The organism is Salinicoccus carnicancri Crm (assembly GCF_000330705.1).
Lineage (GTDB): Bacteria > Bacillota > Bacilli > Staphylococcales > Salinicoccaceae > Salinicoccus > Salinicoccus carnicancri.
Window position 1 is genome coordinate 576,404 of sequence record NZ_ANAM01000008.1, and the last position, 115,343, is coordinate 691,746.

At 48.4% G+C, this 115,343-nt stretch carries 119 protein-coding genes and 3 riboswitches; of the genes, 36 read left to right on the forward strand and 83 right to left on the reverse strand.

Features of this window, described 5'->3' with window-relative positions; translation table 11 throughout:
* Positions 1-79: 79 nt before the first annotated feature.
* Both C792_RS0110680 and C792_RS0110690 read right to left on the reverse strand, forming a co-directional pair.
* Positions 80-865, reverse strand: a complete 786-nt coding sequence (locus C792_RS0110680; RefSeq protein ID WP_017549441.1) for an SDR family oxidoreductase — start codon at positions 863-865, stop codon at positions 80-82.
* A 102-nt stretch (positions 866-967) separates the two neighbouring features.
* A complete protein-coding gene (locus tag C792_RS0110690) occupies positions 968-3,094 on the reverse strand; it encodes a helix-turn-helix domain-containing protein (RefSeq protein ID WP_017549443.1) in 2,127 nt (708 codons plus the stop codon).
* A 162-nt stretch (positions 3,095-3,256) separates the two neighbouring features.
* Between C792_RS0110690 and C792_RS0110695 the strand changes: the two genes are divergently transcribed.
* The 4 genes from C792_RS0110695 to C792_RS0110710 all read left to right on the forward strand — a co-directional run bounded on the left by C792_RS0110695 (position 3,257) and on the right by C792_RS0110710 (position 7,071).
* Positions 3,257-3,964 carry a DUF5058 family protein gene (locus C792_RS0110695; RefSeq protein ID WP_017549444.1) on the forward strand — a complete coding sequence of 236 codons (708 nt, stop codon included), beginning with the start codon at positions 3,257-3,259 and terminating at the stop codon, positions 3,962-3,964.
* A 53-nt stretch (positions 3,965-4,017) separates the two neighbouring features.
* Positions 4,018-4,746 (forward strand): hypothetical protein, encoded by a 729-nt coding sequence (locus C792_RS0110700; RefSeq protein ID WP_017549445.1) that lies wholly within the window; start codon positions 4,018-4,020, stop codon positions 4,744-4,746.
* Positions 4,747-4,758: 12 nt separating this feature from the next.
* Complete coding sequence (locus C792_RS0110705) at positions 4,759-6,120, forward strand: amidohydrolase (RefSeq protein WP_017549446.1); 1,362 nt, start codon at positions 4,759-4,761, stop codon at positions 6,118-6,120.
* A gap of 183 nt (positions 6,121-6,303) precedes the next feature.
* Complete coding sequence (locus C792_RS0110710; protein WP_017549447.1) at positions 6,304-7,071, forward strand: SDR family oxidoreductase; 768 nt, start codon at positions 6,304-6,306, stop codon at positions 7,069-7,071.
* A gap of 60 nt (positions 7,072-7,131) precedes the next feature.
* Here the strand turns inward: C792_RS0110710 and tenA are convergent, their stop codons facing one another.
* Together tenA and C792_RS0110720 are read right to left on the reverse strand one after the other, a co-directional pair.
* Positions 7,132-7,815, reverse strand: a complete 684-nt coding sequence (gene tenA, locus C792_RS0110715) for a thiaminase II (protein ID WP_026090327.1) — start codon at positions 7,813-7,815, stop codon at positions 7,132-7,134.
* 98 nt (positions 7,816-7,913) lie between these two features.
* Positions 7,914-8,010, reverse strand: a riboswitch (TPP riboswitch).
* Positions 8,011-8,085: 75 nt separating this feature from the next.
* Positions 8,086-9,447 (reverse strand): M20/M25/M40 family metallo-hydrolase, encoded by a 1,362-nt coding sequence (locus tag C792_RS0110720; RefSeq protein WP_017549449.1) that lies wholly within the window; start codon positions 9,445-9,447, stop codon positions 8,086-8,088.
* Between the two features lie 393 nt (positions 9,448-9,840).
* On the opposite strand from C792_RS0110720, the gene C792_RS0110735 reads away from it, so the two are divergent.
* The 7 genes from C792_RS0110735 to C792_RS0110765 all read left to right on the forward strand — a co-directional run bounded on the left by C792_RS0110735 (position 9,841) and on the right by C792_RS0110765 (position 14,640).
* Positions 9,841-10,689 carry a patatin-like phospholipase family protein gene (locus C792_RS0110735; protein WP_017549452.1) on the forward strand — a complete coding sequence of 283 codons (849 nt, stop codon included), beginning with the start codon at positions 9,841-9,843 and terminating at the stop codon, positions 10,687-10,689.
* Positions 10,690-10,888: 199 nt separating this feature from the next.
* The gene (locus C792_RS0110740) at positions 10,889-11,461 is read left to right on the forward strand and encodes a TetR/AcrR family transcriptional regulator (protein WP_017549453.1); all 573 of its coding nucleotides are present in this window, start codon (positions 10,889-10,891) and stop codon (positions 11,459-11,461) included.
* Between the two features lie 85 nt (positions 11,462-11,546).
* Entirely contained in the window at positions 11,547-11,894 is a 348-nt protein-coding gene (locus C792_RS0110745; RefSeq protein WP_017549454.1) for a DMT family transporter, read from the forward strand.
* 1 nt (position 11,895) lies between these two features.
* Positions 11,896-12,210: a DMT family transporter gene (locus C792_RS0110750; protein ID WP_017549455.1), complete on the forward strand. Its 315-nt coding sequence runs from the start codon at positions 11,896-11,898 to the stop codon at positions 12,208-12,210.
* Between the two features lie 528 nt (positions 12,211-12,738).
* Entirely contained in the window at positions 12,739-13,116 is a 378-nt protein-coding gene (locus tag C792_RS0110755; RefSeq protein ID WP_017549456.1) for a GntR family transcriptional regulator, read from the forward strand.
* On the forward strand, positions 13,113-13,979 hold the full coding sequence (locus C792_RS0110760) for an ABC transporter ATP-binding protein (RefSeq protein ID WP_017549457.1): 867 nt from the start codon (positions 13,113-13,115) through the stop codon (positions 13,977-13,979). Before C792_RS0110755 ends, C792_RS0110760 begins: the two co-directional genes overlap by 4 nt.
* A gap of 1 nt (position 13,980) precedes the next feature.
* On the forward strand, positions 13,981-14,640 hold the full coding sequence (locus tag C792_RS0110765; protein ID WP_017549458.1) for a hypothetical protein: 660 nt from the start codon (positions 13,981-13,983) through the stop codon (positions 14,638-14,640).
* A 67-nt stretch (positions 14,641-14,707) separates the two neighbouring features.
* Here C792_RS0110765 and C792_RS0110770 read toward each other — a convergent pair whose 3' ends face one another.
* The 4 genes from C792_RS0110770 to abc-f form a co-directional block, all read right to left on the reverse strand.
* Positions 14,708-15,052, reverse strand: a complete 345-nt coding sequence (locus C792_RS0110770; RefSeq protein WP_017549459.1) for a DMT family transporter — start codon at positions 15,050-15,052, stop codon at positions 14,708-14,710.
* A gap of 14 nt (positions 15,053-15,066) precedes the next feature.
* On the reverse strand, positions 15,067-15,375 hold the full coding sequence (locus C792_RS0110775) for an SMR family transporter (protein ID WP_017549460.1): 309 nt from the start codon (positions 15,373-15,375) through the stop codon (positions 15,067-15,069).
* A complete protein-coding gene (locus tag C792_RS0110780) occupies positions 15,376-15,912 on the reverse strand; it encodes a TetR/AcrR family transcriptional regulator (protein ID WP_017549461.1) in 537 nt (178 codons plus the stop codon). It lies immediately after the preceding gene.
* 118 nt (positions 15,913-16,030) lie between these two features.
* Positions 16,031-17,485 carry a ribosomal protection-like ABC-F family protein gene (gene abc-f / locus C792_RS0110785; RefSeq protein WP_017549462.1) on the reverse strand — a complete coding sequence of 485 codons (1,455 nt, stop codon included), beginning with the start codon at positions 17,483-17,485 and terminating at the stop codon, positions 16,031-16,033.
* A gap of 357 nt (positions 17,486-17,842) precedes the next feature.
* Between abc-f and C792_RS0110790 the strand changes: the two genes are divergently transcribed.
* On the forward strand, positions 17,843-18,034 hold the full coding sequence (locus C792_RS0110790; RefSeq protein ID WP_017549463.1) for a hypothetical protein: 192 nt from the start codon (positions 17,843-17,845) through the stop codon (positions 18,032-18,034).
* A gap of 10 nt (positions 18,035-18,044) precedes the next feature.
* On the opposite strand, the gene C792_RS0110795 is transcribed toward C792_RS0110790, so the two are convergent.
* Complete coding sequence (locus tag C792_RS0110795) at positions 18,045-18,437, reverse strand: hypothetical protein (RefSeq protein ID WP_017549464.1); 393 nt, start codon at positions 18,435-18,437, stop codon at positions 18,045-18,047.
* 256 nt (positions 18,438-18,693) lie between these two features.
* Between C792_RS0110795 and C792_RS0110800 the strand changes: the two genes are divergently transcribed.
* Positions 18,694-19,200 (forward strand): CueP family metal-binding protein, encoded by a 507-nt coding sequence (locus C792_RS0110800; RefSeq protein ID WP_017549465.1) that lies wholly within the window; start codon positions 18,694-18,696, stop codon positions 19,198-19,200.
* A 25-nt stretch (positions 19,201-19,225) separates the two neighbouring features.
* Here the strand turns inward: C792_RS0110800 and C792_RS0110805 are convergent, their stop codons facing one another.
* From C792_RS0110805 to C792_RS0110815, 3 genes are all read right to left on the reverse strand, one after another.
* Positions 19,226-19,969 carry a TspO/MBR family protein gene (locus tag C792_RS0110805; RefSeq protein ID WP_017549466.1) on the reverse strand — a complete coding sequence of 248 codons (744 nt, stop codon included), beginning with the start codon at positions 19,967-19,969 and terminating at the stop codon, positions 19,226-19,228.
* 94 nt (positions 19,970-20,063) lie between these two features.
* The gene (locus C792_RS0110810; protein ID WP_017549467.1) at positions 20,064-20,543 is read right to left on the reverse strand and encodes a hypothetical protein; all 480 of its coding nucleotides are present in this window, start codon (positions 20,541-20,543) and stop codon (positions 20,064-20,066) included.
* A gap of 41 nt (positions 20,544-20,584) precedes the next feature.
* Positions 20,585-22,381: a cation:proton antiporter gene (locus tag C792_RS0110815; RefSeq protein WP_017549468.1), complete on the reverse strand. Its 1,797-nt coding sequence runs from the start codon at positions 22,379-22,381 to the stop codon at positions 20,585-20,587.
* 189 nt (positions 22,382-22,570) lie between these two features.
* On the opposite strand from C792_RS0110815, the gene C792_RS0110820 reads away from it, so the two are divergent.
* Positions 22,571-23,668, forward strand: a complete 1,098-nt coding sequence (locus tag C792_RS0110820) for a glycerol dehydrogenase (protein WP_017549469.1) — start codon at positions 22,571-22,573, stop codon at positions 23,666-23,668.
* A 50-nt stretch (positions 23,669-23,718) separates the two neighbouring features.
* Here C792_RS0110820 and C792_RS0110825 read toward each other — a convergent pair whose 3' ends face one another.
* The gene (locus C792_RS0110825) at positions 23,719-23,901 is read right to left on the reverse strand and encodes a hypothetical protein (RefSeq protein ID WP_017549470.1); all 183 of its coding nucleotides are present in this window, start codon (positions 23,899-23,901) and stop codon (positions 23,719-23,721) included.
* 208 nt (positions 23,902-24,109) lie between these two features.
* On the opposite strand from C792_RS0110825, the gene C792_RS0110830 reads away from it, so the two are divergent.
* Both C792_RS0110830 and C792_RS0110835 read left to right on the forward strand, forming a co-directional pair.
* Positions 24,110-24,826: a GDSL-type esterase/lipase family protein gene (locus tag C792_RS0110830; protein WP_017549471.1), complete on the forward strand. Its 717-nt coding sequence runs from the start codon at positions 24,110-24,112 to the stop codon at positions 24,824-24,826.
* Between the two features lie 121 nt (positions 24,827-24,947).
* On the forward strand, positions 24,948-25,649 hold the full coding sequence (locus tag C792_RS0110835; RefSeq protein ID WP_017549472.1) for an alpha/beta fold hydrolase: 702 nt from the start codon (positions 24,948-24,950) through the stop codon (positions 25,647-25,649).
* A 98-nt stretch (positions 25,650-25,747) separates the two neighbouring features.
* On the opposite strand, the gene C792_RS0110840 is transcribed toward C792_RS0110835, so the two are convergent.
* The 9 genes from C792_RS0110840 to C792_RS0110880 all read right to left on the reverse strand — a co-directional run bounded on the left by C792_RS0110840 (position 25,748) and on the right by C792_RS0110880 (position 32,466).
* Entirely contained in the window at positions 25,748-25,975 is a 228-nt protein-coding gene (locus C792_RS0110840) for a hypothetical protein (protein ID WP_017549473.1), read from the reverse strand.
* Positions 25,976-25,977: 2 nt separating this feature from the next.
* The gene (locus tag C792_RS0110845) at positions 25,978-27,327 is read right to left on the reverse strand and encodes a TRAP transporter large permease subunit (RefSeq protein WP_017549474.1); all 1,350 of its coding nucleotides are present in this window, start codon (positions 27,325-27,327) and stop codon (positions 25,978-25,980) included.
* Positions 27,328-27,348: 21 nt separating this feature from the next.
* Positions 27,349-28,212 carry an NAD(P)-dependent oxidoreductase gene (locus C792_RS0110850; protein WP_017549475.1) on the reverse strand — a complete coding sequence of 288 codons (864 nt, stop codon included), beginning with the start codon at positions 28,210-28,212 and terminating at the stop codon, positions 27,349-27,351.
* 16 nt (positions 28,213-28,228) lie between these two features.
* Positions 28,229-28,984: an RraA family protein gene (locus C792_RS0110855; protein ID WP_017549476.1), complete on the reverse strand. Its 756-nt coding sequence runs from the start codon at positions 28,982-28,984 to the stop codon at positions 28,229-28,231.
* Positions 28,985-29,025: 41 nt separating this feature from the next.
* Positions 29,026-29,880 (reverse strand): MurR/RpiR family transcriptional regulator, encoded by an 855-nt coding sequence (locus C792_RS0110860; protein WP_017549477.1) that lies wholly within the window; start codon positions 29,878-29,880, stop codon positions 29,026-29,028.
* A gap of 101 nt (positions 29,881-29,981) precedes the next feature.
* On the reverse strand, positions 29,982-30,473 hold the full coding sequence (locus C792_RS0110865; RefSeq protein ID WP_017549478.1) for a dihydrofolate reductase: 492 nt from the start codon (positions 30,471-30,473) through the stop codon (positions 29,982-29,984).
* Between the two features lie 112 nt (positions 30,474-30,585).
* Positions 30,586-31,005: a pyridoxamine 5'-phosphate oxidase family protein gene (locus C792_RS0110870; protein WP_017549479.1), complete on the reverse strand. Its 420-nt coding sequence runs from the start codon at positions 31,003-31,005 to the stop codon at positions 30,586-30,588.
* A 203-nt stretch (positions 31,006-31,208) separates the two neighbouring features.
* The gene (locus tag C792_RS0110875; RefSeq protein ID WP_245537537.1) at positions 31,209-32,051 is read right to left on the reverse strand and encodes a carbon-nitrogen family hydrolase; all 843 of its coding nucleotides are present in this window, start codon (positions 32,049-32,051) and stop codon (positions 31,209-31,211) included.
* Complete coding sequence (locus C792_RS0110880; RefSeq protein WP_017549481.1) at positions 32,029-32,466, reverse strand: SRPBCC family protein; 438 nt, start codon at positions 32,464-32,466, stop codon at positions 32,029-32,031. Before C792_RS0110880 ends, C792_RS0110875 begins: the two co-directional genes overlap by 23 nt.
* Before the next feature lie 108 nt (positions 32,467-32,574).
* Between C792_RS0110880 and C792_RS0110885 the strand changes: the two genes are divergently transcribed.
* Positions 32,575-33,009: a GNAT family N-acetyltransferase gene (locus C792_RS0110885; RefSeq protein WP_017549482.1), complete on the forward strand. Its 435-nt coding sequence runs from the start codon at positions 32,575-32,577 to the stop codon at positions 33,007-33,009.
* Positions 33,010-33,127: 118 nt separating this feature from the next.
* On the opposite strand, the gene C792_RS0110890 is transcribed toward C792_RS0110885, so the two are convergent.
* The 8 genes from C792_RS0110890 to C792_RS0110930 all read right to left on the reverse strand — a co-directional run bounded on the left by C792_RS0110890 (position 33,128) and on the right by C792_RS0110930 (position 42,104).
* Positions 33,128-34,252, reverse strand: coding sequence for a hypothetical protein (locus C792_RS0110890; RefSeq protein ID WP_017549483.1), 1,125 nt, complete (start codon positions 34,250-34,252; stop codon positions 33,128-33,130).
* A 143-nt stretch (positions 34,253-34,395) separates the two neighbouring features.
* Positions 34,396-35,484 carry a hypothetical protein gene (locus C792_RS0110895; RefSeq protein WP_017549484.1) on the reverse strand — a complete coding sequence of 363 codons (1,089 nt, stop codon included), beginning with the start codon at positions 35,482-35,484 and terminating at the stop codon, positions 34,396-34,398.
* 128 nt (positions 35,485-35,612) lie between these two features.
* On the reverse strand, positions 35,613-36,452 hold the full coding sequence (locus tag C792_RS0110900; RefSeq protein WP_245537540.1) for a YitT family protein: 840 nt from the start codon (positions 36,450-36,452) through the stop codon (positions 35,613-35,615).
* Positions 36,453-36,582: 130 nt separating this feature from the next.
* Entirely contained in the window at positions 36,583-37,482 is a 900-nt protein-coding gene (locus tag C792_RS0110905) for a diacylglycerol/lipid kinase family protein (RefSeq protein WP_017549486.1), read from the reverse strand.
* Positions 37,483-37,539: 57 nt separating this feature from the next.
* Complete coding sequence (locus C792_RS0110910; protein WP_017549487.1) at positions 37,540-38,772, reverse strand: metal-dependent hydrolase family protein; 1,233 nt, start codon at positions 38,770-38,772, stop codon at positions 37,540-37,542.
* A 27-nt stretch (positions 38,773-38,799) separates the two neighbouring features.
* Positions 38,800-39,951 (reverse strand): hypothetical protein, encoded by a 1,152-nt coding sequence (locus C792_RS0110915; protein WP_017549488.1) that lies wholly within the window; start codon positions 39,949-39,951, stop codon positions 38,800-38,802.
* Between the two features lie 141 nt (positions 39,952-40,092).
* Positions 40,093-41,592 carry a pyruvate kinase gene (locus tag C792_RS0110925; RefSeq protein ID WP_017549489.1) on the reverse strand — a complete coding sequence of 500 codons (1,500 nt, stop codon included), beginning with the start codon at positions 41,590-41,592 and terminating at the stop codon, positions 40,093-40,095.
* Between the two features lie 101 nt (positions 41,593-41,693).
* Entirely contained in the window at positions 41,694-42,104 is a 411-nt protein-coding gene (locus C792_RS0110930; protein ID WP_017549490.1) for a hypothetical protein, read from the reverse strand.
* 140 nt (positions 42,105-42,244) lie between these two features.
* Between C792_RS0110930 and C792_RS0110935 the strand changes: the two genes are divergently transcribed.
* From C792_RS0110935 to C792_RS0110945, 3 genes are all read left to right on the forward strand, one after another.
* Positions 42,245-44,311 (forward strand): HelD family protein, encoded by a 2,067-nt coding sequence (locus C792_RS0110935; RefSeq protein WP_169315528.1) that lies wholly within the window; start codon positions 42,245-42,247, stop codon positions 44,309-44,311.
* Positions 44,312-44,407: 96 nt separating this feature from the next.
* Entirely contained in the window at positions 44,408-45,799 is a 1,392-nt protein-coding gene (locus C792_RS0110940; RefSeq protein ID WP_017549492.1) for an L-cystine transporter, read from the forward strand.
* A 122-nt stretch (positions 45,800-45,921) separates the two neighbouring features.
* A complete protein-coding gene (locus C792_RS0110945) occupies positions 45,922-46,317 on the forward strand; it encodes a VOC family protein (RefSeq protein ID WP_017549493.1) in 396 nt (131 codons plus the stop codon).
* A 48-nt stretch (positions 46,318-46,365) separates the two neighbouring features.
* Here C792_RS0110945 and C792_RS14915 read toward each other — a convergent pair whose 3' ends face one another.
* The gene (locus tag C792_RS14915) at positions 46,366-46,515 is read right to left on the reverse strand and encodes a hypothetical protein (RefSeq protein WP_017549494.1); all 150 of its coding nucleotides are present in this window, start codon (positions 46,513-46,515) and stop codon (positions 46,366-46,368) included.
* A gap of 383 nt (positions 46,516-46,898) precedes the next feature.
* Between C792_RS14915 and C792_RS0110955 the strand changes: the two genes are divergently transcribed.
* A complete protein-coding gene (locus C792_RS0110955; RefSeq protein ID WP_017549495.1) occupies positions 46,899-47,180 on the forward strand; it encodes a hypothetical protein in 282 nt (93 codons plus the stop codon).
* 6 nt (positions 47,181-47,186) lie between these two features.
* Here C792_RS0110955 and C792_RS0110960 read toward each other — a convergent pair whose 3' ends face one another.
* The 3 genes from C792_RS0110960 to C792_RS0110970 all read right to left on the reverse strand — a co-directional run bounded on the left by C792_RS0110960 (position 47,187) and on the right by C792_RS0110970 (position 49,290).
* Entirely contained in the window at positions 47,187-47,621 is a 435-nt protein-coding gene (locus C792_RS0110960) for a GNAT family N-acetyltransferase (RefSeq protein ID WP_017549496.1), read from the reverse strand.
* A gap of 106 nt (positions 47,622-47,727) precedes the next feature.
* Positions 47,728-48,366, reverse strand: a complete 639-nt coding sequence (locus C792_RS0110965) for an FMN-dependent NADH-azoreductase (RefSeq protein ID WP_017549497.1) — start codon at positions 48,364-48,366, stop codon at positions 47,728-47,730.
* A gap of 123 nt (positions 48,367-48,489) precedes the next feature.
* A complete protein-coding gene (locus tag C792_RS0110970; RefSeq protein ID WP_017549498.1) occupies positions 48,490-49,290 on the reverse strand; it encodes a class I SAM-dependent methyltransferase in 801 nt (266 codons plus the stop codon).
* 112 nt (positions 49,291-49,402) lie between these two features.
* Between C792_RS0110970 and C792_RS0110975 the strand changes: the two genes are divergently transcribed.
* The gene (locus C792_RS0110975; protein ID WP_017549499.1) at positions 49,403-50,071 is read left to right on the forward strand and encodes a type 1 glutamine amidotransferase domain-containing protein; all 669 of its coding nucleotides are present in this window, start codon (positions 49,403-49,405) and stop codon (positions 50,069-50,071) included.
* Positions 50,072-50,134: 63 nt separating this feature from the next.
* On the opposite strand, the gene C792_RS0110980 is transcribed toward C792_RS0110975, so the two are convergent.
* The gene (locus C792_RS0110980; protein WP_017549500.1) at positions 50,135-50,590 is read right to left on the reverse strand and encodes a DinB family protein; all 456 of its coding nucleotides are present in this window, start codon (positions 50,588-50,590) and stop codon (positions 50,135-50,137) included.
* A 122-nt stretch (positions 50,591-50,712) separates the two neighbouring features.
* Here C792_RS0110980 and C792_RS14985 point away from each other — a divergent pair, with 122 nt between their 5' ends.
* Entirely contained in the window at positions 50,713-50,889 is a 177-nt protein-coding gene (locus C792_RS14985; protein ID WP_017549501.1) for a hypothetical protein, read from the forward strand.
* 77 nt (positions 50,890-50,966) lie between these two features.
* The gene (locus tag C792_RS0110990) at positions 50,967-52,430 is read left to right on the forward strand and encodes a DHA2 family efflux MFS transporter permease subunit (protein WP_017549502.1); all 1,464 of its coding nucleotides are present in this window, start codon (positions 50,967-50,969) and stop codon (positions 52,428-52,430) included.
* Between the two features lie 44 nt (positions 52,431-52,474).
* Here the strand turns inward: C792_RS0110990 and C792_RS0110995 are convergent, their stop codons facing one another.
* Positions 52,475-53,899, reverse strand: coding sequence for a DHA2 family efflux MFS transporter permease subunit (locus C792_RS0110995; protein ID WP_017549503.1), 1,425 nt, complete (start codon positions 53,897-53,899; stop codon positions 52,475-52,477).
* Positions 53,900-54,004: 105 nt separating this feature from the next.
* On the opposite strand from C792_RS0110995, the gene C792_RS0111000 reads away from it, so the two are divergent.
* Positions 54,005-54,439 (forward strand): MarR family winged helix-turn-helix transcriptional regulator, encoded by a 435-nt coding sequence (locus C792_RS0111000; RefSeq protein WP_017549504.1) that lies wholly within the window; start codon positions 54,005-54,007, stop codon positions 54,437-54,439.
* Between the two features lie 38 nt (positions 54,440-54,477).
* On the opposite strand, the gene C792_RS0111005 is transcribed toward C792_RS0111000, so the two are convergent.
* The 5 genes from C792_RS0111005 to ddlA all read right to left on the reverse strand — a co-directional run bounded on the left by C792_RS0111005 (position 54,478) and on the right by ddlA (position 59,545).
* The gene (locus C792_RS0111005; protein ID WP_040608876.1) at positions 54,478-55,881 is read right to left on the reverse strand and encodes an MDR family MFS transporter; all 1,404 of its coding nucleotides are present in this window, start codon (positions 55,879-55,881) and stop codon (positions 54,478-54,480) included.
* 93 nt (positions 55,882-55,974) lie between these two features.
* Positions 55,975-57,198, reverse strand: a complete 1,224-nt coding sequence (pepT, locus tag C792_RS0111010; protein ID WP_017549506.1) for a peptidase T — start codon at positions 57,196-57,198, stop codon at positions 55,975-55,977.
* Positions 57,199-57,471: 273 nt separating this feature from the next.
* Positions 57,472-57,984 carry a GNAT family N-acetyltransferase gene (locus C792_RS0111015; protein ID WP_017549507.1) on the reverse strand — a complete coding sequence of 171 codons (513 nt, stop codon included), beginning with the start codon at positions 57,982-57,984 and terminating at the stop codon, positions 57,472-57,474.
* 37 nt (positions 57,985-58,021) lie between these two features.
* The gene (locus C792_RS0111020) at positions 58,022-58,474 is read right to left on the reverse strand and encodes an 8-oxo-dGTP diphosphatase (RefSeq protein ID WP_017549508.1); all 453 of its coding nucleotides are present in this window, start codon (positions 58,472-58,474) and stop codon (positions 58,022-58,024) included.
* A gap of 9 nt (positions 58,475-58,483) precedes the next feature.
* On the reverse strand, positions 58,484-59,545 hold the full coding sequence (gene ddlA / locus C792_RS0111025) for a D-alanine--D-alanine ligase (RefSeq protein WP_017549509.1): 1,062 nt from the start codon (positions 59,543-59,545) through the stop codon (positions 58,484-58,486).
* Between the two features lie 200 nt (positions 59,546-59,745).
* Between ddlA and C792_RS0111030 the strand changes: the two genes are divergently transcribed.
* Complete coding sequence (locus C792_RS0111030; protein WP_051021726.1) at positions 59,746-61,416, forward strand: ABC transporter ATP-binding protein; 1,671 nt, start codon at positions 59,746-59,748, stop codon at positions 61,414-61,416.
* Positions 61,417-61,481: 65 nt separating this feature from the next.
* Here C792_RS0111030 and C792_RS0111035 read toward each other — a convergent pair whose 3' ends face one another.
* Positions 61,482-62,963 carry a Na+/H+ antiporter NhaC family protein gene (locus tag C792_RS0111035; protein WP_026090330.1) on the reverse strand — a complete coding sequence of 494 codons (1,482 nt, stop codon included), beginning with the start codon at positions 62,961-62,963 and terminating at the stop codon, positions 61,482-61,484.
* Positions 62,964-63,450: 487 nt separating this feature from the next.
* Between C792_RS0111035 and C792_RS0111040 the strand changes: the two genes are divergently transcribed.
* On the forward strand, positions 63,451-64,305 hold the full coding sequence (locus C792_RS0111040; protein WP_017549512.1) for a prephenate dehydratase: 855 nt from the start codon (positions 63,451-63,453) through the stop codon (positions 64,303-64,305).
* Positions 64,306-64,408: 103 nt separating this feature from the next.
* Here C792_RS0111040 and C792_RS0111045 read toward each other — a convergent pair whose 3' ends face one another.
* The 4 genes from C792_RS0111045 to C792_RS0111060 are packed head-to-tail and all read right to left on the reverse strand — an operon-like array spanning position 64,409 to position 69,399.
* Entirely contained in the window at positions 64,409-67,417 is a 3,009-nt protein-coding gene (locus C792_RS0111045) for an efflux RND transporter permease subunit (protein ID WP_017549513.1), read from the reverse strand.
* 27 nt (positions 67,418-67,444) lie between these two features.
* Positions 67,445-67,600, reverse strand: coding sequence for a hypothetical protein (locus C792_RS14990; RefSeq protein ID WP_017549514.1), 156 nt, complete (start codon positions 67,598-67,600; stop codon positions 67,445-67,447).
* 21 nt (positions 67,601-67,621) lie between these two features.
* Entirely contained in the window at positions 67,622-68,203 is a 582-nt protein-coding gene (locus tag C792_RS0111055) for a nitroreductase family protein (RefSeq protein WP_017549515.1), read from the reverse strand.
* A gap of 29 nt (positions 68,204-68,232) precedes the next feature.
* Positions 68,233-69,399, reverse strand: a complete 1,167-nt coding sequence (locus C792_RS0111060; protein ID WP_017549516.1) for an amidohydrolase — start codon at positions 69,397-69,399, stop codon at positions 68,233-68,235.
* A gap of 133 nt (positions 69,400-69,532) precedes the next feature.
* Here C792_RS0111060 and C792_RS0111065 point away from each other — a divergent pair, with 133 nt between their 5' ends.
* Entirely contained in the window at positions 69,533-70,456 is a 924-nt protein-coding gene (locus C792_RS0111065; protein WP_017549517.1) for a DMT family transporter, read from the forward strand.
* Positions 70,457-70,493: 37 nt separating this feature from the next.
* Here C792_RS0111065 and C792_RS0111070 read toward each other — a convergent pair whose 3' ends face one another.
* The 3 genes from C792_RS0111070 to C792_RS0111080 all read right to left on the reverse strand — a co-directional run bounded on the left by C792_RS0111070 (position 70,494) and on the right by C792_RS0111080 (position 72,292).
* Positions 70,494-71,531: a tellurite resistance/C4-dicarboxylate transporter family protein gene (locus tag C792_RS0111070; RefSeq protein ID WP_017549518.1), complete on the reverse strand. Its 1,038-nt coding sequence runs from the start codon at positions 71,529-71,531 to the stop codon at positions 70,494-70,496.
* Between the two features lie 141 nt (positions 71,532-71,672).
* The gene (locus C792_RS15115) at positions 71,673-71,804 is read right to left on the reverse strand and encodes a hypothetical protein (RefSeq protein WP_017549519.1); all 132 of its coding nucleotides are present in this window, start codon (positions 71,802-71,804) and stop codon (positions 71,673-71,675) included.
* Positions 71,805-71,893: 89 nt separating this feature from the next.
* The gene (locus tag C792_RS0111080; RefSeq protein ID WP_017549520.1) at positions 71,894-72,292 is read right to left on the reverse strand and encodes a DUF805 domain-containing protein; all 399 of its coding nucleotides are present in this window, start codon (positions 72,290-72,292) and stop codon (positions 71,894-71,896) included.
* Between the two features lie 176 nt (positions 72,293-72,468).
* Positions 72,469-72,569: riboswitch (purine riboswitch) on the forward strand.
* 125 nt (positions 72,570-72,694) lie between these two features.
* Between C792_RS0111080 and C792_RS0111085 the strand changes: the two genes are divergently transcribed.
* From C792_RS0111085 to C792_RS0111095, 3 genes are all read left to right on the forward strand, one after another.
* A complete protein-coding gene (locus C792_RS0111085) occupies positions 72,695-73,294 on the forward strand; it encodes a xanthine phosphoribosyltransferase (RefSeq protein WP_017549521.1) in 600 nt (199 codons plus the stop codon).
* A complete protein-coding gene (locus C792_RS0111090; protein WP_017549522.1) occupies positions 73,281-74,594 on the forward strand; it encodes a nucleobase:cation symporter-2 family protein in 1,314 nt (437 codons plus the stop codon). Before C792_RS0111085 ends, C792_RS0111090 begins: the two co-directional genes overlap by 14 nt.
* A 97-nt stretch (positions 74,595-74,691) precedes the next feature.
* Positions 74,692-75,042, forward strand: a complete 351-nt coding sequence (locus C792_RS0111095) for a DoxX family protein (RefSeq protein WP_156811669.1) — start codon at positions 74,692-74,694, stop codon at positions 75,040-75,042.
* Between the two features lie 98 nt (positions 75,043-75,140).
* Here the strand turns inward: C792_RS0111095 and C792_RS0111100 are convergent, their stop codons facing one another.
* From C792_RS0111100 to C792_RS0111215, 23 genes are all read right to left on the reverse strand, one after another.
* Positions 75,141-75,575 (reverse strand): DUF5342 family protein, encoded by a 435-nt coding sequence (locus C792_RS0111100; RefSeq protein ID WP_017549524.1) that lies wholly within the window; start codon positions 75,573-75,575, stop codon positions 75,141-75,143.
* Positions 75,576-75,703: 128 nt separating this feature from the next.
* Complete coding sequence (locus C792_RS14685) at positions 75,704-77,182, reverse strand: ABC transporter ATP-binding protein (RefSeq protein ID WP_017549525.1); 1,479 nt, start codon at positions 77,180-77,182, stop codon at positions 75,704-75,706.
* 10 nt (positions 77,183-77,192) lie between these two features.
* Positions 77,193-78,050, reverse strand: a complete 858-nt coding sequence (locus C792_RS0111110) for an ABC transporter permease (RefSeq protein ID WP_017549526.1) — start codon at positions 78,048-78,050, stop codon at positions 77,193-77,195.
* A 2-nt stretch (positions 78,051-78,052) separates the two neighbouring features.
* The gene (locus C792_RS0111115; RefSeq protein WP_017549527.1) at positions 78,053-79,039 is read right to left on the reverse strand and encodes an ABC transporter permease; all 987 of its coding nucleotides are present in this window, start codon (positions 79,037-79,039) and stop codon (positions 78,053-78,055) included.
* A gap of 39 nt (positions 79,040-79,078) precedes the next feature.
* Positions 79,079-80,680 carry an ABC transporter substrate-binding protein gene (locus C792_RS0111120; RefSeq protein WP_017549528.1) on the reverse strand — a complete coding sequence of 534 codons (1,602 nt, stop codon included), beginning with the start codon at positions 80,678-80,680 and terminating at the stop codon, positions 79,079-79,081.
* 69 nt (positions 80,681-80,749) lie between these two features.
* Entirely contained in the window at positions 80,750-81,574 is an 825-nt protein-coding gene (locus C792_RS0111125; RefSeq protein WP_017549529.1) for an urease accessory protein UreD, read from the reverse strand.
* A complete protein-coding gene (gene ureG / locus C792_RS0111130; protein ID WP_017549530.1) occupies positions 81,567-82,187 on the reverse strand; it encodes an urease accessory protein UreG in 621 nt (206 codons plus the stop codon). Before ureG ends, C792_RS0111125 begins: the two co-directional genes overlap by 8 nt.
* A 40-nt stretch (positions 82,188-82,227) precedes the next feature.
* Positions 82,228-82,914 (reverse strand): urease accessory protein UreF, encoded by a 687-nt coding sequence (locus tag C792_RS0111135; RefSeq protein ID WP_017549531.1) that lies wholly within the window; start codon positions 82,912-82,914, stop codon positions 82,228-82,230.
* Entirely contained in the window at positions 82,907-83,362 is a 456-nt protein-coding gene (ureE, locus tag C792_RS0111140) for an urease accessory protein UreE (protein WP_026090331.1), read from the reverse strand. The genes C792_RS0111135 and ureE overlap by 8 nt, the downstream gene beginning before the upstream one ends.
* Positions 83,363-83,372: 10 nt before the next feature.
* The gene (gene ureC, locus C792_RS0111145) at positions 83,373-85,091 is read right to left on the reverse strand and encodes an urease subunit alpha (protein WP_017549533.1); all 1,719 of its coding nucleotides are present in this window, start codon (positions 85,089-85,091) and stop codon (positions 83,373-83,375) included.
* Positions 85,091-85,411 carry an urease subunit beta gene (locus tag C792_RS0111150; protein ID WP_017549534.1) on the reverse strand — a complete coding sequence of 107 codons (321 nt, stop codon included), beginning with the start codon at positions 85,409-85,411 and terminating at the stop codon, positions 85,091-85,093. Before C792_RS0111150 ends, ureC begins: the two co-directional genes overlap by 1 nt.
* 44 nt (positions 85,412-85,455) lie before the next feature.
* Positions 85,456-85,758, reverse strand: a complete 303-nt coding sequence (locus C792_RS0111155; RefSeq protein WP_017549535.1) for an urease subunit gamma — start codon at positions 85,756-85,758, stop codon at positions 85,456-85,458.
* 465 nt (positions 85,759-86,223) lie between these two features.
* A complete protein-coding gene (locus C792_RS0111160; RefSeq protein WP_017549536.1) occupies positions 86,224-87,174 on the reverse strand; it encodes an ATP-grasp domain-containing protein in 951 nt (316 codons plus the stop codon).
* A gap of 75 nt (positions 87,175-87,249) precedes the next feature.
* A riboswitch (SAM riboswitch) is annotated at positions 87,250-87,354 on the reverse strand.
* A 65-nt stretch (positions 87,355-87,419) separates the two neighbouring features.
* Complete coding sequence (locus C792_RS0111170; protein ID WP_017549538.1) at positions 87,420-88,928, reverse strand: FAD-dependent monooxygenase; 1,509 nt, start codon at positions 88,926-88,928, stop codon at positions 87,420-87,422.
* A 21-nt stretch (positions 88,929-88,949) separates the two neighbouring features.
* Entirely contained in the window at positions 88,950-89,717 is a 768-nt protein-coding gene (locus tag C792_RS0111175) for a glycerophosphodiester phosphodiesterase (protein WP_017549539.1), read from the reverse strand.
* 84 nt (positions 89,718-89,801) lie between these two features.
* Positions 89,802-90,428 (reverse strand): 3-hexulose-6-phosphate synthase, encoded by a 627-nt coding sequence (hxlA, locus tag C792_RS0111180; RefSeq protein ID WP_017549540.1) that lies wholly within the window; start codon positions 90,426-90,428, stop codon positions 89,802-89,804.
* Between the two features lie 21 nt (positions 90,429-90,449).
* Positions 90,450-91,100, reverse strand: coding sequence for a ribose 5-phosphate isomerase A (rpiA, locus tag C792_RS0111185; protein WP_017549541.1), 651 nt, complete (start codon positions 91,098-91,100; stop codon positions 90,450-90,452).
* Positions 91,101-92,387 (reverse strand): TRAP transporter large permease, encoded by a 1,287-nt coding sequence (locus C792_RS0111190; RefSeq protein ID WP_017549542.1) that lies wholly within the window; start codon positions 92,385-92,387, stop codon positions 91,101-91,103.
* Complete coding sequence (locus tag C792_RS0111195) at positions 92,387-92,881, reverse strand: TRAP transporter small permease (RefSeq protein ID WP_017549543.1); 495 nt, start codon at positions 92,879-92,881, stop codon at positions 92,387-92,389. The genes C792_RS0111190 and C792_RS0111195 overlap by 1 nt, the downstream gene beginning before the upstream one ends.
* 19 nt (positions 92,882-92,900) lie before the next feature.
* Positions 92,901-93,932, reverse strand: a complete 1,032-nt coding sequence (locus C792_RS0111200) for a TRAP transporter substrate-binding protein (protein WP_017549544.1) — start codon at positions 93,930-93,932, stop codon at positions 92,901-92,903.
* Between the two features lie 13 nt (positions 93,933-93,945).
* Positions 93,946-94,488 (reverse strand): 6-phospho-3-hexuloisomerase, encoded by a 543-nt coding sequence (gene hxlB, locus C792_RS0111205; RefSeq protein ID WP_017549545.1) that lies wholly within the window; start codon positions 94,486-94,488, stop codon positions 93,946-93,948.
* Positions 94,481-95,485, reverse strand: coding sequence for a substrate-binding domain-containing protein (locus tag C792_RS0111210; RefSeq protein ID WP_017549546.1), 1,005 nt, complete (start codon positions 95,483-95,485; stop codon positions 94,481-94,483). Before C792_RS0111210 ends, hxlB begins: the two co-directional genes overlap by 8 nt.
* Before the next feature lie 148 nt (positions 95,486-95,633).
* Positions 95,634-96,635 carry an acyl-CoA thioester hydrolase/BAAT C-terminal domain-containing protein gene (locus C792_RS0111215; protein WP_017549547.1) on the reverse strand — a complete coding sequence of 334 codons (1,002 nt, stop codon included), beginning with the start codon at positions 96,633-96,635 and terminating at the stop codon, positions 95,634-95,636.
* A gap of 240 nt (positions 96,636-96,875) precedes the next feature.
* Between C792_RS0111215 and C792_RS0111220 the strand changes: the two genes are divergently transcribed.
* Entirely contained in the window at positions 96,876-97,766 is an 891-nt protein-coding gene (locus tag C792_RS0111220) for a fructose bisphosphate aldolase (RefSeq protein WP_017549548.1), read from the forward strand.
* Positions 97,767-97,997: 231 nt separating this feature from the next.
* Positions 97,998-98,198, forward strand: a complete 201-nt coding sequence (locus C792_RS0111225) for a cold-shock protein (RefSeq protein WP_017549549.1) — start codon at positions 97,998-98,000, stop codon at positions 98,196-98,198.
* A gap of 136 nt (positions 98,199-98,334) precedes the next feature.
* On the opposite strand, the gene C792_RS0111230 is transcribed toward C792_RS0111225, so the two are convergent.
* The 3 genes from C792_RS0111230 to C792_RS0111240 all read right to left on the reverse strand — a co-directional run bounded on the left by C792_RS0111230 (position 98,335) and on the right by C792_RS0111240 (position 102,673).
* Positions 98,335-99,615 (reverse strand): glutamate-5-semialdehyde dehydrogenase, encoded by a 1,281-nt coding sequence (locus tag C792_RS0111230; RefSeq protein WP_017549550.1) that lies wholly within the window; start codon positions 99,613-99,615, stop codon positions 98,335-98,337.
* Positions 99,612-100,445: a glutamate 5-kinase gene (gene proB, locus C792_RS0111235; protein WP_017549551.1), complete on the reverse strand. Its 834-nt coding sequence runs from the start codon at positions 100,443-100,445 to the stop codon at positions 99,612-99,614. Before proB ends, C792_RS0111230 begins: the two co-directional genes overlap by 4 nt.
* A 227-nt stretch (positions 100,446-100,672) precedes the next feature.
* On the reverse strand, positions 100,673-102,673 hold the full coding sequence (locus C792_RS0111240) for a penicillin-binding transpeptidase domain-containing protein (protein ID WP_017549552.1): 2,001 nt from the start codon (positions 102,671-102,673) through the stop codon (positions 100,673-100,675).
* Between the two features lie 218 nt (positions 102,674-102,891).
* Between C792_RS0111240 and C792_RS0111245 the strand changes: the two genes are divergently transcribed.
* Positions 102,892-103,131, forward strand: a complete 240-nt coding sequence (locus C792_RS0111245; RefSeq protein ID WP_017549553.1) for a ferredoxin family protein — start codon at positions 102,892-102,894, stop codon at positions 103,129-103,131.
* A 69-nt stretch (positions 103,132-103,200) separates the two neighbouring features.
* Here C792_RS0111245 and C792_RS0111250 read toward each other — a convergent pair whose 3' ends face one another.
* The 3 genes from C792_RS0111250 to groES all read right to left on the reverse strand — a co-directional run bounded on the left by C792_RS0111250 (position 103,201) and on the right by groES (position 105,987).
* A complete protein-coding gene (locus tag C792_RS0111250; RefSeq protein ID WP_017549554.1) occupies positions 103,201-103,758 on the reverse strand; it encodes a M15 family metallopeptidase in 558 nt (185 codons plus the stop codon).
* Between the two features lie 254 nt (positions 103,759-104,012).
* Positions 104,013-105,644: a chaperonin GroEL gene (gene groL / locus C792_RS0111255; RefSeq protein ID WP_017549555.1), complete on the reverse strand. Its 1,632-nt coding sequence runs from the start codon at positions 105,642-105,644 to the stop codon at positions 104,013-104,015.
* 58 nt (positions 105,645-105,702) lie between these two features.
* Positions 105,703-105,987, reverse strand: a complete 285-nt coding sequence (gene groES, locus C792_RS0111260; protein WP_017549556.1) for a co-chaperone GroES — start codon at positions 105,985-105,987, stop codon at positions 105,703-105,705.
* 175 nt (positions 105,988-106,162) lie between these two features.
* On the opposite strand from groES, the gene C792_RS0111265 reads away from it, so the two are divergent.
* Positions 106,163-106,915: a CPBP family intramembrane glutamic endopeptidase gene (locus tag C792_RS0111265; RefSeq protein ID WP_017549557.1), complete on the forward strand. Its 753-nt coding sequence runs from the start codon at positions 106,163-106,165 to the stop codon at positions 106,913-106,915.
* 42 nt (positions 106,916-106,957) lie between these two features.
* Here the strand turns inward: C792_RS0111265 and C792_RS0111270 are convergent, their stop codons facing one another.
* Positions 106,958-108,379 carry a hypothetical protein gene (locus C792_RS0111270; protein ID WP_017549558.1) on the reverse strand — a complete coding sequence of 474 codons (1,422 nt, stop codon included), beginning with the start codon at positions 108,377-108,379 and terminating at the stop codon, positions 106,958-106,960.
* A 135-nt stretch (positions 108,380-108,514) separates the two neighbouring features.
* Here C792_RS0111270 and C792_RS0111275 point away from each other — a divergent pair, with 135 nt between their 5' ends.
* Positions 108,515-110,215, forward strand: coding sequence for a M3 family oligoendopeptidase (locus tag C792_RS0111275; RefSeq protein WP_017549559.1), 1,701 nt, complete (start codon positions 108,515-108,517; stop codon positions 110,213-110,215).
* A gap of 46 nt (positions 110,216-110,261) precedes the next feature.
* On the opposite strand, the gene C792_RS0111280 is transcribed toward C792_RS0111275, so the two are convergent.
* The 4 genes from C792_RS0111280 to tatC all read right to left on the reverse strand — a co-directional run bounded on the left by C792_RS0111280 (position 110,262) and on the right by tatC (position 115,301).
* The gene (locus tag C792_RS0111280; RefSeq protein ID WP_017549560.1) at positions 110,262-111,731 is read right to left on the reverse strand and encodes an LPXTG cell wall anchor domain-containing protein; all 1,470 of its coding nucleotides are present in this window, start codon (positions 111,729-111,731) and stop codon (positions 110,262-110,264) included.
* Between the two features lie 273 nt (positions 111,732-112,004).
* The gene (locus C792_RS0111285) at positions 112,005-112,841 is read right to left on the reverse strand and encodes a MurR/RpiR family transcriptional regulator (protein ID WP_017549561.1); all 837 of its coding nucleotides are present in this window, start codon (positions 112,839-112,841) and stop codon (positions 112,005-112,007) included.
* Between the two features lie 201 nt (positions 112,842-113,042).
* A complete protein-coding gene (locus tag C792_RS0111290) occupies positions 113,043-114,527 on the reverse strand; it encodes a glycoside hydrolase family 32 protein (RefSeq protein WP_017549562.1) in 1,485 nt (494 codons plus the stop codon).
* 12 nt (positions 114,528-114,539) lie between these two features.
* Positions 114,540-115,301 carry a twin-arginine translocase subunit TatC gene (tatC, locus tag C792_RS0111295; protein WP_017549563.1) on the reverse strand — a complete coding sequence of 254 codons (762 nt, stop codon included), beginning with the start codon at positions 115,299-115,301 and terminating at the stop codon, positions 114,540-114,542.
* Positions 115,302-115,343 lie beyond the last annotated feature (42 nt).

Sequence of the window (115,343 nt, forward strand, 5' to 3'; positions counted from 1 at the left end):
TTGGTTTTTAATGATGTTATCATTTTTCTTGTCCTGATTATTGTAATTGATGGGCGAAATTAGAAAACATTTATGATTATTATATTTCTTCATCCCAATCTTTCTTCTCTTCTTCACGCATATCCTCTGCGGTCGACTCGGGATAGACCACCCGGAATTTGTGATGTTCCATCGGTATGATTTCCACCATCTTGTCAATCATCAGTTGCGGATCCATCTGATTGTTCAGGCTGTTCCCGCTGGCTTCTAGCTTATCTTTCGGCGTATGGTGCTTGTTTTCATCGAACCATCTCCAGTTCGCCTCCACTGCCCGGTCATTGAACCCCGTGCCGAACCTGCCTGGATTGATGGTCGCAACCTGTACATTGAATTCCTCCATCTCCTGCTTTAGAGCTTTCGCAATGGCTCCAAGGGCATGCTTGGAGGATGAATACAGCCCCTTATAGGCGGAACTCATCTTTTCAGCCTTGGAGGACATGAAAATGATTTTCCCCTGCTTCTTTCCGACAAAATATTCAGCTGCGATACGCGCCGTTTCGAGTGTGCCGAAGACGTTTATCTCGTACAACCTTCTGATATCATCCATCGGCATCTCCCAGATCGGGCCACCTTCATTGATTGCCGCATTGGCCACGAATATGTCATATTCATAATCTTTCATGGCCTGCCGGTCGGTTGGATCCGTAATATCCATCTTGAATATCTCCAAATCTACACCCGCAGCCCGGGCTGCATCTTTCAGTCCACCCGCCTGGGATTCACTTTCAACAGAGGCTATGACCTTATGCCCCTCTTGTGCCAGTCCAATCGCCGCCCCTTTGGCGAGACCTGAGCCTGCGCCTGTGATCATGATGGTCTTAGTCATTCGTAACTCCCTCCTTGGTTGTTGGTGCTGCTTGGCATCTTCCCTTTAGTGGTACATCCAAAACGCGGACAGCCTAGAGTCTCAGCCTGGATACCTTCCCACTCACCCATGCGCATCCTCCAATCCCGGCTGTGAATTCTTCAAATGACAGGCGAGTTGAATTTTAAGCATATCCTGACTGTCATTCAAATCAATATCCAGCAGTTCTTCAATCGTACGAAGACGCTGATAGAGTGTATTGATGTGGATGTGGACCAGCTTTGCTGTCTTTCCTGGTGAACGGTTCGTTTCCATATAGGCATCAAGTGTTTTCTCCAGCTCCTTATACCGGCTGTTGTCTACTGTCAGCGGAGACAATGTCTCCTCGATGAAGTGATTGATATCTTCTGCCGGCTGATTGAGGAATAATCGGTTTAGTCCGATATCCTCATAAAGAATCACTTCCAGACTGTCACGGCTTGCCAGGTAGGAGATGATTTTGTTGGCTTCGCCATAGCATTTGTTTATATATTCGAGCCCTTTATAGACACCGCTTATCCCTCCGCGGACCAAGGTGGATTCCTTCGTTTGTTCCTGCACGCCAATCTCGTTCAGTTCATCCTTTATGTCGTATACCTCCTCTGTACCGGAGAGGGACAGGAGCAGGATGATCTTATTATAAAATCCATAAACAAGCTTTACGCTGTCACCCAGTTTTTTACTAAGCCGGGAAGCTAGCTGGTGGATATGGATTTCTAAATATTGAAGATCATTTTGTGCATTTACAATTTCCAGTACCGCAACGCTCCAATACCCTTTTACATTCAGGTTCAATTCCTTGCCATATTCAACTAATTGTTCATTGTCGCCATAAGCAAGCAGTTTACGGAACTGTTCATAAACTCTGCGATGGTAGATTTTCGTCGCAGTCTGCCAGTTGACCAGTTCCAACGCTAAAACAGTGGTGCCCTGCTCAATCGTAATCTGCTCGATTTCCGACATGGGCCTGTCCACAAGTATGATTAGACACCCTATAAAAACCTGTCCGTTAAATATGGGATATAAGTAATATCTATCCCCGTCGTCCGTTACCGTGTAGAAATCCCTGTGGCGTTCCAGACACAGCACTTTGATTTCAAAAACACTGAAACAGGCTTTTTCATTCTTTCCGGGTGAGTAAAAATCATTTTCCAGACCATTGAAAAAGATCAGTTCCAGATCAATCATATTCTGCATACCGTCCACCACTACGTTGATACCTTTATTCTGTATGGAAAGCATTGTAAGTGTGTGATGGACTTCCTGGCGCTTCTGCAACTGGTTGTTCTTCTCTGCCAACTGTCCACTTAAATCTGTAATCTGCTGCAGACGTTCTTCAGTCTCTGCATGGTATTGGGCATTTTCGATGGCTATTGCCGCCTGTCTGGAAAATGCTTCCAGTAATGTGACGTCTTCCTGCCCAAGTCGCTTTTTCATCCTCCCTTGATGGACGATCATCACGCCAATTCTTTTTTCATCGATGGAAACCGGTACACAGATTGCTCCGTCCACCATACCGGGTGTCCCAGTCGATTGGAGAATACTGTCATAGTTCTCAGGTAAAATGTTGTACGCACGCATTTCTGCGATTAATTCGTCATAGGAGTTATACACTCTGCTTCTGCCATCTTCGAACACTTTTCCCGTGATGGATTCGCCGACCCGTGTTTCAAACTGGTAGATCCGCTCGTTGAACCCTACCTGTACTTTTGGTATCAGCTTTTGTCTATATGGATCGTAAAGCATCAGGAATCCTGCATCTGAAGTCGGAATGACATTCAAAGCATGGCGGATGATTGTTTTTAACACTTGGTCGAGTTCAAGACTCGAGGAAATCGAATGCATACTCTCGATCATCATCTGCTGTTCTGTTGTCTTCATTTTCAGTTCATCTTCCAGTATGATGGAATGCAAACTGTGGTACAGATGCTCCATCACCCATTCGTCCACTGCGTTGATGTGCTTGAATATGCGCAGAACGATTCCTTTCTTGTCCAAATAACAAAAATGCAATTCGGTGCTTGCATCGTACTTCTCCATACAATATCTTCCACTATCCGCTCTACATGCCGGTACCCCTCCGTCTTCCCGGACGGTTTCACCTTCCAGTATTTCAGCCCTCTCGCCTGTCCCTCTGAACTTCCATATCTGGTGCTCTGCATCCCCAAATTCCTTCCCGATAAAATAACCGATATATTTTTCCAGATTCATGTCCCCACCCTCTCTATGTATAAAACCCCATAACATAAACAGAAATTATGTTCATTTACATATTGTAAACGTTTTCTACAAAATTATATACTATAATAAATTATTTGAAAAATTAGTCTTTTATCCTGATGATGCGTTTTCAACATAAAGGGGGAGAAACACATGGATATTGTAATGGAACTCGCGAACAGTAAAGTCATGTGGATGGTGGCTTCTCTTGTCATCGGCCTTGTTATTTTCCAAAGTATTAAATTCATCCAGCTCGCCTCAAGGGCAAGCGAAGATGTCGGGATGAGCAAAAAGGAAGTAAGAAGTGCAGTAAAAACCGGTGCAATTGCTGCAATCGGCCCATCCATCGCAATAGCGATCGTGGCTATTTCATTGATTGCCTTCATCGGTAATCCACTGACGATGATAAGGATCGGTGTAATCGGTTCTGCTCCGATCGAATCTCTCGGGGCAAGTCTCGCAGCGGAAGCATCGGGGGCAAGTCTCGGGGGAGAAGGTTATGACAAAGCTGTGTTCACAGCAATCGTCTGGGTCCTGTGCCTTGGAGGCATGGGCTGGCTGCTGTTTACTGTACTGTTCACTAAATCACTCGGAAAAATCCAAGAAAAGGTGACAAAAAAAGGAAACGGCCAGAGATTGATGGGGATTTTTGCCACTGCTGCGATGATTGCAGCTTTTGGGAACCTTTTAAGTGCAGAGATGCTTAAAGGACTGGCTCCCATTATCGTAATTATAGCTGCCGCTGGGACGATGGTCATTACAATGAAGCTGTCAGATAAGTACAACCTCGCATGGCTGCGTGAATGGGCGCTCGGCTTTTCCATCATAATCAGTTTATGCTTCGGCTATTTCGTCATCTGAAGTAAACATTCACGACGGGTGTTTATTCTTCAAATCAAAAAGGGGGATACCTTATGTACACTCAAAAAGTAAACGGAATCAGTGCAGATACCAGCATGAAAGAAGCAGTGGACAAAAAGACATTTACCATGGCATCATTCCATGAGAAATCACACTTTTGGGGACGGCTGACAATATGGTCCGTCATCATCCTGACCATATCCCTTCCTGCATATCTTTCATTTGGGCTGGGCTATCACCCCGGTTGGCAGATCATCCTCTCCGGACTGGCTGCCTACGCTGGTGTGATCGCAGTAGTATGGGCACTTGAACCCATCATGTATTTTCCCATGCTTGGCGTTTCTGGAACCTATATCAGTTTCCTGACAGGCAATATCAGTAATATGTGTCTCCCTTCTGCTGCTGCAGCCCAGAGTGCAGTCGGTGCTGAACCGGGGACGGCAAAAGGAGAAATTACAGCAACGCTGAGTATAAGTGCCGCTTCCCTGGTCAATAAACTCCTCCTCATACCGATAATAATCGGCGGCGCAATCATTGTTGCCAACATGCCACCGCAGATTGAAGCAGTATTTCCACTTGTTCTGCCTGCAATATTCGGCGCGGTTTTTGCACAGTTTGCAATGAAAAAACCCATCTACGGGGCAATCGCTTTAATCATTGGGATAGGCGTCAACCTGACTGCCCTGCCCATTTACTTAAAAAGTCTGACGTGTATTGTACTCACAGTCCTGATCTGCATCCAACTGGAAAGAATGAAGGAGAAAAAAGCATCCCAATCATAGGAGGAATCAGAAATGAGCATACAGATAAGCAGCAAAGATACTATAATTGAATGGTTCGAACGGAATAGGGAAAAATATACACAGATGGCCCGGGACATTTGGAAAAATCCACAAACCGCATACGAGGAAACATATGCGAGTGAACTTCAGCAAAAAGAGTTGGAAAGCCAGGGCTTTACCATTAAAAATGACATCGGCGGCCTCGATACGGCTTTCATGGCTGAATATGGACAGGGCAAACCGATCATTGGCATCCTTGGAGAATTTGATGCACTGCCCGGTCTTTCCCAAACCGCGACGCCCAGGAAAGAAGAAGTGACTCCAAATGGTCCCGGACATGGCTGTGGACACAATCTCCTGGGAACTGCCGGAGTAGAAGCTGCAGCCGCACTGAAAGAAAAAATGGAAGAGGATGGACTTTCAGGTACGATTCGCTATTACGGATGCCCCGCAGAAGAAGTGCTGAGCGGGAAAACACACATGGCGAAAGCAGGCGTTTTTGATGACCTTGACAGTGCATTGACCTGGCATCCGATGATGAACAATGCTCCGATGCATGCAAGTACACAATCCATGGTCTCCATCAAGTTCCATTTCAAAGGAAAACCTGCTCACGCTGCCGCGTCTCCGGAAGCTGGCAGAAGTGCACTCGACAGTGTGGAAATGATGAACATCGGGGTTAATTATCTGCGTGAACATGTCCCGGACGGCACGCGCATGCATTATACGATTACTGATGGGGGGCTGGCACCTAATATCGTACCAGAAACAGCAAGTGTCTGGTACTTCCTCCGGGCGGGGTCGAAGGAAGAAGTGGAGGGAATACTGGAGCGGGTACAAAATATCGCAAAAGGTGCTGCTCTGATGAATGAAACGGACGTTGAATCTGAAATCATCGGATTCCCTTATGAATCATTGCCAAATGATCCTTTGAATGAAGTCATGTATAAGAATATGCTTGAAAGTGCCCCGCTTGAATATACAAAAGAGGAACAGGCATTTGCAGAGGAGCTGGCACAATCATTACCGACATCCGGCAAGTCCGCTGATGAATTACTGCCTGCCTCCATTTCATTCCACCCTTATCAACCCGGTGTATCTTTACCCGGTTCCACCGATGTCGGTGATGTAAGCTGGATTGTACCAACCGGTTCTATCACGACAACATGTACTCCAGTAGGTACAGCATTGCATTCCTGGCAGGCAACAGCTGCATTCGGCACTCAAATTGGCTATAAAGGGATGCACCTGGCAGCAAGTTCAATGGCACTTACCGCATATGATTTGCTTACTGACAAAGATGATATCCTTGAAAAAGCAAAGGAGACACTCGATATACTGCGTGACGGAAGAGAATATCACCCTGGAATTTAGAAAGAAACAGGCTGTTATATGACAGCCTGTTTTCATACATATCCAAAATGCACCTTTTGTATTTTAAGACACTGGTCTCCTATTCGGGAATCGACATACCAGTACACCAATTGAATCTTTTTGCATCTGCGGCCATTAAGTATAAAATATAGTTGACAGACCATTGAAGGGGGAAAGATATGAATGGCTAAAATTGAAGGCAAGTCTGCAATTGTTACTGGAGCAGCGTCAGGGATGGGCAAGGCGATTGCGAAACTGTATGCAAAGGAAGGTGCAAAAGTCATCGTCGCGGATTACAATGCCGAAGGTGCGGAAGCTGTCAGCCAGGAGATCACTTTTGAAGGCGGAACTGCAAAACCTGTGACTGTGAATGTCGCTGACGCGGGACAGGTCGAGGATATGATCGACGCAGCAATCAGTCACTTCGGCGGGCTTGACATCCTCGTCAACAACGCTGGCATCATGGACAGCTTTGAGCCGGTCGGCGAGATCACTGACGAGAAATGGGACAGGATTTTCGATGTGAACACCAAAAGTGTCATGCGCGCCACGCGCAAAGCGGTCAACTACTGGTTGGACAATGACAGGGAAGGTGTCATCGTCAATACGATTTCAACAGGCGGATTGAACGGTGCCCATGCCGGCGTCGCCTACGGCGCATCGAAGCATGCGGTCGTCGCCCTGACCAAGAACACCGGCTATATGTACGCCAAAAAGGGCATCAGGGTCAACGGCATTGCACCGGGTGCCGTCGAAACAAACATCAGCTCCGGCATGGAGAACATCAGTGAATTCGGCATGGAACGCGCCGGACTGACCCAGGCCCTCATACCAAGGACCGGAAAACCTGAAGAAATCGCAGAAGCTGCACTGTTCCTCGGATCGGATGAATCAAGCTTCATCAACGGCGCTGTCCTCACCGTCGACGGCGGCTGGACAGCCGGATTCTGATACTATCCCCCTCTGTCCCAGCACTTACGGGACAGGGGGGATTTTTATCCATGCATGCCGCTAGCTCTCTTTCACCGGCCACGTCTCCATATTTTCCGCCATATCCCAGAACATATATTCGAACATACTTGTTTTATAGATGATTTCCTCCAGCTCGGCGAGCTCCCTTTCCGGCTTATCTTCAGCCAGTGTGTTCATCAATTGTTTACAGCTTTCCGCAAGATCTGTGAATTCTTCTGATGAGTATGTCTGTACCCAATTGCCGTACAGCTCATGATCCAGAGCCCCCTCAATCTGTGACAGCTTCAGGCCTATGAAATTATAGCTCCACGCACATGCCAACACCGTGGCGGCAACATGCTCTATGCTCCCCCGCTGCGCCACATTCAGCATGTAGCTAGTATAAGCCGTTGTGGTAGCTGCCGCACCCGTATTTTCCAGGTCCTCCCGAGAAATTCCAAATTTTTCCGCATATTCCCTGTGCAGATCCATTTCCATGAAAAGCGTACCGTGCAGCAGCTTGGAAAATTCATTCATCGTTGCGAGATTGTGTGCTTTGGCACTGCCCAGAGCGAACAATCTCGAATAATCGATCAGGTAGACATAATCCTGTTTCAGCCAATGCCTGAATTTCTCTTCCTCAAGCCACCCTTCCCCGAGCCCTTTGACAAAAGGGTGATCCAAATAATTGTTCCATAATGGCTCCACGCGTTTCCAGATGCGATCTGTGAACTGACTGTTCATCATAATTTCCCCTTCCTAATTTCACCGGGGGAAAAGCAGACAATCCCACAACCTGATATGGCCGTGGGATTGTCGATATATGCGAATTTCATTTTCCAAGTATCTTCACTCCACTTTCCTACGCCGGTATTACCCGAATCAGGTTCAAAGGGTCGATTGCTCTCTCAGCATCTGCATGCTCCCCCAGTCGAATAAGAATCATATTATATTGTATCTTGCACCCACCATCATACATAGGACAGCAGAAATAGGCAAACAAACATGGCCGGATTAAATACTGTAGCTCTGGTCCAGTTCCCCAATTTCAGATATCACCCTGCACGTCGTTTCAATTCCTTTATAGAAATGCTCCACAACCAGGTTTTCATTCGGTGAATGGTTTGCTTCATCGATATTCGCATAAGGGACAACGACTGAAGGAACACCCAGTATTTTCGTCCATACTGCATCAGGCAGACTGCCGCCTAAGCTCGGCTGGATGAAAGCTTCCCTGCCGAATGATTTTTCTGCGGACCTCCTTATCGGTTCAATGAATTCAAGTTCAGAGGACGTCCGGGAGGGCTGCATTGTACCGAGCTTCTGAACTTTTACGTCCGGCGCATGCTTTTGCACATGGTTTCTGAGCCTCTCAAAAATTTCATCCGGATTCTGGTTCATGACCAAGCGCATATCCATTTTCACTTTCGCTTCGGCGGGGATGATCGTCTTCGCACCTTCCCCGCCATATCCGCTCGTAAATCCGGCGATATTGAAAGTCGGTTCGAAACAGAGCGCACGGTAGTAGTCCGCCTTGTCGAATTCCACACTGTCGTCACCGATATTCTTCCTCACATCATCAAGATCAAACGGCAGCCTGTCAATCAGTTCAAGTTCCTTCTCCGTAGGCGGTAATACGCCATCATAGAAGCCTTCAATCAAAATTCTGCCGTTGTCATCTTTCATCGTACCGAGCAGATCCATGAGCTCCCAGGCAGGATTGCGGGCGATGTTGCCTTTGTTGCCCGAATGGTTATCGAACTTTGAGCCCAAAGCCGCGAGCTCCACATAGAGGAGCCCCCGCACACCGAGGAGGACAACCGGATGATTGCCCGCAAGCATCGGCCCATCGGAAGTATAGACAAAATCTGTCTTCAGTTTTTCCTTATGCTGTTCAACAAACCACGGGAGATTCGGACTCCCCGTCTCCTCCTCACCCTCGATTACGAACTTCACGTTGATCGGCAGACTGCCTTCCGCTTCAATATACGTCTTTACCGCAAGTATCTGGGCCATGATCTGCCCCTTGTTGTCCCCTGCACCACGGGCATAGATCGCACCGTCCCTGATTGTGGGTTCGAATGGCGGGCTCACCCACTCTTCCAGCGGATCGGGCGGCTGGACATCGTAATGGCCGTATATGAGCATTGTTTTCGCATCATCAGAAACATGATATTCACCACAGACCACAGGATTGTGTTCTGTTTCAATGATCTCAACGTCTTCTATCCCTGCACTTTTGAGCTTGCCGACCATCAGTTCCGCACATTCCGCAATGCCCCTGCCTTCGGCACTGATGCTTTCCTGCCTTAATACTTCGAACAATTCCGCCATATACGTTTCCCTGTTTTCATCAATGATTCTTTTGAATTCCATGAAGTTCCCTCCTCATATTTCAGCTTTTATAATTTTCCATCACTTTTATGATCCCTTCTGCTGCATCCGCCATATTTTCATATGAAAGTTCAACAAATGGAGCATCACACATTCCACCCTTCAGTTCGACCTCCCCACTTTGCTTTCCCGTCTGCTCCCGGGCGCATTATACGCATGCAGTTTTTCAAACAGATCCTCGATGCCTGTCGCTGTCCCCCTCTTCATCACTTCCAATGCATACTTTCAAAATACATCAACGTTCTGAATATTTCATCAATATGAATTTAACGTAACAGTGAAATCGCCGGGCAATCGGCTTTAATAATGCGATGATGGTCTGTTAAACTTTATTTATATGAAATGAACATCCAACAGGAGCGGGAGGCATAAATGATGACAGACACAGGATTGGTTCTTGAAGGTGGCGGCATGCGCGGCCTCTACACAGCAGGGGTACTGGAATACTTCATGAGTAAAGACCTCTATCTCCCATATGTGATCGGCGTTTCGGCAGGCGCCTGCATGGGCGCTTCATATCTTTCCAGGCAGCCGGGCAGGAACAGAAAGGTCAATTTGGATTTTGTCGAAGATAAACGGTATATCTCGCTGGGGAATTATATAAAGAAACGTGAACTTTTCGGCATGGACTTCATCTTCGATGAAATACCGAACAGACTCGTCCCATTTGATGTAAAGACACTGGTCGACAGTCCGGAGCAGTTCACGATCGTCGCGACCGACTGCGGCACCGGAGAGCCGGTCTACTATAAAAAGACGGAGAACCAGGATCACATCGCTGAACTGCTGAGGGCATCAAGCTCCCTGCCCTTCGTCGCCACCAGCGTGCAGTATGACAACCGTCACCTCATGGACGGCGGCATCTCCGATCCCATACCGATCAGAAAGGCACAGAGCGACGGGTTTGAGAAGAATATCGTCATACTTACAAAACCCCGGGGATACTTCAAAAAGCCGAGCCGGATGTCGAAGGTCATCAAATATAAAGACCATCCGATGATTCATGAAAAACTCGGCATCCGCTACAGACATTACAATGACACACTCAAATACCTCTATGACCAGGAAAAGAGGAACAATGCATTCGTCATAGCACCGAGCAAACCTTTGAAGATAAGCAGGACCGAAAGAAATAAGAAACGTCTCGAAGACCTCTATGAACTCGGCTGGAGGGATGCCGAAGCGCAGTACGGCAGGCTGCAGGCATTCCTTGAGTCAGAATGATATAGATATGACACGTGTGTTCCTCGGTAAAGGGGATATGCTCGAAAAAGGTTTTCAGGACAACCTTTAGCAGATGTGCTTCAAGTTACCCGCCTTTCTGATGAGAGGCGGGGTTATTATTTTCCTCTGACAAGGTTGCAGAAAATCACAGTATATATTATCATTATGAATGAACATCATTCATTTACGGGGTGTTTTTATGGATAAGAGACAGAGGATCATTGATTCGGCCATCAAACTGTATTTAAGGCAAGGCATTGAAAAGACGACAATCACTGATATTGTCAAAGATGCGGGTATCGGCCAGGGAACCTATTACTTATATTTCTCATCCAAGCTGTCAGTCATGCCAGCGATTGCTGAAGACATGGTGAACAAAGTTCTCAGCCGGCTGGAGAACGAGGTCAGGGAACATTCTTTTGAAAAGAATGTGGAGGCTATGGTCTCGGTCTTCTTCGACAATACCGCGGAGTACAAGGAGCTGACGAAACTCGTCTACACCGGGTTCACTCAGACTGAGGAAATCGGCAGGTGGGAAACGATCTATGCTCCATTGTATGAATGGGTGCAAAGGCTCCTTGAGCATGCTCATGCTGAAGGCGAAATCAAACCTGTCACAAATACTTTCTTCACTGCCAGAATAGTGACGGGGGCCATGGAGTCTGCTGCGGAGCAGGTCTATCTCTTCGATGATCCGGAGCAGTCATTCATCGATGAGTACCGCTCCGCCCTGGTGTATTATATATTGACGTCGCTGAATTACAGGCAATGATGTTTTATCACACAGCATAATGGCGTGCCCGTTATGCTCTATTTTTCAATAAAAGATGAATGATATTCATTCAGGAGGGGTTTTAATGAACAAATATTGGATTTATGTTATTTTAACAAGCCTTTTTGAACTGTTCTGGATTTTCGGTTTCAATATCGCAGAGCAATGGTGGCACTGGACGGTCATCATTCCGGTGATCATCCTGGATTTCTGGTTCCTGTCAAAGGCATGTGAAGGGCTCCCTACCGGGACGGTCTATGCCGTTTTCGCCGCAGCGGGTACGGTCGGCACGGCACTGATGGACGTATACATTTTCGGACAGGACTTCACGTTTTCCAAGATCATCTTCATAGGCGTAATAGTAATCGGTGTCATTTCACTCAACATTTCAGATAATAGGACGGCTGGAAAACAGACCGGGGAGGTGTATTGATATGGGCTGGATATATGTACTGATTGCTGCAATCATGGAAACGGCAGGTGTCATCGGCCTCAAAAAATTCAGTATGGAAAAGAATGTGAAAAACCTTCTGCTTTTGGCCGCCGGGTTCGGCGGTGCATTCGCCTTCCTCTATGCCTCCTTCAACTACCTGCAGGTAAGCGTCGCCTATGCAGTATGGATCGGAGCAGGAACGACAGCTGCAGTCCTCATCAATATGATATTTTTCGGGGAATCCAGAAACTTCGGACGCATCATCAGTGTCGTCATCATCGTCATCGGTGTATCCGGACTCAAGCTAGTCTCATAAACCGGCATATGAATAGTTGCTCCCTGCCATAAGGAATGCTTTGGAAACGACGGCCGTTAAAGAGGATGGCGGAACTTCATTTTTAAGCTGGCGGACACCGTGACTTCTGCCATGTCCGTCAAAGTCGCTTACCGGACACCGTGACTTCCCCCCATGTCCGCCAAAGTCGCTTACCGGACGCCGTGACTTCCCCCATGTCCGCCAAAGTCATTTTCCGGACACCGTGACTTCTGCCATGTCCGTCAAAGTCATTTACCGGACACCGTGACTTCTGCCATGTCCGCCAAAGTCATTTTCCGGACACCGTGCCATCACTCCTATCGCAGTGTCCATTGTTTCTGAGAATTCAAGCCGTATCACTGGAGAGACCATCATGGCTGATGGTGACATCATCAAACTCTACTGTACTGGAAAGCTGACCGCCTGTAATCGGTCAGCTTCTTTTTTAAACTTTTTTCAAAAACATTGACACAAGTGTGCATTTTGTATATATTGAACATACACATTATATACAAAAGAGGTGTTTTCTTGAATATCCAGATATCGAATAACACTGATATCCCCATCTACGAACAGCTGAAAAATGAAATCATCCGGGCCATCATGACCGGCGAAGTACAGCCGGGGGAAGCGCTGATGTCGATGCGGGCGCTGGCGAAAGAGCTGAAGATCAGCATCATCACGACGAAGCGTGCCTATCAGGACCTTGAACAGGAGGGGTATGTATACTCAATTGTCGGCAAAGGGACCTTTGTAAGTGAACAGAACGCCAACATACAAAGGGAACGTGTGCTTCTTGAAATCGAAAAGAATATCGAAGAACTGCTTAACACGGCATATCAGATCAACCTTTCCGCCGAGGAACTGATCGATATGATCCATGTCATTGAGGAGGATAAGAAATGAATGCCATAGATGTCAAAGGACTTCATAAGGAAATAGGAAACTTCGAAATCAGGGATTTGAGCCTTGATATCCCCAGAGGCTATATCACAGGCCTGGTCGGGGATAACGGTGCCGGCAAGTCGACGCTGATCAATCATTTGATCGGGCTGCTGAAAGCGGACCGGGGTGATGTAACAATACTCGGTTCCGATGACATCGAGCGTGACCGTGAAGATCTGCTGAACCGTATCGGTCTGGTTTTCGCCGAGGATAATTTTCCCGAACATCTCTCCCCCGCCAAGCTGGAAAAATTGCTTACCGTCTATTTTGAAGCGTGGGACAGCACTGTCTACCACAAATATCTGGATGACTTCAACGTACCGGAGAACACCAGAATCAAAAGACTTTCCACAGGAGAGAAAGTGAAACTTTCACTGGCTGTTGCCCTGAGCCATAACGCCGAGCTTCTGATACTGGATGAACCGACATCGAACCTCGCGCCGACTTTCAGGATGGAACTCCTGGATATACTGCAGGAACTGATGATTGACGGGGAAATTACCATCCTGTTCAGCACTCACATTACAAGTGATCTGGAGCGCATCGCGGACTATATCGTGATGATTGATAATGGGGAAATTTTATTCAACATGGAAAAAGAGGCGCTGCTGACAGCCTACAAAAAGGTAAAAGGGCCAAAGGATATACTCGACGATGAAACCGGCGAACTGCTGATGGGCATAAGGGAGAATTCCCTTGGCTTTGAAGCGATGAGCAATGCGCCGGACACTCTCCGTGAACTGTTCGGCGATAAGGTAATCATTGAGAGACTGAGCGTTGATGAAGTGATGTACTTCACCAAAAATAATAGGAGAGGTGTCTGATATGAAGAAACAGCTCTATTTGAACCTGATGTATTCCAAATGGATATGGGTGATGGGCGCTATCATGATCAGCATCAACCTGCTGACTGCTTTCGGGCAGTCTATCATCAATCTCCAGCCACTGATGCCGTTTGTAAACCTGCTCAACATCATTGTCATGGTCTACACCATTTCAAGCATTCTGAACATCGACATGCGTCTTTCGAAAAACAACAGTCACCGTTTCCTTTTCTCACTGCCAACCCGGAAAAAGGACATACTGAAAGCCGGGTTTGTCTATCATGCATTTATGCTCGTGTTCACGGCGGCAGTCTTCTCGACCTTCGTGATCATCGGTCATGACTATCATTTATACTATGGCCTTGTCATGATTACGGGTGTCAGCCTGATTATGATGAGCATCTATCTATTAATATTCACAAGTGTCTGGATGGACATTCCATATATAAGGTACATCATATACTACGTGCCATTATTCATCGTCTACATGTTCCATTTCATGCCACTTGACAACACAGTGACCCAAAATATCGACCTGGGCATCGGATGGGACATCTACCGGTTCATCTTCCCTTTCATCGTGCTCGGCATCGGCACCATCGTTTATGCAGCCTCCTATTTATATGGACGGAAGAAGATTGTGAAATCGGATATTGTTTAAACATGAATATGAAAAAGAACCTCCCCTCCCATATATGGGAGGGGAGGTTCTCATATTCTGTGTGATCTCATCTTTGCCCCACCTGTTTTCCTGCACTGTCGGACATATTCATGATGACAACACCGGTGATGATCACCAGCAGCCCGATGATATTGACCGTGGACAGTGTTTCACCGAACAGGAATATGCCGATCACCCCGGCTCCGGCTGTTCCAAGGCCCGCCCATATGCTGTAGGCAAGACTCAGCGGTATGGCTTTCAGGGCGAAGATCAGACTGATGAATGAAAGGGCAAAGCATATCGCCATTGCGATTGTCGGCATGAGGTTGGAAAAACCTTCCGACAGGCTCAACATCGTCGTCCCCGCCACTTCGAATACGATTGCACCTCCGAGATAAATATAGTTTCTCATAATCCATTTCTCCTTTAGATCCTCATCAGCACAAGACCGATGATCAGTACGATGATGCCGATCACCGTTTTTGGACGCAGTTGTTCCTTGAAGACCCCGAACCCGATAAGGGCAGTCAGCGCTGTCCCCACTCCGCTCCATGCGGCATAGGCGAAACTGAGCGGTATTGTCATCAGAGCCAGTGACAACAGATAGAATGCCATCCCGTAGCCAAGAATTATGCCGGCAACCGGCAGCCTGTTGTTCGTGACCGCTGTAATTTTCAGCATGCTGGACCCGAACACTTCAGATAGTATCGCTCCAAACAATGACAGGAATCCCATCTAACTCCCCTCCTCCTGAAGTGACCTGCATTCATCAAGAATCACATTCTCTATCTCACCCTTGTTCACGTCATCCCTGTAGTACAGCACATGGAACCATATGCCATCAGCAAGCAGACGCAGCTTCATGATCTTCGCCCGGTCTCCCTTATCAGCCAGGAATGAATCATTCCACTGGCCGGCAAAGTGCTGCCAGAGATCCAGACTGTCCTCATCAGCATATGAAGCGATGAAGACTGCGGGCAGAAAACTCTGCTGGTCCTGCTTTAAATAGTCAAGCGTAGCCAGTGCATACGCCCGGGTGAACTGGTAATTGCCAATCATATCCTTCTGATGCTTCTCCACTTTTTCATCGAAGTTGTCAATCACCTTCTGGTTCATTTTCAAAAGCAGGTTCCCTTTGCTTTCAAAATGATAAAGCACGCCGCCTTTTGTGATATCCGCCTTCCGCGCAAGATAATCCATGCTCAGTGCCTGTATGCCTTCGTTCTGTATGATTTCAGCCGCCATCAGCAGCAGTTCTTCTTTTTTGCTCATTCTTTCACCTCAAAAAACTTTACTGACCGTTCAGTACAGTAATTATAACATCCTTTTTTTCTGTTGTGCAATAAAAAAAGTATGGAGGCTATCCATACTTTTCTAATAAACAGTTTTCCTATTCCATTCTGTCCAGTTTCCCATCTCTGATTTCATACACCAGATCCGCCGTCCGCTCGACGAAGTATTTGTCGTGGGAAGTCAGGATGATGGTCCCCCTGTACGCCCTGATGAATGCCTCCAGAGCTTCAATCGTGTTCAGATCTATGAAGTTCGTCGGTTCATCCAGTATGATGACATTGGACGGCCTGACAAACATCAAAGCGAGCGATACTCTCGTCGCTTCTCCGCCACTCAGATCATGGAGCGGCTTTGTCACTTCATCCTGGCTGAATCCCAGGTTCTGCAGTATGCTCCTCACCAGCGGTTCCTGGAATTCACTCTGTTTCATCAGATATCTTATCACCGTTTCGTCGGTGAACATTTTATAGTCCATCTGCCGGTAGCTTTCAATCTTCACTTTCGGTGAAATGTCCATGCCTTCGGCATCTTCCATGATTTCATGCAGCAGACTGGATTTCCCGGAGCCATTATTTCCAGTAATGGCGATTGTGCGTCCCAACGGGAACTGGAAACCCACTCTGTCGAGCAGTACCTTATCTCCCCGTTTCACAGTCACATCCTGCCCCATGACCGGAAATTTGTTGTGGATTTCCATCTCTTCAGACATCGGGAATTTCAGTGACGTGCCGTCTGCCATACGTTCCACTTCATCCAGCTGGCCAAGCCTCGACTCGATCGATTTGGCAGCTTTGAACGCCTGCTTCTGCACGGTGTCCTTCTGTTTGCTCGAACTCAGCCTGTCCGGCTTGATATCCTGTTTCCTGGTCTTGTCCCCGCCCATCTTCGCAGCCTTTTCCATCTGCTTCTGTGCTGCAGCCTCAAGCCGCTTCTTCTCACTGACAAAACTCTGGTACTGACGCTCATGCTCCAGCTTTTCCTGTTCTTTCTGTCCCTCATAATCATCGTAGTTTCCGGTGTATTCACGGACCCTGCCGTCCGACACTTCCCATATCTTATCCGCGATACTGTTGATGAAATGCCGGTCGTGACTGACGAATATCAAAGTGCCGAAATAATATTCCAGTTCATCGATCAGCAGATTCACACTCCCCCGGTCCAGGTGGGTTGTCGGCTCATCCAGCAGCAGGCCGAGCTTATACGCGGACAGCGCCTGTGCCAGGCGGAACTTCGTCTCCTCACCGCCACTTAGATTCATATTGTCAGGAACATTCAGCCGGCTCAACAGTTCAAAGTTGAAGCTGTCATCAACCGCCGTATCCAGGTCGCCGATCTGGGCAAAGTAATTGAAATCCGTCTCACGCTGCACAGTTCCTTCAAAGCTTGTAAAATCCCCCGCGATAATCTTGAGCAGCGTCGACTTGCCGGCGCCATTCGGCCCGATGATGGCAATACTGTCATTCATATACGCCGTCAGTTCACCAATCTTCAATATCTCCCTGTTACCAAAACTCACATCAATATCTTTCAATTTAATTGACAGTTCATTCATTATAATTTGCACTCCTTATGAGTCTGCAAACTATATTTTTGCACACAAAAAAGAGACAGCCTCATGCTATCTCCCCATGCCTGTAGGATCATCCTAAAAATGGATACACTCGTCCCCTCAGAATATAGTTATAGCAAGACTTTTGAATAATAATATTAGGCTAGTTATTCAAAAGTGACTGCCAAATCCTGGGTACACCCATTTTTAAAATCTCCTTCCGTTCAGTATTCGCATTGTTATTTTACCATATTTCCAGTTGGAAATTAAGAGAGGTTTCAAATTTTAAAGCATTTAAAATTCCCTGCCCGGATGATACGATTGGATTACCTATTTTATCCAGGGAAAGGGGGGATCTGAATGAAGAAGTCTCAAGACAGCAAAGGACTGTCATCAACCGCCATACCCCTCGCAATGATTTTTGGCACGCTTATCGGACTCATTGCCGGCATGATCATCAATCCGGATATAATCATGTACACACTTGTTGCCGGTTCCGCAATCGGACTGCTGGCAGGAACTGTCACATATGCCCTCTGGTCAGGACGATAGAAACATGCACCTAATCTATCCTGTCTCCCTCTTCAAGACCGGTCACATCAAATGCCTGCTCTTTGTCATCAAAGCGTCCCAGGGCACCCACCTTTTCCCCGTCAAATACAAGGACGGTGTAGACATCCTGCTCCCCTTTGACTGCGCCGTCCGAGTCCAGCCAGATTCCATGCTGACCCATGACGACTTTGTTGTCCCTGGCGTAATGTTCAAACGTTTCAAGTTTCAGTCTTGCCCGCTCCAGCCATTCTTTGAGCCCTGTCTTATCAATCGTTGCCGTACCTTTCGGTCCGTGGACTTCAAGCTCTTCCGATGTAATTCCAGCCAGACCTTCGAGGTCCCGGTCATTGCAGTATGCAATCCACCGGTCCGCGTTATCTATCATTGCATTGCTATGTGTCATGTGTGATCAGTCTCCATTCTGAAGCTGGTTTCCTTCTACTAATAATTTACCCAGAGTATTCCTCAGGTAATCAACCAGCGATTTCATGTCTCCTCCCTTATAGCTTGTCCCTGTCATCGTACTCACCAAGACATCCCTCTCCCGGATTTTGTCGTATTTTCACGATATCACGCGTGTATAGTTCATAAAGTCGTTATATTCACGGATACTTTTAAATCCGGCCGTTGATATAATGGAGGAAATAGGAGGGATATGCATGAAAAGATATTTATGGATGCCGCTTATCGGATTGCTCGCAATCCTCGCCGGGTGTTCCGGCAATGCTGCAGGTGATGCAGGCGGCATCAAGGAATATGTTGCGGAACTAAGTGCAGGCAATATTGCAGAGTCCGCTTCCATCGACTCTGAATCACTGATGGTCACCGATGACAGCGGAGAGCAGATATATGACCTGCCAAACGGTGAATTCTTCGTTTCAATCGCACCGTTCATTACATACACCCATCCCTGCAGTATCCACAGCCTGACCGGCTGCCAGGGCGAACTGGTGAATGCAGATATGGATGTGAAGATCACCGATGATGAAGGCAATGTCCATGTCGACGAAACTGTCACTACACTCGATAACGGCTTCATGGATTTCTGGCTGCCGAGCGACAAAAATTATACGATAGACATTTCATATGATGGTAAGGGAGGCAGCTACGAGTTCTCCACTTTTGAAGGGGACAGCACATGCCTGACCGACCTGCAGCTGAAATGAGGATATTAAAAAGGCTCCGGAGTTGTTATCCGGAGCTTTTTCTGTCAGGCTGCCCGCCTTGCCTTCTGCTGACCGCCATGACAGCGGCAGCCAGCAATGCCAGGGCAGTTATCAGCAGTGTCGTATCAAGACTCATATACATACTGTCATTTTCTGCATAGATGCCAAAATACGGCCAGATGAATACAAGCGGGTACAGCCAGTCCCCAAAGCGCAGTGCCACTGCTATGCCGGCCAGGGCCGCAAAAACCAGCATGATGATTGTCCAGGGAAGTTCGCCCAGACCGATGAAAGTTTCAACATCATTATTCACTGCCAATGCAAAGATATTCACGATAGCCGCTATCGTCACCCAGCCCATGTATACGGATAATGGCAGCCGGTCAAATCCGTAACGACCTGCACCCGTCAGAACTGCATACATTTTAACGAGTGTATATAACAATCCGGCGATGACGATGACCGATGCCCACAGCCACTGCTGGGTGAAAACAAGTATCCACAGTCCGTTGAGAAGGAAGTTGAATACCGGCCAGAATTTCAGACGGGCCGTCACTGATCCGTCCCCGGAAAAGAAAAGTTTAATGATCCATGCAAAGAGAAGCATGTAGATCAGACCCCATATTGAAAATGCAAATCCCGCCGGCTGGATGATCGCCTGGTTCGCATCGGCCACACTACCGACATTCGTCCCGCTCCAGTAGTTCAGGAAAATCATGACCATGAAGGTGATCAGATATCCGGTTGCCCATTTTCTCTGTGAAGACATCGTTTCACTCCTTGTCTTTTAGTGTCTTTATCTATTGACTGTGCGGGGAGTGGATAAACCCTCTGTTGCCAGGGATTTCTTTTACCCTGGCACATCAGAAGATGAAATGGAGCACCGTAAAACAGAACATTGAAATGCCAAGACCGATGTGCAGCCTCCTGATCTTCAAGCTGGAATCGAACAACAGACGGTACCAGCCGGACAGTACGAGAATAAGCAGGTTCAGAGCTGCAAGCATCCCGGTCAAAATCTTCATGTTCGACAGATCGAAACTATAGAAACTGATCACAGACATACCGTGCAGAATGATGAGGATCAGGGCAGTCGTCCCTGTCCATCTGTGATAAGGGACAATGCGTTTTGACATCCGGGCAAGCTTCACTTTGACCGCCCTGCTTTCAACGTTGCGGATGGTTGAAAACACCGCATTCCGTGTCCAGTTGAATATGAAGAACAGGAAACCGGCGAATCCCAGCAGTATATGAACATATGTCGTATGAATCGAAAGCCCGGCCATGACATTCCAGACCGCCCATATGAGCAGTAAAGCATTAAACAGAAACCAGACACTCATGTGACGCCTCCAGCATTATCTTTTTTGTGATATATTCCGTGTCATTCATTATTTTCCCTGAATCTCTTCGCATCTTTCAGGTAGCCGATGACTCCCTCTTCATCAAACTCAAGTTCCCGCGTAATCGGCTTGAAACTCACATTCCCATTCACATCGATATGATAGAGAACGATGTCATTTTCAGTGAGCGTCTCCGCTTTGCTGCCGGGCATTTCTGAGATGTCTGCATCTTCTATATAGCGATTCAGCCAATAATAGGTGAGCGTCTCTTCAAAGAGCATATGATGCCGGAGTGACTCTTCGGGACGGAATTTGACGATCCGGTCCATTGAGGAGATCGGCAGCATCTTGACATTTCTCAATCCGAATTCAGCAGACATTTCATTGAAGGCCAGGTTGTTCAGGACATAGGACCGGGTCATGAGGAGACACCTGTCATAACTGGTCAGATCAGTATAGATGCGGTCTTCTTCCGACAGCAGATTTCCTCTGTATGTTTCAATACCGAACTCCTCTGCCCTGCTTGAGGTGAAATGCAGCAAGTCTGACATCATGACAGGTATGCCGTGGTCCTTCAATTTTTTTGCCAGCTGCAGTGAAAATTCATTTTCCCCGATGATGATCACCCCCGGCGGACTGGTGCTTGAGAGATCCATCGCCTGGCTGAGGGGCTTGAAACCGAAGCCGTAGACAACAACGGTAACAAAGACGAAACCGAATGTTACAGGTGTGATCATTTCAGCCATCGGCACACCGGCATCGATGAAAAGGCCCGCAAAGAACTGGGCGACTGTGAGGGCGACGATGCCACGCGGTGCTATCATTCCTACGAATGACCTTTCCCTGAAACCGATTTCCGTATTTATCGTGGACAGATGTATGGACAGCGGACGCACTATCAGAATCATCACCAGACAGAATATGAACAGTTCCCAGTTGAGCACGTTGATCAGCACATCCCGTGTCAGGGAAGACGTGATCAGGATGAATACCGTGGAAACCAGGATCAGAGAGATTTCTTCGATGAATTCGTCAGACTGTTTGTAGATGAGATTCCGGTTTTTCATCCTCGCCATCGCCAGCCCGAAAATCGTCACCGACAGCAGTCCGGATTCGTGGAGCACCGCCTCGTTGATGCTGAATATCAGCAGGATGAAGGCGAACTGCACAGGCGGCATCAGATGCTGCGGTATATACTCTTTCCTGATCAGCAGACGGAACAGATAAGATCCACCGAGGCCAAGCACTGCCGCCACAGTGAAGCCGATGAGGAATTCAAATATATAGGTGCCGCTGAAATTGTTACCCACGACCTGGAAGACATAGAATGAAAACAGAGCAAGCAGCGGTCCCACCGGGTCCAGTATGATTCCTTCCCATTTCAATATGGAATTTACTGAGTTTTTGACTTTTGCCTGCTTGAGCAAAGGTGTAATGACCGTAGGTCCCGTGACGATGAGCAAACCGGACATTACCAGTGAAGCTGACAGCGGGAAGCCCAGTATATAGTACATTGACAGAGTGCCGAATATCCAGGCAAGGGCAGCACCGATTGTGATCACCCTTCTTACCGCCTTGGATACCCCTTTTAATTCACGGTAGTCCAGGTTGCTGCTGCCTTCGAACAGAATGACGGCAACAGCCAGGGAGACGATGGTGCTGAACAGATCGCTGCCCATCATCTGCTCCGGATTGGCAAACTGGAAAACCGGACCGATCAGAAGTCCGGCGATGGACATGACGACGATGGCGGGCCATCTGATCAGCCCCGCCAGCCACTGGCTGAATATGCCGAGACTTATGAATAAGACGATGACCAGCATTATTGGTAGATCCATATATACACCCCTCAGACATTTTATTAGTGCAATTATATCAGTAAACGAAGTACCGGTAATCCATGAACGTTCCGGATCTGTAAAATGACATTTGAGTGAAATGAGCCTGTGGAATGTTTGCAGGGACACAAAACGGATAGAGACATATGTAAACAAACAGCATTGAATCAAAATTGGAGGTCTTTTCAAATGGCTAAATATGTATTCCAATCCCCGGGAAAATATATACAGGGACAGGGGGTACTTGAAACACTGGGAGAAGAAACAGGAAAACTGGCCGCGAAACCGTTGGTCATATCGGATGAAATGGTCTGGTCGATTACTGAGCAAAAGATTACCGAAAGCTTCAACAATGCAGGCATCGATTTCAAATACGAGGAATTCGAAGGTGAAGCCTCAGAAGCTGAAATCAGCCGGCTGACTGACGTTGCCGAAAACAATGATGCAGACGCTGTCATCGGTGTCGGCGGCGGCAAGACACTGGATACGTCAAAGGCCATTGCCGATAACCTCGGCTCACCGGTCATCATTGTACCGACCACTGCATCGACTGATGCACCGAGCAGTTCCCTGTCAGTCATCTATTCGGATGAAGGGGCATTCACAGGCTACAGGTTCTATGACAAAAACCCGAGCCTGATTATCATCGATTCAAGTGTCGTCGTCAATGCGCCCGCCGGACTATTCGCCTCCGGCATGAGTGACGCCATGGCTACGCTGGTCGAAGCAAGGGCGGCTCAAAAAAGTAATGGTGACAACATGGTCGGCGGCCAGCCGACACTCGCAGCCGCGGCGATTGCGGAAAAATGTGAGGAGACAATCTTCAAACACGGACACGCTGCATATGAAGCCGCTTCAAACGGCATCGTCACACCTCAGGTGGATGCAGTCATCGAAGCAAACACACTGCTTTCCGGCCTCGGATTTGAAAACGGCGGACTGGCTGCAGCCCACGCCATACACAACGGCTTCACTTCACTCTCCGGCGACATCCATCACCTGTCCCACGGTGAGAAAGTCGCCTATGGCACACTCGTACAGCTCGTCCTTGAAAACAGTCCGGATGAAACGCTGAACAGGTATATCGAATTCTATAAAAACATCGGTATGCCGACGACACTCAAAGAGATGCACCTTGAAGACACAAGCTTCGAAGACCTTGTGAAAGTCGGCGAGCTCGCAACAGATCCGGAAGACACATTCGCCAACCTGAGCGACAGGGTTACACCGGAAGAGATTGCGAACGCAATACTTGCAGTAAGCACTATCAGCGAAGCCGGCAAATAATACACGGATCAAAAAAGAGGCCCCGTTTATTCGGAGGCCTCTTTTCAGTGTTACATAATATAGGCAAAGAATGAAATCACCAGCGTAAGCCAGAGCAGAACCGCAAGCACCAGGAAGAACACACTCCATTTGGACACACGGTCATTCTCCCGGTATTCTTTGCGGATCGTCGAAATGAGAGGGACTGAGAACAGTATCAGTACCACTGTACTCACTATTATCCTCAGGATCATAGTATCACCTGCCGATCTCTTTTATAGAAGGACATGTATTTATAATACCCTGGATACGGTCCTGCCATGCCTTTATCACCAATGCAGTCAGTCGTTGGAGTTTTCCCTGTGAACCCTTCTGGATTGACCTTCCACCGCATTAGAGTAAAATGTAACCAACGGATGCACAGCTGCAATGCAGCATATCAATAAGGCTCAGGTGATTCTTATGGAAAGAAAAGTGTTTAAATGGATATTGGCAGGTGCTTCTGCCGCTATTATATTGACAGCCGCAATATATTTCCTCGCTGGCTATCTCAGGTCACCTGGTGCCGGCAGTACATCAGAGGGGGACCACGATGATGTCAAGGTGGCGGCGGTCGGTGACAGCACGACATACGGACTGCTGATAAACAACAGAACCGAGAATGCATATCCACCGCAGCTGGATTCCCTGCTGGGCGAGGGATATTGGGTCGGCAATTTCGGGGCGAATAACTATGCCGCCATGAAAAGTGCAGACTTCCCCTACAATGTGACCGGGGAATATCAGGACAGCCTGGACTTCAATCCGGATGTCACTGTGATCATGCTCGGCACCAATGATTCCAAAAGCACAAACTGGAATGGCCGTGAACAGTTCAGGGAAGAGTATTCGGAACTGGTGGACACCTATACTGAAGAGCACCCGGATACAGAGATCTATCTGGCCACACCGCCTGCGGCATTCAACGAAGCGGACAGACCCGGTGATATAAACAACGAAAATATTGATAAGATTACAGAAATCATCAAAGAGGTCTCAACCGAAAAAGATACCGGGCTCATCGACATCAATCAGCTGACACAGGATAGGCGGGAGTGGTTCCAGCTTGATGGCATACACCCCAATTCAGACGGGGCCAGCCACATCGCCAGGGAAGTGGAAAAGAATATTACCGACTGATAGCGCTGACGGAACTGCGTTTTAAATCCATCTTATATGACCATTGTATAAAATCCGGACTCGGGTATAATAAACGATACACAAAGTTTTTCAATAGAGTAGCCAACAGGTGGTGGAACAGATGATTTTATATGCTGAAGATTTTGGTCACGGAGAAGAAACGGTCATTTTCCTGCATTCAGGATTACAGACGGGACGTACAGATTTTGAACATCTCCTCCCCTATTTCAATGACAGGTACCGCATTCTGCTTCCCGACCTGAGAGGGCATGGGAAATCCGGCTGTGACAATCTCGAGAATTATTTCGAAAGCGCTGCTGATGACCTGGCCGACACCATTAGACATTCAGGGATTACGGACATCCATCTGGTTGGTGTATCCCTCGGAGCTTTGGCTGCAGTTCATTTCGCATTGAAATACAGGGCATCAGTCAAATCCCTGATCCTGTCAGGACTAATGTTCAAAAAGCCCTATAGCTATTCTGAACTCCACAAAAATCAAATTGAAATGCAAAACAAAGTATTGGAAAACAAAGAGACTATAACTCACTTTGACAGTATCCATCCGCCGGACTGGAGACGGCTCCTTGATATTACGAGAAACCCATCATGGTATCCATTTGATAAAAATGCTGAAGTACTGGAAGAAAAACTGCCGATACATGTCATTGCAGGAAGTGAAAGTGCTCATGAACTCGAAACGATTGATGCCCATGTAAGAGCCAAAGCTTCTATTGCAGTGATAGATAATGGCGGGCATCTGCTCAACCATGATAGCCCCGGGGCATTTTCCAGGTCGATACTGGATTACATACACCGATAAAAAAGGCGCCATGACAACAGAGAGGGTTGTCATGGCGCCTTTTAAACACATTAGTGTTCATGCAATTGCAAGTCCAAATTATTACCGGACATGCATAGTTACCTGGATTGCTGCTTATACTTTGGAAAGTAACCAAGTATGAAAGCAAATGCGGAAAATAATGCGGCCAGGACAATCGCAGGCGTCAATAAAATTTCATTTGCCCGTATCATAATGTTTCCATCGCCCATTACCAACCCAAGTAACTGTGTCAATACGAGTATAAAAGCTGTAGCAACCGAAAGCATCAGACAGACAATGAAAGCGCGTTCTAAAAACCTTTGCATGTTCACCCTCCCCATACTGGCAGTATGCCCATACCAATCAACCATCCTATAATGACTACAGGAAGAGCATAAAAGAGTATAAGCATCCCAAATGTTTTTTCCGGTCTGGACCCCACGATTCCTGAAGCAATATAGATTGAACCGGAAGCTGGTGGCATCTGTGCAGAAGTAGAAGCAAACATCATAATTACAATGGCAGAAATCATAGGTGAAAAGCCGCTTGCCACTAATATTTCATAGGACACAAGTCCGACTGCGGTCAATGTTCCAGTCGAAGTCAACGGTCCTGCTATTATTGTTATTCCTATCCCCAACATTAGCAGAGTCAGCCAGGCTGGCGCATTTGCCGCTTCTATGAACATTGATATATTGTCAGATAATCCCAGTGCCGTCAACACTTCACTCGCAGCGACTGCAAAAAATATCAATGCCCCAATTGTCCTGAATCTGGGAATGGACGATTCCAGGAACTCCATAAAACCTTTCCTCGTTCCGGGAAGATTCTTACGGCCTAAAATGAGAGCAATTACAATCATCAAGGTAGGAATCCACACCACTATATCAATACTATCTAAAGCTTCCTCACCCAAAGACGGTATTTCCGTGAGCATATTTGCCAAAGGTCCGATTGTTATAACCAAAGGGATGACAGCCCCCAGATACAGCAGAATGGATGTCCATCCTTTTTTGAAAGACACTCTCAGCGGCTCCAGTTCCTCGGCTGGAAACGGCTGTATGTTTTGTTTTTTGACAAATATCCATATCATTATCAACCGGTGTAAAAGCTGATATAATGCTGCTACAAATAATGCTATATAAAACTCGCCCACACCAACAGCAGCGGCGACCGGGGCAAAGCCCAGAACAATGAACATTGAGGTCGTCGGCGGGAATACTGAAGCCATTCCGCCATTTCCGACCATGACTGTCGCAGCAATATCCTTATTCCATCTGTTCTTCAGCATCCACGGACCGGTAATTGATCCTGTTGCTGCAGTGTTTCCCGAATCCCCGCCCGACAGCGTGCCCAGGGCGATCGATCCAAGTGCATCCATGAAGGCAGGTGCACCGGGCAGCCTTCCTACCAGTGAATTCAGAATGCCCAACAGTTTTTCGACAATACCTGACTTATCAATCAAATATGCCATAAATACAAATGCAAGAGCGGCATAAAGTACTGAAAAAGTTGAAGCAAATGATAATCCCTGTATCAAAAGTTCAAAAGCTCTGCTCCCCCCCAGGGGAACAATTGCTATGAACCCGATTAATGCAGCTTCCCCAAGGTCCCGTTTTAGCTTAACACTCCACAACACCAGTATGGCGACAAATAATACTAATGCTAATACTCCCATGCTCTTCCCCCTTTTGAAATGCTAGCGCCTATTGTATTCTTCCATGACTCTTTTCCAGTCATACTGATCTTCCGCCAATTTTTCACCCAATCCCGCTTCCGATATGTCCGCCAGCCTCTGCTTTGTTCCATTTGTCATATAAGATTCCAGCCCATTCGATTTCATAAAATCGATAACGTTTTCCATTTCCTGCTCTCTTCGTCGTGAATGTTGTACGTTACTTTTAATATATCTGTTCAGAATTTCAGCAAATGAATCCTTATCCATTGTTTCAGTGATGGACTCAAAAATTTCCTCTTCAATCCCCATCTTTTCAGCAGCTTCCATCACTTCGTATAATAGCGTCGACAAACCTTTGGTGAATATGCTTCTAATGAATTTAAAATTGGTAGCATCTCCTACATTTTCACTTAAATATGAAATGTCCATCCCGATATTCTTTGCAATACCGACCAATTCAAGTGTATCTTTGCCACTCGCTAATATGGGCACGGAATTCTGATAGACATTTAACGCGCCTAAAATCGCCGCATCGATTAAATTTACATTCTTAACATTGAGCTTTCTCTCAATATCCTTTTTTTCTTTTGCGCTTGCAGTTGTCATATCAACATATAACGTCCCTTTTGTGATTTCATCATCGATGGAATCCCATACTTCCACAGCATTGGCTGCGGGTACAGCTACAAATAGAATATCCAAAGATTGTTTTAATACAGCAGAGGCTGCATCAAAAAAAGTCAATGTGGTTGCTTCAGATAGTTCCCTTGACTCCGAAGACTGATGCAGGGGGTCAAAGGCATAAATATTCTGCACACTATATTCACTCAATCCTTTTGACATCTCTCTGCCGACTTCTCCATATCCAATAAATCCTATATTCATTTTTATCACACCATTCCTATTGCTTTTTCCTGTTGATTGTTTCTCTCAGCCAGGACGGTTCTATTTCCTCTTTCTCGCTACTTTCATTTATCGTTTTCAACCTTTGTGCTTCATAAACCTTTTTTTCTTCAGCGCCAGTAATGACTCCCTCCGCAATATCATATGGAATAACTACTACGCCATCTTCATCCGCAATTATATAATCATGTGAATTAACAACTACTCTCCCGCATTCGATTGTTTTGTCAAAAGACCCGGGGCCTTCTTTACGGGGGCCTTTAGGCGTGAAGCCTTGCGCGTAAACCTGGATATCCATTTTGGATATCTCATCCTTATCCCTGATCAAGCCATCTATGATGATGCCTTCTATTCCCAACTTTTGAGCTGCAGCAGCCATCAGATTTCCCAAATATGCTGAATCCACAGCCCCTTTCCCTTCAACCACCAGTATGTCACCGGGCTCAGACTCATAAATGCCATAATGTATATAAAGATTGTCCCCGGGATAAGTGGAAACCGTCCTGGCCTGACCCACCAGAGTTTTTTGAAAATTAACCGGTTTGATTTTATAATTCATGACATTCTCATAATCCATGCCATCTGCTACGAGCGTGGAACTCAATTTCTTCAACCTGTGTATCATGTCCTTATCGCTCTTATACATTTCATCACTCCTTTTAGTAAAATTCATAACATTATTAATTTTCAATGTAATAAATATTACATTATCACTGCAGATTTCTTTTGTAAACCTTTTCATAAAATTATTCAAAAAAAAATTCCTGAAAAGCTCAGGAATTCTTTAATGGGATATTATTTTGTGTGATAGTCAATGCTCTTTAATATATCGTCGACTTCGCCAAGCCTGCCGTCATCTTCATGAGAGTCCCCTATTGCCAGCGCATTGATGATGTAATCAACCGTCACAGTTGCAGCAATGGGGGAATTATGGAATGCCAGGCTGCCCGAATCACACGGAATTACCACATCCCCGTAATCAACCAGTGGAGAAGAATATTTATCTGTTATTACAACTATTTTTATACCTCTTTTTTTGGCTGACCGTACGAAATCATCAATGCGTTTTGCATATCTGGGAAAACTGACAACCACTAATAAGTCCCTGGAATCCATTGATATGATTTCATCCACCCAATCAGAAACATCAGCAACAATGAGGCTGCAGTCCCCTTTGATGCGATTCACATTCTGAGAAAAATACTGTCCCACCGGAAGACCACTCCGAACACAGGTGCAGCAGATCTTTCTTGAGTCCTCGATGAATTTTACAACCTTATCCAGGTTATCCTTATCAACTTGCTCCACAAGCTGATTCAATCGGTTTATATGGTACCCCACAGTCTGTATCCATAATTCATCTTCTTCAATATTCTGCAGGTTTGATATCAGACGTGCCTGTGGTGCATCCCTGTCTTTTACGAACTTCTGTATATCATGCTGAAAATCCGAGTATCCCGAATAGCCCAGCTTGGCCGCTAATCTCATTATCGTAGTTGTACTCGTACCCACTTTCTGTGCCAGTACATTGATAGTGTCAAAAGTCACTTCTGATGTATTTTTTACAATGAAATCAGCAACTTTTCTTTCAGAATTAGTAAGCGTTTTAATACTGTCTCTTATGTTGTCGATAATACTTTCCCTCGGCATAACATCACCACTCTCATCACGTCACTATAAATCAGCTTCGTAAGCATACCTTTCATATATCATAATAACACATATTTTTTATGAAAATATGATGGTCATGCCTATCTCCTCCTCCATAATTCAAAAGTGTGCTCATACTTGTTTTTCTCATCAACAATGCCCTTTTCAATTTCCACCAGTTCAAATGCTCCGTAATTGAAGCTCCCGGGGAAGTATGTGTCCCCTTCGAAGGAATCGTGAATTACGGTGCGGTACAGTTCATCCACTTCGTCCTCAAAAATTTTGAAGAGTGCCGCACCGCCGATGATATATAAATCTTCATCATTCTTTTCTTCCAGCTCCAGCACTTCTTCTTTTGTATGGACCACGATTGCCCCGGGTGCGTCATAATCCCGCTGCGCTGTTAAAATAATATTGCGACGGCCGGGCAGCGGCCGGTTCGGAATAGTCTCGTAAGTTTTCCTGCCTGTCACCATATCGCCACGCATTGTAATCCTTTTAAAGAATGCAACATCCGCGGGCAGGCGCCACGGCAGCCCGACCCCTTTTCCGATCAATCCATTTTCATCTTCCGCCCACACATAAGCAAGCATTCCATCCACTCCTTCAGTGACCGTCCATGATTTTCTTCACCCGCTTCCCGGGACTGATAAAAAGAAAGTCCATCCGTCATTGGCGGACAGACTCATGGACGACTATTCATTATTACATCGACAGCTTAACATCTTCAAATTCATCATCGTTCATTATCTTGATGGCAATCGGTGTGATTTTCAAGGCTTTGAGGTGTGGGTTCTCTTTCGATTCGAAAAACTCCGTATCCGCTTCTTCCCACAGCCAGTCGATTGTCTCCCGGTCTGCCATCCTTTCAACCTCACCGTAAAATTCCACAAAAGCATGATTGGGTGAGTCATGGAAACCGAGCAGGACATGTGCTTTCGGATTGTCCCTCAGCTCATCATATTTCGGCGATGCATCATTCGTTTTCGCATATAGTGTCAGACCGTCATTGTAGAACCACATGTAGCGGGCATTCGGTTCATTATTATATGCCGTGGACAGGACACCGATTTTAGATTCACTCAAAATTTCAGTGATGCGTTTTACAGCTTCAGAATGTTCCACATGATCACCTGCTCCCTCCTCTTTATCATACTTCTCAATACCACGACAACTTAGACTCGAATCATATGTGCCTGGATACCCAACGTAAACCTCCCGTTATTACGGACAATTTATATGAACACATTAAAAAAGAGAAAACACTCCGGGGGAGTGCTCTCTCTTGGTGATTGCTGTACAGATTACCGGGACACCGGCCAATGGTTTTACAGGAAGTGGTACATTTCACGTCTTCTGCTGTCGAAAATGGGTACTTCCTTCCTGATCCGGTCGATTTCACTGCCATCCGTCGTGCCCGTTACAACAGTTTCTGACCTGTCATCCGCTTCACCCTCCACATCACCGAATGGCCCGATTATCATGGAACGGCCGGCGAATGTCTGATCCGCTGTCTCTCCGTAAGTGTTCGAAGCGATGATGTAGCCCTGGTTTTCAATCGCCCGGGCTTTGAGCAGCGTCTCCCAGTGATGCTTACGGGCAAGCGGCCACTCTGCCACGACGAATATCGCCGTGGCCCCCTTCATTGTCAGATCCCTGAACAATTCCGGGAAGCGGAGGTCATAGCAGATGACGAGTCCGAATGTTTCCCCTTCCAGTTCGAAGGTCTCCACTTTGTCTGTGCCGCCGGCCAGATATTCCGGTTCGTCCAGCATCGGTACGAGATGTATTTTTGAATACTGGCAGACCAATTCCCCGTTGCGGTCGATGACGAATGCTGTGTTGTAAATGTCGCCGGTATCGTCGATGGCATTCGCCACCGACCCGGCCACGATATTGACATTGTACTTTACAGCCAGCTCTGAAATGACGGCTTTTGCCGGTTCAAGGCTGCGGCAGGCAAGCCTGTCCACATTTCCCAGGTCATAGCCGGTCGTCCACATCTCCGGAAGCACCACAATATCCGTTCCGATGAGGTCCTCTTTTTCAAACAGTGTTTTCACCTTGTTGATATTCACGTCTACATTACCATATGCCACTTTGAACTGAAGTATTTTGATGTTCATACCGTCCGTCACCCCTTCATAGTCATTCCGCTGCGATCTGCTCAAGCTTGTTGACCTGATTGTCCAACACCCTCTTAATCACTGGCCTGGCACCTTTTAAGATCAGGTTGTATTTCCTCCCCGCGCCTTCGAAATTGCTTGTCACAGTCACCTGGGTTTCATTGTTGCTGGATGGAGCGAGTTCGAAAGCTGAGGTGATCGTGCCCTGCTTAAGAGTCGTCCGCACTTTAACATACCGGTTCTCTTCATATTCCGTGATTTGCGAGCGGAACTGATAGGATTTATTCAGCACTTTAAGTCTAGTTCTGAATTTTGTCCCTCTCGCACGCTCTTCCTCTGTAAAATAGTCGTTACCCTCAAATATGGGACTCCACTGTTTCAACTTTTCATCATCATTCACTACATCGAAGATTTCCTCCGGTGAAGCTTTCATCTGTTTATCATATCTGTAAAGTTCCATAAGAAGACCACTCTTTCCTCAAAGAAATTGGATGTTATATAATAATCATATCATTTTTCTTTCATTTAGCCATGCACTCGATTATCATGATTTAAAAAGGGTGAAAGAATGTTGGAACTAAGAAAAGACAGAAGTTTCACTTCAAAAGATATCAACAGCCTGTACATGAGCAAAGGCTACAGTTCATATGAAAATAGACTCGATGCTCTCTATGAGGCGGCTGTCACCTCAGATTACATAGTTACCGCATGGGACGGCGCGCAGATGGCGGGCATCATCCGCTCTTCAGGGGATTTGAACTTCACCCAGTATATCTCAGACTTGATCGTTCATCCTGAATATAAAAGCATGGGGCTCGCCTCGAAATTGATGGATGCATATATAAATGAGGTTTCCGGAGTCGAGGAAATATATCTGATGATGGATACAGCCCCTAAAAATTCCTTCACCAAAAACTGGCTTGCCTACAAAGGCTTTGAAGTCCTCGCTGAAACAGATAAACAGACCATCTACATGATGGGGAAAGATGGAAGTAAGAAATGATTCCTCTTCTGATGGACACCGTCCATTTTGCCGTGTCCGCCAACCGCATAATATGTATTTGCTTCCCCAAAATGCAAAGACAGGGCGAAACATAAAGGTTCCGCCCTGTCTCGATACTCTATTCAACTGATCCTTCTACATCCTCTTCGTCCTCCGGAGCTGTTGTGATTTCATCCGGATTTGGCTTTTTGATCTCAGTATCATCAAACGCACCGTAATCCGAGTAGTTGAGGATGATTTCAATTTTGATTTCCTGCTGTGGATCCTGCTGTGCAGGTGCCGACGCAATCAGGTTTGCACTTTCCAGTTCACCTGACTCCTTGTTTATGAATGCGACGAGCCCTGTTTCCAGTTCTGCCATGATCGCTCCTGTGAATTCCACCTGGAAGTATTCCTGGTAGAGGTCATGTACTTCATCATCATCCCCTGTGTAATAGAGGAGATAATAATTCCCCGCCTCCTTCACTTCCATGGAATCCGGCATCTGTCCGATAATTTCATGTACATTCGAATATACACCGTAGACCAGCTCATCAGGTGAATACTGGCCGGAATAATCCATCCAGCCCTCCTGACTGTTAAGAATCACTTCACCGGTTTCACTGTTTGCATAACCGTGGGGCTGGGTCACATTGAAATTCTCATCGATATAATCAGAAGCGACTTCAAGTCCGCCGTCGGTTTCATCCACTTCAGCCCTGTTTCCAGTGAATGATTCATCAAGGACCTGCTCCCCATCAGTGACTTCGATGGCAATCGCTGTCTCCTGCATGTATGATGTTACCTCTGATGGGTCCTGCAGGACATCCTCCACGGACATATCGGTGTCTTCTGCACTCTCAATCATGTCGGCCTTATCCTGACCGAGATCATATGCCTGCTTCATGTCCTCTTCATCGACCTCTCCGTCAGAAGTGTCTCCAGATGATCCGTCTTCCGAACTTTCCTCATCAGATCCGGAAGCATCGGCATCGGATTCACCATCATCGCTACCTTCGCCACTTTCTCCGCCGGATTCCTCTTCTGAACTATCCTCCTCCGTCGACTCCTCTTCCGTACTTTCTTCCTCTGTCGACTCTTCTTCTGAACTATCCTCTTCTGCACTCTCTTCATTGGTGTCTTCTGAGGTTTCCTCTGTTGTCGTCTCTTCGGTATTTTCCTCTTCACCGTTTTCTTCTCCGCCACCGTTACATGCTGCCAAAAACAGCGTTCCGATGAGTGTAGCTGACAATAATTTCTTCATATAATCCACTCCATCTTAATGTAAAATATGAAAAGCTCACTATCATGGTAACATTTCTGTTATTATTCTGTAACATTTTATACAAAATTATTCATGCGCTCATCTTTTCCGCGAAATAAAATACAGTCCGGTTCATCCATATGCTATTCAAGAGAGCCTTCTATACCTTCATCATCACCTTCTGCTGCGGATCCTCCCCTGTCTTCCGGGTTGGGCTTCTTGATTTCTGTATCTCTGTCAAATATTCCATAATCCTGATAGTTAAGAATGATTTCGATGGTGAGGATCTGCTCCGGATTCTGCTGCCCGGGCGCTGATGCTATCAGATTGGCGCTCTCCAGTTCCCCCGATGCCTTGTTGATGAACGCCACGAACCCCAGTTCAAGTTCATCCATGTCTGCCCCCGTGAACTCCACCTGGAATGTTTCCTGGTAAAGCTGATGGACGATATCATCTTTGCCGGTATAGTAGAGGATGTCATAATCGCCCTCTTCCAGCACCTGCAGTGAATCGGGCATCTCTTCGATGATTTCGTGTGTGTTGGAATAAGTACCGTATATCAGCTCTTCCACTCCGTATTGTGTGGAATAGTCCTCCCATCCCGTTTCCGAGTAAATGAACAGCTCGTCTGTCTCACTGTTTCCGTATCCATGCGGCTGGATGATTTCATAATTTTCATCGAAGTAGTCTGACGCCACCTCGAGTGCCCCATCCGATTCATCGACTTCTGCTGTGATGCCCTGGAATGACTGTTCCGTGACCTCTTCACCTTCTGTGACCTCGATGATGATTGAAGTATCCTGTATATATGACGTGATTTCAGAAGGTTCTTTGAGCACATCTTCGACAGTATTATCGGTTTCTTCCGCATTTTCCACCATGTCCACTTTGTCCTGGTCGATATCATACGCACTTCTCAGTGCTTCTTCATCTATCTCCGACTCCGTCAGATCCCCGGGCTGATCTTCGGATGAAGTTTCCGAAGTTCCGGATTCTTCAGTTGATTCGTCATCCGCTTCTGCAGATTCTTCATCTGTGGCACTCGCAGAATCATCTTCTGTCGTCTCTTCTTCTGTCGCTTCTTCCTCAGTCGCTTCTTCCTCAGTCGTCTCTTCGGTGGTTTCTTCCTCGTCCCTGTCTTCTGCCGTATTTTCTTCCTCCGTGTTCTCCTCTCCGCCGCATGCCGCAAGTAACAGTACCCCGGCCAGCGTTATCGGGAACAGCTTCTTCATAAAATCCCACCCGCCTAATCTGTAAAATTTAATTAACTTAATATTCGGATTTCCGTAATATTTTCGTAACATTATTATATTACCCATAAAAAAGGATTGGAAGCATAAATCTTCCAATCCCTGGTATTTTATATGAAATAGTTCCCGAGAACACTGTTCACATCGTGTACGACGACGAATGCGTTATCATCATATTTCTTGATGAGCCGCTTTATCCGGGTCAACTGGTTTTTGTTGATAACGACATAGAGGATATCCTTGTCCTCCTGAGTGTAGAATCCCTTGCCGTTCATGGATGTCACGCCGCGGCCGATTTCACTGTTGATCATCTTGCCAAGCAGTTCCGGGTGTTCGGAAATGATGGTGATCGCCTTTTTCGGGTTCATGCCCTCGATGATGAAATCCATCACTTTTGCTGCAATGTACAGTGCGATGACCGTGAGCAGCACCTGTTCGAATGTCATCACTGAAAGTCCGATGGTGATGACGATCATGTCAAAGAACAGCAGTGCATAGGATACATTGACATCGAGATACTTGTTCGCGAGCTGTGCCAGTATCGTCGTTCCGGCTGTTGTCGCCCCTACTCTGATGATCAGTCCGATGCCAAGTCCCACGAACATGCCGCCGAACACGGTGTTGATCAGTATTTCATCGGTTTCGATATGCCATGTTTCCGTCATCCACAGGAAGAACGACATGAGGAATACGACGAATATCGTGTAGTACATGGAACGCTTGCTCAAAAATTTAAAGCCGACCGCCAATAAAAGTGCGTTAAGTACGAAAGTTGAAATCGCCGGGGATATATCGAATGCATAGAGGAGTATAATCGCGATACCAGTGACTCCGCCTTCACCGAGATTCCCTGCAATCATGAAAGTGTTGACCCCGATCGAAAATATGAAAGAACCGAAGATGACTGTCGCGAGGTTGATCAGTGTCTGTTGGGTGATCCGCGGGCGGATGGCCAATTTCCTTTTTTCAAAGTTGATTTTCTTGAGTCTGTCTCTGATTTTCACAATTATTCCTCCTTCTCTTCGTTTAAGCCACCGATATATGATAAATCAAAAAGGGAAATATTTCAACTTGGCTGTTTCATTTTTCATTTCCTTCTTTTTCAGGAATGCTGACTCTGACCCTCCCTTTCAGAAGGCTGATATCAAGCGGCCCAAACGGATACGGGTCACCGTCGACATCCATCACAGAAAGCCGGTCCGCCTCTACCTTCAGCCATTCGGTTTTTAAGTACCGGACGTTTTTGTGCTCTGTAATCCTGCCTTTCAATGCCAGCCATATGATTTCCAGGATTTCCTTCGCACTGGATTCTCTGATATTCAGTACATGCAGGTTTCCATCATCGAGGGACGCTTCCGGCAGAAGCCTTTCGAAACTGCCGACAGATGATGCGTTGGCGACGATTGTCAGCAATGACTGCTCCATTATTTCCTCATCCGCCAGCGTTATTCTGACCTCATAGGGTTTCATGGTCACAAGCGCCCGGATTCCGGTATGCAGATAGGCAATCGAACCGAAACGATTTTTAGTCTCTGACTTGACGCGGGTGAAGGCTTCCATGAAATCACCGAGTGCAATCAGATAGCCGGCATACTGATCATTGTACCTGATGACGTCCGCTTCGATGGTTCTCTGTTTTTCAGAAAGGGCACTGATTGTATCGTTCAGATCCAGCGGGAGACCGAGTGTACGGGCATAATCATTCACAGTGCCTGCCGGCAGTACGGACAGCAGCGGTTTACAGCCGCTTTCTGTGATGCCGCCGATGACTTCACCAATCGTACCATCTCCGCCGGCCGCCACAATCAGGTCGCTCTCTGCCGACTTTTCCTCTGCAAGATGCCTTGCCCCCTCCGGTGGTGTATACAGAATTTCCACATCGTAACCGGCTGAGCCGAGCTGTTCAATGATTTCATATTCCATCGGACGATTTTTCGTCCTTCCGGACTTTTTATTGAAAATCACTGCTGCCTTCTTCATATTTCCCTCCGCATTAAAAAAGATCCTGGATGATAATCCAGAATCAATGACTTATATTCATTCTATTATATTTTTATGGATGACGCCATCTTTCGCAACAAGCTTGATATTATCATTGTCTTTCAGGGCGCCGATGTTCTCAAGCGGGTTCTCTTTTGAGAAGATGAAATCCGCCACATACCCTTCCTTGACGAGACCGGTATCCGTATATCCGAGACATTCGGCAGAGGTCTTTGTGGACGCAACAATCGCATCCATCGGAGTCATGCCGCACTCGACCATGAGTTCAAGTTCGCGCAGATTCGTACCATGCCTGAACACCCCGGCATCTGTGCCCATAGCAATCTTCACTCCTGCGTTATAGGCTCTCGTGAAGCTCTCTTTATGGTAGTCCAGCACTTCCCTCGATTTGTCGATTGCCGTCTGTGCCATGCCGAGCTCGTCGGAGAATTCAAGGACGGAGACCGGTGCAAGGAGGGTAGGTACGAGATATGTGCCCTGGTCCTTCATCCTGCCGCATACCTCATCATCAAGGAATATGCCGTGCTCTATGGAATGTATGCCCGCTTCCACACATTGTCTGATGCCTTCAAGCCCCTGGGCGTGCGCCATGACTTTGACACCGTTACGGAACCCCGCCTCTTCGACGATCACTTTGAGCTCCTCTGGTGAAAACTGTGTGAATTTTGGATGGTCTGTCGGACTTGAAACGCCGCCGGTGGCATGGACCTTGATGACATCCGCCCCGGCACGCAGCATCTCACGCGTCTTCTTGCGTACTTCCTCCACACCGTCACACACACCGTGAGGCATACCCGGGTGTGCCTGGATCAAATCTGTCACAACACCTGAGTAGTTGTATCCATCGCCGTGACCGCCCGTAATTGTCAGCGCATTGACACTGATCTGCATGCGTGGGCCTTTCACCAGTCCATCGTCAATCGCCTTTTTGAGTCCGAAATCGCTGCCGAGAGCATCCCGTACTGATGTGATCCCTGCATTAAGAGTACGTTCCAGATAGTCTGCTGCAGCATAGAAATTATACGAAAAGGGTGTGGTGAGCCTTTCTTCCAGAGGCTTGAACTCTGTCATCATATGGACGTGGGCATCAATCATGCCGGGCAGCATGTACTGGCCTTTACCGTCCAGCACTTCAGCATCCTCAGCCGGTGTGACGTCAGGACCGACAGTGCTGAATCTGCCGTTCTCCACGCAGACATTCGTATTCTGTACCACGTCAGCTCCTGTTCCATCGATCAGATTCACATTTTTAATGAATAATTTACCCAATATAAACACTCCTATTTTTAAAATGAATTAAATGAGACTCATGATAAATGTTGCAATGAAGACCGAAGCGACGGTCACTGTGACAAACCCGCCGATCAGCATCGGTGTCACCAGTTCCTGGAACAGCTTCTCCTCATCTTCCGGATTGTCCGTCTCACTGCGGGCAACTTCTTCACAGATCAGGTAATCCCCGGGGAAACCGATCAGTGCCGTCAAGGCCACAGGCATTCCTTTGTACGGGTGCCAGCCAACAACCTTCGAAGCAATCAGGCCGCCCGCCATGATGCCGAAAATGCCGAGTGCGAGAATCAGGACGACCGCCGGAATGTTTTCCACTACATCCTGCGGCGTAATGCCGCCCATCGTGCCGATGATGACAAAAATCAGTGCAACCATCATGAAACTGAATGAATTCGCGGACTCCAGGGCGCTCTTCGGCAGAAGATTCGTATTCAGTGCCAATATGCCAAACAGCAGGCAGAAGAGCGTATAGTGGATGCCCGTGAGTTCTCCGAGCACAACGCCCACGGCGGCAAGCACAAAGATGGCGAACAGTTTGATCGTGTTGTTCTTCATAAGGCTGAACCTTACAGGTGCGACATCTCCTTCATCATCAAACGGTATTTCACCCGCCTCTTTGCCGGCAATCATGAAATTCCGTCCGTATTTCTTCATGAAGGCAGCCGCCAGCGGCATTCCGATGACACCCTGGAATGACTGCACCAGGACGGGGACGACGATAAGTCCGGTCATACCGATTTCGGTCAGTTTCTCGTTGGTGATCAGAAGGGCGACAACGCCGCCGGAAACCGGGCCGATACCGCTTGCAGCTGTCGGGAAATCATATACGAAAGACACTATGCAGAGAATCAGCACAAGCGCGCCAATCAGGCCGGACAGTGCAATGACCACCGCCCGCCACTGCTTTTTCAGAATCCTGAAGCGCATCAATGTTCCCATATGTACAATCAGAGGACCAATCAATATCGCTCCCAGCGCAGGGAGAGTAGACAGCTCAAGAATATTTTCAGGAAAGACACCGAGCCATGTCAGGATCAGAAACCCAAGCATCGCAGTCATCAGCATAGGTATACGAGCCCTGGTGTAAATGGAAATGCATTCCCCCAGGGCAATCAGTGCGAACAACACTACTGTGGCAACTATCGGTTCCTGCAACATGATTTTTCACTCCTTTTTTATAAGTTGATTAAGTCATTATACAGCCAAACCACCGATAAAGAAAGGGATTATTCTGAAATGAAAGAGTTTTCAGAATAAATGTACACAAAAAAAGACTGCAACTGCAGCCTTTTGATGAAATCACTCTTCAAACGCATCCTCCGCAATACTGAGCGACCTGAGCATCGCGGTCTTCTTGTACTGATGGACTTCGAATTTCTTGAGGATATCAGAGACGACTTCGACGCCGTCGACGATATAGTCCCCTTTGTTGAGCATGATGCATTCTGCCCTGGAACCGGCAACGACATCGGAGATTTCAGAGCGGGTCGGAATCCCGGTCTTGACCAGTGATTCCACGACCTGTGTAGCCCAGATCACCGGCACATGGGCCGCTTCGCATATCCACAGCAGTTCCTCCTGCACCTCGCTCAGCCGTTCGTATCCTGTCTCCACAGCAAGGTCCCCGCGTGCCAGCATGATGCCGAAGGGCCGAGCTCCTGCTGCCTGCTGGATGATTTCCGGCAGATTCCTTATACCTTCGCTCGTCTCGATTTTGGCAATCGCCGGCAGGTCCCGCCTGTCATCAGTCAGCCTGTCGCGCAGGGCCGCTTCAATATGATCGATGTCATTCTTATCCTTTATGAATGAAAATGCGATGGCATCTGCATGCCCGGCGGCAAAATCCAGATCTTTAAGATCCTGTTCGGTCAAGACGTCAAGTTTATAATCCACATCAGGGATATTGATGCCCTTTTCGGTCTTCACCCTCACACCATTTTCCTTGACGGTCCGCACCACTTCACAGATGACACCCCCGTCAGCCGTTTCCGTCACTTCCGCTTCGATGTGTCCGTCATCGAGCTTCACGACCTGGCCTTTTTGCATTTTTCCAATCACTTCGGGAACCGATGTGTTCACAGCAAGTTCGATGCCTTTGGGCAGCGTCATGGAGGTCCGTCCTGATATCAGGAAACGCTCACCCTCCCTCACTTTCGGATTCCTCTTGGTTGTGAGCAGTGTCTTCGTGCGGATTTTCGGACCGCTGATATCCATGAGCACACGGCATGTATGCCCCGTCTTCTTTTCTGCTTTTCGTATATTTTCAATCATCGCTTGCCATACTTCCGAATCATCATGGGCACAGTTTATGCGCGCCATATTCATACCTGACATAATAAGCGATTGCACCAGTCCGTAGTCCGATCCGGCCGCCGCCGGCATGGTGACCAGTATGCGTTCGTTCCTGTCATGACGGTTTTCGCCGAATATTTCATCCGTGTTATTCTTGAGGGCCTCATTACGCTCCCTGAACGATGCCTGGGAACGGTAGTCGATATTTCCGACATCCTCCCCGGTAATGCTCCCAAGTGTCTTCACCAGCGCATTCAACGTGCCGGGGACATCTGCCTCCAGCCGGCCGAGTGACGAAACCCCCCATGGAATAAGGCGCTCCTGCAGTTCCCGGAGATCCATTTTGCGGAACGCCATATAATAGGCCAGGTTCTGTGCGCTGTTTTCATATGCCTCTCTGACAGGCGTCCGGTTCCATCGGGCGTACAGCCTGTCCCCTTCCTCTATTACGGTTTTTCTCACTTCCATCACTTTTTCAAGCAGTGCCCTTCCTTCCTTCATATCCATTGATACCACTCCCCGTCCGCTCATATATATTGTATATATACCCGGGACGGCGGTTTTTTATTTACAGTATGAAAAAAGCACGGACCGGGCCCGTGCTTCGCTCAGATTTTCTTTTCATAGCAGATGTGGAGCACTTCAAGATAGCCGATGTGGAAGATCGACCACAGTGTCCAGCCGATGTAACTGTGAAGCTCCATCGGTTCCTCGGCCTGTGTTGACAGTATATAATACAGCATCGTCATGATGAGCCAGATCATCACCATGGACGGCATGTAGAGTTTGCTCCGGTTTATGTAGATCCATTTCAGAATGGTTGCCATCACTACGGATACGAGCAGATGAAGCAGTATCTGGATGACGATATGCAGCTCTTTCGTGCTGATGAAATCGAGGTTGAGCAGCAGATCCAGAAGCTCTATATCAGTGGATAACTGGACATATAAAAATGCACCGGCCAAAAGCAAACCCGCCACAGTACCGCTGATGAGACCGGAGAGTAGTATTTTGCCCATAGCACCTGTTCCTTTAAAGTATTGGTGAGTCGAATTTCACAATTCCATTATATCATATGCAAAAAGGTAATTTAAGACTGTTATTGGAACGCAAAACCTTATATGATGGATTTCCTATCAAAAATGAGGGGGATAAGCATTTGGCACACTTATCAATGGAAGAAGAAAAACAGCATCTGATGCTGACAGTCGATTTTTTAAAGGCCTACAACGCCAAACTCTCACTCGAACGCGATAACCTCAAAAAGGGCATCCGCTCAAATCGTGAAGCGATAAATGAGGAAATTGCATCCATCGATGCGGATTTCGAATCCGGAAACATCCATCAGTTCATACAGATGCTGCCGGATCTCCGGACCACCGAAATGAACTTCAATTTCATCGATGCCATGTACAGACGGACAAAACGCATGATTCCGAAACCATACTTCGGCAAGGTCACAGTCGATGGTGAAGACATATATATCGGTACAGGAACGATAAGGAATAAAGACAACGACCTCCTGATATACGACTGGCGCACACCTGTTGCCAGCCTCTTCTATGAGAACGAGACAGGCCCACTCTCCTATACTATACCCGACGGAAGCCGGATTGAGGCAAATGTTTCCGGCAGAAGACAGTTCATTGTTGAAGACTCGAAGCTCCGGAAGATGTTCGACAGCGACATGTATATAGGGGACGAGATGCTCCAGAACATGATAACCGACTCCTCCCGGTCGAAACTCAGGAACATCGTCTCCACAATCCAACAGGAACAAAATGAGGTCATCCGTCAGCCGCTCAGGCAGGACACCCTGGTATACGGCCCTCCGGGGAGCGGCAAGACTTCCCTCGCCCTGCAGCGGATTGCATTCCTGCTCTATCAGCATAGGGATACCCTGAAACCCGGGAACATCCTGCTCATCTCACCGAATGAAGTGTTCAACGACTACCTGTCGGACGTGCTGCCGGAACTCGGTGAAAACCATGTCAAAAACACTACATTCTACCGTCTGCTCGGCCAATTCCCCTACTTCAAGGCACGCCGCTTTGAAACGGTCTACGGGAACATCAGGCGGCTCCGTGGGGACGCCGGAGCGCATGAAATCTATGAATACAAATCCTCACTCCGGTACTTCAAATCACTGCATGCATACCTCGGCGGTCTCGCAGACAGAGGAATGGAATTCAGGAATCTGAAGGATAGAGACGGAATCTTCATCAGAAAAGAGAAACTGAATGATATTTTCTATAGAGAGCTCTCCCATCACCCGGTCACCAAACGTCTGCTGAAGATAAAGGAACGCCTCCTTTCCCTCTATTCGGCACGCGTGGCTGAAATCAGGGAGTCCAGATTCAGGGAACTCGATAGCCAGAACAAGTATATCGGCGAAAAGCACCAGCTCAGGGAAGAAGCCCACTCCTACGCGAAAAACCAGCTGAAACAGGCCCACAGGCAGATCATGCTTTTCAGGTTCATCCACATCGAGAAGCTCTATATCAATTCCATCGGCGATAAAGAAGTCAGGAACAGTACCATCCGCTCTATCAAGGAGAACGATTTCAAATATGAAGACATCGCACCGATGCTCTACATCTATATCCATCTGCTCGGGGCTTATGACCGCTCCGTGCAGCATGTACTGATCGATGAAGTGCAGGACTACTCGAATATACAGTATTATGTGATGCGCCATTATTACAGGAAGGCGTCATTCACGAGTCTGGGGGATCCCAACCAGCAGATCCATCCGGCTGACAAGGACGCACTCATCGCCAAAAATCATGTACAGAAGCACCTGGTCCGTTCATACAGGTCCACCAACCAGATCAATGCATTCCTGAACAGCCTTGTGCCGGATTCAATCCAGTCCGTTTCCGTTGACGGGGAGGAAGTACAGAAACTCCATGCCCGGGATCATACAGAAAAGATCAGGGAAATACTGCGGGCACAGGACAGGCCGCAGGTCGCTATCATCACACCGTCAAGAGAATCCGCGGACGCACTTTACGATGAACTCTCAGATGAATTCCCACAGTTCCGCAACCTGCAGGAGAAGGACACACTATACAACCAGTCCTTCATCATCCTGCCCTACTATCTGTCTAAAGGGTTCGAATACAACACGGTCATCCTGACAGGGACGGTGGAATATGAAAACGAAGACCACATCATGTACGTGCTCTCCTCCCGGGCGACCAGACATCTGCATATCATCGAATAGATGAGTGAATATTGATTTTTTTGAAGACCGACTTTACAACTCGGATTAAATCCTATATAATTACTCTGCTTTGATTTTAAAAAAGGAGTTATTGTTATGGATATTCTGCTTATCATTATTAATCTTGTCATCTTTCTGACATTGATCGGGGCACTCATGCTCCTGAAGAAACGCAATGTCAAATTCTCATACCGTGTCATGACCGGTCTATTGGTCGGACTTGTATTCGGAGCGGTGCTCCAGCTGATCTACGGCGTTGAAAATACCGTCATCACAACTACGACCGACTGGATGGCAATCATCGGCGACGGTTTCGTCCGTCTCCTGCAGATGATTGTCATGCCGCTCGTATTCATCTCCATCCTCGGGGCCTTCGCCAAGATGGACATGCAGGAGAAATTCCTGAAATCAGGTTTCAAGATCATCCTGATACTGCTCGGTACAACAGCCATAGCCGCTGCAATCGGCATCACTGCTGCCCTGCTTTTCAATCTCGATGCTTCAAGCCTCAACCTTGGTGAAGCGGAGAATGAAAGAGCTTCCTCACTTGAAACAAGTGCCCAGGAAGTCGAGGACCAGACACTGCCGCAGCAGCTGGTTTCACTGCTTCCGGCAAACCCATTCCTTGACTTTACAGGCGAACGTGCAACATCGACGATCGCGATCGTATTCTTCGCGGTATTCATGGGACTCAGCCTGGTCCGCCTGGTCAAAAGCAGCCCTGACACAGGTGAAAAAGTCAGGGCCGGGATCGTAGCCGTCAACGAATGGGTCATGCAGCTGGTGAAAATCATACTTGCACTGACACCATACGGAATATTCGCCATCATGGCAAACACAGTAGCCACTTCGGATTTCCAGGCCATCTACGACCTCGGATTGTTCGTACTGGCTTCCTACGCCGCACTGATTGCAATGTTCCTGGTTCATCTCGTCATCATTTCACTGACCGGATTGAACCCTGTCCAGTACTTCAAGAAGACATCCGAGACCCTGTTATTCGCATTCACTTCCCGATCCAGTGCAGGCACGCTGCCGCTGAACATACAGACACAGAGAATCCGTCTCGGCGTACCATCAAGCATCGCCAACTTTTCCGGAAGTTTTGGGCTGTCCATCGGACAGAACGGCTGTGCAGGGATCTACCCGGCAATGCTCGGCATCATGATAGCACCGGCCGCAGGCATTGAAGTCAATGCGACATACATCATCACACTGATTGCCGTCACAGTTATTGCTTCCCTCGGTATCGCAGGCGTCGGAGGCGGTGCAACATTCGCCGCAATCGTGGTACTTTCCACGATGAACCTGCCGATCGCACTCGCGGCCGTACTCATCTCGGTCGAGCCGCTCATCGACATGGGACGTACGGCACTCAACGTCAGCGGATCCATGGTTTCTGGCACCGTGACTGCCAAGACCAACGGCCAGATAGACAAAGACGTCTACAATTCGCATAACCTGGATGAACTGACTGCTGAAGTCTAAAATGATTATCGATGCCGGATCCTGATACAGGGATCCGGTAATTTTATACTCGCATCCATATATTGAATGATACTGATTAAGGCATTCTGGTATAATTGGACAATGCAGATAGGAGGATGAATATGAAGTCAATGACACCCTTTCTGATGTTCGAAGGCCGTGCAGAGGAAGCGATGAATTATTATATGGAGGTTTTCAAGGATGCGGAAATCCGCTATGTAAACAAGTATGGTGAAGACACCCCTGAAATGGAAGGTAAGATCATGCAGGGAGTAATCCGTATCCACGATCAGCTCATCATGATGATGGACAGCAACGCGCCTCATGAATTCACATTTACACCAAGCATGTCTTTTTTCATAGAGTGCAGATCGATGATGGAAATCGAAAATTATTACCGGAAACTCAAGAAAAAAGGCGCCATTCTGATGCCCCTGGACGAATACGGTTTTTCCGACAGCTTCGGCTGGATCCAGGACCAGTTCGGCGTTTCCTGGCAGTTGAACTTTTACAGATAGACAAAAATACCGCCCCTCTTCTTGTCAGGGGCGGTATTTTTTGTTCATTTATGCAGTTTTCCTGTTAAAAATTCTGCCAAAGAAAGATCTTTTCAGTTTAACATCTTTCTTGTTTTGGGAAATGTGGCTGTAGCTTTCAGCAATCCTCTTGTACTCTTCCATGCGAAGGTCTGCAGAAATACGGTCTGTTGAGAACATTTTGTCCCCTCCTATTTTGTAATTCATATTTATATAAATATTATTATTGCCGTTTGTCTATATTTAAATAATACCATCATACCAGTATCCCATCAATGATTATGTGAACATTTTACCAAAGTAAATATATTAATAATTTTTAAATAATTCATTATTATGTTGTAATTATTGATTAAAAATTTCAACATCTAATTCAGTTTAGATATAAAATACTTACATTTGCATCATTATGCCCGATGTTTCCGTTTTCATAAAAATCTTCTGCATAATCACTTTTCAGCACCTGCAATCAGTCCAGCACTGGATTTAAAACTTTTTATCCTTTAAAGGCATAAAGTGTTAAAATGAAAACAGGCATTCTTCACACTGGGAGGGACCATTTTATGTGGTGGATATTGGCCATAGTGATTTTCGCTTCGATTGGCGGCTTCGGAAGTGAATATTTGAAGCACTTGAGGAAAATGGAAAAGATCAAGGTGGAGGCCGTAGACAAACAGCTGGAACTTGAACGCTTGAAGCAGGAGAATTTCCTGCTAGAGAACCAGCATATGAAATCGGAGCTCGAACGGATCAAAGAGGAGAACAAAAAGCTTCTTGAATCGAAACAGAAAGATAAAGAAAGTCCCTGGCTCATAGAAGAGACAAGGACTGATGAAGAGGAGTGAACAGATTCATTCCTCTTTTTTATATTCCATGTGGTAATGCGGTATATTATCCTCAAGATGCATTTCAGACACCGCCCCGAAGCCGAATGACTCATAGTATTCTTTAAGGTGGGCCTGGCCGTGCAGGTATATCAGTTCTCCTGAGTGATACCCATCCACATATTCCATCGCCTGTGCCATCAGCTCGCGGCCCAGGCCGGTGCGCCGTCTGTCACTTCGGACAATGACCCTGCCGATTGAAACAGGTTCTTCCAGGATGATTCGCAGATAGGCAATGATTCCCGACGCATCAGTTTTATAAATGTGGAGGGACGATTCATCCTTCCCGTCTATTTCCTGATAGGCACACTCCTGTTCCACGATGAATACAGCAACCCTCAATCTGTATATTTCTTCAAGTGTATGTATATCAAGGTCTTCAAATTCTCTGAAATGCCACATGGTACTCCCTCCCACAGGAAATGTATTACCAGAATATTATCATAAAAACACCCGGCACACTGGTGTGCCGGGTCCATGTCAGAAAAAATCTTTTCATGTTAAAGTTTTATGCAAACTGGCTATTCAGTTCCCTTGCTGATTCACGGACACTTTCAAGGCCTTCTTCGATGATCCGCGCCGCATCCTGAGGCATTGCATTATGGCCTTCAATGACGATTTCATCAATGATGTTCATGCCGAAAATGCCGCCGAACACATTCTTCATGTAATTCATGGACATGTCCATGGCTGAAGCTTCAGGTACGCTGTATACGCCGCCGCGTGCATTCAGCAGTACGACTTTCTTGTCAGCCATCAGCTGCGCCATGGAACCGTCAGCATTGTATTTGAAAGTGAACCCTGCAGCATACACATAATCGATGAATGTCTGCAGACGGGCCGGGATGGTCAGGTTCCACAGCGGGAATGCAAATACAAGTACATCCGCTTTTTCAAAAGCATGCATTGCCTTCTGCTTCGCATCCATCAGACGCTGTTCATCTTCCTTCAGCTCTTCTTCGTTTTGAATCTTGCCGAAGGCGCTGAAGAGCTCCTGGCCGATATATGGCATATCTTCTGTGAAAGTGTCATATACTTCGATGTTCATTTTGTCGCTGTTTTTGATCGTTTCCATGTATGCATCATACATTTTGGTTGAAATTCCGTCGGGGCGGTTGTTCGCTTTGATCACGAGTACGTTTGTCATATAAGTGTTCCTCCAAAAATCATCATCTTTTAACACACATGATACATGATAACAAAAAGTAAGTTTGTTGTAAATGTTTATCGATGATTTTTGAAGGAGGCACATGATCAGACATTGGACTGGCTATTTCTTCTTATTCCTGTTTTCAAGAATGGCGATGCTCAGCACATGAGGAATTTTATGTGTATCCTTCGAGAAGTTCTCCCTGATGTATTCATCAATCTCCCCGAGTGTCCGCTTGCGCTTTTTCTCTTTGAACGCTGCAAGCCAGGATACCGTGGCAAGACGGCCCAGCCATTCTTCATTTGTGAATTTGACTTCGTAATCCATCTTATACAGTTCCTGCAGATCGAATCGGGAATATTTCCATTCGTCGAACCATTCGACGGGGAAGCTGTTTATCATCTGGGTGGCATCCTCTTTTGCACCGGCTCTCTTGAGCTGCTTGTCGCTTGCGTTGTCCTTGATGATTTTCAGGGATTTCTTCACTATTTTCACACCGGATGTGAACCCCGAGTCCATGACAATGAGATATCCCTCCGGTTTCAGGATCCGTTTGATTTCCTTGAGCACCTCTTCTGTGTCAAACCAGTGCCATGCACGCATGACAGTGACGATATCGTATGTGTCCGCCTTCAGACCCGTGTCTTCGGCATACTTCTGCCTGAATTTTATGCGGGGATCATCCCCCACGAACTTCCTGCCGGTTTCAATAAGTTTTTCGGACGGCTCCACTGCATCGACGATTGCGCCCCGGTTGCTGAGCATCTTGCTCAAAAGTCCCGGCCCCGCACCAAGGTCAACCACTTTGCTGCCGCTGATTTCCACGCCTCTCTTCTCCAGCCCTTCCAACAGACTTTCAGGTATATCATCCCTGTATTTCAAATATTCTTCCGCTACGCTTCCAAAGTCTACTGTTTTCATTCCGAACACTCCATTCAATGAAATTTACGCCTCTGATTCCTGATTCGAATTTGATTAGATTACTTTATATCTGTTGTGGGTAAAACAGATGTAAAGGAGAGTTGATAACAATATGAGTAAATCTGTACTTATTATCGCAACGAACCACGGAACAATCAACAACGACAAGGACAGACCGACAGGTGTGTGGCTGAGCGAAGCTGCAGAACCGTATCAAATCTTCCAGGGGGCAGGACTGAAAGTGGACATCGCATCACCGAAAGGCGGCGAAGTCCCGATTGATCCCGCTTCCCTGACAAATGGCCGGGATGATGAAAAGTTCAATGATGTCATCCGTCTGCTCCAGAACACGCAGAGTCTGAAGGATGTCGTCTATGAAGGCTACGATGCAATATTCTTTGCGGGCGGCCACGGGGCAATGTACGATTTCCCCGGCAATCCGGAAATCCAGAACATCACCGCATTCTTCAAGGATGACGGCAGGACAATCGGTGCCGTCTGCCACGGTCCCGCGGCTTTTGCCGATCTGAAGACGAAGGACGGCAGCCATCTCGTTGACGGCGTCAAAATCACCGGCTTTACAAATACAGAAGAACAGTCCATGAATCTCATGGAGGATATGCCTTTTGCGCTCCAGACAAAGCTTGAGTCCCATGGCGCCGGTTTTGTCGTCGGTGGTGAGATGGAGAGTAATGTCGTCAAAGACAGAAACTTCATCACCGGCCAGAATCCCGCTTCTGCTGCAGACGCTGCACAGGCAATCGTCAATCAGCTCACTTAGAGATTATATAACATTTGAAAATATAAAAACACAGAACATCGCACCGATGTTCTGTGTTTTTTGTTATTTAATGAGTTTTGACATTTCCTGTATTTTCCCTGCATGAAGTGCTTCATGGAGAATCATGAAGGACATCTGTTCATATCTTTTCGTCATTCCCATGAATTCGCGCGGCAGGTCTTCATCCAGGCTTTCTTCTGTAATATCTTCAAGCCGCGGAACCTGGCCTTCGAGCAGCGCCTTGATCTCTTCGATCGAAGGTGTTTCATCATCAAAATCATCCGGACTTGTGCCGTATCCGAAATATTTCTGGAATCTTTTCCCATCATCCGACTTGGAATCTGTAAGTGCTGCAGTCGGCAGTTCCATCATACCCGCCACGTGGCCCAGCTGCCAGTGGATATTGTTCTTGAACCCTTCCGGAATCTTCGTCATATCTTCCACTGATACTTTATCAAACGTTTCCAATATCCACTCTCTGGATGTTTTCACCTGGAATAATAGTGTTTCTTTTGCCACCTGTAAAACTCCTTTCAAATTTGAATTCCTTATCCATAGTATCCATACCCTGTTTTTCAGTTGCTTATTCAGGGCATTAAGTATAATGTGGGCTTGAAAATATTCGATAGGAGGCTTCATTCATGACCAGATTTCTTCTCAATCTCATTATCATGGGAATCATCACCATCGCCATCTACTGGCTGATTGACTCATTCATCCCCGCCCTTTCGGTCTATTCAATCCCAATTGCTCTGCTTTTGGGCATTACGATTGGTTTCTTCATATATATACAGATAGATAACAGGATGGGACCGTAACATGGATAAAACACTTGCTTATTTCGGAAATCGGAATATAATAGTATAGTACTGATTTCAGAAACAGGGGTAATACTATGGAAACAAACAATAATCACAAGCCGGATTACAGACTGATAGTCATCCTGCTGTCCGGCGCTTTCGTCGCACTTCTGTCCAATACATTCCTGAATGTCGCCCTTCCGTCCATAAAGAATGATTTTGACATATCCACCTCGACTGTACAATGGGTATCCACCGCCTACATGCTTGTAAGCGGCATCGTCATTCCGACCACCGCCTTCCTCATGCAGAGGTTCAGCGCCAGAAAGCTTTTCATCGCGGCGATGGTCCTGTTCCTGACCGGCACCCTGGTCGCCGGTTTTTCCCCGGTTTTCCCCGTCCTGCTTCTGGGACGTATGATCCAGGCATCCGGTTCAGCAATCCTCATGCCACTCTTGATGAACGTGATGATCACAAGCTTCCCGCCAGCGCAGCGGGGAACCGCAATGGGGCTGTTCAGCCTGGTGATGTTCTTTGCACCTGCCATCGGCCCCACACTCTCAGGGTTTGTCGTCCAGCACTATTCATGGCATATGCTTTTCTTCATGATGGCGCCCATACTCCTTATCGTACTGTCCATCGGATGGTTCAAGCTACCCGGGACGGACACCCATTATACTACGAAACTGGATATCCCGTCGGTCATCCTCTCCACGCTCGGGTTTGGAGGCATCCTCTACGGCTTCAGTGCAGCCGGCAACAGCGGCTGGATGCGTGCCGATGTACTGATCGCACTCTTTACCGGCTTTGTTGCGACCTTCTTCTATATAAAGAAGCAGACCCGGATGGACAAGCCGATGCTCGACTTCAAAGTATACAAATTCCCGATGTTCATGCTCGCCTCACTGCTTATCGGCACAATGAACATGGCTCTTTTCTCAGGGATGATTCTCATGCCGATATACCTGCAGGACATCCAGGGAATTTCACCGCTGGAGACAGGGATTCTGTTACTGCCCGGTGCACTGATCATGGGGTTCATGAGCCCTGTCTCCGGCCGGTTGTTCGATATGTTCGGCCCCAAGGTCCTGGCAATCACCGGGCTGGTGCTGACCGTGTCAACGACATCCTTCTTCAGCCAGCTTGAAGTGGATACCAGCTATACCTTCCTGATCATACTCTACTCCATCAGAGCGTTCGGTATGACACTTGTGATGACGCCCGTCATGACGAACGGTATGAACCAGCTGACGCCTGAGCTCACTCCTCACGGCTCATCCATCAACAGCATGCTCAACCAGGTTTCAGGTGCCATCGGAACCGCACTGCTCATCACTGTAATGCAGAACAGGATGAACCAGAAACTCTCCAGTGTTGCACCATCGGATACAGCTGCTGTGAACCAGGCCATGCTCGATGGCATCAACTTCGCCTTCCTCATTGCGACCCTGCTGCTCGCTGTGGCGCTGATACTCGCGTTCTTCCTGAAACGCGTGGCATCCGACGAAGTCATCGGCAATGATATGACCAAGGCAAGACCAATCGAATCGGACGAATGAAAAAGGGACGGCGGAGCACTGATATGCTCCGCCGTCCCTTTCATCTAATTGTCGTACGCTTCATCATATTCTGTGATGTCGGGATTTTTAAGTCTGAAGGCAAGGAAAAATCCGATCAGGGCAAGCCCGCCCGCGAACATGAATGAAATGTTCACCCCGCGTATCATGCCTTCGGCGCCCTGCTCCGGAATCATCGTATTGGTCATGATGGAGACAAGCAGCGCAGTGCCCACGGCACCGGCGACCTGGCGCATCGTATTGTTCATCGCGGTGCCGTGCGGCACCAGTTTCTTGGTCATCTGATTCAGTCCGGCGGTCGTCACCGGCATCATGACCATGGACACGCCGAGCATCCTGAATGCGTTGACTACGGCAAGATATGTGAATGTCGTTTCAGTACCGAGGGTTGTGAACATCAGGGAAGTCACCGCGACGATCCCGAGGCCGATGATGGCAAGCCATCTTGCTCCGTATTTATCAAAGAGCCGGCCGGTAATCGGGCTCATCACTCCCATGATGATCGCACCCGGGAAGAGCATCATGCCGGATGCCAATGCTGAAAATCCGAGCATGTTCTGCATCAGGATCGGCAGGATGACCGATCCGCCAATCATGGCCATGAAGACGATCATGCCAAGTGCGGTCGTCAATGTGAAAATCCGGTCCTTGAACACTGCAAATTCCAATATCGGCTCTTCCAGGCTGTTCTGACGCCTGATGAAGATGAACAGCGCCACTGCACCGATGATGAGCGATATGATGACAGCCGGGCTCAGCCAGCCGCTGTTGCCGGCGACACTGAATCCATATAGCAGTCCGCCGAAACCGAGTGTCGACAGGATGATAGACAGCACATCAAGTTTCGGATTCGTCTGCTCAGTGACATTCCTTAAAATGAAGTAGGCGATTATCAGATCGATGATGACGATCGGAATCAGCATATAGAAGAGCCCGCGCCATGGATAGATGTCGATGAACCACCCTGACAGCGTCGGTCCTATGGCCGGGGCAAAGCTGATGACGAGGCCGAACATGCCCATCGCCTTGCCACGCTGATCATGAGGATAGACGAGGAACAGGATGGTCTGCATCAGCGGCATGATGATGCCGGCGCCCGCCGCCTGCAGCACCCTCCCTGCCATGAGCACCGGGAAGTTCGGCGAGATGCCGCATGCCAGAGTCCCGACACCGAACAATGACAGCGCTGTAAAAAACAGCGCACGGGTCGAGAATTTACTTATCAGAAAGGCTGTAACAGGTATCATGATGCCATTGACCAGCATGAATACGGACTGCAGCCACTGGGCCACATCCGCTTCCAGGTCGAGATCCGCCATGATGTGCGGAATCGCTGTTGCCAGCAGCGTCTGGTTGAGTATTGCGGCAAATGCGCCGGACAGGAGCACTGCCATCAGCGTAAGACGGCCTTTATCGGACAATTGATCTTTACTTTCAAGTTGTGGAGACATAGAAATTCCTTCTTTCCTAGACATAGAACAAAAATGATTGTATTATACAACTATATTCGATGTCAATGAAAACAACCCGAAATTTGAAAGGCGTGTGATCTGCACATGGTCAACGATAGATCGCTGGAAAAACTGGAGCTTGAGATTGCCATGATGGTGCGGCGGCTCCGCCACCGATTGCCCGACATAGATGAAAAGCAGAAACTCCAGCGGGCCAGCTATTTCATCCTGCTCATCCTGGCAGACAAGGGACCGATGGGGGTAAAGGATATCGCAGACCGGCTGCACCTCGATGTTTCCACAGTCAGCAGGCAGGCCGGCGATCTGCTCAAAAAGGAATTCCTGAAAAAGATTCCCTCTGAAATGGATAAACGGTCCTATAAGTACGAAATGACCTATAAAGGGCAGGAAGTGCTCGAAAGCAACCGGGAAAGCCGCGAGGAGCGGTTCCGCAAAATGATTGACCGGTGGGATGCGGGGGAGATTGAAGAATTTGCCCGTCTGCTGAAAAAATTCAACAGTCTGATCGAGCACGACTGATAACAAAAGCAGCATCCCTGTTCGGGATGCTGCTTTTTCTAATGCTTCTGCTCTGCCGGTTTGCGCAGCCTGAACGCGAGGATGAAACCGGCAAATGAAAAGATGCCGGTGAGCACGAATGATATGTTCACTCCATGGATCATGCCTGCGGCTCCCTCCCCGGGAATCATCGCAATGGTCATGACCGACACGAAAAGTGCCGTTCCGACAGCGCCTGCCACCTGCCGCATCGTGTTGTTCATCGCGGTGCCATGCGGCACCAGCCTGTCAGACAGCTGGTTCAGTCCGGCGGTTGTGGATGGCATCATCACCATCGATATACCGAGCATCCGGACTGCATTGACCACCGCAAGATATGTGAATGTTGTTTCTGTATCAAGCACCGCAAACATGAACGTGGTCACTGTGACGATGCCAAGTCCCGGTATCACCAGCCACCTGGCGCCGAATTTATCGAACATCCGCCCGGTGACAGGACTCATGATGCCCATGAGAAGCGCACCCGGCAGCATCATCAATCCGGACTCGAATGCAGTGAAGCCGAGCATGTTCTGCATCAGGATCGGCAGTATGATGGCACCCCCGATCATCGTCATGAACGCTACCATGCCGATGATCGTGGCAAGGGTGAATATCGGATCTTTGAACACCCTGAATTCAAGTATCGGCTGTTTGAGCCTGAACTGCCTTCTGATAAACAAAGTCAGCGCCACAGCACCGACAGCAAGTGACGTGATGACCGTCGGATTCAGCCAGCCGCTGCCGGCGACACTGAATCCGTAGAGCAGGCCGCCGAAACCGAATGTAGACAGGATGATTGAGGTGACATCGAGTTTTGGATTCGTCTGCTCGGTGACATTCCTGAGGATGAAATATGCGACGATGAGGTCGATGACGACAATCGGCAATATGATATAGAACAGTCCGCGCCAAGGATAGATTTCAACAAACCAGCCGGACAGCGTCGGCCCTATGGCCGGGGCAAAACTGATGACCAGCCCGAAGAAACCCATCGCCGTCCCCCGTTTCTCCCGCGGATAGACCAGGAACAGGATTGTCTGCATCAGTGGCATGATGATGCCCGCACCTGAAGCCTGCAGTATCCTGCCAAGCATGAGTACCGTAAAGTTCGGTGCAGTGCCGCAGACCAGGGTACCGATTCCGAACAGCGTGAGTGCTGTGAAGAAAAGCTTTCTCGTCGTAAATTTACCGATGAGGAATGCCGTGACGGGAATCATGATTCCATTGACCAGCATGAATACGGACTGCAGCCACTGGGCCACATCCGCTTCCAGATCGAGATCCGCCATGATGTGCGGGATTGCTGTTGCAAGCAGCGTCTGATTCAGAATGGCGGCGAATGCACCCGACAGAAGGACCAGCATCAGCGGCAGCTTCTTTATTTCTTTTTGTTCTTCCATTTCCTGTACATGTTGGGTCATAAGATTTCCTGCTTTCATTATCGAAAAAGTACGTCTTTGATCTTCCTGCATATAAGAGTGTAAGCGTCCCGCTCCAGGGGACGCTTACAAATATCATCTGTCTTTGGCGAGCCTGCTGATTTCAGCGATGACCTTCACTGCTTTTTCCATCACATCGACCGATGCATATTCGAATTTTCCGTGGAAGTTCTCTCCGCCTGTGAACAGGTTCGGTGTCGGAAGTCCTTTGTACGACAGCTGAGAGCCGTCGGTCCCTCCCCTGACCGGCCGGATGACAGGCTCTATGTCAAGGTTTTGCATCGCCTGTTCTGCACAATCGACGATTTCCATCACCGGTTCAATCTTATCCTTCATATTATAGTACTGGTCATGTATTTCAAGCGCGACACGTTCTTCACCGTATTTTTTACCTATCTCCGCGGCGTTCGCCTCCATCAGACGTTTGCGGGCTTCGAATTTCCCTTTGTCGAAGTCACGGATGATGAAGTCCGTCTTCATTTTTTCAACATCTCCTCCCATCCGCGTCAGGTGGATGAATCCTTCATAACCCTCTGTACGCTCCGGCGTCTCATCTGCATCGAACATCGTGACGAATTCGGACGCCATGCGGCCCGCATTCACCATCTTATCCCTGGCTGTCCCGGGATGCACACTGTTGCCGGTGAATGTCACATGCGCACTTGCGGCATTGAAGCTCTCATACTGGAGTTCACCTTCCGGGCCGCCGTCCACGGTATAGGCAAAATCGGCACCGAAGCGGTCGACATCGAAGTGATGCGGCCCGCGTCCGATCTCTTCATCCGGCGTGAATGCCACACGTATTTTGCCGTGCTTCATCTCATCATTATTGATCATGTATTCCATCGCTGTCATGATTTCGGCGACGCCGGCTTTATTATCCGCTCCGAGGAGTGTCGTGCCGTCTGTCGTCATCAGCGTATGGCCTTCGTATTTTTCAAGCTCAGGAAACTCGTTCGGCGACAGTACAATATTCTCATCCCTGTTCAGGATGATGTCCCCGCCCGCGTACTCGATAATCTGGGGATTGACGCCGGTGCCGGTGAAATCAGTCGACGTATCCACGTGTGCCAGGAAGCCGATGACCGGTGCACCTTCGATATTCGCCGGCAGTGTCGCCATGAGATATCCTTTGTCATCTGTTTCCACTTCGGCCATACCGAGGTCCTTGAGCTCCTGTTCGAGGAGTCTGATCAGATCCCACTGATTGTCAGTGGACGGTGTCGTGTGACTTGCCGCATCCGATTGCGTGTCTATTTTTACATATCTCGTCAGACGTTCAATAAGCGTGTCTTTCATGTCCCATTTCCCCCAAGAATCATTTTAGTTATATTCTACCATACGAATGAGCGGAAATTTATCGATTGGCACATACTGATGGTGGAATGAAGACAACTGATGATCGGGGGGATTACACGGAATTTGTAATCAGCACATTCGCAGAGGTGCTTCCCGTTCCGCACACGGGCCTCACAATAAGTACGGGGCTCGTTGTGCCATGAAGCACATTTGATGCCACAGGCCTCTCCCACAATTCAAAAAGCAGACCATAAGGTCTGCTCCGGCAATGATCTATATACTTTTAATATCTTCCCACCCGAAAACGAGTTCCGTCAGTCTGTCGCCGCCGATATCCGTTTCTTCCTTGGCGATGACGCGGCCGCCCATCTTTTCGTAGAAGCCGCAGGCATCATTGTCTTCGAGCGCGATGATGATCATGCTTTCAAAACCGCGTGCGATGAGGTCGGCAACCACCGCTTCAAACAGCTGCCGTCCACCTCCTGTCCCCTGCACCGCCTCATAAAGGTAGATGGCGTAAAGTTCCCCGTCATATCCGATATGCTCCTCGGAGCGTTCAGGACCGCCGACGGCAAAACCGACAGTGCTGCCCTCCTCATCAATAAGCAGGAACGTATTATTCTGTGTAACCACCGATTCCCATACTTCCTGGCGCTTTCTATAATCGAGTGCGGACAGATAATCATCGCTGACTATCCCCTTATAAGTCGTACGCCAGCTGTCGACCTGCACTCTCGAAATATCTTCAGCATCCGGCACACCTGCAGTTCTGATTTCAAATGACATCGTGCTTCCTCCCTCAACATCTTCATGGATAACCTTACTACAGCAATCTGAGCCTGAATTCCCCTTCTTCTTCATAGTAGTAGAACTCCGACAGCAGTTCGGAGTCGAATACTTCAAACATCTCCTTGAAATCTTGGGCGAGCTCATAGTCCAAAAGCTCGCTCTTATCAATCCAGAACACTTCGCCTTCATCACTTGAAGTAAGCTGTCCTTCAAACTCATCCGTCCGGTAGAATAAAACGACATACCTTGCATCATTTTTGTCCTGAAACTGTTTCGTTCCACACAGCTTCAAAGATTTTACAGTAAGACCCGTTTCCTCATAGACTTCCCGCCTGGCTGATTCAACGAATGACTCCCCCATCTCAACCTTGCCTCCCGGAAAAGTGATGCCGGGCCAGTTGCTGCTCACCCGGTCCTGCACGAGGATCCTGTTTCCGTCACACACCATACACATATTGGTAAATACCGCACTTTCATAATCTGCCATATCCCCCACCTACATGATGTCCGTCTTCAGCTGGCGGTCGCGGTTATGCCGCTCAAGCGAGAGTTCGATCAGCCGGTCGAGGAGTTCTGAATATCCGATACCTGATGCTTCGAGCAGCTTCGGATACATGCTGATGCTTGTGAAACCCGGCAGTGTATTGATTTCGTTGACGATGACTTCACCGCTTTCCGTGAGGAAGACATCCACCCGGGCCATGCCTTCGCAGTCGAGTATCTTGAACGCATCGAGTGCTGTCTTCCGGATACGCTGTTCCGCATCATCCTCAAGTTTCGCCGGGATTTCCAGCGCCGCCCCGTTCTCGTCGATGTATTTCGACTCGTAGCTGTAAAAGTCGGTGTTCGCAATGATTTCCCCGGGCACTGACACAATGGGATGGGCGTTGCCGAGGACGGACACTTCGATTTCGCGGCCTTCCACGGCACTTTCGACCATGACTTTGGTGTCGAATTCAAATGCGAATGCCACTGCTTCATAGAAACTTTCTTCATCAGTGACTTTGGAAACCCCGACGGAAGAGCCCTGATTCACGGGCTTCACGAACATCGGCAGTCCGAGTTGCCCTTTGACAGTGCCGTAGTCCACATCATGCTTTTCATCATGTCTGTATAAAACCCAGTCTGCCACCTTTATGCCTTCGAGCTTCAGCAGTTTTTTTGTCATGTCCTTGTCCATGCAGACAGCGGAACTCCGCACGTTGCAGCCGACATACGGTATATCCGCCATCTCCAGCAGGCCCTGCACACTGCCGTCCTCTCCGGCGGTACCATGCAGGATCGGCAGGATGACATCGAGGGCTTCCATCCCTTTTGGCGATGACAGCTGTTTCGACGGAATGATCGACAATCCTGTTGCCCCATCACCTGCTTCAAGGCTTCTGATCTCCTCGGACTGGTCGCTGAGCAGCCACTCCCCTTTCTTTGATATATGTACAAGCTTCACATCGTATTTATCCTCATCCAGGGCGTTCAGGACACTCTTTGCCGAGCGCATCGACACCTCATGCTCCGTCGACTGTCCGCCGTAGAGTATTCCCACGTTCAATTTTGCCATATCATTCCACTCCTACGTTATGACTGTTTCTGTTTACTTTATAATATCACACAGCGCCTCCCGATTCTTTTATTTTCCCCCGCAATCCATCATTTCCATGCTATAATCTTTGATGGATTAAAATTTCATATTTCGAAATAAAAGGAGGGTCACCCTTGAAGAAATTCTTCTCCTATTATGCACCATATAAAGCACTGTTCATGCTGGATTTCACATGTGCGGTCATCGTGGGGCTGCTTGAACTCGCATTTCCCCTCATCGTCAACCTGTTCATCGACGAGCTGCTCCCCGGTGAAAATGTCCAGCTCATACTCCTTGCAGCAGCCGGCCTTGTGGCAATCTACCTGTTCAACACGCTGCTTCAGTTCATCGTTACATACTGGGGCCACATGCTCGGCACCAACATCGAGCGTGATATAAGAAACGAAATGTACGGCCACATCCAGCGTCTGTCCTACCGTTTTTTTGACAATACGAAGACCGGCAGGCTGCTGACACGCCTGACGAACGATCTGATGAATGTCGGCGAAATGGCGCACCACGGCCCCGAAGACCTGTTCATCGCTGTAATGACACTGCTCGGCGCCTTCGGCATAATGCTGTCGATCAATGCCGAGCTTGCGGTGATTTCATTCATCATCGTTCCCGTCATACTCATCATCGCCATATATTTCAATAAGAAGATGACAGTCGCATTCAGGGAGCTGTTCGGACGGGTTTCTGACTTCAACCATATGATCGAAGACAAGGTCGGCGGCATCCGGCTCGTACAGGCATTCGCCAATGAAGACCGTGAGCTCCGGGCATTCAGGGAAATCAACGAGTCATTCCGGAAGACAAAGCTCAAAGCCTACAAGATCATGTCCCTGAACAATTCATCCACCTACATGCTCATGCGCCTGGTGACGGTTTTCATCCTGGTTGCAGGTACTTATTTCGTGATGAACGGGGAGCTCAGCTACGGCGAATTCGTCGCTTTTGTCCTGATTTCAAACATGCTCTTCAAACCGCTCGAGAAGATCAATGCAATCATCGAACTGTATCCGAACGGCATCGCCGGATTCAACCATTTCATGGAGATCATGCGCGAGGAACCCGATGTCAAAGAGCGTGATAATGCGGTTGAATTGAAAGATGTCCGTGGGAATATCACATATGAAAATGTCAATTTCAGGTACGAAGAAAAGATGATACTTGATGACATTTCACTTACCGTGAACCCGGGTGAAACGATTGCCATAGTCGGACCGAGCGGTGCCGGTAAGACGACACTCTGTTCTCTCCTTCCCCGGTTTTACGATATAGACGGCGGGATGATCAAAATCGACGGCACCGACATCCGCGACCTGACACTGTCTTCACTCAGGGAAAATATCGGCACAGTGCAGCAGGATGTATTTTTGTTCTCGGGTACGCTCCGTGACAACGTCGCATATGGCAGGCCCGAGGCGACGGATCGGGAAATCCATGAAGCTCTGGGCAAAGCCCGGCTGACTGAACTCGTTGAAAGCTACCGAGATGGACTCGATACTGTCGTCGGTGAACGCGGGGTCAAGCTTTCAGGCGGCCAGAAGCAGCGGATTGCAATTGCCCGGATGTTCCTGAAAAATCCACCGATACTGATTCTGGATGAAGCAACCAGCGCTCTCGATACGGAAACAGAGATGCAGATCCAGAAGGCATTGAACCGCCTCGCCGAGGGCAGGACGACGCTCGTCATTGCCCACAGGCTCGCAACGATCAAAAACGCAGACCGCATCATGGTCGTGACGGCAGACGGCATCACTGAAACCGGCACCCATGAGGAACTGCTTGCTATCGAAAAAGGCATCTACAGAGGACTTCACGAGGCACAGTTCAGCGTGCAGTAACCGCTGTCCGACATAAAGAATCTCCGGAATCACTTCATTATAAGTGACGCCGGAGATTTTTTGTATCAGCTTTCGTTTTCATCAGGTCTTTCCATCAATTCTTCACCATTTTTCCCTTCATAGCGCAGGCCCCATCCTGTAAGTGCTGCAATGAGCATGATGATGAAGAGGAACCAGCCCTGGAATACAAACGGGAACACTGCTGTCGGTTCCACGACAGGCAGCCAGTCGTACGAGTCTGCCTTTATCGTCTGGATTGTCGACCAGCCAAGCAGAACCGGTGCACCCCACGGGAATATATAGCCGAGTGCAGAAGTCACCGCATCCAGCATATTCGCACGGCGGTATCGATGGATCTGATATTTCTCACCGATTTCCTTCACGAATGGCGCAGCCGCGATTTCTGCTGCCGTATTGATTGTTATGGAACTGTTGAGTAAAGCAACGATCGCCCAGATGGAAAGTTCTGCTCTCCGGACGGAATTCCTGATCCATTTGACCAGTCCCTCCGTTATCGCAGCCATCGTTCCGCCGAGACGCATCAGGTGTGCTGATCCGACAATCAGCAGGATGAGTATCGCCATATTGAAGTATCCGGTCAACCCGGAGACGAGTGCACCCTGGACCACATTATCGGAGTCCGGATCGAAGCGTATTATGTCTCCAAGCGTTCCCGGAGCAACCAGCAGTATCAATACGATGGCCGACAGGATCCCCCATGTCAGCGATGTCAGCAGATGCTGTCCGGATAGAGCAAGAATGAGCACGATTGCGAAAGGTACGAGCATTATCAGCCCGCTCGGGCCCACGGTTTCCATTATGGATCCTGCAGATGCCTGTTCAGTAGCCGTACCCCCGCCGCCGAATACTGCAAAAAGGATGACTGCAGGCAGCGCTGCAGCAATCGAGTATTTGAAACGGCTGCGTACGACACCCGGGACATCGGCTTCCTGGGTAGTCGCGGATACGATTGTCGTATCCGAAACCGGCGCAAGGTTATCGCCGAATACCGCGCCTGCCAGAATGGCGGCAAACATGAACGTCGGATCTCCTCCAACTGCGACACCCGCCGGATACATCAGTGTACAGAATGCCACGGTGGTCCCATATCCTGTACCGACAGCAGTTGAAAAAACGGCCGCCAGTAAGAAAGTCAGTGCGACGAACAGACCCCCTTCGACGCCTGTCACCGACCCTATCCAGACCAATCCTTCCACCAGTCCCCCGACCTGGAGAATCTGCGCGAACATGCCCGCATAGAACCAAGCCACCATGGCAATCACACCAATCGGCTGTGCCAGGCCGTCAAACAGCCCCTGTGCGTAGTCCTCCCATTTACTTTTGCACAGCAGCAGACCGAGTGTCACGCCCATCACAGAGCCCAGAACGAGCGCAACTTCAGACGACAATTGCAAAACACTGATTGTAATCGCCCATACTACAAAGAATAATAAAGGCACCGCTGCCCCCAGCGGCCCCAGCCTGAACTCCAGTTTCTCAACCGTCTGTTCCCCGGTAGCACGATCTAATTCTTCGTTATCATTCACTTTTCTCCCCCCTTGTTTTGACGGCACCCCAGCATTTGAAGATGCCGCTTCCAATTTCACCATATCATATTTTATGAATATACCGAACAGAAAAGTAACCGTTTTCATCCGGCCGGTTTTCACAAAACATTACGGAGATATAAATTTTACTGAATATTCCATGAAAAACATTGACTTTCAGATGGAGTACTGATATCATTTGTTACAATCTTAATTGAATTGAGTGATACTTATGTCAGACACATGCATCCATACTCAATTGAACACTTTCTTTTTCAGCGATTTTAGATAGCGTCTATATTCCATCGTGGGTATAGGCGGCATGCATATATCTATGATGGCTGATTTGAACACGCAATTTTTCAAAATCCGGCCATGGGCAATCTGAATGGCTGGATTTTTTTCATTACCTTTTTGACCATTCGGGTGCCTCCTGCAGGCGGGTCCGGATGGTTTTTTATTTCACAAAATTCGAGGAGTGGTTTTTATGTTGATTGGATATCAGGGCGTCGAAGGATCATACAGCGAGTTGGCATGCAGAAAGTTTGCAGGCGGAACAGAGTATCAAATGAAAGGCTATCCCACTTTCAGGACCCTTGTTTCGGCGATGATGGACGGGGAGCTCGATTACATTGCACTGCCGGTGGAAAACTCCACAAGCGGTCCGATCACCCGCACCATCGATCTGATGAAATATCTGGAAGTTTCCGCAGTCCGGGAAGTATACATCAAAATCGACCACGCACTGATCATGGAGTCCGCCGCGGAAATATCCGATATCACGACCGTCTATTCCCATCCTGAGGCACTCGAACAGTGCTATTCCTATTTGAGCGAATATCCGAACATAGAAGTCCGGGAATATACAGACACAGCTGAAGCGGTGAAGATGGTGAAAGAAACCGGCGACCCACACATCGCCGGAATCGCAGGCAGCCATGCCGCCGCTCTGTATGATATGACCGTCATCCGTGAAAACATCAGTGACAACCCACTCAATACCACGCGGTTCCTATTCTTCCGCAGGGGTGTTCAGGGATCACGGCCCGAAACGAATAAAACATCGCTCTACATCGAATCCGATCACAGCACCGGTTCGCTGAGCGAAATCCTGAATATTTTCAGCCGTCACGGCATCAATCTGCTGAACCTCACCTCCCGCCCGATCCAGCACAAGCCATTCTCCTACGGATTCTTCATCGATGTCGAAAAAGGCAGGGAAGACTCCGTGCTGGCCGAGGCATTGGAGGATGTCCGGCATGTGAGCAACTATATCAATATGCTGGGGACATACCAGAAGGGCGAGATTCCATCGTATGAAAAGATGCTTACGAATGAGTAGCCGCTCTCACCCCGGCTTATTCCCTGTTCCGGATTGACCACCCTGCACCCTCGCCCCGCTCCCAAAAATAAGCCCTCCCGGCCGGGAGGGCTTATCCTTTCATCTATTTTCTGTATCTTAGTCGGTAGTAAAGATAGTACAGTGCCGGTGTCGCGATGAGTGACAGTATTGTCGAGAATGCAAGTCCCGCGATTACGGTTACCGCGAGCGGTTCGAACAGTACGTCCCCGGAGAGCGCGACGGGTACGAGCGCCAGAATGCTGGTGACCGTTGTCAGTGCGATCGGCTTGAATCTTACCCGCCCGCTTTCGAAAATCGCCTGATGGATATCCCCTTCCCCTGCTTTGCGCCTGGCTTCGATGAAGTCGATCAGTACGACGGCGTTCCGGACGACAATTCCGGACAGTGACACCATCCCCATGATGCCGAGGAAGCTGATTGGTGTCTGGGTGACGAAGAGTCCGATGATGCCGCCGCTGAATGCGAGGAAGATACTGAACACTGTGATGAGCGGCATGACGATGGAGTTGAATTCTATGGCGATGACCAGATACACAAGTACCAGTATCACTGAAAATAAAATCCCGATCTCGACGAAGAAGTCGGTCTGATCGGACGACTCCCCGCCGACAGTAAGTTCTGTCGTACCGCCGAGTCCGTCCTCGAAATCAGCAATCGTCTGATTAACCATCTCCTCATCATCCGCATATACCTGGAGTTCGGCCGTCCGTTCCCCGGTGCTGTGCTGGATGGAAGGTGTGTCCATTGTCTCTTCGATGTTGACGAAATCAGACAGTGGATATGTCTCGGGTGCCCCCTCTCCCGGCTTGACGATGTCCACGTTATCTATCGTGTATTCATCCGAATATTTGAGACTCGCTTCCCTCGAGTCACCATCCACGATTATTTCCTGGATCGGAATTCCCTCTGAAATCATGTTCAGTTCATTCTTCACCCGGGAGACGGGCACGCCTTCCTCTTCAAGCGCTGCATAGTCTATGCTGTAATCCATGGTCCGGACCGGGCTGCCGATATTGGAAGTGACGATGGCGCCCCCGGATTCAAGCGACTCGGTCAGTGCATCCACTTCATCGTTCAGCGTTTCCAGATCCTCCTCGAACAGTTCGACCGTAACCGGCGCACTTGCAGGCGGTCCCTGGATGATTGTTTCCATGAATATCGTGGCTTCCGGGAATTCCTCACGGACCCTGCTCTCATACTCATCGATGGTTTCTGATGCACTCATCTTTTCTTTGTCTATCTCAAGTGCAATCTGTGCCGTGTTCGGCCCTGACTGCTCAAGTGACGCACCGAAGAGGTTCGGCAGTCCGTCCCCTGTGAATAACGAAGCGGATTTTACATGGTCCATCTCTTCAGTCAGATAGGACAGTACATCCCGGGCATCTTCATGCGTCTTTTCGATTGTCTGGCCTTCATCGAACGTCAGATCGAGTGTCACTTCCGAACGGTCCGCCTCCGGGAAGAATTCAAAAGGTGTGAAGCGGATCAGGCCGACAGAAAGCACAGCGATGATAAGCACCGCAAGAAACGCGGGCAGCGGACGCTTTATGATTTTCGGCAGAACTCTGTCCGCATACACGTTGCTGCACCATGTGAATGCCCTGCCGAGCAGTCCGGGATGCTTCGGTACTCTCTTTTTGACTATCAGGTACCGGACAGCAGGCACGAATGTCAGCGCCAGAACGGTCGATACGATCATCGTCGATATAAGTATGCTCGGCAGCGCCTTGATGAAGTCACCGTTCGCTCCGGACAGGAGAAGCAGCGGTGAAAATGTAAAGACGATTGCAAGCGTGGATGCGATGACAGACGGTGCGACCTCCTTTACACCGTTGAAGACGGCATCCATCCGACTGTCTCCGACCGCAAACCGCCGCTCTATGTTGTCATTGACCACAATCGAGTCATCGACCAGTATACCGAGCGCGATGATCAGACCGATGACGGATATCTGGTTGAGGTCGACGCCCATCCACGGAATCGGTGCCAGCCCGATCAGTACCGCCAGGAACACAGTGACCATCACCGTCACGGAACCGAACCATGACAGACCGAGGGATGTGCCGACGATGACCGCAAGCAATGCGATGGCAAGGGATGTATAGAGTCCGACAAATATATCTTCGACATTTTCCCGTTCGGAGGAGATATTGTCCACCGTTATATCCCCGGGCAGTTCTCCGAATCCGTCATCGACAACGGATTCGACCTCTTCTGAGACAGAGGGCACATCTTCCCCTGGTGCGAGGAAGACAGTGAAGGAAACCGCCGGTTCCCCTTCATACTCAACAATGTCGAGAGGCGCATCCTGCACTTCTGCGACTTCAGCCACCTCATCAAGAGGTATGCCTTCATCGCCGACCCTCACCTGCCCAAGGACTTCGACCGGTTCCCGGCCCTTGAATGACAGGCGGATGGTCTCATCACCTTCCGTTTCCTGTCCGAGTATCACCGGATTCAGGGACAGTTCGATCTCGTTCATGATTTCATTCGGGTTCAGCCGGTTTTCAGCCATGGCATCCCAGTCCAGCCGGATCTCATACTTATAATCTTCATAGCCTTTCAGCGTGACACTGTCGACGCCGTCCATCTGCGAAACTTCCTGCTCCAGCTTCTCGAGGTCGTTCCTTGCCCCGTCCAGGTTCTGCCTGTCATCACTGTGGATCTGATAGCTGAGGAGCGGGAAGTTGTTGCTCAGTGACTCCACTTCCGGTTCTGCAGCATTTTCCGGCAGATCGCCACCGAGTCCGCCCACGACATTGTTGACGTCATTCAGTACATCATCCGGATTGCTGCCGTCCTCAAGCTGAAGCGTGATGACGGACACATCATCCTGCGACACCGAGGATACATCCTCAAGCCCGTCCACACCGAAAATCTCCGATTCGATGAGATTCGTGACATTCGTCTCCACATCCGCCTTATCCGCCCCCGGCCATGCCGTCGTGACATTGACAAGGTTGACCTCGGTCTCTGGAATTTCACGCTGCTCGATCGTCAAAAATGTATAGATGCCCAAAACTGACAATGTGAATATCAGTATGATGAACAAAAGGCTTCTCCTCAGTAGTGTTTCATAAAGCTTCTTCATCCAGTTTCCTCATTCCATTTTCTTTTATTATAATTCTGAGCCGTACGTAATATAAATCCCGGCGACAAATAAAAAGAAGACGGCAAAATATCCGGGCACTATCAGTGCATCAGGCAGGAATGTCTGTGTGCCGAACATGATGAGCGTCCCCAGCCCAAAACAGATTGCTGCTGCCACTTTCATAAAATATCCTCCACCCAGTTTTTACTGATCATCACTATCTATCCATGTCGTCTTTTCCTCAAAGGGAACCCGTTTGACATTATCTTTCACCATATCAGGTTCTCCCACGAAAACGAGCCCCAGGATCTCCTCATCACCAAGAAGTCCGAAGTGTTCCTTCACCAGGGATGTATTGTAGATCGGGCCGCTCCGCCAGATGGCACCGAGCCCGAGCGAATGTGCCGTGAGCAGCATGTTCTGGGTTGCTGCTGCGACCGCACAGACATCCTCTATGTAGATTGCTTTCGGATGATCCGACGGGGACAGCGCAACTACGATCACCGTCGGCGCGGCGAACGGTTTTCTGCTGATTTTCTCTATGCGCTTTTGCCCTTCCTCCGACTCAGGATTATCCACCCTGCCCCGGGCAGCCTCTCTGAGCACACGGGACAGTGGTTTTCTTCCCTCCCCGCTCAGCACGAAAAATTTCCACGGTTCCGTACGGTGGTGGTTCGGCGCCCATACCGCCGACCCGAGCATCGTCTCTATCTTTTCCCTATCAACCGGCACATCCTTCACTCTGCCCAGACTGCGCCGCCCTCTGATTGCTTCTGTTACGTCCATGATCACTGCTCCTCTATTTTTTATTTACCTCAGGTTACCAGACTTTTCGCAATTTCAACAAAATAAAGTGCCCCTTTCTCGAGCGCTTCCTCATCAACAGTGAACTTGGGATGGTGGAGTGGATAGGATTCCCCCGCTTCCTTGCTGTGAACCCCGATGAACTGCATCGATGCAGGGACAGCCTGTGAAAAAGAGGAGAAATCCTCGGTACCGAAAATCGGCTGGTCCACTTCGATCAGCTTGTCGGTGCCGAATACCTTTCCGGCGGCGCTGCGGGTCACTTCCACGGCTTCCGTCCTGTTGAAGACCGACGGGTATCCAATGTCCCAGTCTATGGTATACTCCGCCCGGTGTGCCGCCGTCACCCCTTTTAATACATGTTCCAGTTCCTCTCGTGCCCGCACTCTTGATGCTTCATCTATCGAGCGGACGGTGCCGCCGATTTCAACATGTCCAGGTATGACATTCATTGCGTCGCCGCCGTGGAAATTGGTGACTGAGATGACCGGCACTTTGTGCGGTGATATTTTGCGCGAGACGACCGTCTGAAGACTCATTGTGAACTCGGATCCGGTGATGATCGGATCTATTACGGTATCCGGGCTTGCGGCATGCCCGCCCCTGCCCTTTATCCGGATGCGGAAATCATCCGCTGCGGCACAGAATGCACCTTCCCTTACAGCGAAATATCCCGTTTCATAATCCGGGGATACATGGAGGGCGAAAGCATAATCCACTCCTTCTGTCACGCCGAGATCGACAAGTTCGCAGGCGCCTCCGGGAAAGTCCTCCTCGGCGTGCTGGAAGATGAACCGGATCTCCCCGTCAATTTCACCGGGCATGCGCGAGAGCTCATCCGCTGCACCGAGCAGCATCGCGGCATGGGCATCATGGCCGCATGCATGCATCACTCCGGGATTCAATGAAGCATACTCCACACCCGTCTCCTCACTCACCGGCAGTGCATCGATATCCGCACGGAGCAGTATCACCGGGCCATCGGTTTTTCTCCCCCTGAGCACTCCCAGAACACTCGTTTCCGTCGGACGCGACACTTCGATTCCGTCGAACGTCCCGAGCACTTCTGCAATATATTCCGAGGTTTCATATTCTTTATATGAAAGTTCCGGATTTCTGTGAATATGTCTCCGCCAGCCAACCAGGGCCTGTTTAAGATCTTTCGTTCCCATCCTCATGAGCTCCCCTCCTAATAATCCTTGTTCCTACAGTATACTAGAGCCGTACCTATTAGATAAGAGTGAGTTGCCAATATTTCAGCTCTCCTATAAAATGGCTTAATACTGATAAAATTCAAAGGAGATGGAAGATTTGATAATGCTTATTCTGCTCGGAGCCGCGGCGGGCTCACTCACTCCGCTCCAGACTTCCATCAACAGCAGGCTGGCCGTATTCACCCGCTCGGTCTTCCTGTCGTCGTTCTATTCTTTTCTTGTCGGCACGCTTATGCTCATCCTTTTCAACCTTTTCGCAAACCCGGAAAAACTTTCGCCATCATACATAGCAAGCCAGGATTTTTCATATATATGGTTTGTCGGCGGCCTGATGGGTGTCATCTACCTGACCGGCAATGTCCTGCTCCTGCCGAAAATCGGCGCGGCACTTACAGTAATCATGACGGTGGCCGGACAGATGGTCATCGGCCTTCTGATCGATACGTTCGGCTGGTTTGACGCCGAAGTGCAGCCTATCAATATCTTCAGGATACTCGGCATCATCATCATGATCGCAGGCATCATTTTCATGAACTACAAAAAGAGGAGTGCACGCCAGGCCACGGAATCATCGAACCTCTGGCTCGCACTCGGTCTGTTCACAGGTGCCATGCCGCCCATCCAGACCGCTGTGAACAGCGCACTCCGGCATGAAGTCGATTCGTTCTTTTTCGCATCCCTCGTATCCTTCATCGTCGGCACCGCTGCACTGCTGATCCTGTCACTGATCATTGCCAGACACATCCGCTTCGTCACATACGACGGCACGATCGGCAGCATCAGACCGTGGCACTTCACCGGCGGTATACTCGGCGCACTCTACGTCACGACCAACATCATCCTCATGCCGCATCTCGGTGCCACTCTGACACTCATGACCGTTATCTTCGGTCAGATGCTGATGGGGCTCCTCATCGACCATTTCGGACTCCTCGGAATCCATAAGAATCCGATTGATGCGAGGAGGGTCGTTGGAGTCATCATGATCATATCCGGTATCGTACTGTTGCAGATTTTCTGAACACAAATAGGGCGGCCCGGACCGGGCCGCCCTATTTTTACGTCTTTCTCAACTGTCTTCTCGTGAGCGTGAATACCATTCCGGCAAGAATGGCCAGCCAGACACCGATGGCTGCGAATATCGTAATGTATGGAATGGTCATCAAAAACCCCAGGTCCAGTGCAATGGAGAGTTTCGTCGTACCGACGGTATACATGGCAATCGGGAAGGCCATGCCCCACATCTGGGGTTCGTAAGTGAACGGGTAGCGGTTTACAATATGACGCCATATGCCGAGTGTGATGAGCAGTGGAATCCACCATGTGCCAAGTACCCAGTAGAACAGGGTAAAGCCTTTGATGAACACACCGAGCTCCCTTACCAGTGCGGAGTCCATGCCGTAGATCATAAGGACGGAACCGGCGAGTGTCGTGATGGCCAGTGCCCCCATGTTGATCCAGTACGGCGGTGCGAGCGACATAGCCTCCACTTTCAGGAACATAAGCCTGTAGAATATGAAGGCGATGATGTTCAGGTAGAGCATGCAGCCAAGCAGGAAATGACAAAGTGAAATGAACAGTATGATATCACTGTAGGCATCCATGCCCGAAGCGACCAGTGTTCCGAGCACAGCGATGGACTCTGTGGAGACGACTGCCAGCAGCCATCCGCCGTTCACTGACTCTTCTATCGCCGGCTTCACTTTCTTGACGATGATGATGGTGAAAAATGTATACATCAATATTACCCAGAGGAAAAATGCCACGCTCCAGAATATGAACCCCCACACATAAAGCCCCTTGATAACCACCAGCTGGGTGCCGAATACTTCGGTGCCGGCAATCAGCGTGAAAAACCCAGGCCCCTTGCTGTGCTCCCCGATATCTGAAAGGAATTCATCAGTATTGAGTGCGACCCTCATGATATTCAATGCGAGCAGGATTACATATATGAATAGATTGAAGTATATGAGCACTTCCGCAGCGGCGAAAAGCCCCAGGTACCAGCATGAAAGCGACAACGCACCGGTCGCCATGACCATCGCAAAGTATCCCGGGAACAGGTTGCGCGACTGGCGTCTGAAAAAATTCAACATGATACCCACTCTTTCTGTCCTTATTTATAAAAATTTCAACTTATTTATGATATACAACTTACCCAGATTTTTCAATCTGCCCTCTTTTGAAAATAAAAGCTGCCACCATAATGCGGTGACAGCCTGAAACATCTATGACTTCTATTCGTATTGCCTTACCTCTCCATCATCTTTTTCACTGCTGTGATTGAGCCTGTAGATCAGATAGCCGAAGCCGCCGATTGCCGACAGCCCGGCAAGCTGGAAGAGAAAATCTGCAAGTGTCGCATCCATGACAATCTCCCTCTCTATAACTTATTAAAGGAATTGTAGCACGGAATGTAAGTGGTTTCACTGATTTTTTGTAAATATCGGTAATAATTTTACGGACGGCTGCCGAACCGGTTGTTCCCGTCACTTGGCAGGAGGGTCAACATGAACCCTGTGATGTTGAAAAGTGTGATGACTGTGATGACCGTTGCTTTCGCTCCCCTTTTGATGAAGCTCATGAAAACGAGCGGTATCAGGAGAAATGACATCAGCTGCGGCAGCTGGAACCAGCCAGAAACTCCGGCATCCTGGTAACGCCTTGAAGTAAGGGATATCATTGGTATGGAAATGAGCGCACCCAAAACGTTCTGCACCTGCCGGGGCGCCCTGAATGCCGCGAGACCGGTTCCCCACAGGCCGAACACGATGTTCGGTATCCAGTATTCTTTTCTTGTCGCGCGCCCCCTGAACTGGAATGCCTTTGTGAAGTAATCCTTCAGATTTTCGAACACACCCGTCCCTCCTCATCGTTATTTGTTCCTTCATTATACTAAAAATAATCATCATTTCATAAGTTGACCACTCTAAAAACACGAAAGTTGATTCGTCAGAGTTCATGAAAACGCATTAAAACATGAACTTAATCTGATAATGCTGTTGAAAAGTTCGTCAATGGTGTTACAATAGTATTATTCTAAATTAAAGCACTCATATAATAGCAGTAATATGGTCTGCAAGTTTCTACCGGACGCCGTAAATGTTCCGACTATGGGTGGGCAAAATACGGACGGATTTGAATGTACCCGTGTACATTCTCCTTTAATCCCGGAACTGTTGCTCATCTTTCGGATGCGCGGTAGTTTTGGGATTTTTTATTTGGAAGAATGTTTTTAAAAATGGCTGAGGTGAAAAGAATGGATATTTTGAAAGAGAAGATTTTAATGGAAGGGACCGCCCTCTCCGAAACTGTGCTCAAAGTCGACAACTTTTTGAATCATCAGGTCGATCCAAAGCTGATGCATGAAATCGGACGGGAGTTCCAAAATCGTTTCGAAGGGAAAGGGATCACGAAAATACTGACCCTTGAATCCTCCGGCATCGCCCCGTCTGTGATGGCAGGGCTGCTGATGGATGTGCCGGTGGTTTTTGCCCGCAAAAGACAGTCCCTCACCCTGACGGACGGGCTGCTCACGTCCGAAGTGTACTCCTACACAAAACAGGAGACCAATAAAGTCTGTGTCGCCCGAAAATTCCTCGGGGAGGATGACATGGTCCTCATCATCGATGATTTCCTCGCAAACGGCAAGGCTGCCGAAGCTCTGATCCATCTCGCAGACCAGGCAGGTGCTGAGACCGCGGGCATCGGCATTGTCATTGAAAAAGCGTTCCAGGAAGGCGGGAGGATTCTCAGGAAGAAAGGCTATCATGTAGAATCACTCGCCCGGATTGCAAACCTCGAAGCGGATAAAATCGAATTCGTTCATGAAAAGGAGCGTTCCAATGCAGATGTCTAAGACAAAATCCCTGTCCCTCGGACTCCAGCACGTCCTTGCGATGTATGCCGGGGCTGTCATCGTCCCGCTCATCATCGGGGCGGGCATCGGCCTGTCCAGCGTCCAGCTCACCTATCTGATCGCCATCGATATCATGATGTGCGGTGTTGCGAGCATACTGCAGGTCTGGAGGAATAATTTCTCAGGCATCGGCCTGCCTGTGGTACTTGGGTGTACTTTCACCGCCGTCGGACCGATCATCGCCATCGGCAACAGCTACGGCATCGAGTCCGTCTATGGATCCATCCTCGTATCGGGTCTCGCCGTCATCCTCATTGCCAGATATTTCAGCAAGATGATTCGTTTCTTCCCGCCGGTCGTCACCGGATCGGTCGTCACAGTCATCGGGATCACCCTGATCCCCGTCGCATTCAACGACCTTGCCGGCGGCCAGGGCAGTGATGATTTCGCCTCGCCGATGAACCTTGCCATCGGATTCGGGACCTTGTTCGTCATACTGATGATTTTCAAATTCGGCAGAGGCTTCGTCAAATCCATCGCCATACTGCTCGGGATCATGATTGGTACCGGAATCAGTGCATTTTTCGGACTCGTGGATTTCTCTGCAGTCGGTGAAAGCTCATGGTTCCATCTGCCGCAGGTATTCTATTTCGGCATTCCGGAATTCCATCTTGCACCGATACTGACGATGATTCTCGTCGCAATTGTCAGCCTTGTCGAGTCCACTGGGGTCTATTTTGCTCTCGGTGACATCACCGACAGGGAACTGGGAGAAGAGGATCTGAAGCGCGGCTACCGTGCAGAAGGCCTGGCAATACTTTTCGGCGGCCTTTTCAACTCATTTCCGTATACGACATTTTCACAAAATGTCGGTCTCGTCCAGCTATCCGGTGTGAGAAGCAATCACATCATCTATATCGCCGGCGGAATGCTGATTCTGCTCGGCCTTGTCCCGAAAATCGGTGCACTGACACTCGCCATCCCGACATCCGTCCTTGGCGGTGCAATGCTTGCGATGTTCGGCATGGTCATCTCCTACGGCATCAAGATGCTTTCAAATGTAGACTTTGAAAAGCAGGAGAACCTGATGATCGTCGCCATTTCCGTCGGCATGGGACTCGGTGTCACCGCAGTGCCTGAACTGTTCGCAGCACTTCCGGAACGCATATCCGTCCTCACAGACAGCGGCATCGTTATGGGAAGCCTCACGGCCATCATACTCAACATCGTCTTCAATATAAGAAAAGCACCTGATGTCGAAGTGGAAAAAGCTTCCCGCGAACAACACGTGCCGGGCTAGGATTTCATGACGTCTCCCACAGAGGCGTCTTTGTTTGTGTTGTGCAGATTTTAGGCATATACTGTTGCATACAGACAGTTAAGCGGGAGAGATTATCGTGAAAAGAATTATAATGGGCACAGTATTTTTAATTGCAGGAATCGCCCACTTCCTGAAACCCGGGAAATTTGCCGGCATTATTCCCGGCTTCATACCCTTTAAGACATTCATCGCCTACTTTACCGGCCTGCTGGAGTTTGTTTTCGGAGTACTGCTGCTCCTGGGCAGGATCAGAAACTGGCAACTGAACGGAATGCAGAAATTCCTGTGGGCAGTATTCCCTGCCAATGTCTATATGTATACACACCAGGAAACGCTCGGCCTTGAAAAATATCCGAATTGGGCACTGCTCGGACGCCTGCCCCTCCAGCAGCTGATGGTCGATATACTTGAAGATATCAAGAAATAGCTGCAGATCCCCGGCCGGGGATCTATATTTAAAAGCCGGGATTCGCACGACATTCCAAAAGAAAGCCGCCGAGACATGGGTCTTGGCGGCTTTCTTCATCATTCAATCTCATTTTTCATTTTTTTCTGCACTTGCTCTTCCACTCTGTCCACACGTTCAGAGTTTACCTTCTGTCTCGGCTTGGGATGGAACCATTCTATTTCCCCATTTTTCCGGAATATTCCTTTGAATTCCTCGCCCTGGATCTTCAATTTGAATGAATGGAGTTCATGCGATTGATTGACGAGCATCGGTTCCACCTCTATTTCCTCCATTTCATCTCTGATCCCTTTTTCACTCAGCAACTCATGTATCTCTTCCTCCACTGATGCAAGTTCCGCTTCACTGACATATTGTTTTGGATGCGGGTTCAACCACTGGATTTCCCCATCAGAATAGTCGCCTTTGTAATTGCGTCCATCTATGACAAGCTTGAATTGATGTCTCTTATGCTGACGAGTCTCAAATACAGGTTCTACTTCAAAATTATCCACCAGGGAAAAAACCTCCTCGAAATTTTCTGATATTAATCTATTCCCATTCTGCCAAAAAACATGCTTATGGCCAGGAATTTAAACCTCAACTTAACCATGATGGGAAGAAAGGTCAAATATCTTATGAATCAAGAGTTTTGTAAATCGGTAAAATGGATAATACGGTCGCAGACTTTTTCAAGCAGCTGATAATCATGACTGATTGCAGCCACACCTATTCCGCGTTCTTTGGACAATTTTATCAATGAATGCCAAATCTGTGCCTGAGTAACAGCATCGAGCATCGTTGTCATCTCATCTGCGATGAGATAATCGATATCTCCTGTCAGGGCACGTACCAGACAGAACCTCTGCAACTCTCCGCCGGACAGTTCACCTGGCCATCTTTTCAGCCATTCCTGTCTGATACCGAAAATATCAAGAAGTTCCGGGTTCAGCGGCCCTGCTTCCAGCAGTGCCTTCCTGATCCGCCATCTTGGGTTTACCGCTTTTTCGGGGTGTTGCCATATCATTTGGACTGGATGTATCCCTTTTTGGAGAATGCGTTTTCTGCCAATCTGCACCATGCCTTCTGATGGATCCCTGTATCCTGCGATAATCTGTGCCATCGTGGATTTGCCTGAGCCGCTGTTTCCATATATACCAACGATTTCTCCCGGCATGATCTGCATTGACAGTCCTTCAAATACCGGCGGCTGGCCTGGATAGTGATAGCTTATTTTTTCAACATCCAATGGATACCTTTCAGATGCCGCATCATGCATGCATTTATAATTCAGGTGGCGCATTCCTTCCGGGTGAACACTTGATTTGAAGCCGTTTCCCGGCAGTGCGTTCCATAGCGCTTTCGTGTAAGGATGCACGAGGCGTTCACCTTCTCCGCTGAAATCCTCCGCACTCGCAATTTCAATCGTTTCACCTTCGTAAAAGACGGCGATTTTATCGGCGACCTGCAGGGCGATTTCAATATCATGTGTAATGAACATCATGCCTTTCCCTTCATCCGCCAGCCTTCTCAGCTGTTTCACCGTCTCCTGGAGTACGGCCGGATCCAGACCCGGTGTCGGTTCATCCGCAACGACGAGCTTGGCACTGCTGATCATGGAGGTCGCTGCCAGCACCCTCCTCGCCATGCCGCCGGAGAGTTGGAACGGGTAGTTCTCACCGACGGATTCCGAGAGCCCCACTTTTTGAAAAACATCACGCTGCACGGCTTTCTTATGTCTCCCTCTGACCATGGAGCGGACCTGCTTTTTAGCCTTCATCAGGGGATCCAGTGCATTGACCGACTGGGGGATGAGGGAGATTTCTTTTCCCCTCAGTACTTCCTGACGCTTCTCAGTGAGTGCTTCTCCTTTGTAATTCAAAGTACCGGAGGTTCTGGCGTTTTCCGGCAGGATGCCCAAAATTGCATTTGCAAGCAGACTTTTCCCTGAACCGCTTGCGCCCAGAACTGCCACGATCTCCCCTTCATGTATCGTCATATTAAAATTTTTCACAACTTCCAGATCTGCTTCCTTCAACCCTTTTTCATAGGTCAAAAAAGACATGGAAAAATCCTTCACTTCCAAAAGCGGTGCCTGTCCTTCCCTTTCATTTCCAGACATTTCTTCCCTCCTATCTCCCCTGACCCTGGAATGGATCAATCAATTTCCGTATATTCCTGCCCAGCAGATCAAAAATGATGACCATGAGCAATAAAGAGAAGCCGGGGAAAAATGCCAGCCACCAATGTCCCGTGGACAGATACCTCATTGATTCCGACAGAATGATCCCTATCGCCGGTGTTTCTGTTGATAAACCGAAACCTAAAAATGTGATTGCCGCTTCATGAAGTATCGCGTGCGGGAATAACAGTATGAAACCAACCAGAAGATGTGGAATCAGGTGAGGCAGTAAATGGTGCCTGCCAATCCACCATCCCGTTTTCCCAAAGCGTTCGGAGATTCCGACATATTCAGCCGATTTCAATTGAAGCACTTCTGCCCGCAGCAGTCTGGCGAGGCTTGGCCAATGTGTAAGGGCAAGGCCGATGACAACTCCTTTGAAGCCGCCGCCGGCTGCGAATGATATCAGTATGAGCGTCACTATATGGGGGACACTCAAAAAAAGATCAATCAGCCAGGTTACGATATTGTCCGCTGTTTTGTTCCATGCCGAAAGCAGGCTGAGCGACAAAGCGATGATACTACTTGCAAAAGCTGCCAGTATTCCTACAGACAGGCTCAATGTCAATCCTTTCATCGTGCGCATCAGCATATCCCTGCCCAGCCAGTCTGTCCCGAAAAGATGCTGCAAGGAAGGTGCCTGATTTTTCATATCCAGATTGATGCCAATATCCTCCGCATCTATCATCAGCCCGCTTATAACCAGTGCGGCAAGGGCTGCAAAAGCAGACAGGAGGATTGCGATAGTGCGTTGTCTGACATTCGCAGAAGGCCTTTCATTCTGTTTGCCGACCGTTTTCAACTCCATTGCTACATCCCCCTCCTCATGCGGGGGTCTACCAGTCTGTACAGTAAATCCGCCAGCAGGTTTCCTGTGAAAACGAACAGGGCCGTAAACAGTACTATGCCCAGGAGCAGAGGTACATCACTCCCGAGACCCGCTTCCACTACAGCCTGTCCAAGGCCCGGGTAGGAAAAGACCTGCTCTGCAAGGACTGCTCCACCGAACAGTTCCCCAAAGGATGCAAAGTGCAAGGATATTGCAGGCATTGCTATATTTCTCAGTCCATGGCGCCGGAACAGAGTAAACCCTTTCTCGCCATTTGCCATTGCAAAACGGACATATTCACTGTCCAGAACCTCCAACAGTTTCTGTCTTGTATGCAGTGTGACATTCGCTACACCTACTACGCTCAGTGTCAGTGCAGGCAGGAACAGATGTCTGAGGCGTTCCAGAAGTGATATATCCCCCTCCAGAATCCCTGCTGGCGAACCCAGTCCAACCGGAAACCAGCCGAGCCATACAGAGAAAAGGATCAGGCATAAAAGTCCCAGCCAAAAAGCGGGTGTGGAGGCGAGTATGAAACAATAGCCTTTGATTGCCCTGTCTGCCAGGCTCCCCTCTCTCATTCCTGAAACGACACCCAGCGTGAAACCGATGATGCCGGATATGATCCAGGCCGTCGACATCAGTACAAGGGATGCTGCAAAGCGTTCGGCAATGATGCCGGCCACGCTGTCACGGTAAAGAAGCGATGTACCCAGGTCGCCCTGAAGCACCGCTGCCCCCCAGGACATGAACTGCTGTATGGATGAATCATTCAATCCCCAGTATTCTTCAATGTTGGCACGCTGGTCCGGGCTTACCCGCGTCATATCGGCACCGATGTAGGATTGTACCGAATCTATCGGCGACAGGCTGACGAGGGTGAAAGATAAAATGCTGACAGCAACAAGCAAAGTCGAAAGCTTCAATGCTTTTCCAAGTATATATTTTATAAATTTTCCACTGCCCATCACTTACCTACCTTCCGACAGTTGTCATCCAAATTTTCATCATTCTTCCCAGTGCCATTCGTCAATATTGTCCGTGATCGGCCAGCCGTGTCCATGAGGATGAAGTTTCTGTTCTCCGATATCAAGTTTTTCATCAACCAGATATATGTGCTGTAAATTCACGAGCCATACCCAGGGCGCGTCCCCCCGGGAAGAAAAGCCTGTTTCGCCGTCCCACTGTGCTTTTTTCCAGTATTCATACGCCTCTTCCTGTGTCGTGGCATGCATTGCTTTTTCCATATATTCATCTGCTGTCGGATTGGAATAGTAGTTTGCATTATAATATCCCTCCCCACGGGTACTGCTGCTGTATATGTTATACATTTCAAGTGGATCGTGGCTGCCCCATCCCATCATTACGGGATTCGAGTGCATCGAGCGCTCCAGGTCATTCCAGCTCTGACCTTCCGTGTCCACTTTGATCCCCAGTTTTTCAATCTGATCTGCCGCAGTAATGGAAAGGGACTGGCGGATTTCATCCCCCGCTGGATAAAGGATCGTGAATTCCGCCGTCAGTCCATCTTTCTCACGTACACCCTCTTCATTTTTTTCCCAACCGGCTGAATCAAGCATTTCCCCTGCCTTCTCCATCTGGTCATCATCTACTGTCGTCTCAGGGTTCCACCAGGGCAGATTATCTGCAACAGAGTAGGCAGGCGTTCCAAACCCATTAAGCACTCCATCGACCATGGCTTCTCTGTCCACAGCAATATCTATCGCCTTTCTGATGGTCTTATCCGCTGTAACATCATTGCCGATAGGTATGCCATCCTCTGTTTGTTCACCTGCTGCTACATTGGGAAACATGATTCCCCTGTTGTCAACCGTATCCAGTGCAACCAGATCCATGCCTTCAACATCCTGTTCGGCAAAACCCGGAGTGACAGCCACAACATCCGCTTCATCGGACTTGGCTGCCGCAAATGCTGCATCCTCTTCCAGGAAAAGGAACGTCATCTTTTTAAAATCCGATTTTTCCCCGTAATAATGAGGATTGGCTTCAACAATCAACTGCTGGCCTTTGTTCCATTGGACAAGCTGATACGGTCCGGATCCAACCGGGTTTTCATTATAGTCATCATCGTATGCGTGTCCGGGGACAATCCCCAATGTCACAAGATGTGAAATGAAAGTCGACTCCGGCTCTTTCAATGCGAACTCCACTGTATGATCATCTGTAGCCTCCACGCTTTCAAGGTTGCTCAGATCGATGACAGACCCGCTATCCTTTGCAGTTTCAAAAGTGAAGACGACATCCTCGGCCGTGAGTGGTTCCTCATCAGAAAATAATACATCATCCCTCAGTTCCACAGTGTACTTCAACCCGTCTTCACTCACCTGGTAGTCAGTTGCCAGGTCATTTTCGATATTGAATTCTTCATCGTATTTCAAAAGAGTGCTTTGGAACAGGGGCGATCCGTACATCCCCCAACCGGTGGTGGGATCGAAGCCCTCCTCCGTTTCCCCGCCAATGGCCAGCACAAGCTCATCCTTTTTCGAAGTGTCCGGATCACTTTCCGGCATCATTTCTGTCTTTTCATTCGTACAGGCGGCCATCAGGGAAAAAAAACCGGCCAAAGCAAAAATTATATATTTTTTCATCCATCGTTACTCCTTACTGTTCATACTCAATAAGTAATGCCCGACAATTATGAAATGTCGGGCCATGCATTAGTATTTGCGCAGAAAGCTCGGTTCCACCTGGTGCCATTTTTCACTTACTGCCAGATGACAGGCTGATACAATACTTTCAATCAGCTGGGTTTTGTCCGCCAGTATTCTGATTGTGAACCCGGGTATCGTAAGCCGGGATATTCCGAATTCAAAATCCCCTTCCATCCCGTCCACAATTTCATACAGACTGTCGAGCAGGTCATCGTCGGTCTGTTCGCCGATGACCATGAAAGAGCCCAGATGGGTGTAGCCCTCCATAAAACCCAGACCGCCCATATTTTGTCTGGCGGGCTGCAGTTTTATATGATCAAATACAACCAGTTCGTCATCCATGTATATTTCATTTTTCAAACGCAGTGTATCATAGCTGAACTCTTTCCCTTCCGGTGACCAGCCAGGTGTCACGATATCAGAATAGAGCAGCGTTGATCCACGCTCCATATGAACCACATTTTTCTGTACATACTTTGCATCCTTGTACGCAATGAGCGGATCCGGCAGATATTCTAGGTAACTGCCTTTTTCCAGATGGAATTCCGTCTCCTGATATGCATATGATACAGGTGTCTTATAGACCTTTGTAGACGACTGGGTTGTCAATGTGAGCCGGGAATCTTCTGCAAGGGTCACCTTCATCCGGTATGTGTCCCCATCCAGGTACCCACCGCCCGGATTAAGGAGATAGTAGCAGGGATGGCTGTAACCATTCAGATAGACAGGACGCATTACTTTGAAAGCACCCTGAAAATATATATTGTCCGCCACCGTCCTTCCTCCACGGTTTTCAACGTCCAGCTCAAGCACGCCTGTCCAGTCAGACATCCTGTCCAAGACCTTTCAGCATCGCATTATTTTCTATCCACTCGATCACCTGGTCGAGCCCCGTATTATCTTTCAGGTTGGTGAACACAAAAGGCTTATCCCCGCGGAAAACCCTGGTATCCGACTCCATCACTTCAAGACTCGCTCCAACGTGTGGTGCAAGGTCCGTCTTATTGATGATGAACAGGTCGGATTTGATCATGCCCTGCCCCCCTTTGCGCGGAATCTTTTCACCCTGTGCAACATCAATGATATAGATTGAGAAATCTACAAGTTCCGGACTGAATGTGGCAGCCAGATTATCTCCGCCGCTCTCCACGAATATCAGTTCGACATCGGAATGCTGTTCCCGTAATTCCTCAACCGCAGCGTAATTCATGGAAACATCCTCACGAATTGCCGTGTGCGGACAGCCGCCCGTTTCTACCCCGACTATCCTGTCTTCGTCCAGAACACCATTTTTCACAAGGAACTTTGCATCCTCTTTAGTATAGATATCATTTGTAATGACAGCCATGCTCACTTCATCTGCAAGTTCACGCGTAATTTTTTCGACCAGCATCGTTTTGCCCGCCCCTACAGGCCCGCCAACACCGATTTTTATAGGTTCCATAATTATACACTTCCTTAGAATTTTTATATTATGCCTTTCATCATGAGCTGAATATGCGTATTCCAACATGCTCATGCTGCATCTGTGAGACCTCGAGCCCCGGTGAAACCACACCGAATTCATAATCATCAAGCTTCATGATCTCATCACCGGCTTCTTTTAGTTCCCCCTGGAATTGATGGATCACTTTCTGACCTGCTGTCTGTCCGATAGGAATCGCCCGCACAGCATTCTGCACAAGGGCAACAATCGTCGAATACAGGTAATATACAACAGTTGTTTTCCTGTCGACTCCGAGATGATGGCCCAGCATTGTAAACACGATCGCCGGATGTCCGAAGGATTCTTTATTCCGGAGCCTCTCCATATAAAGACTTATGATTGGTATATCATAGATCGAGTCTACTGCATCCAGCATGCGTTTCCCCATCCGCTGTGTCCCATCACGGGATTCCCTGGCAAGGTTCTGGACCGTCAGAAGACGATCCATCTCCCATACCCTGTCAAAATCTTCTTCGTCCAATGCTGCATAGACGATTTTTGCAGCCAGACCGTCTGCATAGACGAGCTGTTCATGGAGGTAGACTTTCAGCCAGTCCGAAAAGGTTTCCGGGTCGACGACAATATCATTTTGGATATAAGTCTCCATGCCGAAAGAATGGCTGAAAGACCCTGTGGGAAACTGGGAATCACACAGCTGGAACAATGTCAGGGCATTATCAGTCATGACTATGCCCGATGTGTCGGAATGCCCGTTCGACCTTGCGGTCTTCACGCTTGAAAGGTATTTCCAGCTCTTCAAGCAATTCCTCTACAAGGTAATCGTACTGAACCAGCATATCATCACCTTCGAACTGTGCAGGAAGATGGCGGTTCCCCAACTGATGGGCGATTGTACCCATCTCATTCATATCACGCGGGCTGATGATGATCAGGTCATCACTCATCACATCAATTATGATGATATTCTCGTCATCCATGTACAGTATGTCCCCCGCTTCCAGGTCACGCGGGTTGTTCAGCCTTATTCCCATATCACGGCCATGATCCGTTTCAACACGCTGTATCCGTTTCATCAAATGTTCACTTTCCATGAACACCTTCTCCTGATGGCGCTTTTCCAACTCCTCAGGGCTCAAATCTCTTATATTCATAACCACTTCTTCTATAATCAATTAATTCACCTCAAAATAGATAGTAACGCTGTCCTAAAGGCACTTCATCAACAGGGTCGCACGTCAGTACCTCTCCGTTTATTTTCACTTCATATGTCTGCGGGTCCACATCTATATCCGGTGTCTCCGAATTCAGCTTCATATCCTTCTTAGTCAATTCGCGTATACCATGGACAGGAAGCACAAGCTTCTCAAGTGCCAGTTTCCCTTTAATGTCGTTGTCGTATGCTGTCTGTGAAACAAAAGTGATTGAACTGTTGGTTAACCCTTTGCCGTAAGCTCCGAACATGCGGCGATAGACCATCGGCTGAGGTGTCGGTATCGTTGCATTTGGATCTCCCATCAAACTCGATACCGCCATACCGTTTTTCAGGATCATCTCAGGCTTCGCTCCAAAGAATTTTGGATCCCAGATTACAAGATCTGCGATTTTCCCTACTTCGATCGATCCCACATAGTCTGATATTCCGTGTGTAATGGAAGGATTGATTGTATATTTCGCAACATAGCGTTTTGCGCGGTTATTGTCTCTGTGTTCATGGTCACCTTCCATCACACCGCGCTGTTTTTTCATCTTATGTGCGGTCTGCCATGTCCTTGAGACCACTTCACCGATCCGCCCCATCGCCTGGGCATCCGAGCTCATCATGCTGAAGACACCCATGTCCTGCAGAATATCCTCGGCCGCAATTGACTCATTGCGGATTCTTGAATCTGCGAATGCTATGTCCTCAGGGACAGAAGGATTCAAGTTATGTGCAACCATTACCATATCCAGATGTTCATCAATCGTATTGATTGTGTACGGAAGCGTCGGATTCGTCGATGCAGGCAATACATTCATGTAGCCTGCCGATTTGATCAGATCCGGAGCATGTCCGCCCCCGGCACCTTCTGTATGGTACATATGGATGACACGGTCTTTGATTGCCGCCATCGTATCCTCAAAGAAGCCCCCTTCGTTCAGTGTATCCGCATGCAGAGCAATCTGTACATCGAATTCATCAGCCACTTCCAGTGCCCTGCTTATGACTGACGGCGTTGCTCCCCAGTCTTCATGGACTTTCAGACCGATGGCACCGGCCATGATCTGTTCAGCCAGCGGCCCCCTGTCAGCTGCATGACCTTTCCCGGTAAGTCCTGCGTTTATCGGCAGTCCTTCCAAAGCACCGAGCATTCTTTCAATATGCCATTTACCCGGTGTTGCCGTTGTTGCTCTCGATCCTGCTCCCGGTCCTGCACCGCCACCGATTATAGTGGTCACTCCCCCTGTCAGCGCAACATCTACCTGGTCGGGGTTTATAAAGTGAACATGGGTGTCTACTGCTCCTGCAGTAATGATTTTTCCTTCTCCGGAAATCACTTCTGTGGATGCACCCACTATGATATCGACCTGATCCTGCACCAGTGGGTTTCCAGCTTTGCCGATGCCTGAAATCTTACCATCGCGAAGCGCAATATCGGCCTTGTATATTCCTGTATAATCCAATATGACCGCATTGGTAATGACTGTGTCAGGGACCCGTTCATCCTCTTCCCTCATAATGGTTGGATGCTGGCCCATACCGTCACGGATTACTTTACCCCCACCAAAAACGACTTCCTCGCCATATTTTGTATGATCTTTTTCCACCTGTATGAATATATCCGTATCCCCGAGACGTATCGAATCCCCCGTCGTCGGACCGTACATCTGGGAATACTGTTCCCTGGACATTTTAAAACTCATTATTCAATCCCGCCTTCCAATGATCCTTCCACTTTGTTGTGGAAACCATAAATTTCTCTTGTACCGGCAAAATCAATTAATTGAACCTCTTTCTCGTCCCCGGGCTCAAACCGGACTGCAGCTCCTGCGGGTACGTCCAGCCGCTTGCCGTATGTCTCTTCCCTGTTGAAACTGAGTGCATCGTTCACTTCATAAAAATGATAGTGGGAGCCGATCTGAATCGGTCTGTCCCCTTTGTTTATAACTTCGACACGGGAGCTTTTTGTCCCTTCATTGCAAACGATTTCTTCTGATTTTAGAATGTACTCTCCTGGAATCATGATTTTCCATCCCTTTCTCCACCTGGAAATATAATATATACGCCTTAACGGATTGGATTGTGGACAGTAACCAGTTTGGTCCCGTCCGGGAATGTCGCTTCCACCTGGATATCATCTATCATTTCCGGTATGCCTTCCATTACATCCTCACGTTTTAAAATGGTTGCACCATATTCCATCAGCTCCGCAACAGTCTTTCCGTCCCTGGCCCCTTCGATCACTTCATATGTGATAAGAGCCATCGCCTCCGGGTGATTCAGCTTCAACCCCCGGTCCCTGCGTCTGCGGGCAAGATCTGCAGCCACTACAATTAACAGCTTCTCCTGTTCACGCGGCAATAATTGCATGTTCCATCCTCCTCGAAATATAATTTCCTATCTTATCTTATATCCATAAACCGGCTTCCAAAACTCAATGGTCTGAATAAAAACAGGAATTCAAAAATCCGTCAGTAAATAAACCATGCTAAATCGAATAACAATAGTAATTATCATCGCAGTAATACACACGATCCTATTCATTTTGTTCAATACATACAGGCGCCCGTCATTCATTTTCATAAAATATGAAGGAAGCAGAGGGCTTCCAGAATAACTAGAAAGTGAAAGTCATCATTGTGAAAAAAAGATCAATTCCACGGTTGAAAAAGGAGATATAATTGTCTATCGTTGATTTGAAGCGGTTTTTACTACTACCCTATTATAAGATTTTGGCGGGATAAATCAAGCATTACCCTCAAAATATTCTAACGATTTTAATATGCGCATTAAAAAAAGCGAACTTTTACTTCAAAGTCCGCCTGCAGGCCACTGCTATTTGTTTGTAACGGTATCCACTTTCAGCAGATATCCGAGGTATTTCGCAATCTCGAGCATTCCGTACTGACGGGCTGCTTCTTCTGCGTTCGAGTTGTAGTTTGTGTTCGTGTTTATATCATAAGTGTATATCTTGCCATCCTTATCCCTGATGAATTCGATGCCTGCTATCTGGATATCGTTGTCACGGAGGACTTTTTTATATTTTTCAATAACGGGCTCATCAAACCCGTTTATGACCTGGAATTTCGGCTGCCTGCCTGCGTCCGTTCCGGCCGGGCAGAACAGGTCTTCGACCGAGCAGGCATCTGCCGGACACAGTTCGAAGCCGTCTGAAGTATCGACCATCACGGCATACATGAGCTCGCCGCCGACGAATTCACATCTGGTGATGAAGGGCTCCGGTGATTCGACATACTCCTGGATCAGGGTGATGCCGTCGACCGAATCATCGAAATCATCACTTTCGACATAATCTTTCAAGCCTTCCGGAGATCGGAAGAGACGGACGCCGAGGCCTTTGCCTGCGCGGTTGTGTTTTGTAATGAATGGTCTGTCCCTGAATTCCTCCGCGGCTTCGATCAGCTGCTCTTTTCCCACGGCTGCAATTGTTTCCGGTGTCTTTACCCCATATTTTTCAAGCTGCATATACTGGCGGACTTTGCTCACTTCGAGATTCAATGCGCCGCTCCCGTTTATGACCGTCCTGCCGTAGTGATCGAGCCAGGCAAGTACCGCATCCGCAAGTTCAGGAGCATACCTGTTTCCTCTTGTATGCGAGGAGGCACTCATCCTGTTATAGAATATGCCTTCCGGCGGCGTCTCATTCAGATTGATGATGCCGCGGGTGAGGTTCCAGTCTTCATAAGGCAGTCCGAGCTCTTCAAACCGTTTATAGAGCGGTCCCGTCCATTCATTGTTTTCATGAATTACATAGATCTTCTCCATATGATCAATACCTTTCCATAACCTTTACCCATGATTTTAAAAATGCGCTTTCCGAATAAGAAAGCGCATCCGCACATCTTATCTTCCAGACCAAACGGTCTGATGGATTTGGCACAGTATCACTCTGACCTGCTGCCGAGGTTTCACCGGGCCATGTCCCTCCGCCTCTCTGGATAAAAGTTAATTCATATTTTATTACTAGGTTATCAATCATGATAACTCCTTCAGAGTACTGTGTCAATGAACTAATCCTCATTCATGAAGGTTTTTTCATATTCGAAAAAACGTTCCACATTGTTATCATCGGCAATTATCGCAATATAGCCGTCCGGCCGGATGAACATGACGGTATTTTTACTGATGCCCGCCTTTCTCGCGGCTGCCGTCCAGTTGAATTCATGCAGTGCAAAACTTGATCTTTGCATGAACCGTCGCATATATGCACTCGTCTGACCGTACAGCTGATAATGGAACTCCGCACCTGCAAGCGGGACATAGTTGTCACTGTCCCCATACTTTACCCACGGCAGCCGGTCGCCACTTTTAAGTTTCCCTGCGCTGCCGCGTGACAGCATGCTGTCTTCATAATCGATATGGATCTGGGAGACGAGGCGGAACATCGTCCGCTGGACTGCGTTGAACCGCGTGAGAGCAGGTGCCATAGCCGGCATGAACAGATCCCTTACAGCATCCGATACAGGATTGTCAGCAATCATGCCCTTGAATACCTGGTCGGTTGTCCTGACCAGAAGCCTCGCAAACGGAATCCTTTCCTGTTCATAGGAGTCAAGAATTTCCGCATCCATCCCCCCTTCGATCACTTCGGCCAGTTTCCATGACAGGTTCATCGCATCCCCGATGCCCGTATTCATCCCCTGTCCGCCTGCCGGACTGTGGATATGTGCCGCATCACCACCGATGAAGACCCGTCCCCTCCTGAAATGTTCGCTGACCCTGTGATGCACTTTGTAGGTTGAAAACCAGTTGATTGTTTGCGTCTCTATCCCTGCATGATTTTCAACATAGTCACTGACATCTCCGTAACAGGCATCTTCTTTTCTTTGGCCGGCCTGCCCGGGAACGAGGCCGATGATACGCAGCGACCCGGATGTCCTTACCGGCAGAACAAGAGCAAATCCCTCTTTTGACATATGGACCTGCACACCGTCGGCCTCGCTGTTGCTCATCACATCAGCTACGAAGAACACCTCTTCGTATGTGCCTCCCGGAAAGTCATAACCCATCTGTTTCCGGACAGAGCTTCCCGGGCCGTCGCAGCCGCACAGATAACTGTATTCAGCCATCTCTCTTTCATCACCAACTGATATGACAGCTTTGACACTGCTGTCTGTTTCTTCATAATGGAGGAGCTCACGGTTCCATTCGACTTCAATATTTTTCGTTTGCAGGTAGTGGATGACGATACGTTCATGCACATCCTGGGGCAGACTCAGCACGAAGGGAAAAGGGCTCAGCCCTTTTCCGATATTATCGAAAGGGATATTCCCCCGTTTCCTGCCGTCATTGAAAATCGCAACGTTATCGGCAATGATTCCCTTATCGATCATTTCACCTGCCAGGCCGAACTGGTCATACAGTTCAAGTGTCCTCGCATGGACCACCATGGCCCTCGATTCCTCACCGGGCCCGACTGCCTTATCGATGATCCTGAACGGTATACCTTTCTGCTCCAGTCCGACTGCCATCGCCAGCCCTGTCGGACCCGCGCCCACAATCAATACTTCGCCTTCCACACAACCACCCCTTTGCGAGTGTCATTCCTCTGTTCCCGTTTCTGCCGCCTCATATTCCTCCCGCACCCGGATCATCTGCCGCGGGAAATCCGTCATGATGGCTTCGACACCGAGTTCGAAAAATTGTTTTGCACTCCCGGTGTCGTTTACCGTCCAGACGCGCACTTTATCTTCAGTACGGTTGATCCGTTCCACTTTTTTCAGCACCGCTTTGTATGACAGATGGAGTGCATCGAGTCTCAGCGTATTGATATAGTCATAGATGATACCCGGAACCTTTTTGCTGAGCCATGCAACCCTGGCATTCGGATTGATCGTCTTCATGCGGATCAGTGTCGGAAGATGGAACGAGGAATAGATCACCTTGTGTTCAATCGAATAGGCGCTGACCATCGCATCCACTTTCTCTTCGATGCCCTCATACAGGACCTTGTCTGTTTTGAGTTCAATGTTGAGCTCTATGTCGTGATGATCCGCAAGGTCCATCACTTCCTCAAGTGTCGGCACAGTCTCTTTGTCCCACGCTCCCTCATAGGCTTCAAAATCCTGATATCTGACTCCCGCGCTCAGAGTCCGTATCTCCGCGAGTGTCATATCCCTGATCATGCCGCGGCCATCAGTCTTCTCCTCAACATATTCATCGTGGATGACCACGAGATGGCCATCCGATGTCATGTGCACATCAACCTCCAGACCATCCACTCCCGCATCAAGTGCTTCCTTAAAAGCCAGCATCGTGTTTTCAGGATGGGTGCCCATGGCACCTCTGTGCGCGTATATTTTAGTCATTGTCCCTCACACTCCATTTGAATTAAAAAAGAGGACAAACATTCTCATGCTCATCCCCCGGTATAACTGTCCTTTAGTGCAGTTTCAATTATATTTACCCAATGATTTTTTAATCAAACCCGCTTTTTCCTTTTTATCTTCCGCTTTGGTGATGCCGCTTCCGACGATGACCACTGCAGGATTCAGGTTCAGATAGCGGTCCAGATTGGTTTCATCGATGCCCCCGGCGACATACACTTTGAAGTAGCGGTCTGTAAGTTCTTGAAAGAATGGATTGTGACCCGCGCCTCCCGACTGCTGATCTTTGCCGATATGCGCACTGACAGAGCTGACGCCGATAGATTCGAGCTGATCGAAGACGTCCGGATCTTTATTGTTCAGAAGATCGACCACAACTTCTTTCTGCCTTGCCTCAGCAGCCTCCACACAGGCGCCTATAGTGTTCATGTCGGCGAAAGACATGACAGTGATGATATCCGCCCCGTAATCGAATGCCGTCTCGCTTTCACTCTTTCCGGCGTCACATATTTTGACATCGGCCAGCACCGATTTCCGGGGGTACCTCTCTTTTACATCCCTGACGATGCCGAGCCCGTATTCCTTGATGATACCGGTGCCGACCTCGATGATATCCACCGATCCACCCACCTGGGCAAGTATCCGGAAGCATTCTTCATACGTCAACCTGTCGAGTGCGATCTGAAGCTTCATAAATTCCTCTCCTCTTTCTGATCAGTCATACGTTTTAAAGCCCTGTTCATTGAACGAGACGATCTCTTTGATATGCCTGTCGAATATGCCCGTTTCGACAACTCCCGGGATGTTCACCAGTTCCTGGTGCAGCTCACCTGGATCATCGACCGTTCTGTAAGTGCAGTCTACGATGTAATTCCCATTGTCAGTGACGAACAGCCCCCCTCCGGCCATTCTCATTTGTGTCGCAGCACCGGTTGCTTCGAGGAGCCTACCTGTCATCCTGTAGAGGTACTGGTTAATCTCAACCGGAATCTCAACTCCGCCAAAGTCCTCCACTTTTTTACGCTCGTGTGCAACGAGGATGAGCCTCCCGGCAAAGTAGTCCACCTGCTTTTCGCGCATGAGCGATCCTCCGCCTCCCTTTACTGCGAGGCAGTTTCCTGTGAACTGGTCTGCTCCGTCAATTGCGGCGTCCACCCTCTCTGCATCATGGATGACGGTGAGACCCAGGTTCTGCAGCGCTTTTTCGGTTTTTAGCGAGGTGGATAAAAACTCCACTGACAGATTCTGCCTATCAATGTGATCTTTCATCACCGGGATATATTTTTCTATAGTCGTGCCGGATCCCATCCCGATGATGCTGCCGTCTTCAATATATTGATTGAGATATTCAAATGCTTTTTCCATTTATTCTGCACCCCCTGCCATCATATCAGGTATGATGAACACAAGCCCCGGTACAAATGCTATCAAGAGCAGTACTGCAACGATGATGAGAAGATACGGGATGACTGCCGTAAACGAGCGTTCAATGGACAAGCCGCCGATCTTGCTGGCAATGAGCAGGCATAATCCGTATGGCGGTGTCGCGAGACCCACGGCGAGCGTGATTATGACAATGAGCCCGAGATGCACCGGATCGATGCCGAATGCTTCGGATGCCGGCAGTATGATGGGCACGAACAGGATCATTGCAGGTATCGCATCCATGAACGTTCCGATGATCAGGAAGAAACCGATGATCAGCAGAAGGAATACCCATTTCATCGAGATATTTTCAGTAAAGAATGTCTGTGCAAGTGTCGCGAGCTGGTAATAGCTCAGCAGCTCACCGAGTGCACTGGCTGTTGCCAGGGCGAACAGGGATAATGCACTGAGAGACAGCGTATCAAAGATGATCTTCGGCAGGTCCCTCACCTTGAGCGTCTTATAGTAGAACATGCTGATCAGAAGCGTATACACCGAAGCGATTGCTGCCGATTCCGTGGCGGTGAACAGCCCGGTCATGATCCCCCCGATAATGATGATGATTGTCAGAAGCGCCGGGAAAGCGTCCAGGAGCTTCTTCCCCATCTCCTTCAGGTGTACCTTTTTGAAAGTCGGATATCCCTTTTTCACTGACAGGAAATATATGAATATCATCATGCCGAGGCCGATCAGTATACCGGGTATGATTCCACCCAGGAAAAGCGTGCCGACGGATGCGTTGGCAACACCGGCAAAGATGATCATCGGGATGCTTGGCGGGATGACGACACCGATTGTGGAGGAGGCTGCAGTGACACCGACAGCCGTCTCCCTGTCGTAGCCGTTTTTCAGCATGCTCGGAATCAGCACTTTTCCGGTGCCGGCGGTATCCGCCTGCGAGGCACCGGACACACCGGCAAAAATCATGGACACCAGCACGTTCGCCTGGGCAAGACCGCCTTTCAACGGTCCGACGATGGCAAGCGCCAGGTCGATCATCTTTTCGGAGATCTTACCGGAGTTCATCAGGTTTGCAGCCAGTATGAACAACGGCACGGCGAGCAGGACGAACGAATCCAGCCCGTTGACCATCTTCATCGGAATGATCACTCCCGGTATGTCAGGGATCGTCATCATGCCGAGCAAAGCAACAATCCCGATGACGAATGCAATCGGTACGCCAATGACAAGCAGTATGATAAACAGCAGAACCAGAAGATAACCCATCAGTTACCGACCTCCTTTCCATTCATTTCCCTGAGTTTCCCGATCGAATCCGCAATATGATCCACGGAATACAGAATCATCGTCACCGACATCACCGGCACAGCCAGCCAGATAAAGCCCATCTTGAACGCCGGCACCGTTTCCCATGTATAGTTCCAGAAATGCTCCAGCAGCTGGAAACCGTATAGTGTGACCAGTACATTGAATGCGACAAGAAGTACATCGATGAATATTTTCAGATATAATCTGTTCTTTTGGCCCAGCTTCATCTGGAGGAAATCAAATGTAAAATGCTCCTTATGCTTCACCATGACTGCCGCTCCCATGAAGATGGCCCAGATGAATGCGTTATTTGCGAGTTCCTCCGTCCACAAAACCGACATGCCCATATAACGGGTGATGATCTGCAGCAGTGTGGCAAGGAAAAAGATTACCAGGAACAGGATCCCTGCAGTAATCTGTATCTTTTCTGTCGTCTTTATCAGTCTGTTCATTCTTCCACCTCCGGAGCTCTCATTGTTCTTCCCTCAAGCTTCTGATTTTTTCCAGTGTTTCAGTCATATCCAGATCTTCGGCAAGCTCGTCCTGGATCGGTTTTGCCACTTCCTCCATCTCAGAAGTATCCATCTGGTTCACTTCCGCACCGGCATCAATGGCGATTTCCTTATACTCCTCATCCTGTGCAAGCACCGCTTCCCTCTCCGCTTCAACGGATGATTCTGCTGCCTGCATCAGTATATCCTGTATTTCTTCGGGATATTCGTCGAATCTGTTGCCGTTGGCAAGCAGGAATCTGGTCGTATAATCGTGTGCGGTCTCGGTGATGTATTTGCCGTTCTTTGTCGTGTGATGGTTCTGCTGTACGAAGTATGGATATGAGTTCTCAGAGGAGTCCACGACATTCTGCTGAAGTGCCTGATAGAGTTCACCCCATGAAACGGATGTCGGAATCGCCCCGGTCTGCTCCCAGAAATCGGATACGACGCCGGATGTCTGTGTCCTGATGGTCATCCCGTTCAGGTCCGACATGTCCTCTATCGGTTTTTTACCGTAATAGTGCCTTGCGCCGGCTGACCAGTAGCCGAGCATCTTGAAGTCATTGTCCGACTTCTCATTCACCGTCTCCGCAAATTCCTCACCGATCTCACCGTCCAACACCTGCTCCCAGTGCTCATAGCTTTCGAACAGATAATGCAGTGCGAAGAAATCAAATTCCGGTATGTCCGTCCGGGTCATGAAGCCCGGTGACACCAGTACGACATCCGCCGCCCCGACCACTAGCTTCTGCACGAGTTCCGGCTCCTCTGTACCGATGGTGCCGGCATGGACCTCAACTTCTATCCGGCCGCCGGACTCCTCCTCAGCCACTTCCTTGAACTTCAGCAGACCCGCCTGGTAGGGACTTTCACTCGAGGTCTGGTTGTGTGCCGCTATGATCTTGATCGGTTCCTCCTTTGTCCCTTCCTCGATATTCTTTACATCGGAACAGGATACAAGGGTCATACTTGTCACTGCTGCAAGCAGGATCAGAAAAAATTTTTTCATAAATAGTACTCCTCTACTCCAGATTGAAATGTTTCGCTTTTATTTCCCGGTCGTCTTTGACTGCCTTTTTGTTGAGATGGATGATCAGACCATCCAGTATGAGATGCATGGACTGGTCAAACTGATTGCCAAGAGGCTGGATTGTCGGGATGTCATTGTGTTTGGTGCTGGCATCGATGGACAGCACCGCATCGAACGTTTCACGGAGTTCCTTGTCGTCTGATGCAGTGACAAGTGCTGTGTTGCCGCCCAGCCTTTTTGCCTTCTCCGTCATCGTCCTGACCGAGTGTCCTTTGCCTGAACCGCTCAGAATGAGAAGCAGATCTCCTTCCCGGAAAGCGGGTGTCGTCGTTTCTCCGATCACGTAAACTCTGTAGCCGCTGTGCATCAGCCGCATCGCGGTCATCCTGCCCACCAGGCCGCTCCGGCCGTTGCCGTATATATAGATACTGTCCGCTTCTTCGATTTTTGTACCGAGTGCTTCAAGCTCCATCTCATCCACAGAACTGCACACCTTTCCAACCTCTTCAGATACCGTTTTCAAAATTTCATTCATTTGCATAATCCTTCACCGACTCCCTTATTATCAATTCAGGCGTGAACCTGCGGGTTTTAACCGGACGCTCTTCTCCGTTGATGATATCGAACAAAGACCGCGCCGCCTCTGTGCCTATGCTGAATGCCGGCTGGGCCACGACTGTGATTGCCGGATTGAAGAATTCAGCGAATCCAATATCATCTATGGTGATGATGGAAACATCATCCGGGATGATAAGCCCAAGGTACTTCAGCGCCTTCAGCACTTCAAACAGCGCCAGATCATTCGACACGATCAATGCACCGGGCAGTTTTCCCTCACTTGTCAGACGGCTTATACAGTCTTCCATCGCATCGAGTTTTCCGATGATTTCAAAAGTTTCCATGTCATTCTTCCCGCACAGACGCCTGTACTCATCCAGCCGCTCATGCCTCGGTGTTATTCCACAAAGCGGCTGCGACACAAAACCGATGGCACTGTGCCCTTTCGCGGTAAGGTGGCTGAATGCCACACGGACCGCTGTTTCGTTATCGAGCATGAATGATGGTACGGGGGCACCTCCAATGATCCGGTCAACGAATACTGTAGGGTAACCGTCTGCTGCGAGCCCGGTGAACAAACCGGCATTCCCCTCGGTCGGGATGACTACTATGCCATCTACCTGCTTCGCCCGCAGCATCCTGATATAATCTTCCTCCTTATGCGGATCGTTATCCGCATTGCAGACGATGACATGATAGTTTACGCGCCGTGCATAATCCTCTATCGCCCGGATGATCTGTGTGGAAAAACTATGTAATATGTTGGCGACGATGATACCGATGGTCATCGTTTTTTTATCTTTCAGGCTTTTTGCCACGACATTCGGCTGATAGTTCAAGTCCCGGACGGCACGCGATATCCTCTTCTTTGTATCCTCGCCCATCGCTGTATAACGGCCGTTCAGATAATGGGACACCGTGGTCTTCGAAACATGTGCAGCCTGTGCGACATCGTTGATGGTCACTCTTTTCATACGATAACCTCACACCTTTCACTAAACCGGTTTAGTAAACCGGTTCACTAAAGTATAGGATATGTGTAAGCGTTTTACAACCTTTATTTAAAAATTTAGCCAATTTAAAAACCGGGGTTTGCACCCGGTTTTCTCTTAATCCCACTGTTCAGTCCGTCACATGCTCTTCCAGAAATTGCAGGAGACGACGGTCGCTCTCGTCCTTCGCCGCCTCATTGGAGTCGATTGTACCGCCAACTGCAAGACCGCCAACTGCGGGAGGCGCACCAAACAGATGCCCCGCCTCAGGGTATATATCCATCTCTGCCCGCTCGCCCAGTGCTTCTCCTATCTCTTTCGCTGCAGTTTCACTCTGCCACATCGCGTCGTCCCCTCCGGCAATCAAAAGGGCGGTTCCACCGAAGTTTGATGTATCGATACGCTTAGCTTCGCTGTTATCATTTGTTTCGACTGCAGAAACATAGGTTTCCCTGTATTTCACCGGGTTCAGTACAATCGAATCGAAAATCGTTCTTGCGAATGCCCAGAAATCCGACTGCTGCAGACTGATGTAAGGCAGATCCTCGTCATCCCATGTCCAGGAAGAATGGGACTCCCGGCCGAAACTGAGGCCCTGGAATACATAGCTGCTCGGTGCATACAGTACCAGGTTGCTGATTTCATCATAATAGTTAGTCAGCACGAGCCCAAGTTCCGCGCCTTTGGATGCACCGATTACAGTGACCTCTTCACCTTCAAGTTCTGCATGTTTCAGAAAGTCACCGAAAAATTCCAACGGTACTTGAGAGAGCTCTTCATTCTGGTTCGGTGCCCCAAAGAAGAACAGTGAATACACTTCATAGCCTTCCTCTGCAAGCTGCAGTGCCATATCAAAATTACTGCTGCCCTCGGAACCTCCAAATACGGCAATGGGCTCAGTTGCAACAGGCGTATCGGGCAACAGATGGAAACCCGCCGCCCCGCCCGACTCGAAATATTCTATGGTCCCTCCTGTGAATGAATCCGGATAATCCGACAGATCATGATAATTCGGCATTTCTCCGGACAAATCGTATTTCTGTGTGTTGTATATACGCATGCCGAACACTGCGATGGCGACAGCAACAATAAGGACAACAAAACCCAAAAATACTTTAAGCACAATTTTCATCATCCATCCCCCTGTATCTGTCCAGTCTTTATTCACATACCCTTAAAATGTAAATTCACACCAATATATCGTGCAGATAGGCGGCTCATTTCGTCGAGTTGTTCGGCCTCAGGACAAAAAGGGAATAAGTTGACTGTCAGACGATTCTGTTACAGAATTAGAGTAGAATCGCTTGTTGTCAGTCACTCAAGCCTCAAGGGAAATGTACAAAGTATCTGAAAAGAATAAGGAGTGGAATTTATGAACCAGGAACAGTTTGATAAAGTGAAAAACGGCAACGGTTTCATTGCTGCACTGGATCAGAGTGGCGGCAGTACACCAAAGGCGCTGAAAGCCTACGGCATAATGGAAGACTCATACTCCGGTGAAGATGAGATGTTCGACCTTGTCCATGACATGCGTACGCGCATCATCACATCCCCTTCGTTCAATGCCGATCAGATTTTGGGTGCCATCCTGTTCGAACAGACGATGGACAGGAAGATCGAGGGAAAATATACCGCTGATTATTTAGCCGGTAAAGGCATCGTTCCTTTCCTCAAAGTTGATAAGGGACTTGCTGATGAAGCAAACGGCGTCCAGCTGATGAAGCCGATTCCAGACCTTGACAGCCTGCTCGAGCGTGCAAATGAGCGCGGCGTCTTCGGTACTAAGATGCGCTCAAATATTCTGGAACCGAATGAACAGGGCATCAGGGAAGTAGTGGACCAGCAGTTTGAAGTCGGCAAACAGATCATTGCCGCAGGACTCGTTCCGATCATTGAACCTGAAGTGAACGTCTACAGCGACAATAAGGACAAATCAGAGGAAATCCTTAAAAATGAAATCCAAAAGCATCTTGACCAGCTTCCTGAAGATCAGAACGTGATGCTGAAACTTTCAATCCCGACCGTGGCGAACCTCTACAAGCCGCTCATCGATCATCCGCGCGTCGTCAGAGTCGTCGCCCTCTCCGGCGGATATTCCCGCGAGGAGGCCAACGAAAAGCTGAAAGAGAACGAAGGCCTCATCGCGAGCTTCTCCCGCGCACTCGCATCAGACCTCAATGCAAACCAGTCCGATGAAGAGTTCAACAAGGCACTGAAGGATGCTGTCGATACGATATACGACGCATCAGTGAACAAGAAGTAATGATGGCCGGCATTCCCTCCAGAGTGCCGGCATTATATTTTTTCACTTTTACAGTGGACATTTGTATGAATGTGATGTATAGTGTCCTTAATAAGATTTTTAAGTACAGCAATATCTAATTCACATGTTACAAAGAGTAATCGTGACTAGACGGTACTTTTTGTAATGTGTGGATTTTTTTATTCCAGCGTATTTAGGATTATTATTAATAATTTTTGGAGGTCATCATTCATGACACAAGGTACAGTTAAATGGTTCAACGCAGAAAAAGGTTACGGCTTCATCGAAGTTGAAGGCGGAGACGACGTATTCGCACACTTCTCCAACATCGAAGGCGAAGGCTACAAAACACTTGACGAAGGTCAAGCGGTAGAATTCAACATCGAAGAAGGTCAGCGCGGACCACAAGCTGCCAACATCGTAAAACTCTAATAATAATTAAGTTTTCGTTGGATTGAAGAACCTCCCGGGCATTTTGCCCGGGAGGTTCTTTGTGTTATGCGGGATTCCCTGGAAACGGAGGCCGGCAAAGAGCGTTGACGGCCTCCGTTCTGCCGCAGGTGCTGCCCTATTCCCTTATCTGTCCCGAGCCTTCGACTACATATTTATAGCTTGTGAGCGCCTCGAGTCCCATCGGACCCCTGGCGTGAAGTTTCTGTGTGCTTATACCTATCTCCCCGCCGAATCCGAACATCTCTCCATCGGTAAATCGTGTGGAGGCGTTGGCATAGACTGCTGCGGAATCGACTTCATTCAGGAAATTCTGGATGGTCTGATAATCGGTTGCGGCGATTACATCCGAATGACCTGTGGAATATCCGTCGATATGGTCGATCGCCGCCTCATAGCCGTCGACGACTTTCACGGCAATCTCATACCCCAGATACTCTTCGCTGTAATCCGCCTCTGTTGCGGGCACGGCTTCAGAAATCAGGCTGCATGTCTTTTCATCACCGTGAATCGCGACACCGGCTTCAAGCAATGCCTCTCCGAGTGCAGGCAGTTCCTTCTCTGCAATACTGTCATCAATGAGCAGTGTCTCCAGCGCATTGCACACGGACACTCTGTGAGTCTTCGCATTTATGAGCAGTGATTTCGCCATCTCCGGATCTGCAGACTCATGAATATACAGATGACAATTCCCTGTCCCTGTCTCTATCACCGGCACGGTGGCCTGTTTCAGCACGGTCTGGATGAGTCCGGCGCCCCCTCTCGGAATGAGGCAGTCCACATACTCATTCGCCTGCATGAATTCCGCCGCGAGTTCCCTTGAAGGGTCCGTGATCAGCTGTACACTTTCTTTCGGCACAGCAGTGCCGGACAATCCTTCCTGCAGTGCTTCAACAATCGCCCTGTTACTGTTCATCGCTTCCTTCCCGCCGCGCAGTATCACAGCATTTCCCGCCTTCAGGCACAGTCCCGAAGCATCCACTGTGACGTTGGGGCGTGATTCATAGATGATGCCGATCACACCGAGCGGCACGCGCACCTTACCGATCTTGAGCCCTTGTTCATTGATCCACTGCCCTTCGTTCTGGGTCGTCGGATCGGTGAGTTCCGTCATCTGCCTGAGCCCGTCCTGCATGCCTGCCAGACGTTCTTCATTGAGAGTCAGCCTTTCAACCAGCGCATCGCCCAGGCCGTTCTTTTTTCCGTTTTCGATATCTTTGCTGTTGGCTTCAAGAATCTTTCCAGCATGATTCTCCAAACCTCCGATCATCGCTTCAAGCGCCGCGTCCTTCTCCTTGGCGGAGAGTTTTCTCAGCACTTTCGCCGCATGTTTCGCCTTCGTTCCCAAGTTTTCAATTATAGCTTCTCCCGTCAGTACATTTTCAGTCATATGATTCATTCATCCCCCTGTATCTGTAGTTCAGCTTCGTTCTTTTTGAATAAAGTCCCCGCATCCTGGCCGTTCAGAATATCGAATATGATGTTCGGATTTTTTGCTGAAGTAATGATCATGGACTTGTTGATCGACATCATCTTCTGGGCCGCCCTCAGTTTCGTCTCCATCCCCCCGGTTGAGAACACGGAGCCTGCACCGCCTGCCATGGACAGTATATCGGTATCGATTTCACCGACATATGAAATAAGTTCCGCTTCCGGATTCGTATGAGGATTGGAATCATACAGTCCATCCACATCACTCATGATGATGAGAAGGTCCGCATCCACCAGTTCAGCCACTACCGCAGCCAGCGTATCGTTCTCTCCGAATTTTGTGCAGTGTCCTGATTCATCCACGGAAACCGCATCATTTTCATTGATGATAGGTATTATATCCTTGTTCAAAAGCGAATTGATGGATGTGTTACAATTAGCATAAGAGTTGGGGTAGTTGATGATATCCCGCGTCATGAGTATCTGGCCGACATATTGTTCATAGTGCTGGAAAAAACGGCTGTAAAGATTCATCAAAGCACTCTGGCCGACGGAGGCAAGTGCCTGCTGTTCAGCAACCGCACTCGGATACTTATCCATTTTGAGTGTGCTCGCCCCCACACCGACCGCTCCGGAAGATACCAATACGACTTCTTTTCCCTGCTGCTGCAAAGATGAACAGACGAAAGCAAGACGGTCAATCTTGTGGTAGTCCACCTTTGTCGGGGATTTCATTATGGAATTCGTACCAATTTTAATGACGACGCGTTTACATTCTTTTAAAATATCACGATTCATCCATTTCACTCCTATTGCTAAAGATAATGCTTTTAATTATACAGAATATAGTATAAAAATCCACCTAATATCTCCTATTATTCTCTTTTTTCTATAAAATAAAACGTTTTCATTGGTATAATTACACACATATGAACAATGAATCCTATATTTAAAAAATGACAACCCCAAACCTGTATATACTTCTTCATAAAAAAGACCGGCCGAAAACCGGCCGGTCCTGCTTCCTATTCTTCATTCAGGTCATCGTGAATTTCTGCAAATTTCCCTGCAGTGTATTCACTCATGCCGCGATCTTCAACATTCTCCACATAGAGGCTCATCATCATGTCTTTCTCTCCCTGGTCGTAACCGATGAACCATCCGGTTTCAGAACCCCTTGACTCCTGGGAGACTTTGTTCTCGCTGGTACCCGTTTTCCCTGCAAACTCTGCGTAATCCCGCTCTGTATCATCCGGGTGGTTTTCCGTAACCACCGCCCTCATCGCCTGTTCCAGATAGTCCAGGTTTTCCTGGCTGGAAATGCCTTCGATCTGCACTTCATCTTCAGATTCCTTCAGGATGTGGGGCATGTACACATCACCGCCGTTGATGATGGCACTGTATATGGAAGTAATCTGTATCGGTGAAATCATCAGCTGTCCCTGCCCGTACGCTGTATCTGCCAGCTGGATGTCACTTTCGATCGTCTCTTCGTTCGCCACCTGGCTTGTGTAGATCGGATAGTCTGTATCATAGACATGTCCGATGCCGAGATCTTCCATGCCCTGGATGAATGTTTCGGCTCCGAGCTCAAGTGCTGTCTGGGCCATGTAGATATTGTCAGAGTAGGTCAGTGCCCGTTTAAGATCAAATTCGCCGTCAATTTCGTGGTAGCGGTTGACCTGATAGCCCCCCCAGGAACCGTCTTTCTGCCATCCCTTTCCGGTGATGGTCCGTGTTGCATCCTTGTCAAAGCCATCTGAGTTCATCGCAATTATGGATGTCAGCATCTTCTGGGTCGATCCGGGGGACGTGGCCCGGTTGAACTTGTTAAGCAGCGGGTTATCCTCGTCTTCATTGAGGGCATCATAGTCGGACTGTGAAATGCCGAACATGAAGTCGTAGGGGCTTGGACTTGGATAGCTCACCGTTGCGAGCATATCACCGTTTGAAGGATCCATGGCGACACTTGCCCCTGAATCATCCTCGAGATTCGAGTAGATTGCCTGCTGGATTTCCCTGTCGATTGTCAGTTCAACATCCTCACCGTCTTCAGGTTCTTTGGAGAACAGATTTTCCACTTCTTCGCCGTTCCCATCAACGATTGAAATATTGTATCCGCGTTTTGGCCTGAGTTTCTCTTCATAGAGTTTTTCAATGCCGCGTTTGCCGATGATGTCTCCGGACTGATAATCTTCACCTTCCTCCATTTCCTCCTGCGTCACTTCCCCGACATGGCCAAGGAGGTGGTATGTTGCGTTATCCAGTGCGTATTCACGAGCCGGTGATTCTGTGACTGAAAGTCCGTTATCGCTGAATTTCTGCTTTTCCTCTTCAGTGAACCTGTGTGCGTCCTTGATCGGCACAAACATGCCGTCACTGATCCACTTCTGGTCAAACAGGCTCTCCAGGCTTTCTTCACTCATCTCAAGCTCACCGGCCAGTGAGAGGATATCCTCTTCGTTTGTTGAACCGGCAGTGTAGCCTACCGTTTCCTTCACACCATTGAATGCAAGTTCTTCACCGTCCTTATCAAGGATTTCACCGCGTTCCCCATTCAATGGTTCTACGTTGAGCTCATTATCCGCAAGACCTGGTATGATCATGTCCGGAGTCCATTCTACAAACCAGTCGTCCGCTTCATCATCATACGAAAGCAGAATTTCATACTCCCGCTTCAATTCACCATATGCCGTCTCCATCGTCAGTTCGCCGGCATATTTTTTGGTATCGTCAGAGGAATCCGCTTCGGATTCACTGAGGTTATCCAGTGTCACCTGCTCGACGCCAAGGCTTTCAAAAACCTGCGCACTCCGGTTCACCACTTCCTCCTCCGGGTATGAATCTTTTGCCCCGTTACTGACATATCCGTACATCCCGTCAAAATCCTGCGCCTCATAGGCAGCAGTGAAGCTGTCCAGTGTTTCATCTTCAGATTTCTGCAGGAGACCGGAATTCAGTACCAGGAACACCGCTGCGCCGAGCGCCACAACCGCCGGACCTATCCACACTATTTTCTTTTTCACTTTCTCACCCTAACATTAAAATCGAGATTAAGGTCATTATACAGAAATTCACCCGCTCCTGAAATCAATTACCTTCCGGATACAGCCTCAAACTCATACTCAGTACCCATTACAAACAAGTCCCATTTGACCTATCATTGAATTTAGCTTACCATTTAAATATATCAATTGATTAAGGGCAGAGCGCTTATGATATTCATAATTAGGAGGTAATTACTATGGCATATGTAATTCTTCAACCGTGCATGGAGGAAAAATCCGGAGATTGCGTTGAAGTTTGTCCTGTAGATTGCATAGAAGAAGGTCCGGACCAATTCTACATTGACCCGGAAATCTGCATCGACTGCGGTGCATGCGTAACAGCATGTCCGGTGGATGCGATCGTGGAAGAGTATGAAATGACACCCGAAGACGAACCGTTCCTGGAAAAAGCCGAGAAATTCTACGGCATCAAGTAATGGTCACAATTCGACATACCGATTCCCCGGATACGGAAGATATTTCCCCCGTATCCGGGGAATTTTCATTCATCCGGCGTCCTCCGCAGTCCGCCATCCTTTTTGAAGTTCATCTATGCTGAGACCGAAGTCCATCTGCAGATGGGGATAGTCGGGAAAATCCTCCCAGTCCCCGCCCCATTCAAACCCGAGCGATTTGGCAATATCTGCGACTTCAACCCAGTCAGCCTGCCCGTTACCGTTGCCATCATATGCCGTATCCCAGATGATTTCCCCCTCGTCATCCCTCAGTGCAAAGTCGACGGCAAGTCCATAGTTGTGATAGGATTCTCCGCCTCTGGACCGCGTAACTATCTCACCTTCTGAAACGCGTCCCTGTTCATACAGTTCATCCTGCTGACTGACAGAACGGAACCCTTCTGTAATGACAGCATCTATGTTCCTTTCCGCCGCCCGGTCGAGCAGAATATTTTTATGCTCCTCGACCGCCGGATGCAGTTCTTTCGGCATCGGCGCATCTTCATCAAACTTCTCGTATCGCCCGTCCATGCGGTTGCAGGCGGCAGCGAACATGACCAGAACCAGTAAAGCCGCCCCTTTGAGCAGTCTGTTCTTCCTGTCTTTCATATATACATACCTCTTCATCCTCTCTTACGTTGAACTCTCTTTACACTTTCATCCACAAACAGCGGTGTTTTCAGGCATTTTTTGAACACTTTCATGGCATACCCCTTCAAGTAAGACTTATACAGCAGATGCTTTATATGTTTATACCCTGTAACATTTTTAATAATTTCCTTTTACACATTTTTGTCATCAAAAAAAGACAACCCAAAAGGGTTGCCTTTTTCGACATTATTATACAACAATGCAGTTGGTACTTACATCATGCCCGGCATTCCGCCGCCCATGCCGCCCATATCAGGGGCGCCACCGCCGTTTTCTTCAGGAATGTCAGCAACTACCGCTTCTGTTGTCAGGAACATCGCAGCGACTGAACCTGCATTCTGCAGTGCGGAACGTGTCACTTTTGTAGGATCCACGATTCCCGCTTCGATCATGTTCACCCATTCGTCTGTTGCGGCGTTGTAGCCGATGCCTATTTCCTGGGTTTTCAATTTTTCTACGATTACTGAGCCTTCCATGCCTGCGTTTTCCACGATTTGGCGAAGTGGTGATTCAAGGGCTTTGAGAACGATGTTCACGCCGGTCTTGACGTCCCCTTCCGCTTCGATTTCAGACACTTTCTTATGCACGGAAACGAGAGCTGTTCCGCCGCCTGAGACGATGCCTTCCTCTACAGCTGCGCGTGTGGAGTTGAGTGCATCTTCGATGCGGAGTTTGCGTTCTTTCATCTCAGTTTCAGTAGCAGCGCCGACTTTGACCACTGCTACGCCGCCTGAAAGCTTGGCCAGGCGTTCCTGGAGCTTTTCCTTGTCAAAGCTGGATGTTGTTTCTTCAATCTGTGCTCTGATCTGTCCGACACGCGCCTCGATATTATCTTTTTCACCGGCACCTTCGACGATCGTCGTATCATCCTTCGTGACGTTTACTTTGGAGGCTGTACCCAGCATATCGATTGTCGTATCTTTAAGGTCAAGGCCAAGGTCTTCTGTAACAACCTGTCCGCCTGTAAGCACCGCGATATCTTCAAGCATCGCTTTACGGCGGTCACCGAATCCTGGTGCCTTCACGGCAATTGCTGTGAATGTGCCACGCAGTTTGTTCAGCACGATGTTTGCCATCGCATCACCTTCGACGTCATCAGCGATGATGAGAATCGGACGGGACTGCTGTACCACCTGCTCGAGCAGCGGCAGAATATCCTGGAAGTTGGATATTTTCTTGTCCGTCACAAGGATATAAGGGTTATCAAGATCTGCAACCATCTTTTCAGAGTCTGTCACCATGTATGGTGACGTATAGCCGCGGTCGAACTGCATTCCTTCAACCACTTCAAGTTCAGTTTTGAATCCGCGGGATTCTTCGATGGTAATGACACCGTCCTTGCCGACCTTTTCCATTGCTTCTGAAATGTATTCTCCGATTTCAGGATCGTCAGAGGAAATTGCACCGACCTGCGCAATGGCCTCTTTGTCCTGTACCGGGCGGGAAATGTTCTGCAGTTCTGCCACTCCGGCTTCGACCGCTTTGCCGATTCCTGTCCTGATGCCGACCGGGTTCGCACCACTTGCCACGTTCTTCAGCCCTTCCTGGATCATTGCCTGGGCAAGGACTGTTGCGGTTGTCGTACCGTCTCCGGCAATTTCATTCGTCTGATTCGCAACTTCAGCCACCAGTTTCGCACCCATGTTTTCATAAGCATCTTCAAGCTCAATCTCTTTTGCGATTGTCACACCGTCATTTGTGATGAGCGGTGCAGTGAATGATTTATCCAGAACGACGTTGCGCCCTTTTGGACCAAGCGTCACTTTTACAGCATTTGCAAGTTTATCGACACCATCGAGCATCGATTTGCGAGCGTCTTCTGAGAACTTTATTTCTTTTGCCATGTGTAAAATTCCTCCTAAAAATCATATATTAATGTATTATCGTTCAATTATCAGCTGATTATCCGATGACTGCCAGAATGTCCGTTTCAGAAACGATCAGATAATCCTTGTCTTCATGTTTGATTTCTGTGCCGGCGAATTTGGAATAAACCACACGATCGCCTTCTTTAACTTCAAGTTCCACCTTATTGCCATTGTCCAGAACTCTGCCGGAACCTACAGCAACGACTGTACCTTCCTGCGGTTTCTCTTTTGCTGATTCAGTCAGGATGATGCCGCTTTTAGTCGTTTCTTCCTTTTGAGTCAGATCAATAACTACCCGATTGCCTAATGGTTTCAACACGTGAAAGCCCTCCTTAGATAAGTTAAAATAAAATGGATATTAGCACTCGATCATACTTAGTGCCAGCAATTTAAATAATAATCAAAGTTGGTCAAAAATGCAAGGATTTTCTCTTTGCTTTAACCTAACAATAATTTCATGTAAAATAAAGCTATTGAAAATTGGAGGTTCTATAGTGAGACAGCTGTACAGTGCACTAATTATCGTCGTATTCATCGCGGTCCAACTGGCCGTGCTGCCAATATCATTCATACTGGCATTCACAACCCCCGGTATGACAGAAACAGAGATGCTCGATGCCATCATGCCATACCAGGCCATTGCCTTTGCCATAGGCGTCATCATCGTGATTGCCATCGGGCATATCCACAAGAACAAAAACAGGATTGAACGCGGCAGACAATCCGATATCCCGGTCACCATAGCATGGATCATCGGCGGTGTCTTCATTGCCTACGGTTCCCAGGTGCTGGCTGGACTCTTCAATGTCTATGTACTCGGCAATCCGCTTGAAAGCGAGAACACATCCGGAATCATTGAAATGATTGAATCTGCACCATTCATGATACTCGTCGTCGCACTGCTGGGTCCGATACTCGAAGAATACGTGTTCAGGCGGGCGATATTCGGTGAAATCTATGAAATGATACCCGGACCCAAAATCATTGGCTTCCTCGTCGCCGGATTGCTGAGCGGCCTAGTTTTTGCCCTTGCCCACTGGGATTTCACGCATATCGTAATCTATCTTGCCATGGCCTATGCATTCAGCTTCCTCTACATCATCAGCGGACGTCTGCTCGTGCCGATACTTGTCCATATGATCATGAACGGTATCGTGGTGCTGATCCAGGTTATCTTCAGGGATTACATTGAACAGCTCGAAGAGATACAGCAGGGGCTTGGCGTCATCATCCAGCTGCTTATGTAATGAAAAAAACGGATCCGGCCGGATCCGTTTTTTTCATTACCTTCACTCATCTTTCATCCGGGCTTCACATGTCTCTATGATCTTCCTCAGGGCCGTGATGCGGGCATACCGCTTATCATTGCCGGGAATCACGTGCCACGGCGCGTAATCTGTACTGGTCCGGCGGACCATGTCCTCCCCCGCTTCTATATAGAAGTCCCACTTTTCACGGTTCCGCCAGTCCTCCTCTGTCAGCTTCCATGACTTGTCGGGATCATCCGCCCTGTCCTCGAACCTCTCGAGCTGTTCATCTTTATCCAGTGACAGGAAGAATTTAATGATGATCGCGCCGGAGTTATACAGAGATTTTTCAAAGTCATTTATCTCTTTGTACGACCGCTTCCACTCTTTGTTTTCTGCGAATCCTTCTACCCGTTCAACCAGCACCCTGCCGTACCAGCTTCTGTCGAAAAATCCAATGTGACCGCTTCTCGGCACGTTTGTCGCAAACCGCCAAAGATGATGATGTGCCTTTTCCATGTCCGTCGGAGCGCCGGTCGCATTCACGGTGTAGCCCGTCGGGTCAAGCAGTTTGCGGGTGCGTTTTATATTGCCGCCCTTGCCTGCTGCATCCATCCCTTCATAGACGAGGACGAGGGGGATTTTCTTTTCATAGAGCTGAAACTGTATTTCCCGCATCCGCTCCTGGAGGCCGGGCAGCATTTCCTTATATTTCTTCTTTCTGATCTTCTCCTGCTCAAAATCAAATTTGAAAAGTTCAGCTTCATAATCTTCACTGAAACCTCCATCTGCGGCACCTTCCTTTATATTTCCACCCCCGTCTATCCGCTTCTCCAGACGTTCTATGATCGTCCTGAACATTTTATTGACCGCCTGTCCCCTATCTTCAAAATCCAGGACTGTCCACGCACAGGCAGCTGGTGCATTGAGGAATACTTCCATTTCCGCTTCGTAATCGAAGTTTTCTGTGCGCTCCTGGTATTCCTCAGCCTTCCACTTGAGCAGAGGGTTGTCATGCAGTTTATCAATATGTTTCTGTTTTATGTCATCATCCGCATGTATATAGAATTTGATGATTTCATATCCATTGTGCATCAGGGTGTCTTCGAAGTTCTCAATGTCATCTTTGATTTCATCATAACCTGCATATATATTCTCTCTGGTCCCCCGTATTTTATATTCAATGTATTGCGAGTACCAGCTGCGGAAATGGATGTTTATATCCCCGTTTTTCGGCAGATGATTCCAGTATCTCTGGAGGAACGGATACCTCAGGTCCAATTCCCTCGGCGGTCTCGTCGCAATGAAATCCGTGTACTTGGCATCAAGCGCCATATACAGTGCATTGGATAGCCTGGATTTCCCCGAAGCCGGCGCCCCTTCTATCACGATTATCACAGGCACACCCATATTTTTGGTTTTGCGTGTCACTTCACCGATTCTGTTTTCCAGGTTTTCAACCATTTCCTCACCTCTTAAAATATTTTGTACTTCCCCAATTACCCCTAAACGAAAGTTTCTGAACATGATGACGATTCGGATATTTCACTCTTCATTATGATAAAATGACCTTATGAATAAAACTTAGGAGGAAACGCAATGGTCACAACTTTCAAGGATTATGAATATGAACGTCCGGATCTGACAAAGCTCGATACTGAAGTGGACGCCCTGCTCATCGAGTTCAATCTTGCCGGCTCAGCCGAAGTGCAGGCGGAAATCATCGACAGGCTGAACACACGTTTCAACACTGTTTCCACAATGGAGAATCTGGCCTATATCCGCTCGTCCATCGATACGAATGATGATTTCTATGACAGGGAACGTAACTTCTTTGATGAATATGGACCCACGGTCCAGGAAATCACAAACAAGTATTACAAAGCGATTACGGAGAGTGACTACAGGGACGATCTTGAGGAAAAATACGGCAGCCAGCTGTTCCAACTCGCCTCCAATTCTTTGAAGGCTTTCGACCCGAAAGTGAAGGAGCTGCTCCAGAAAGAGAATAAACTGGACTCGGAATACTCGAAATTGCTCGCATCAGCAGAAATCGAATTTGACGGGAAAAAGCTCAACCTCTCCCAGTTCGGTCCCTACTCCCAGCATACCGACCGCGCCATGAGACGCGGTGCAGCCGAAGCTGTCCAGGGGTTCATGGGGAAGAACCTCGGGAAAATCGACCGTATTTACGATGACCTTGTTAAGACGAGGGATAGGATTGCCAAGGAACTTGGCTACAGGGATTTCGTTGAACTTGGCTATGTCCGTATGGACAGGATAGACTATGACAGGCACATGGTGGAAAACTTCAGAAAACAGGTGGCCGAATTCGTTGTCCCACTTGTAACTGAACTCAAGGAAAGACAGGCCGCGAGGATCGGACTCGATTCACTGAAGTCATATGACGAAAATTTTGATTTCCTTACGGGCAATGCTGTACCTGAGGGCGATACCGAAGCGATCCTTTCAAACGGAGGGAAGATGTACCGGGAACTCTCGCCGGAAACAGATGAATTCTACAGATTCATGCAGGAGAGGGAACTGTTCGACGTCGAAGCCAAAAAAGGCAAAGAGGGGGGCGGCTACTGTACTTTCATCGCTGACTACGCATCTCCGTTCATCTTTTCCAATTTCAACGGCACATTGGACGATGTCACGGTGCTGACCCACGAAGCCGGCCATGCCTTCCAGACATACATGTCACGGGGATACGATGTACCGGAGTATCAGTTCCCGACATATGAATCCGCTGAAATTCATTCAATGAGCATGGAATATTTCACATATCCGTGGATGGAGCTCTTCTTCAAAGAGGACACCGACAAGTTCAAGTTCTCACATATGGCGGGTGACATCACATTCCTCCCATACGGGGTGGCGATTGATGAGTTCCAGCACATCATCTATGAAAAACCGGAACTCACACCCGAACAAAGACGCCGCGAATGGCAGAAGCTTGAGGAAAAATATCTTCCCCACCGTGATTATGACGGGATAGAACCGCTTGTGAGCGGCTCATTCTGGCATAGGCAGGGGCATGTTTTCGGTGCACCCTTCTATTACATCGACTATACACTCGCCCAGATATGTGCACTCCAGTTCTGGAAGCGTGCCAATGAGGATTTCGACAGTGCCTGGCAAGACTATGTCAACCTGTGCAGACTCGGTGGCACACTGCCTTTCAACGCACTTGTAGAAGCTGCCAACCTGAGGTCCCCGTTCGAGGACGGATGTCTCGAATCAGTAGTCGGGGAAGTACGGGACTATCTCAATTCCATCGATGACAAATCACTTTAATATTACAAAGAAATCCCGCCTGTCCAGGCGGGATTTCTTTGTAATATCACTGGTCGCGCGGCTTTCTCGTCAGGAAATAAAGGATGATTCCTGCGATCAGAAGCACCGCACCATAGATATAGGTATATTGATTGTTTTCACCTGTATTGGGCAGTTCCTCCCTGTCGGTCTGACCGGTGATCTGCTCCTCCTGCTTGACTTCTTCCTCAATTTGCATGACTTCCTCTTCGCTCATATCTTCAACATCAACGATTTTGGAAGTCATCACACGATTGACACGCTTGTCGAGCAGCTGAAGCTGTTCTTCAGACCCGCCCGGTGTCAGTCTTATGCCTTCCAGCATATTGTAGTCATATCGGTAGATCTCCCTGGTCCCCTGACTCTCTTCTGAAGCCTGTTCCTCTTCTTTACCGGAATCATTGCCTCGCTCACCGTCTGGTTGTTCCGGTGTTTCCCCCTGTTCTTCAGCGGTCTCTTCCCGGAGCAGCTCTTCTGAAGATGACTCGTCTGTCGTTCCCTCCGACCGCTCTGCCTGTGTATCCTCTTCAGCCGGTTCAGTGACCGTCTGTTCTGTCTCTTCCTCTGCCGGCTCATCCGTCGGCGCTTCAGACGAATCTTCTGTGGACGGCTGTTCCGCCGGTTCTTCTGTCGGTTCCCCTGTCTCTTCTTCTACAGTTCCTTCGGAAGGTTCTTCAACAGACGGTGTCTCCTGCGACTCCTCTCCCGTCTGTTCCTCATCAGAAGCTTCTGATGACTCTTCTTCCCGGGATTCTTCCTCTCTGTCAGTCCCGCTGCCTGGAAGGAAATCGTCTGCCGGAGTGTCCTCCTCCTGATTTTCATCAGCCTGATCCTGTCTGTCATCTATGGCGTTTTCCTTGGCCGCTTCGGCGTCCTCCTTTTCAGGCTCCGCCGGCTCCAAATGTGGTTCAGAGGTTGGCGTTTCCTGCTCAGGAGCTGACTCTTCACCCTGGGCTTCCGCCGGTTCTTCTGTCGGTTCCCCTGTCCCTTCCTCTACAGTTTCTTCGGAAGGTTCTTCAACAGACGGTGTTTCCTGCGATTCTTCCCGGCTTTCATCAGCCTGGTCCTGTCTGTCATCTATGGTGTTTTCCTTGGCCGCTTCGGCGTCCTCCTTTTCAGGCTCCGCCGGCTCCAAATGTGATTCAGTGGTTGGTGCTTCCTGCTCAGGAGCTGACTCTTCACCCTGGACTTCCGCCGATTCTGCTGAGATTGCTTCTTCTGTCTGTTCTTCCTCAGTACTAATCTCCTCAGTCCGCTCTTCACTTTGTTCCTGTACGGTCTCTTCTGCCGGTGCAATTTCAGATACTTCCTCTGTCGTTTCAGCCGCTTCGTTCAATTGACTTTCTGTCTCTTCGGATTCCTGCTGTGTGGCCTCTGTGTCCTGCTCTTCTATATCATCTGTTTCATCAGCGCTTATAGTTGTCATCAATCCTGGAGAAAATGTCGTTGAGGCTGTGAGTAAAGTTATAATTGCAAACTTTGTCATTCTCTCTTTCAAAATTATTCCCCCATACCATTTTTCTCATGCTTCATCTATGAAATTTTAGATTTATTCTTTCTTTAATTAAGAATTAAATCAATTATATTAGATGACAGAGACTGTATCTACAAAATTTCCGATATGTTACATAACCTTAATAAAGCAATCGAATTCATGAAGAATGTTTCAGGAATATTTCAGAGGCATATCTAATAATCAAAAGAATCTGAATATCAAAACTTTCATTTGAAACACAAAAAATCCGGGGCATTCAGCCCCGGATGCACACTGTCAGTGTGTAACATCATATGTTTTAAGGATGGTATCGTATGCGGAAGAACCGAGCTCGCGGCATACGTAGAAGAAAAGCACATCGCAGATGACAAGCTGCGCGATGCGGCTGGTCATGTTCATATACTGGATGTTCGTCTCCTCTTCTGTGATTTCAATTGCCACATCTGCGTTCCTTTTCGCAATGGAAGCATGGTTCTGTGTCAGTATCACCGTCTTTACACCCAGCCGTCTTGCAAGCTTCACAACTTCAACAATCTCCGGTGTCTTACCGGACAGAGTGATGAGAAACAGGACATCGTTTTCCTTGGCGTTGGACAGTCTCGTCATGCACAGATACTTATTCTGTGTGAAAAACGCATTCACATTCACTCTGTGGAGCTTCTGGGCAAATTCATCCCCCACGTTGGCGGAGTCCCCGACGCCGAATATGAAGGTGTTATCCGCACCGGAGAGTATCCGGGCCGCTTCGGCCATCTTTTCCCGCTCCACTATTTTTTCAGTGTTGTGAAGTGCCTGCACAGTATTTTTAAGCACTTTGTCGAAAATATCCTTATGGCTGTCCATTTCCAGATCGATGACCCTTGAGATATTTTCCTTTTCAAGCGTATGTAATTCCTTGGCAAGTTCAACTTTCAGCTCTTTGATGCCCCCGAGACCGATGCGTTTGGAAAACCTCACGATTGCGGCATCACTGGTATTACTGTGCCTGGCAATTTCCTTTACCGGCATATTGATGATCTTCGCCGGATTATCCAACATGAATCGTGCAATGCGCCTTTCAACCGGTGTCATATATTCAAGGCGTTTGTTGATCTGACTCAGTACTGAAAACATTCCAATCCCCCCGATGGACAATTAATGTGTAATTTTATAGTATCAAAAATTTTAATCAAGTTTAACAGAATTTGAAATTTAAATATATAAATTTCCTGAAATTTTCACTAATACGGCCCCATATCCCTATATCTTTTGATTATATAGAGTCGGATTGAAATGAACAAATGAAAAAACCTGAATTTTATCAATGGATTGATATTAGTTTTCAAAGGATTTCAGTCTATATTGAGTCATGGAGACGTAGCAGTCTCCGATTTCTGTCGACATTTCCACGCCCTGGGCTCTTTTGCCGGGAAATATTCTGGAAGACATCACCGCCTCCCCTTCATTTATGAAGATTTCAATACTCGATTTATCCATATATATCCTCAACTGTCTCAAATCCTCTTCCAGTTCGACACTCCGCTTCGTGCCGTCAACGTTACCGGGCAGCTTCCCGCTGAATTCGATATCCAGTGTAAACAGCCGGCTTTCGGTGTTGTATATGAGCAGCGTCTCTTCCCGTCTGTTCATCCGCAGGTTGATGAATATTTCCGATGCGTTGTTTTCATTGATATCGATGATCAGCTCGTAGCAGTCACCATAGAAATCTTTCATCTTCCTCGGAAAGTGGTTGAAATAGCCTTCCGCCGATATCCCGTCGTACCTGAGCTTCTCAAGGTCAGCCACCGGATTCTGTCTTATCCTCCCTTGAGCAAGAGTCAGCACTCTCGGGACGGTCATGCAGCCGCTCCAGCCCTGATTTTCTGTCGGGTAATCGGTTTCTTCGATAGCCATACTGGCAATCAGTATTCTTTCCCCATTTTCCCCGATTGCCGTCTTTGGCGCATAAAAATCGAAGCCGTGATCGAATTCGTGGAATTCGCCGTGATCCATCACGAGTGTCCCCCGGTAAAGACGGCCGGTGACATAACCCGACTGGCGGGCATTCCAATAGCTGTAGCGGTATTTATCCAAGCCGTGCGGACTGAATGCAAATACATCACTGTCATCAATTGTGAAGAAGTCTGGATGTTCCCACATGAAACCGAACTGGTCAAGGTCTGTGCGGAGCTCTCCCCTGTACTCGAAGCTGCCCGAATCCCCGGTGGAGTAAACCACCGCTCTGCCGTAGTCAGAGCAGGTCTGGGCACCGGCAAGCATGTAAAATACACCGTCTTCCTCCCAGATTTTGGGGTGCCTGAAATTATCCGTGAATCCCTCAGGCGGTCCTTTCACGATCGGGACAGGATCTTTTCTCACTCTTAAGTGTTCATTCAGTGCTGCTTGGAGCTGGTTCGGAATAACCCGGCCGCCCTCTGTCATATGAGCGCCGCTATAAGCAATATTGACTGTGTCGTCAACTACAAAAGCGGAGCCTGCGAGGGCTCCGTGACTGTCATATATCGTATCCGGACGGAGTTTGACACCGCGGTTATTAAAGACGGCCAGATTTTCCCCTGTCACATGATACCAGTACCTGATGCCATCGTATCCATCAAATGGCGACCATTCATAAAAGAGATGGTAGATGCCTCCCTGACGGACAAATGCCGCCGGAGCCGCGAGGTGCCCTGTCACAGGCTGTATATGATAGTTCTGTCTCCACGGATCTTGCGAGGCTTTCTTCATGAATGATTCCAGTTCATCATGGGGAATTGAATCCAGTCTTTTAAATTCATCAGTTTTTGAAGTATCTTCCATCAAGAACGCCTCCTAGTCGGAATCCAATGATTCTTCGATTGACTTCTGCTCTGCCTTCAAATGTCTTCTGTATCCAATTTTGGATATATATATACTGATTTCATACAGGATTATCATCGGGATGGTCAGCATTATGTGCGTCATAAGATCAGGCGGCGCAATCAGCGCTGCAAAGATCAGCAGTATGAAATATGCGTATTTCCTGTTCTTCTTCAGGAACATGGGTGTAATGATGCCGAGCTGTGTCAGGAATAAAACCAGTATCGGCATCTGGAAAACCAGTCCGAACGGTATCACCGTCCTGAACAGGAAACCGAAATACTGATTGATGCCGATGGTTGTGGCAATTCCCATCTCGTCGGATAACTGGAAAGTGAACTCTATGATATACGGTACGAGTATGAAATAACCGAAAGCCATCCCCCCGAGCATCAGCACCATGACAATGGGTATGTAGCTCAGTGTCAGTTTCCTTTCATTGTTATGGAGCCCGGGGGCTACAAACGCCCACAGCTGGTACATGATCACCGGCAGCACTATGACAAATGCGATGATTACAATGACAAGCAGATATATTTTAAGCGGATCCGTCACCTGGAATGCATGCATCTGTATACTGCTGGTCCAGGGGGCGTTCTGCATTTGATAAATCAACGGTTTTGACAGGAAAAAACCAACAAGCATCGCAGCAACGAAAAAGTACATCACTATGAGCAGCCTTTTTCTCAGCTCATCCAGATGCTCGGTGACTTCTCTTTTTTCCTCATCGTTCATATTGCTCTTTCACCTCTTTAAAAAAAGGCGGCTTCCGCCACC

What these genes read in the sequence shown, in the direction of transcription:
- C792_RS0110680 (WP_017549441.1), bottom strand. Translation starts at nt 865, where the DNA reads ATGACTAAGACCATCATGATCACAGGCGCAGGCTCAGGTCTCGCCAAA.
- C792_RS0110690 (WP_017549443.1), bottom strand. Translation starts at nt 3,094, where the DNA reads ATGAATCTGGAAAAATATATCGGTTATTTTATCGGGAAGGAATTTGGG.
- C792_RS0110695 (WP_017549444.1), top strand. Translation starts at nt 3,257, where the DNA reads ATGGATATTGTAATGGAACTCGCGAACAGTAAAGTCATGTGGATGGTG.
- C792_RS0110700 (WP_017549445.1), top strand. Translation starts at nt 4,018, where the DNA reads ATGTACACTCAAAAAGTAAACGGAATCAGTGCAGATACCAGCATGAAA.
- C792_RS0110705 (WP_017549446.1), top strand. Translation starts at nt 4,759, where the DNA reads ATGAGCATACAGATAAGCAGCAAAGATACTATAATTGAATGGTTCGAA.
- C792_RS0110710 (WP_017549447.1), top strand. Translation starts at nt 6,304, where the DNA reads ATGGCTAAAATTGAAGGCAAGTCTGCAATTGTTACTGGAGCAGCGTCA.
- tenA (WP_026090327.1), bottom strand. Translation starts at nt 7,815, where the DNA reads ATGAACAGTCAGTTCACAGATCGCATCTGGAAACGCGTGGAGCCATTA.
- C792_RS0110720 (WP_017549449.1), bottom strand. Translation starts at nt 9,447, where the DNA reads ATGGAATTCAAAAGAATCATTGATGAAAACAGGGAAACGTATATGGCG.
- C792_RS0110735 (WP_017549452.1), top strand. Translation starts at nt 9,841, where the DNA reads ATGACAGACACAGGATTGGTTCTTGAAGGTGGCGGCATGCGCGGCCTC.
- C792_RS0110740 (WP_017549453.1), top strand. Translation starts at nt 10,889, where the DNA reads ATGGATAAGAGACAGAGGATCATTGATTCGGCCATCAAACTGTATTTA.
- C792_RS0110745 (WP_017549454.1), top strand. Translation starts at nt 11,547, where the DNA reads ATGAACAAATATTGGATTTATGTTATTTTAACAAGCCTTTTTGAACTG.
- C792_RS0110750 (WP_017549455.1), top strand. Translation starts at nt 11,896, where the DNA reads ATGGGCTGGATATATGTACTGATTGCTGCAATCATGGAAACGGCAGGT.
- C792_RS0110760 (WP_017549457.1), top strand. Translation starts at nt 13,113, where the DNA reads ATGAATGCCATAGATGTCAAAGGACTTCATAAGGAAATAGGAAACTTC.
- C792_RS0110765 (WP_017549458.1), top strand. Translation starts at nt 13,981, where the DNA reads ATGAAGAAACAGCTCTATTTGAACCTGATGTATTCCAAATGGATATGG.
- C792_RS0110770 (WP_017549459.1), bottom strand. Translation starts at nt 15,052, where the DNA reads ATGAGAAACTATATTTATCTCGGAGGTGCAATCGTATTCGAAGTGGCG.
- C792_RS0110775 (WP_017549460.1), bottom strand. Translation starts at nt 15,375, where the DNA reads ATGGGATTCCTGTCATTGTTTGGAGCGATACTATCTGAAGTGTTCGGG.
- C792_RS0110780 (WP_017549461.1), bottom strand. Translation starts at nt 15,912, where the DNA reads ATGAGCAAAAAAGAAGAACTGCTGCTGATGGCGGCTGAAATCATACAG.
- abc-f (WP_017549462.1), bottom strand. Translation starts at nt 17,485, where the DNA reads ATGAATGAACTGTCAATTAAATTGAAAGATATTGATGTGAGTTTTGGT.
- C792_RS0110790 (WP_017549463.1), top strand. Translation starts at nt 17,843, where the DNA reads ATGAAGAAGTCTCAAGACAGCAAAGGACTGTCATCAACCGCCATACCC.
- C792_RS0110795 (WP_017549464.1), bottom strand. Translation starts at nt 18,437, where the DNA reads ATGACACATAGCAATGCAATGATAGATAACGCGGACCGGTGGATTGCA.
- C792_RS0110800 (WP_017549465.1), top strand. Translation starts at nt 18,694, where the DNA reads ATGAAAAGATATTTATGGATGCCGCTTATCGGATTGCTCGCAATCCTC.
- C792_RS0110805 (WP_017549466.1), bottom strand. Translation starts at nt 19,969, where the DNA reads ATGTCTTCACAGAGAAAATGGGCAACCGGATATCTGATCACCTTCATG.
- C792_RS0110810 (WP_017549467.1), bottom strand. Translation starts at nt 20,543, where the DNA reads ATGAGTGTCTGGTTTCTGTTTAATGCTTTACTGCTCATATGGGCGGTC.
- C792_RS0110815 (WP_017549468.1), bottom strand. Translation starts at nt 22,381, where the DNA reads ATGGATCTACCAATAATGCTGGTCATCGTCTTATTCATAAGTCTCGGC.
- C792_RS0110820 (WP_017549469.1), top strand. Translation starts at nt 22,571, where the DNA reads ATGGCTAAATATGTATTCCAATCCCCGGGAAAATATATACAGGGACAG.
- C792_RS0110825 (WP_017549470.1), bottom strand. Translation starts at nt 23,901, where the DNA reads ATGATCCTGAGGATAATAGTGAGTACAGTGGTACTGATACTGTTCTCA.
- C792_RS0110830 (WP_017549471.1), top strand. Translation starts at nt 24,110, where the DNA reads ATGGAAAGAAAAGTGTTTAAATGGATATTGGCAGGTGCTTCTGCCGCT.
- C792_RS0110835 (WP_017549472.1), top strand. Translation starts at nt 24,948, where the DNA reads ATGATTTTATATGCTGAAGATTTTGGTCACGGAGAAGAAACGGTCATT.
- C792_RS0110840 (WP_017549473.1), bottom strand. Translation starts at nt 25,975, where the DNA reads ATGCAAAGGTTTTTAGAACGCGCTTTCATTGTCTGTCTGATGCTTTCG.
- C792_RS0110845 (WP_017549474.1), bottom strand. Translation starts at nt 27,327, where the DNA reads ATGGGAGTATTAGCATTAGTATTATTTGTCGCCATACTGGTGTTGTGG.
- C792_RS0110850 (WP_017549475.1), bottom strand. Translation starts at nt 28,212, where the DNA reads ATGAATATAGGATTTATTGGATATGGAGAAGTCGGCAGAGAGATGTCA.
- C792_RS0110860 (WP_017549477.1), bottom strand. Translation starts at nt 29,880, where the DNA reads ATGCCGAGGGAAAGTATTATCGACAACATAAGAGACAGTATTAAAACG.
- C792_RS0110865 (WP_017549478.1), bottom strand. Translation starts at nt 30,473, where the DNA reads ATGCTTGCTTATGTGTGGGCGGAAGATGAAAATGGATTGATCGGAAAA.
- C792_RS0110880 (WP_017549481.1), bottom strand. Translation starts at nt 32,466, where the DNA reads ATGGAACTTTACAGATATGATAAACAGATGAAAGCTTCACCGGAGGAA.
- C792_RS0110885 (WP_017549482.1), top strand. Translation starts at nt 32,575, where the DNA reads ATGTTGGAACTAAGAAAAGACAGAAGTTTCACTTCAAAAGATATCAAC.
- C792_RS0110890 (WP_017549483.1), bottom strand. Translation starts at nt 34,252, where the DNA reads ATGAAGAAATTATTGTCAGCTACACTCATCGGAACGCTGTTTTTGGCA.
- C792_RS0110895 (WP_017549484.1), bottom strand. Translation starts at nt 35,484, where the DNA reads ATGAAGAAGCTGTTCCCGATAACGCTGGCCGGGGTACTGTTACTTGCG.
- C792_RS0110905 (WP_017549486.1), bottom strand. Translation starts at nt 37,482, where the DNA reads ATGAAGAAGGCAGCAGTGATTTTCAATAAAAAGTCCGGAAGGACGAAA.
- C792_RS0110915 (WP_017549488.1), bottom strand. Translation starts at nt 39,951, where the DNA reads ATGTTGCAGGAACCGATAGTTGCCACAGTAGTGTTGTTCGCACTGATT.
- C792_RS0110925 (WP_017549489.1), bottom strand. Translation starts at nt 41,592, where the DNA reads ATGGATATGAAGGAAGGAAGGGCACTGCTTGAAAAAGTGATGGAAGTG.
- C792_RS0110930 (WP_017549490.1), bottom strand. Translation starts at nt 42,104, where the DNA reads ATGGGCAAAATACTACTCTCCGGTCTCATCAGCGGTACTGTGGCGGGT.
- C792_RS0110940 (WP_017549492.1), top strand. Translation starts at nt 44,408, where the DNA reads ATGGATATTCTGCTTATCATTATTAATCTTGTCATCTTTCTGACATTG.
- C792_RS0110945 (WP_017549493.1), top strand. Translation starts at nt 45,922, where the DNA reads ATGAAGTCAATGACACCCTTTCTGATGTTCGAAGGCCGTGCAGAGGAA.
- C792_RS14915 (WP_017549494.1), bottom strand. Translation starts at nt 46,515, where the DNA reads ATGTTCTCAACAGACCGTATTTCTGCAGACCTTCGCATGGAAGAGTAC.
- C792_RS0110955 (WP_017549495.1), top strand. Translation starts at nt 46,899, where the DNA reads ATGTGGTGGATATTGGCCATAGTGATTTTCGCTTCGATTGGCGGCTTC.
- C792_RS0110960 (WP_017549496.1), bottom strand. Translation starts at nt 47,621, where the DNA reads ATGTGGCATTTCAGAGAATTTGAAGACCTTGATATACATACACTTGAA.
- C792_RS0110965 (WP_017549497.1), bottom strand. Translation starts at nt 48,366, where the DNA reads ATGACAAACGTACTCGTGATCAAAGCGAACAACCGCCCCGACGGAATT.
- C792_RS0110970 (WP_017549498.1), bottom strand. Translation starts at nt 49,290, where the DNA reads ATGAAAACAGTAGACTTTGGAAGCGTAGCGGAAGAATATTTGAAATAC.
- C792_RS0110975 (WP_017549499.1), top strand. Translation starts at nt 49,403, where the DNA reads ATGAGTAAATCTGTACTTATTATCGCAACGAACCACGGAACAATCAAC.
- C792_RS14985 (WP_017549501.1), top strand. Translation starts at nt 50,713, where the DNA reads ATGACCAGATTTCTTCTCAATCTCATTATCATGGGAATCATCACCATC.
- C792_RS0110990 (WP_017549502.1), top strand. Translation starts at nt 50,967, where the DNA reads ATGGAAACAAACAATAATCACAAGCCGGATTACAGACTGATAGTCATC.
- C792_RS0110995 (WP_017549503.1), bottom strand. Translation starts at nt 53,899, where the DNA reads ATGTCTCCACAACTTGAAAGTAAAGATCAATTGTCCGATAAAGGCCGT.
- C792_RS0111000 (WP_017549504.1), top strand. Translation starts at nt 54,005, where the DNA reads ATGGTCAACGATAGATCGCTGGAAAAACTGGAGCTTGAGATTGCCATG.
- C792_RS0111005 (WP_040608876.1), bottom strand. Translation starts at nt 55,881, where the DNA reads ATGACCCAACATGTACAGGAAATGGAAGAACAAAAAGAAATAAAGAAG.
- pepT (WP_017549506.1), bottom strand. Translation starts at nt 57,198, where the DNA reads ATGAAAGACACGCTTATTGAACGTCTGACGAGATATGTAAAAATAGAC.
- C792_RS0111015 (WP_017549507.1), bottom strand. Translation starts at nt 57,984, where the DNA reads ATGTCATTTGAAATCAGAACTGCAGGTGTGCCGGATGCTGAAGATATT.
- C792_RS0111020 (WP_017549508.1), bottom strand. Translation starts at nt 58,474, where the DNA reads ATGGCAGATTATGAAAGTGCGGTATTTACCAATATGTGTATGGTGTGT.
- ddlA (WP_017549509.1), bottom strand. Translation starts at nt 59,545, where the DNA reads ATGGCAAAATTGAACGTGGGAATACTCTACGGCGGACAGTCGACGGAG.
- C792_RS0111030 (WP_051021726.1), top strand. Translation starts at nt 59,746, where the DNA reads ATGCTGGATTTCACATGTGCGGTCATCGTGGGGCTGCTTGAACTCGCA.
- C792_RS0111040 (WP_017549512.1), top strand. Translation starts at nt 63,451, where the DNA reads ATGTTGATTGGATATCAGGGCGTCGAAGGATCATACAGCGAGTTGGCA.
- C792_RS0111045 (WP_017549513.1), bottom strand. Translation starts at nt 67,417, where the DNA reads ATGAAGAAGCTTTATGAAACACTACTGAGGAGAAGCCTTTTGTTCATC.
- C792_RS14990 (WP_017549514.1), bottom strand. Translation starts at nt 67,600, where the DNA reads ATGAAAGTGGCAGCAGCAATCTGTTTTGGGCTGGGGACGCTCATCATG.
- C792_RS0111055 (WP_017549515.1), bottom strand. Translation starts at nt 68,203, where the DNA reads ATGGACGTAACAGAAGCAATCAGAGGGCGGCGCAGTCTGGGCAGAGTG.
- C792_RS0111060 (WP_017549516.1), bottom strand. Translation starts at nt 69,399, where the DNA reads ATGAGGATGGGAACGAAAGATCTTAAACAGGCCCTGGTTGGCTGGCGG.
- C792_RS0111070 (WP_017549518.1), bottom strand. Translation starts at nt 71,531, where the DNA reads ATGTTGAATTTTTTCAGACGCCAGTCGCGCAACCTGTTCCCGGGATAC.
- C792_RS15115 (WP_017549519.1), bottom strand. Translation starts at nt 71,804, where the DNA reads ATGGATGCGACACTTGCAGATTTTCTCTTCCAGCTTGCCGGGCTGTCG.
- C792_RS0111085 (WP_017549521.1), top strand. Translation starts at nt 72,695, where the DNA reads ATGGATATTTTGAAAGAGAAGATTTTAATGGAAGGGACCGCCCTCTCC.
- C792_RS0111090 (WP_017549522.1), top strand. Translation starts at nt 73,281, where the DNA reads ATGCAGATGTCTAAGACAAAATCCCTGTCCCTCGGACTCCAGCACGTC.
- C792_RS14685 (WP_017549525.1), bottom strand. Translation starts at nt 77,182, where the DNA reads ATGTCTGGAAATGAAAGGGAAGGACAGGCACCGCTTTTGGAAGTGAAG.
- C792_RS0111110 (WP_017549526.1), bottom strand. Translation starts at nt 78,050, where the DNA reads ATGGAGTTGAAAACGGTCGGCAAACAGAATGAAAGGCCTTCTGCGAAT.
- C792_RS0111115 (WP_017549527.1), bottom strand. Translation starts at nt 79,039, where the DNA reads ATGGGCAGTGGAAAATTTATAAAATATATACTTGGAAAAGCATTGAAG.
- C792_RS0111120 (WP_017549528.1), bottom strand. Translation starts at nt 80,680, where the DNA reads ATGAAAAAATATATAATTTTTGCTTTGGCCGGTTTTTTTTCCCTGATG.
- C792_RS0111125 (WP_017549529.1), bottom strand. Translation starts at nt 81,574, where the DNA reads ATGTCTGACTGGACAGGCGTGCTTGAGCTGGACGTTGAAAACCGTGGA.
- ureG (WP_017549530.1), bottom strand. Translation starts at nt 82,187, where the DNA reads ATGGAACCTATAAAAATCGGTGTTGGCGGGCCTGTAGGGGCGGGCAAA.
- C792_RS0111135 (WP_017549531.1), bottom strand. Translation starts at nt 82,914, where the DNA reads ATGACTGATAATGCCCTGACATTGTTCCAGCTGTGTGATTCCCAGTTT.
- ureC (WP_017549533.1), bottom strand. Translation starts at nt 85,091, where the DNA reads ATGAGTTTTAAAATGTCCAGGGAACAGTATTCCCAGATGTACGGTCCG.
- C792_RS0111150 (WP_017549534.1), bottom strand. Translation starts at nt 85,411, where the DNA reads ATGATTCCAGGAGAGTACATTCTAAAATCAGAAGAAATCGTTTGCAAT.
- C792_RS0111155 (WP_017549535.1), bottom strand. Translation starts at nt 85,758, where the DNA reads ATGCAATTATTGCCGCGTGAACAGGAGAAGCTGTTAATTGTAGTGGCT.
- C792_RS0111160 (WP_017549536.1), bottom strand. Translation starts at nt 87,174, where the DNA reads ATGGAGAAGATCTATGTAATTCATGAAAACAATGAATGGACGGGACCG.
- C792_RS0111175 (WP_017549539.1), bottom strand. Translation starts at nt 89,717, where the DNA reads ATGACTAAAATATACGCGCACAGAGGTGCCATGGGCACCCATCCTGAA.
- hxlA (WP_017549540.1), bottom strand. Translation starts at nt 90,428, where the DNA reads ATGAAGCTTCAGATCGCACTCGACAGGTTGACGTATGAAGAATGCTTC.
- rpiA (WP_017549541.1), bottom strand. Translation starts at nt 91,100, where the DNA reads ATGGAAAAAGCATTTGAATATCTCAATCAATATATTGAAGACGGCAGC.
- C792_RS0111190 (WP_017549542.1), bottom strand. Translation starts at nt 92,387, where the DNA reads ATGGGTTATCTTCTGGTTCTGCTGTTTATCATACTGCTTGTCATTGGC.
- C792_RS0111195 (WP_017549543.1), bottom strand. Translation starts at nt 92,881, where the DNA reads ATGAACAGACTGATAAAGACGACAGAAAAGATACAGATTACTGCAGGG.
- C792_RS0111200 (WP_017549544.1), bottom strand. Translation starts at nt 93,932, where the DNA reads ATGAAAAAATTTTTTCTGATCCTGCTTGCAGCAGTGACAAGTATGACC.
- hxlB (WP_017549545.1), bottom strand. Translation starts at nt 94,488, where the DNA reads ATGAATGAAATTTTGAAAACGGTATCTGAAGAGGTTGGAAAGGTGTGC.
- C792_RS0111210 (WP_017549546.1), bottom strand. Translation starts at nt 95,485, where the DNA reads ATGAAAAGAGTGACCATCAACGATGTCGCACAGGCTGCACATGTTTCG.
- C792_RS0111215 (WP_017549547.1), bottom strand. Translation starts at nt 96,635, where the DNA reads ATGAAAATTGTGCTTAAAGTATTTTTGGGTTTTGTTGTCCTTATTGTT.
- C792_RS0111220 (WP_017549548.1), top strand. Translation starts at nt 96,876, where the DNA reads ATGAACCAGGAACAGTTTGATAAAGTGAAAAACGGCAACGGTTTCATT.
- C792_RS0111225 (WP_017549549.1), top strand. Translation starts at nt 97,998, where the DNA reads ATGACACAAGGTACAGTTAAATGGTTCAACGCAGAAAAAGGTTACGGC.
- C792_RS0111230 (WP_017549550.1), bottom strand. Translation starts at nt 99,615, where the DNA reads ATGAATCATATGACTGAAAATGTACTGACGGGAGAAGCTATAATTGAA.
- proB (WP_017549551.1), bottom strand. Translation starts at nt 100,445, where the DNA reads ATGAATCGTGATATTTTAAAAGAATGTAAACGCGTCGTCATTAAAATT.
- C792_RS0111245 (WP_017549553.1), top strand. Translation starts at nt 102,892, where the DNA reads ATGGCATATGTAATTCTTCAACCGTGCATGGAGGAAAAATCCGGAGAT.
- C792_RS0111250 (WP_017549554.1), bottom strand. Translation starts at nt 103,758, where the DNA reads ATGAAAGACAGGAAGAACAGACTGCTCAAAGGGGCGGCTTTACTGGTT.
- groL (WP_017549555.1), bottom strand. Translation starts at nt 105,644, where the DNA reads ATGGCAAAAGAAATAAAGTTCTCAGAAGACGCTCGCAAATCGATGCTC.
- C792_RS0111270 (WP_017549558.1), bottom strand. Translation starts at nt 108,379, where the DNA reads ATGGTTGAAAACCTGGAAAACAGAATCGGTGAAGTGACACGCAAAACC.
- C792_RS0111275 (WP_017549559.1), top strand. Translation starts at nt 108,515, where the DNA reads ATGGTCACAACTTTCAAGGATTATGAATATGAACGTCCGGATCTGACA.
- C792_RS0111285 (WP_017549561.1), bottom strand. Translation starts at nt 112,841, where the DNA reads ATGTTTTCAGTACTGAGTCAGATCAACAAACGCCTTGAATATATGACA.
- C792_RS0111290 (WP_017549562.1), bottom strand. Translation starts at nt 114,527, where the DNA reads ATGGAAGATACTTCAAAAACTGATGAATTTAAAAGACTGGATTCAATT.
- tatC (WP_017549563.1), bottom strand. Translation starts at nt 115,301, where the DNA reads ATGAACGATGAGGAAAAAAGAGAAGTCACCGAGCATCTGGATGAGCTG.